The organism is Aureimonas jatrophae, from assembly GCF_900104035.1.
GTDB lineage: Bacteria > Pseudomonadota > Alphaproteobacteria > Rhizobiales > Rhizobiaceae > Aureimonas > Aureimonas jatrophae.
The window spans coordinates 54,777-165,813 of the sequence record NZ_FNIT01000005.1; the positions used below are offsets into that span (position 1 = coordinate 54,777).

The 111,037-nt window shown below is 68.5% G+C and carries 107 protein-coding genes and 2 tRNA genes (2 of these 109 only partly in view); 41 read left to right on the forward strand and 68 right to left on the reverse strand.

Features of this window, described 5'->3' with window-relative positions:
• Nucleotides 1–371, reverse strand: partial view of a homoserine O-acetyltransferase MetX gene (gene metX / locus BLQ76_RS12050; RefSeq protein WP_090673478.1) — the start only. 814 nt of this gene lie to the left of the window's left edge; the window shows 371 of its 1,185 coding nt (coding positions 1–371); it begins with the start codon at nt 369–371; its stop codon lies beyond the left edge, outside the window.
• Nucleotides 372–498: 127 nt separating this feature from the next.
• Between metX and hisC the strand changes: the two genes are divergently transcribed.
• Both hisC and BLQ76_RS12060 read left to right on the forward strand, forming a co-directional pair.
• Nucleotides 499–1,602, forward strand: a complete 1,104-nt coding sequence (gene hisC, locus BLQ76_RS12055) for a histidinol-phosphate transaminase (protein ID WP_090673481.1) — start codon at nt 499–501, stop codon at nt 1,600–1,602.
• Nucleotides 1,599–2,564, forward strand: a complete 966-nt coding sequence (locus BLQ76_RS12060) for a prephenate/arogenate dehydrogenase family protein (RefSeq protein WP_090673483.1) — start codon at nt 1,599–1,601, stop codon at nt 2,562–2,564. Before hisC ends, BLQ76_RS12060 begins: the two co-directional genes overlap by 4 nt.
• Nucleotides 2,565–2,567: 3 nt before the next feature.
• Here BLQ76_RS12060 and BLQ76_RS12065 read toward each other — a convergent pair whose 3' ends face one another.
• Nucleotides 2,568–3,608 (reverse strand): DUF2125 domain-containing protein, encoded by a 1,041-nt coding sequence (locus tag BLQ76_RS12065; RefSeq protein WP_090673486.1) that lies wholly within the window; start codon nt 3,606–3,608, stop codon nt 2,568–2,570.
• Between the two features lie 73 nt (nt 3,609–3,681).
• Between BLQ76_RS12065 and BLQ76_RS12070 the strand changes: the two genes are divergently transcribed.
• Nucleotides 3,682–4,194, forward strand: coding sequence for a gamma-glutamylcyclotransferase (locus BLQ76_RS12070; RefSeq protein WP_090674093.1), 513 nt, complete (start codon nt 3,682–3,684; stop codon nt 4,192–4,194).
• A gap of 13 nt (nt 4,195–4,207) precedes the next feature.
• Here BLQ76_RS12070 and BLQ76_RS12075 read toward each other — a convergent pair whose 3' ends face one another.
• From BLQ76_RS12075 to ftsE, 4 genes are all read right to left on the reverse strand, one after another.
• Nucleotides 4,208–4,987: a lysophospholipid acyltransferase family protein gene (locus BLQ76_RS12075; RefSeq protein WP_090673489.1), complete on the reverse strand. Its 780-nt coding sequence runs from the start codon at nt 4,985–4,987 to the stop codon at nt 4,208–4,210.
• 89 nt (nt 4,988–5,076) lie between these two features.
• Nucleotides 5,077–5,787 (reverse strand): YdcF family protein, encoded by a 711-nt coding sequence (locus tag BLQ76_RS12080; protein ID WP_244519594.1) that lies wholly within the window; start codon nt 5,785–5,787, stop codon nt 5,077–5,079.
• Nucleotides 5,788–5,818: 31 nt separating this feature from the next.
• Nucleotides 5,819–6,784, reverse strand: a complete 966-nt coding sequence (locus BLQ76_RS12085; RefSeq protein WP_090673491.1) for a cell division protein FtsX — start codon at nt 6,782–6,784, stop codon at nt 5,819–5,821.
• Nucleotides 6,777–7,436 carry a cell division ATP-binding protein FtsE gene (ftsE, locus tag BLQ76_RS12090; RefSeq protein ID WP_090673494.1) on the reverse strand — a complete coding sequence of 220 codons (660 nt, stop codon included), beginning with the start codon at nt 7,434–7,436 and terminating at the stop codon, nt 6,777–6,779. The genes BLQ76_RS12085 and ftsE overlap by 8 nt, the downstream gene beginning before the upstream one ends.
• 170 nt (nt 7,437–7,606) lie before the next feature.
• Here ftsE and BLQ76_RS12095 point away from each other — a divergent pair, with 170 nt between their 5' ends.
• The 3 genes from BLQ76_RS12095 (at nt 7,607) to BLQ76_RS12105 (ending at nt 9,186) form a co-directional block, all read left to right on the forward strand.
• Nucleotides 7,607–7,969 (forward strand): hypothetical protein, encoded by a 363-nt coding sequence (locus tag BLQ76_RS12095; protein ID WP_090673497.1) that lies wholly within the window; start codon nt 7,607–7,609, stop codon nt 7,967–7,969.
• Complete coding sequence (hpt, locus tag BLQ76_RS12100) at nt 7,966–8,499, forward strand: hypoxanthine phosphoribosyltransferase (protein ID WP_090673500.1); 534 nt, start codon at nt 7,966–7,968, stop codon at nt 8,497–8,499. Before BLQ76_RS12095 ends, hpt begins: the two co-directional genes overlap by 4 nt.
• A 297-nt stretch (nt 8,500–8,796) precedes the next feature.
• The gene (locus BLQ76_RS12105; RefSeq protein WP_090673503.1) at nt 8,797–9,186 is read left to right on the forward strand and encodes a response regulator; all 390 of its coding nucleotides are present in this window, start codon (nt 8,797–8,799) and stop codon (nt 9,184–9,186) included.
• Here BLQ76_RS12105 and tam read toward each other — a convergent pair.
• The 5 genes from tam to argH form a co-directional block, all read right to left on the reverse strand.
• Nucleotides 9,177–9,974, reverse strand: a complete 798-nt coding sequence (tam, locus tag BLQ76_RS12110; RefSeq protein WP_090673505.1) for a trans-aconitate 2-methyltransferase — start codon at nt 9,972–9,974, stop codon at nt 9,177–9,179. The genes BLQ76_RS12105 and tam overlap by 10 nt on opposite strands.
• 53 nt (nt 9,975–10,027) lie before the next feature.
• Nucleotides 10,028–12,685, reverse strand: coding sequence for a TIGR02302 family protein (locus BLQ76_RS12115; RefSeq protein WP_090673508.1), 2,658 nt, complete (start codon nt 12,683–12,685; stop codon nt 10,028–10,030).
• Nucleotides 12,686–12,822: 137 nt separating this feature from the next.
• The gene (lysA, locus tag BLQ76_RS12120) at nt 12,823–14,088 is read right to left on the reverse strand and encodes a diaminopimelate decarboxylase (RefSeq protein ID WP_090673511.1); all 1,266 of its coding nucleotides are present in this window, start codon (nt 14,086–14,088) and stop codon (nt 12,823–12,825) included.
• A gap of 19 nt (nt 14,089–14,107) precedes the next feature.
• Nucleotides 14,108–14,371 carry a hypothetical protein gene (locus BLQ76_RS12125; protein ID WP_139184002.1) on the reverse strand — a complete coding sequence of 88 codons (264 nt, stop codon included), beginning with the start codon at nt 14,369–14,371 and terminating at the stop codon, nt 14,108–14,110.
• A gap of 76 nt (nt 14,372–14,447) precedes the next feature.
• The gene (argH, locus tag BLQ76_RS12130) at nt 14,448–15,845 is read right to left on the reverse strand and encodes an argininosuccinate lyase (protein WP_090673516.1); all 1,398 of its coding nucleotides are present in this window, start codon (nt 15,843–15,845) and stop codon (nt 14,448–14,450) included.
• A gap of 18 nt (nt 15,846–15,863) precedes the next feature.
• On the opposite strand from argH, the gene tlpA reads away from it, so the two are divergent.
• Nucleotides 15,864–16,550 (forward strand): thiol:disulfide interchange protein TlpA, encoded by a 687-nt coding sequence (tlpA, locus tag BLQ76_RS12135; protein ID WP_090673519.1) that lies wholly within the window; start codon nt 15,864–15,866, stop codon nt 16,548–16,550.
• Here tlpA and BLQ76_RS12140 read toward each other — a convergent pair whose 3' ends face one another.
• The 6 genes from BLQ76_RS12140 to BLQ76_RS12165 form a co-directional block, all read right to left on the reverse strand.
• Complete coding sequence (locus tag BLQ76_RS12140; RefSeq protein WP_090673522.1) at nt 16,551–17,438, reverse strand: 3-hydroxybutyryl-CoA dehydrogenase; 888 nt, start codon at nt 17,436–17,438, stop codon at nt 16,551–16,553.
• Between the two features lie 7 nt (nt 17,439–17,445).
• Nucleotides 17,446–18,378: an electron transfer flavoprotein subunit alpha/FixB family protein gene (locus BLQ76_RS12145; protein ID WP_090673524.1), complete on the reverse strand. Its 933-nt coding sequence runs from the start codon at nt 18,376–18,378 to the stop codon at nt 17,446–17,448.
• A gap of 23 nt (nt 18,379–18,401) precedes the next feature.
• Nucleotides 18,402–19,148: an electron transfer flavoprotein subunit beta/FixA family protein gene (locus tag BLQ76_RS12150; protein ID WP_090674098.1), complete on the reverse strand. Its 747-nt coding sequence runs from the start codon at nt 19,146–19,148 to the stop codon at nt 18,402–18,404.
• 161 nt (nt 19,149–19,309) lie between these two features.
• Nucleotides 19,310–19,882 carry a cob(I)yrinic acid a,c-diamide adenosyltransferase gene (locus tag BLQ76_RS12155; RefSeq protein WP_090673527.1) on the reverse strand — a complete coding sequence of 191 codons (573 nt, stop codon included), beginning with the start codon at nt 19,880–19,882 and terminating at the stop codon, nt 19,310–19,312.
• Between the two features lie 102 nt (nt 19,883–19,984).
• On the reverse strand, nt 19,985–20,179 hold the full coding sequence (locus BLQ76_RS12160; RefSeq protein ID WP_090673530.1) for a twin transmembrane helix small protein: 195 nt from the start codon (nt 20,177–20,179) through the stop codon (nt 19,985–19,987).
• A 57-nt stretch (nt 20,180–20,236) separates the two neighbouring features.
• Complete coding sequence (locus tag BLQ76_RS12165; RefSeq protein WP_090673533.1) at nt 20,237–21,139, reverse strand: DMT family transporter; 903 nt, start codon at nt 21,137–21,139, stop codon at nt 20,237–20,239.
• Nucleotides 21,140–21,318: 179 nt separating this feature from the next.
• Between BLQ76_RS12165 and BLQ76_RS12170 the strand changes: the two genes are divergently transcribed.
• Nucleotides 21,319–22,275 carry an AEC family transporter gene (locus tag BLQ76_RS12170; protein ID WP_090673536.1) on the forward strand — a complete coding sequence of 319 codons (957 nt, stop codon included), beginning with the start codon at nt 21,319–21,321 and terminating at the stop codon, nt 22,273–22,275.
• On the opposite strand, the gene gluQRS is transcribed toward BLQ76_RS12170, so the two are convergent.
• A complete protein-coding gene (gene gluQRS, locus BLQ76_RS12175) occupies nt 22,252–23,166 on the reverse strand; it encodes a tRNA glutamyl-Q(34) synthetase GluQRS (RefSeq protein WP_090673538.1) in 915 nt (304 codons plus the stop codon). The two genes, BLQ76_RS12170 and gluQRS, sit on opposite strands and share 24 nt — an antisense overlap.
• Nucleotides 23,167–23,189: 23 nt before the next feature.
• Here gluQRS and BLQ76_RS12180 point away from each other — a divergent pair, with 23 nt between their 5' ends.
• Nucleotides 23,190–23,846: a DNA-3-methyladenine glycosylase family protein gene (locus tag BLQ76_RS12180; RefSeq protein ID WP_090673541.1), complete on the forward strand. Its 657-nt coding sequence runs from the start codon at nt 23,190–23,192 to the stop codon at nt 23,844–23,846.
• A 137-nt stretch (nt 23,847–23,983) separates the two neighbouring features.
• On the forward strand, nt 23,984–24,544 hold the full coding sequence (locus tag BLQ76_RS12185) for an HNH endonuclease (protein ID WP_062016689.1): 561 nt from the start codon (nt 23,984–23,986) through the stop codon (nt 24,542–24,544).
• A gap of 7 nt (nt 24,545–24,551) precedes the next feature.
• Here the strand turns inward: BLQ76_RS12185 and BLQ76_RS12190 are convergent, their stop codons facing one another.
• Nucleotides 24,552–25,085: a disulfide bond formation protein B gene (locus tag BLQ76_RS12190; RefSeq protein ID WP_090673544.1), complete on the reverse strand. Its 534-nt coding sequence runs from the start codon at nt 25,083–25,085 to the stop codon at nt 24,552–24,554.
• Nucleotides 25,086–25,219: 134 nt separating this feature from the next.
• Here BLQ76_RS12190 and BLQ76_RS12195 point away from each other — a divergent pair.
• Nucleotides 25,220–25,304, forward strand: a tRNA-Leu gene (locus BLQ76_RS12195).
• A gap of 7 nt (nt 25,305–25,311) precedes the next feature.
• On the opposite strand, the gene BLQ76_RS12200 is transcribed toward BLQ76_RS12195, so the two are convergent.
• The 5 genes from BLQ76_RS12200 to BLQ76_RS12220 all read right to left on the reverse strand — a co-directional run bounded on the left by BLQ76_RS12200 (nt 25,312) and on the right by BLQ76_RS12220 (nt 31,689).
• The gene (locus BLQ76_RS12200; RefSeq protein ID WP_090673546.1) at nt 25,312–25,935 is read right to left on the reverse strand and encodes a class I SAM-dependent methyltransferase; all 624 of its coding nucleotides are present in this window, start codon (nt 25,933–25,935) and stop codon (nt 25,312–25,314) included.
• A 79-nt stretch (nt 25,936–26,014) separates the two neighbouring features.
• A complete protein-coding gene (locus BLQ76_RS12205) occupies nt 26,015–29,134 on the reverse strand; it encodes an efflux RND transporter permease subunit (RefSeq protein WP_090673549.1) in 3,120 nt (1,039 codons plus the stop codon).
• Nucleotides 29,135–29,143: 9 nt separating this feature from the next.
• Nucleotides 29,144–30,268: an efflux RND transporter periplasmic adaptor subunit gene (locus BLQ76_RS12210; RefSeq protein WP_170842575.1), complete on the reverse strand. Its 1,125-nt coding sequence runs from the start codon at nt 30,266–30,268 to the stop codon at nt 29,144–29,146.
• Between the two features lie 222 nt (nt 30,269–30,490).
• Complete coding sequence (locus BLQ76_RS12215) at nt 30,491–31,384, reverse strand: SDR family oxidoreductase (RefSeq protein WP_090673554.1); 894 nt, start codon at nt 31,382–31,384, stop codon at nt 30,491–30,493.
• A 98-nt stretch (nt 31,385–31,482) separates the two neighbouring features.
• Nucleotides 31,483–31,689, reverse strand: coding sequence for a hypothetical protein (locus tag BLQ76_RS12220; RefSeq protein ID WP_090673557.1), 207 nt, complete (start codon nt 31,687–31,689; stop codon nt 31,483–31,485).
• Nucleotides 31,690–31,858: 169 nt separating this feature from the next.
• On the opposite strand from BLQ76_RS12220, the gene BLQ76_RS12225 reads away from it, so the two are divergent.
• On the forward strand, nt 31,859–34,039 hold the full coding sequence (locus BLQ76_RS12225; protein WP_090673560.1) for an esterase-like activity of phytase family protein: 2,181 nt from the start codon (nt 31,859–31,861) through the stop codon (nt 34,037–34,039).
• A gap of 28 nt (nt 34,040–34,067) precedes the next feature.
• On the opposite strand, the gene BLQ76_RS12230 is transcribed toward BLQ76_RS12225, so the two are convergent.
• Nucleotides 34,068–34,697, reverse strand: coding sequence for a DedA family protein (locus BLQ76_RS12230; protein WP_090673562.1), 630 nt, complete (start codon nt 34,695–34,697; stop codon nt 34,068–34,070).
• A gap of 121 nt (nt 34,698–34,818) precedes the next feature.
• On the opposite strand from BLQ76_RS12230, the gene BLQ76_RS12235 reads away from it, so the two are divergent.
• Nucleotides 34,819–35,799: an ABC transporter substrate-binding protein gene (locus BLQ76_RS12235; RefSeq protein ID WP_090673565.1), complete on the forward strand. Its 981-nt coding sequence runs from the start codon at nt 34,819–34,821 to the stop codon at nt 35,797–35,799.
• Nucleotides 35,800–35,802: 3 nt separating this feature from the next.
• Nucleotides 35,803–37,509, forward strand: a complete 1,707-nt coding sequence (locus BLQ76_RS12240; RefSeq protein ID WP_090673567.1) for an ABC transporter permease — start codon at nt 35,803–35,805, stop codon at nt 37,507–37,509.
• Here the strand turns inward: BLQ76_RS12240 and BLQ76_RS12245 are convergent.
• Complete coding sequence (locus tag BLQ76_RS12245; protein WP_090673570.1) at nt 37,506–38,618, reverse strand: ABC transporter ATP-binding protein; 1,113 nt, start codon at nt 38,616–38,618, stop codon at nt 37,506–37,508. The two genes, BLQ76_RS12240 and BLQ76_RS12245, sit on opposite strands and share 4 nt — an antisense overlap.
• Nucleotides 38,619–38,773: 155 nt before the next feature.
• On the opposite strand from BLQ76_RS12245, the gene BLQ76_RS12250 reads away from it, so the two are divergent.
• Entirely contained in the window at nt 38,774–39,694 is a 921-nt protein-coding gene (locus tag BLQ76_RS12250; RefSeq protein ID WP_244519596.1) for an N-acetylmuramic acid 6-phosphate etherase, read from the forward strand.
• Here BLQ76_RS12250 and BLQ76_RS12255 read toward each other — a convergent pair.
• The gene (locus tag BLQ76_RS12255; protein ID WP_090673575.1) at nt 39,597–40,856 is read right to left on the reverse strand and encodes a GNAT family N-acetyltransferase; all 1,260 of its coding nucleotides are present in this window, start codon (nt 40,854–40,856) and stop codon (nt 39,597–39,599) included. The two genes, BLQ76_RS12250 and BLQ76_RS12255, sit on opposite strands and share 98 nt — an antisense overlap.
• A 102-nt stretch (nt 40,857–40,958) precedes the next feature.
• Nucleotides 40,959–41,525 (reverse strand): DUF924 family protein, encoded by a 567-nt coding sequence (locus BLQ76_RS12260; RefSeq protein ID WP_090673577.1) that lies wholly within the window; start codon nt 41,523–41,525, stop codon nt 40,959–40,961.
• Nucleotides 41,526–41,553: 28 nt separating this feature from the next.
• Here BLQ76_RS12260 and BLQ76_RS12265 point away from each other — a divergent pair, with 28 nt between their 5' ends.
• Nucleotides 41,554–41,838, forward strand: coding sequence for a sulfurtransferase TusA family protein (locus tag BLQ76_RS12265; RefSeq protein WP_090673579.1), 285 nt, complete (start codon nt 41,554–41,556; stop codon nt 41,836–41,838).
• On the opposite strand, the gene BLQ76_RS12270 is transcribed toward BLQ76_RS12265, so the two are convergent.
• The gene (locus tag BLQ76_RS12270; protein ID WP_244519597.1) at nt 41,835–42,908 is read right to left on the reverse strand and encodes a CobW family GTP-binding protein; all 1,074 of its coding nucleotides are present in this window, start codon (nt 42,906–42,908) and stop codon (nt 41,835–41,837) included. The genes BLQ76_RS12265 and BLQ76_RS12270 overlap by 4 nt on opposite strands.
• The gene (locus BLQ76_RS12275; RefSeq protein ID WP_090673581.1) at nt 42,905–44,116 is read right to left on the reverse strand and encodes a D-alanyl-D-alanine carboxypeptidase family protein; all 1,212 of its coding nucleotides are present in this window, start codon (nt 44,114–44,116) and stop codon (nt 42,905–42,907) included. The genes BLQ76_RS12270 and BLQ76_RS12275 overlap by 4 nt, the downstream gene beginning before the upstream one ends.
• Before the next feature lie 143 nt (nt 44,117–44,259).
• Between BLQ76_RS12275 and BLQ76_RS12280 the strand changes: the two genes are divergently transcribed.
• Nucleotides 44,260–45,423: a M20 aminoacylase family protein gene (locus BLQ76_RS12280; RefSeq protein ID WP_090673583.1), complete on the forward strand. Its 1,164-nt coding sequence runs from the start codon at nt 44,260–44,262 to the stop codon at nt 45,421–45,423.
• A gap of 46 nt (nt 45,424–45,469) precedes the next feature.
• Here BLQ76_RS12280 and BLQ76_RS12285 read toward each other — a convergent pair whose 3' ends face one another.
• From BLQ76_RS12285 to BLQ76_RS12340, 12 genes are all read right to left on the reverse strand, one after another.
• Entirely contained in the window at nt 45,470–45,880 is a 411-nt protein-coding gene (locus tag BLQ76_RS12285; RefSeq protein ID WP_170842576.1) for a helix-turn-helix domain-containing protein, read from the reverse strand.
• Nucleotides 45,881–46,125: 245 nt separating this feature from the next.
• A complete protein-coding gene (locus tag BLQ76_RS12290; RefSeq protein ID WP_090673588.1) occupies nt 46,126–47,412 on the reverse strand; it encodes an O-antigen ligase family protein in 1,287 nt (428 codons plus the stop codon).
• A 98-nt stretch (nt 47,413–47,510) separates the two neighbouring features.
• The gene (locus BLQ76_RS12295) at nt 47,511–47,723 is read right to left on the reverse strand and encodes a hypothetical protein (RefSeq protein WP_090673591.1); all 213 of its coding nucleotides are present in this window, start codon (nt 47,721–47,723) and stop codon (nt 47,511–47,513) included.
• An 81-nt stretch (nt 47,724–47,804) separates the two neighbouring features.
• Nucleotides 47,805–48,053, reverse strand: coding sequence for a hypothetical protein (locus tag BLQ76_RS12300; RefSeq protein ID WP_090673593.1), 249 nt, complete (start codon nt 48,051–48,053; stop codon nt 47,805–47,807).
• A gap of 159 nt (nt 48,054–48,212) precedes the next feature.
• Nucleotides 48,213–48,950: a phosphate regulon transcriptional regulator PhoB gene (gene phoB, locus BLQ76_RS12305; protein ID WP_090673595.1), complete on the reverse strand. Its 738-nt coding sequence runs from the start codon at nt 48,948–48,950 to the stop codon at nt 48,213–48,215.
• A gap of 8 nt (nt 48,951–48,958) precedes the next feature.
• Nucleotides 48,959–49,687, reverse strand: coding sequence for a phosphate signaling complex protein PhoU (gene phoU / locus BLQ76_RS12310; RefSeq protein ID WP_090673597.1), 729 nt, complete (start codon nt 49,685–49,687; stop codon nt 48,959–48,961).
• A 46-nt stretch (nt 49,688–49,733) separates the two neighbouring features.
• Complete coding sequence (gene pstB / locus BLQ76_RS12315) at nt 49,734–50,543, reverse strand: phosphate ABC transporter ATP-binding protein PstB (RefSeq protein ID WP_280140068.1); 810 nt, start codon at nt 50,541–50,543, stop codon at nt 49,734–49,736.
• A gap of 13 nt (nt 50,544–50,556) precedes the next feature.
• A complete protein-coding gene (pstA, locus tag BLQ76_RS12320) occupies nt 50,557–51,894 on the reverse strand; it encodes a phosphate ABC transporter permease PstA (RefSeq protein ID WP_090673601.1) in 1,338 nt (445 codons plus the stop codon).
• Nucleotides 51,891–53,375: a phosphate ABC transporter permease subunit PstC gene (pstC, locus tag BLQ76_RS12325; protein ID WP_090673603.1), complete on the reverse strand. Its 1,485-nt coding sequence runs from the start codon at nt 53,373–53,375 to the stop codon at nt 51,891–51,893. Before pstC ends, pstA begins: the two co-directional genes overlap by 4 nt.
• A gap of 146 nt (nt 53,376–53,521) precedes the next feature.
• Complete coding sequence (locus tag BLQ76_RS12330; protein ID WP_090673605.1) at nt 53,522–54,559, reverse strand: PstS family phosphate ABC transporter substrate-binding protein; 1,038 nt, start codon at nt 54,557–54,559, stop codon at nt 53,522–53,524.
• Nucleotides 54,560–54,709: 150 nt separating this feature from the next.
• Nucleotides 54,710–55,990, reverse strand: coding sequence for an ATP-binding protein (locus tag BLQ76_RS12335; protein WP_090673608.1), 1,281 nt, complete (start codon nt 55,988–55,990; stop codon nt 54,710–54,712).
• Nucleotides 55,991–56,004: 14 nt separating this feature from the next.
• Nucleotides 56,005–56,976 (reverse strand): hypothetical protein, encoded by a 972-nt coding sequence (locus tag BLQ76_RS12340; protein ID WP_090673610.1) that lies wholly within the window; start codon nt 56,974–56,976, stop codon nt 56,005–56,007.
• A 210-nt stretch (nt 56,977–57,186) separates the two neighbouring features.
• Between BLQ76_RS12340 and BLQ76_RS12345 the strand changes: the two genes are divergently transcribed.
• Both BLQ76_RS12345 and BLQ76_RS12350 read left to right on the forward strand, forming a co-directional pair.
• Nucleotides 57,187–59,064: a glycoside hydrolase family 15 protein gene (locus tag BLQ76_RS12345; RefSeq protein WP_244519598.1), complete on the forward strand. Its 1,878-nt coding sequence runs from the start codon at nt 57,187–57,189 to the stop codon at nt 59,062–59,064.
• Nucleotides 59,051–59,866, forward strand: a complete 816-nt coding sequence (locus BLQ76_RS12350) for an SDR family oxidoreductase (RefSeq protein WP_090673613.1) — start codon at nt 59,051–59,053, stop codon at nt 59,864–59,866. Before BLQ76_RS12345 ends, BLQ76_RS12350 begins: the two co-directional genes overlap by 14 nt.
• A 79-nt stretch (nt 59,867–59,945) precedes the next feature.
• Here BLQ76_RS12350 and BLQ76_RS12355 read toward each other — a convergent pair whose 3' ends face one another.
• A complete protein-coding gene (locus tag BLQ76_RS12355) occupies nt 59,946–60,641 on the reverse strand; it encodes a DUF1013 domain-containing protein (RefSeq protein ID WP_090673615.1) in 696 nt (231 codons plus the stop codon).
• A gap of 130 nt (nt 60,642–60,771) precedes the next feature.
• Nucleotides 60,772–61,761 carry an NAD(P)H-quinone oxidoreductase gene (locus BLQ76_RS12360; protein ID WP_090673618.1) on the reverse strand — a complete coding sequence of 330 codons (990 nt, stop codon included), beginning with the start codon at nt 61,759–61,761 and terminating at the stop codon, nt 60,772–60,774.
• Nucleotides 61,762–62,114: 353 nt separating this feature from the next.
• Between BLQ76_RS12360 and rcdA the strand changes: the two genes are divergently transcribed.
• Nucleotides 62,115–62,633 (forward strand): protease adaptor protein RcdA, encoded by a 519-nt coding sequence (gene rcdA / locus BLQ76_RS12365; RefSeq protein WP_090673620.1) that lies wholly within the window; start codon nt 62,115–62,117, stop codon nt 62,631–62,633.
• Nucleotides 62,634–62,801: 168 nt separating this feature from the next.
• On the opposite strand, the gene rpmE is transcribed toward rcdA, so the two are convergent.
• Nucleotides 62,802–63,023, reverse strand: a complete 222-nt coding sequence (gene rpmE / locus BLQ76_RS12370) for a 50S ribosomal protein L31 (RefSeq protein ID WP_062017696.1) — start codon at nt 63,021–63,023, stop codon at nt 62,802–62,804.
• 203 nt (nt 63,024–63,226) lie between these two features.
• On the opposite strand from rpmE, the gene BLQ76_RS12375 reads away from it, so the two are divergent.
• Nucleotides 63,227–65,035: an ABC transporter transmembrane domain-containing protein gene (locus tag BLQ76_RS12375; protein ID WP_170842577.1), complete on the forward strand. Its 1,809-nt coding sequence runs from the start codon at nt 63,227–63,229 to the stop codon at nt 65,033–65,035.
• A gap of 9 nt (nt 65,036–65,044) precedes the next feature.
• Here the strand turns inward: BLQ76_RS12375 and BLQ76_RS12380 are convergent, their stop codons facing one another.
• The 6 genes from BLQ76_RS12380 to BLQ76_RS12405 form a co-directional block, all read right to left on the reverse strand.
• The gene (locus tag BLQ76_RS12380) at nt 65,045–66,076 is read right to left on the reverse strand and encodes a peptidoglycan -binding protein (protein WP_090673623.1); all 1,032 of its coding nucleotides are present in this window, start codon (nt 66,074–66,076) and stop codon (nt 65,045–65,047) included.
• Between the two features lie 5 nt (nt 66,077–66,081).
• A complete protein-coding gene (locus BLQ76_RS12385) occupies nt 66,082–67,125 on the reverse strand; it encodes a flagellar motor protein MotA (RefSeq protein WP_090673626.1) in 1,044 nt (347 codons plus the stop codon).
• Nucleotides 67,126–67,253: 128 nt separating this feature from the next.
• Nucleotides 67,254–68,099 (reverse strand): inositol monophosphatase family protein, encoded by an 846-nt coding sequence (locus BLQ76_RS12390; protein ID WP_090673628.1) that lies wholly within the window; start codon nt 68,097–68,099, stop codon nt 67,254–67,256.
• Between the two features lie 192 nt (nt 68,100–68,291).
• Nucleotides 68,292–69,287, reverse strand: coding sequence for a tetratricopeptide repeat protein (locus BLQ76_RS12395; protein WP_090673631.1), 996 nt, complete (start codon nt 69,285–69,287; stop codon nt 68,292–68,294).
• Between the two features lie 4 nt (nt 69,288–69,291).
• Nucleotides 69,292–69,954: a thiamine phosphate synthase gene (locus BLQ76_RS12400; protein ID WP_090673633.1), complete on the reverse strand. Its 663-nt coding sequence runs from the start codon at nt 69,952–69,954 to the stop codon at nt 69,292–69,294.
• A gap of 221 nt (nt 69,955–70,175) precedes the next feature.
• Nucleotides 70,176–70,349 (reverse strand): YdcH family protein, encoded by a 174-nt coding sequence (locus tag BLQ76_RS12405; RefSeq protein WP_090673635.1) that lies wholly within the window; start codon nt 70,347–70,349, stop codon nt 70,176–70,178.
• A gap of 312 nt (nt 70,350–70,661) precedes the next feature.
• Here BLQ76_RS12405 and BLQ76_RS12410 point away from each other — a divergent pair, with 312 nt between their 5' ends.
• The 5 genes from BLQ76_RS12410 to BLQ76_RS12430 all read left to right on the forward strand — a co-directional run bounded on the left by BLQ76_RS12410 (nt 70,662) and on the right by BLQ76_RS12430 (nt 73,411).
• A complete protein-coding gene (locus BLQ76_RS12410) occupies nt 70,662–70,865 on the forward strand; it encodes a YdcH family protein (RefSeq protein WP_090674112.1) in 204 nt (67 codons plus the stop codon).
• Between the two features lie 23 nt (nt 70,866–70,888).
• Nucleotides 70,889–71,353: a 5-(carboxyamino)imidazole ribonucleotide mutase gene (gene purE / locus BLQ76_RS12415; RefSeq protein ID WP_090674110.1), complete on the forward strand. Its 465-nt coding sequence runs from the start codon at nt 70,889–70,891 to the stop codon at nt 71,351–71,353.
• On the forward strand, nt 71,343–72,428 hold the full coding sequence (locus tag BLQ76_RS12420) for a 5-(carboxyamino)imidazole ribonucleotide synthase (RefSeq protein WP_090673637.1): 1,086 nt from the start codon (nt 71,343–71,345) through the stop codon (nt 72,426–72,428). Before purE ends, BLQ76_RS12420 begins: the two co-directional genes overlap by 11 nt.
• 154 nt (nt 72,429–72,582) lie before the next feature.
• Nucleotides 72,583–72,708 (forward strand): type B 50S ribosomal protein L36, encoded by a 126-nt coding sequence (ykgO, locus tag BLQ76_RS12425; RefSeq protein ID WP_062017685.1) that lies wholly within the window; start codon nt 72,583–72,585, stop codon nt 72,706–72,708.
• Nucleotides 72,709–72,904: 196 nt separating this feature from the next.
• Nucleotides 72,905–73,411 carry a tetratricopeptide repeat protein gene (locus BLQ76_RS12430; protein WP_090673639.1) on the forward strand — a complete coding sequence of 169 codons (507 nt, stop codon included), beginning with the start codon at nt 72,905–72,907 and terminating at the stop codon, nt 73,409–73,411.
• 34 nt (nt 73,412–73,445) lie between these two features.
• Here the strand turns inward: BLQ76_RS12430 and pyk are convergent, their stop codons facing one another.
• Nucleotides 73,446–74,882, reverse strand: coding sequence for a pyruvate kinase (gene pyk, locus BLQ76_RS12435; RefSeq protein ID WP_090673640.1), 1,437 nt, complete (start codon nt 74,880–74,882; stop codon nt 73,446–73,448).
• Nucleotides 74,879–75,343: a DUF1036 domain-containing protein gene (locus tag BLQ76_RS12440; RefSeq protein WP_090673641.1), complete on the reverse strand. Its 465-nt coding sequence runs from the start codon at nt 75,341–75,343 to the stop codon at nt 74,879–74,881. The genes pyk and BLQ76_RS12440 overlap by 4 nt, the downstream gene beginning before the upstream one ends.
• Before the next feature lie 188 nt (nt 75,344–75,531).
• Here BLQ76_RS12440 and BLQ76_RS12445 point away from each other — a divergent pair, with 188 nt between their 5' ends.
• Entirely contained in the window at nt 75,532–75,846 is a 315-nt protein-coding gene (locus BLQ76_RS12445) for a DUF1244 domain-containing protein (protein ID WP_090673643.1), read from the forward strand.
• 105 nt (nt 75,847–75,951) lie between these two features.
• A complete protein-coding gene (locus tag BLQ76_RS12450) occupies nt 75,952–76,203 on the forward strand; it encodes a DUF2312 domain-containing protein (RefSeq protein WP_090673646.1) in 252 nt (83 codons plus the stop codon).
• A 66-nt stretch (nt 76,204–76,269) separates the two neighbouring features.
• On the opposite strand, the gene BLQ76_RS12455 is transcribed toward BLQ76_RS12450, so the two are convergent.
• From BLQ76_RS12455 to BLQ76_RS12465, 3 genes are all read right to left on the reverse strand, one after another.
• Nucleotides 76,270–76,701, reverse strand: a complete 432-nt coding sequence (locus BLQ76_RS12455; protein ID WP_090673648.1) for a Ros/MucR family transcriptional regulator — start codon at nt 76,699–76,701, stop codon at nt 76,270–76,272.
• Between the two features lie 354 nt (nt 76,702–77,055).
• Entirely contained in the window at nt 77,056–78,873 is a 1,818-nt protein-coding gene (locus BLQ76_RS12460) for a peptidoglycan L,D-endopeptidase MepK (protein WP_090673651.1), read from the reverse strand.
• A 190-nt stretch (nt 78,874–79,063) separates the two neighbouring features.
• Nucleotides 79,064–80,431, reverse strand: a complete 1,368-nt coding sequence (locus BLQ76_RS12465; RefSeq protein ID WP_090673654.1) for a sigma-54-dependent transcriptional regulator — start codon at nt 80,429–80,431, stop codon at nt 79,064–79,066.
• 76 nt (nt 80,432–80,507) lie between these two features.
• Here BLQ76_RS12465 and BLQ76_RS12470 point away from each other — a divergent pair, with 76 nt between their 5' ends.
• Nucleotides 80,508–82,322: a M3 family oligoendopeptidase gene (locus tag BLQ76_RS12470; RefSeq protein ID WP_090673656.1), complete on the forward strand. Its 1,815-nt coding sequence runs from the start codon at nt 80,508–80,510 to the stop codon at nt 82,320–82,322.
• Here the strand turns inward: BLQ76_RS12470 and BLQ76_RS12475 are convergent.
• Nucleotides 82,319–83,278: a small ribosomal subunit Rsm22 family protein gene (locus BLQ76_RS12475; protein ID WP_090673660.1), complete on the reverse strand. Its 960-nt coding sequence runs from the start codon at nt 83,276–83,278 to the stop codon at nt 82,319–82,321. The two genes, BLQ76_RS12470 and BLQ76_RS12475, sit on opposite strands and share 4 nt — an antisense overlap.
• A gap of 164 nt (nt 83,279–83,442) precedes the next feature.
• Here BLQ76_RS12475 and BLQ76_RS12480 point away from each other — a divergent pair, with 164 nt between their 5' ends.
• From BLQ76_RS12480 to hemH, 4 genes are all read left to right on the forward strand, one after another.
• A complete protein-coding gene (locus tag BLQ76_RS12480; protein WP_090673663.1) occupies nt 83,443–84,888 on the forward strand; it encodes a homospermidine synthase in 1,446 nt (481 codons plus the stop codon).
• Nucleotides 84,889–85,037: 149 nt separating this feature from the next.
• Nucleotides 85,038–85,493, forward strand: coding sequence for a hypothetical protein (locus BLQ76_RS12485; protein ID WP_090673666.1), 456 nt, complete (start codon nt 85,038–85,040; stop codon nt 85,491–85,493).
• A gap of 92 nt (nt 85,494–85,585) precedes the next feature.
• Entirely contained in the window at nt 85,586–85,954 is a 369-nt protein-coding gene (locus BLQ76_RS12490) for an Omp10 family outer membrane lipoprotein (protein WP_090673669.1), read from the forward strand.
• A 110-nt stretch (nt 85,955–86,064) separates the two neighbouring features.
• Complete coding sequence (hemH, locus tag BLQ76_RS12495; protein ID WP_090673672.1) at nt 86,065–87,126, forward strand: ferrochelatase; 1,062 nt, start codon at nt 86,065–86,067, stop codon at nt 87,124–87,126.
• 3 nt (nt 87,127–87,129) lie between these two features.
• Here the strand turns inward: hemH and BLQ76_RS12500 are convergent, their stop codons facing one another.
• On the reverse strand, nt 87,130–88,089 hold the full coding sequence (locus BLQ76_RS12500) for a KpsF/GutQ family sugar-phosphate isomerase (RefSeq protein WP_342028258.1): 960 nt from the start codon (nt 88,087–88,089) through the stop codon (nt 87,130–87,132).
• Nucleotides 88,090–88,289: 200 nt separating this feature from the next.
• Here BLQ76_RS12500 and BLQ76_RS12505 point away from each other — a divergent pair, with 200 nt between their 5' ends.
• On the forward strand, nt 88,290–90,053 hold the full coding sequence (locus BLQ76_RS12505; protein ID WP_090673678.1) for an outer membrane beta-barrel protein: 1,764 nt from the start codon (nt 88,290–88,292) through the stop codon (nt 90,051–90,053).
• A 47-nt stretch (nt 90,054–90,100) separates the two neighbouring features.
• Here BLQ76_RS12505 and galU read toward each other — a convergent pair whose 3' ends face one another.
• Complete coding sequence (gene galU / locus BLQ76_RS12510; protein WP_090673680.1) at nt 90,101–91,021, reverse strand: UTP--glucose-1-phosphate uridylyltransferase GalU; 921 nt, start codon at nt 91,019–91,021, stop codon at nt 90,101–90,103.
• 221 nt (nt 91,022–91,242) lie between these two features.
• Here galU and BLQ76_RS12515 point away from each other — a divergent pair, with 221 nt between their 5' ends.
• Nucleotides 91,243–92,475 carry a lytic murein transglycosylase gene (locus BLQ76_RS12515; RefSeq protein ID WP_090673682.1) on the forward strand — a complete coding sequence of 411 codons (1,233 nt, stop codon included), beginning with the start codon at nt 91,243–91,245 and terminating at the stop codon, nt 92,473–92,475.
• An 8-nt stretch (nt 92,476–92,483) separates the two neighbouring features.
• Nucleotides 92,484–93,899 (forward strand): SGNH/GDSL hydrolase family protein, encoded by a 1,416-nt coding sequence (locus BLQ76_RS12520; RefSeq protein ID WP_090673684.1) that lies wholly within the window; start codon nt 92,484–92,486, stop codon nt 93,897–93,899.
• A gap of 70 nt (nt 93,900–93,969) precedes the next feature.
• On the opposite strand, the gene BLQ76_RS12525 is transcribed toward BLQ76_RS12520, so the two are convergent.
• The 4 genes from BLQ76_RS12525 to gltB form a co-directional block, all read right to left on the reverse strand.
• A complete protein-coding gene (locus BLQ76_RS12525; protein WP_090674115.1) occupies nt 93,970–95,424 on the reverse strand; it encodes a glutamate synthase subunit beta in 1,455 nt (484 codons plus the stop codon).
• A gap of 282 nt (nt 95,425–95,706) precedes the next feature.
• Entirely contained in the window at nt 95,707–96,342 is a 636-nt protein-coding gene (locus BLQ76_RS12530) for a glutathione S-transferase family protein (protein WP_090673686.1), read from the reverse strand.
• Between the two features lie 91 nt (nt 96,343–96,433).
• A complete protein-coding gene (locus BLQ76_RS22120) occupies nt 96,434–96,595 on the reverse strand; it encodes a hypothetical protein (protein WP_170842578.1) in 162 nt (53 codons plus the stop codon).
• Nucleotides 96,596–96,603: 8 nt separating this feature from the next.
• The gene (gene gltB / locus BLQ76_RS12535) at nt 96,604–101,304 is read right to left on the reverse strand and encodes a glutamate synthase large subunit (protein ID WP_090673688.1); all 4,701 of its coding nucleotides are present in this window, start codon (nt 101,302–101,304) and stop codon (nt 96,604–96,606) included.
• 298 nt (nt 101,305–101,602) lie between these two features.
• On the opposite strand from gltB, the gene BLQ76_RS12540 reads away from it, so the two are divergent.
• On the forward strand, nt 101,603–102,652 hold the full coding sequence (locus BLQ76_RS12540; RefSeq protein ID WP_090673690.1) for a threonine aldolase family protein: 1,050 nt from the start codon (nt 101,603–101,605) through the stop codon (nt 102,650–102,652).
• A gap of 61 nt (nt 102,653–102,713) precedes the next feature.
• On the opposite strand, the gene BLQ76_RS12545 is transcribed toward BLQ76_RS12540, so the two are convergent.
• On the reverse strand, nt 102,714–103,172 hold the full coding sequence (locus tag BLQ76_RS12545; RefSeq protein ID WP_090673692.1) for an Hsp20 family protein: 459 nt from the start codon (nt 103,170–103,172) through the stop codon (nt 102,714–102,716).
• Nucleotides 103,173–103,594: 422 nt separating this feature from the next.
• Here BLQ76_RS12545 and BLQ76_RS12550 point away from each other — a divergent pair, with 422 nt between their 5' ends.
• Nucleotides 103,595–104,629: an alpha/beta fold hydrolase gene (locus BLQ76_RS12550; protein WP_090673695.1), complete on the forward strand. Its 1,035-nt coding sequence runs from the start codon at nt 103,595–103,597 to the stop codon at nt 104,627–104,629.
• Nucleotides 104,630–104,632: 3 nt separating this feature from the next.
• Here BLQ76_RS12550 and hisN read toward each other — a convergent pair whose 3' ends face one another.
• Nucleotides 104,633–105,415: a histidinol-phosphatase gene (gene hisN / locus BLQ76_RS12555; protein ID WP_090674117.1), complete on the reverse strand. Its 783-nt coding sequence runs from the start codon at nt 105,413–105,415 to the stop codon at nt 104,633–104,635.
• A 78-nt stretch (nt 105,416–105,493) separates the two neighbouring features.
• Nucleotides 105,494–106,417, reverse strand: coding sequence for an N-formylglutamate amidohydrolase (locus tag BLQ76_RS12560; protein WP_090673697.1), 924 nt, complete (start codon nt 106,415–106,417; stop codon nt 105,494–105,496).
• Nucleotides 106,418–106,576: 159 nt separating this feature from the next.
• Here BLQ76_RS12560 and cpdR point away from each other — a divergent pair, with 159 nt between their 5' ends.
• Nucleotides 106,577–106,942, forward strand: coding sequence for a cell cycle two-component system response regulator CpdR (gene cpdR, locus BLQ76_RS12565; protein ID WP_062016878.1), 366 nt, complete (start codon nt 106,577–106,579; stop codon nt 106,940–106,942).
• Nucleotides 106,943–107,025: 83 nt separating this feature from the next.
• Nucleotides 107,026–107,100: transfer RNA gene (locus BLQ76_RS12570), tRNA-Val, on the forward strand.
• Between the two features lie 292 nt (nt 107,101–107,392).
• Here BLQ76_RS12570 and BLQ76_RS12575 read toward each other — a convergent pair.
• Complete coding sequence (locus BLQ76_RS12575) at nt 107,393–108,424, reverse strand: acyltransferase family protein (protein WP_090673700.1); 1,032 nt, start codon at nt 108,422–108,424, stop codon at nt 107,393–107,395.
• 246 nt (nt 108,425–108,670) lie between these two features.
• Here BLQ76_RS12575 and BLQ76_RS12580 point away from each other — a divergent pair, with 246 nt between their 5' ends.
• Entirely contained in the window at nt 108,671–108,862 is a 192-nt protein-coding gene (locus BLQ76_RS12580) for a hypothetical protein (RefSeq protein ID WP_090673702.1), read from the forward strand.
• A 23-nt stretch (nt 108,863–108,885) separates the two neighbouring features.
• On the opposite strand, the gene gyrB is transcribed toward BLQ76_RS12580, so the two are convergent.
• Nucleotides 108,886–111,037, reverse strand: the 3' portion of a protein-coding gene (gene gyrB / locus BLQ76_RS12585) for a DNA topoisomerase (ATP-hydrolyzing) subunit B (protein ID WP_090673706.1). Its footprint extends 281 nt past the window's final position; 2,152 of the gene's 2,433 nt are visible here — the last part of the coding sequence; the start codon falls outside the window, past its right edge; the stop codon is at nt 108,886–108,888.

The window sequence follows — 111,037 nt, forward strand, 5'->3', positions numbered from 1 at the left end:
TCGATCGAGGCCGGCCCCGTCGAGCCCATGCATGAGCCGATGACGTTGGAGCAGACCACGAAGAACCGGTCCGTATCGATCGGCTTGCCTGGCCCGATCAACGACGACCACCAGCCGGGCTTTCCCGTCACAGGACTGGCACTCGCGGCGTACTGGTCGCCCGTCAGCGCGTGGCAGACGTAGATCGCGTTGGACTTGGTCTCGTTGAGCTCGCCATAGGTTTCGTAGGCGATATGAAAGGGTGAAAGGGTCCGGCCGGCGTCGAGGCGCAGCGGCTCGTCCTTGTCGAAATAGGCGACCTTCGAGGACGGCTGGCGGGCCTCGCGCAGGCCGGCCGAGGCCTCCGGCGCGGGAGGAGCGATCGTGGACATGGCTCCTGCTATCGCCTCCCCGCGCGCGGCGCAACGCGTGCGTGCGGACGCTCCTTGAGAAGTCTCGACATCGCCTCCACCCGGGTCTATGCGCGTGCCTGTCCCTCCCGCAGCATTGGAACTGTCCATGGCTTCTCCTAGCGCGCGTCCCGTCCCCCGTCCCGGCGTGATGGAGATCGAGGCCTATGTGCCGGGCAAGAGCCGCGCGCCGGACGGCGTGAAGCTTCACAAGCTGTCCTCCAACGAGACGCCCTTCGGCGCCTCGCCGCGCGTGCAGGAGGCGATCCGCGAGGTCGCTGGCCATCTCGAACTCTATCCCGACGGGCAGAGCAGCGCGCTGCGCCAGGCGATCGCCGAGGTGCACGGTGTCAACCCCGCGCGCATCCTGTGTGGCAACGGCTCGGACGAGCTTCTGGGCCTTCTGGCGCAGGGCTTCCTCCAGCCGGGCGACGAGGCGATCCACACCGAGCACGGCTTTCTCGTCTACGACATCTACATCCGCGCGGCCGGCGGCGTGCCGATGGTCGCCAAGGAGCGTGACGAGCGCGCCGACGTCGATGCGATCCTCGCGCTCGTCACCGAGCGCACGCGCATCGTCTTCCTCGCCAATCCGAACAATCCGACCGGCACCTACCTGCCGTTCGACGAGGTGCGGCGCCTTCATGCCGGGTTGCCCGGCAATGTGCTTCTCGTCCTCGACGCGGCCTATGCCGAATACGTCAGGCGCAACGACTATGCAGCCGGCCTCGAGCTCGTGTCGGAGAACGAGAACGTCGTGATGACGCGCACCTTCTCGAAGATCCACGGCCTCGCCGCGCTGCGCGTCGGCTGGATGCTCGGGCCGGAGGGCGTGATCGCCGCGCTCGACCGCATCCGCGGGCCGTTCAACCTCAACGCCATGGCGATCGCCGCGGGCACGGCGGCCATCCGCGACCGGCAGCACGTCGAGCGCAGCATCGCGCACAACACCGAATGGCTGGAGCGGCTGACCGCCGGGCTGGAGGCGCTCGAGCTGCGCGTGACCCCGTCGGTCGGCAACTTCCTCCTGGTTCACTTCCCCGAGGCGGCCGGACGGACGGCGGCCGATGCCGACGCCTTCCTGACCGAGCGCGGCTTCATCCTGCGCCGCGTCGCGGGCTACGGATTTCCGAACGCGCTGCGCATGACGGTCGGCACCGCGGAGGCCAACGAAGGCGTCCTCGCCGCGCTCACGGAGTTCACCGCCCGATGAGCGAGTTCCTGTTCGAAAAGGTCGCGCTGATCGGCATCGGCCTCATCGGCTCGTCGATCGCGATCAACATCCGCGAGCGGGGCCTGGCGCGCGAGGTCGCGATCGCGACCCGCCGCGAGGAGACGCTGCGCCGCGCCGAGGAGCTGCGCCTCGGCTCGAGCTTCCATCTCGACCCGGCCGAGGCCGTGCGCGACGCCGACCTCGTGATCCTGTGCCTTCCGGTCGGCTCCTGCGGCGCGGCGACCGAGGCGATGGCCAAGGGTCTGAAGCCCGGCGCGATCGTCACCGATGTCGGCTCGGTCAAGGGCGCGATTGTGCGGGATGTGGGCCCGCACCTGCCCGCCCACGTCCACTTCGTGCCGGGACACCCGATCGCGGGCACCGAGCAGTCGGGACCCGACGCGGGCTTCCTCGAGCTCTTCGAGAACCGTTGGACGATCCTGACGCCCCTGCCCGACACCGACGAGGCGGCGACAGAAGCCCTGCGACGCTTCTGGGAGGCGACCGGGGCGATGGTCGAGGTCATGACGCCCGAGCACCACGACATGGTGCTCGCGATCGTCAGCCATGTGCCGCACCTCATCGCCTACAATATCGTGGGCACCGCCGCGGACCTCGAGACCGTGACGCAGTCCGAGGTCATCAAGTTCTCGGCGTCCGGCTTTCGCGACTTCACGCGCATCGCGGCCTCCGACCCGACCATGTGGCGCGACATCTTCCTGACCAACCGCGAGGCGGTGCTGGAGATGCTGTCGCGATTCTCCGAGGACCTCGCCTCGCTGCAGCGGGCCATCCGCTGGGCGGACGGCGAGGCGCTGTTCGACCTCTTCACCCGCACGCGCGCCATCCGCCGCTCCATCGTGCAGGCGGGCCAGGATACGGAGGAAGCCAACTTCGGCCGCCTCAAGCCGCGCCGGGGCGACCCGTGGAACGAGAAGGGTACGACGGCGCCGGGCGAATGAAGGTCAGATCGGCGGCAGACGCCCGAGCGGGATGAAGCCAAGGCGCATCTCGCCGTTGCGGACCTGGACGTCGATCACGCTCGTGCCGTTCTCCTGCCGGCCGGCAAAGGTGATGGCGCCGGCCACCGCCTGCATCACGCCGCCGAGCCCCGGCACGAGCGCGTTGACGGCGCCCGCGATCCGGTCGGCGTCGGCGACCGCCAGGCGGAAGTCGCCCGAGATACGGCCGTCGGCCGCGATCTGGAACGGACCCGACAAGGCGACGCTGCCTGGCACGTTGTCGGCGAAGGCGAAGGACACGTTGCGCAGTTGCCCGGAGCGCCCGCGCAGCGCCTCGTCCAGCCGACCGCCCGGCACGCCGCGCACCAGCCAGTCGCCTGCGCTATCGACGCTGACGTCGGCCAGGACGTTGAGCGAGGGAAGCGCGACGCCGTTCGGCAGCTGACCGGCCACGCCATCGTCGCTGAGGGCGGCCAGCAGCGTTTCACCGTTGCGTGCCAGATGGATCTCGAGCCGCTGCGAGGTGAGGAGCGGCGCCTGCGCGGCGCCACCATCAGCGCTTCGGATCGCCAAGGCCGGCTGATCCACGGCCAGCGACATGCGCATCAACCCTTGCGTGAACAGGTTGGTGGACGCCTGGGCAAGCTCCCACGTCATCTCCAAAGGCGGAAGGTTCGGTGCATCGACGAGCAGCGGCCCGTCGAGTTCGCCGACGATGCGCGTCGGGTCGTAGATCTGCGCGGCGGTCCGCAACGCGCCGGCGCTCGCCTTGATGCCGGAGCTCGCCGACTCGACGGCGATGCTGTCGCAGTGAAGACCGATGCGGAAGGGATAGCCGAAGACCTTCCGGTTCGGGCAGTCGATCGTGGTTCCGCCGCCGGCCGCCGCGTCGAGGGCGGAGCTGACGCGCGCATCCAGCTCGCGCGCTAGGTAGAACCAGGCGGCGGTCCCCACGACGGCGAGGATCAGGACGAGGGCGCCGACCCAGACGAAGACGCGCATCGCACCCGAGCGCTTGCGCTCGTCCGTCCTTGCGTTCGCCATGATCCGATCCTTTCTGTCGAGCCGCAGATTCGCGGCGCCTTGTGGCGCCTGCTGGGCCGAGATGGCAAGGACGATGACGGAATTTTGGGTCTTCGGATACGGTTCGCTGATCTGGCGACCGGGCTTCGAGTTCGAGGAACGGGGCAAGGCAAGGCTCGCGGGCTTCCACCGATCGCTCTGCGTCCATTCCTATGTTCATCGCGGAACGCCGGAGAGGCCCGGCCTCGTGTTCGGCCTGGACCGGGGCGGCTCCTGCGTCGGCATGGCGTACCGGGTGGCCGAGGAACAGCGCGAGACGACGCTGCAATACCTTCGCGAGCGCGAACTCGTCACCAACGTTTATCTGGAAACGGTGCTGCCCGTGCGGCTCGCGGACGGGCGCCTCGTTCGGGCCGTCACCTACGTCGTGGATCGGGGCCACGCGCAATATGCCGGACGCATCGAGGTGGCGGACGCCGCCCGTCTCGTGGCGCGTTCGCACGGCCGATCCGGCCCCAACGTCGATTACGTCCGCTCGGCGCTGGCCGAGATCCGGGCCCTCGGGCTACGGGACCCATGGCTGGAGGGGGTCGTCGCCCGGCTCTAGCGAAAGGCTCGCCTCAAGCGGGAGCGCGACCGAGATGGACCGCCACGAGCTCGCTCATCGGCAGGTCGGGATGCTCGACATAGGCCTGGCGCATGAGGGCGAGCGAGCGAGCCTCGACGCGCTCCCGGAGCAACGCCACGAACGCCTCGCGCTCCAGTCCCGGCGCGATCGGCTCCAGGAACTCGGCGCGGATCGTCCCCGGCTGGCGCCGCACCGCCTGGCGCGGCCAGAACAGGCCGGAGTTCAGCGCCATCGGAGCGACGGGAATGCGCAGCTTCTCGTAGAGGAAATGAATGCCGGGCCGATAGTTCGGCGCCGCCCCCGGGGCCGAACGCGTGCCCTCGGGAAAGATCACGATCTGGCGCCCCTCGCGCACCGCACGTTCGGCTCCCGCGAGAAGCGACGGCAGAACGGCGCCGCGCTTGCGCCGGTCGACCGGAATCATGCCCATGCGACGCGCGTACCAGCCGAAAACCGGGATCCGCATCAGCTCCTTCTTCAGGATGAAGGTGGGCTTCTCGACCTCCGGCAGGATGGCAATGACCTCCCAGAAGCTCTGGTGCTTGGCGGCGACGATCAAGGGACCGCTGGGAAGGTTTCCTTGCCCGGTGATCGCGGAGCGCGTTCCAGCGACCATGCGCAGCAGCCACAAGCTCGACTGGGCCCATCGCTTGACGATCCGCCAGCGCGTCGCCTCCGGCAGGAAGAAGAAGACGGGCAGGTAGAGAAGCAGCTGCCCGACGAGGTTCGCATAGAACAGAACCTGAAAGGCGAGCGATCGAAACAGGGTCATGCGGTCCGGAAACTATCTGCCTCGAGGGTCGTGCGTGAGGTTTCTAAGGCCGCTGCGGCGCGAGGGAAAGCCGCATCGTGCGCGTCGGGTCAACCGATCCGGGCGATCCTGTGCGACCGGGCCCGCGTGAGGTCGAGGCCGAAGCTCTGGCGCAACTTCACGGCGATGACCTTGGCATACTCGGTTGCCAGCAGCCGCAGGCCCAGCCGGCTCGGCCAGCCGTCGCTGCGCCAGAGCTTGTCGGGCGAGACCGGATAGGGAACGACGTCCGGCGCGTTCTCGATGTCGGCCAGCTCCAGCAGCGAGCGCGGCACATGGTAGTCGCTGGTGACGAGGAAGAGGCGCGTGAAGCCGTGCTCGTGCGCCCAGCGGGCCGTCATCTCGGCGTTGCCGATCGTGTTCAGCGCCTCGTAGTCGAGATCGACGCAGCAGTCGAACAGCTTGCGATCCTCGCCGGTGGTGCGGGCCAGCGCCGCCGCGCTGGTATCGCGGTTGACGCCGGACACGAGCAGCCGCCGGCCATGGCCCTCCCGCAGCAATCGCAGGCCCTGGGCGAGCCGCTGCTCGCCGCCAGTCAGGACGACGATGCCGTCGGCCTCGCCCGCCACGGGCGGCGTCGACAAGAGGGCGACGTCCCGCGCGAACCGAATGAAGCCGCCCGCCAGATAGGCGCCGCCCGCCAGCATCGCGAAGGCGAGCAGAAACGCCAGCGCGCGAAGGCCCCGCCGCGGCCGCGCGGTGGTCCGGGCCGGGCGTCGGATGCCGTGCGCCTCCCGTTCCGGTTCGCTGCGTTCCGTCATGACGGATGAATGTCCGAAGCGCGTTGGCGGTTCATCGCTCCACCGGCGAAAGCATGTCGATGGCTGCGAGTTGACGCGTCACGGTCCAGCGCGAGGTGACGGCGGTGAGGCCGCCGATCAGGACGATCAGGAACAGGACGCCGCCGTAGCCGGTCCAGCCGATCGCGAAGGAGCCGAACAGGGCGCTGATCTGGTCGGCCTCCGGCGTCGCCTGATTGGCCTGCGTCCAGCGGCCGATCAGAAGGAACACGAGCAGCGCCGCGACCCCGCCCGCCAGCGCGCCGAGAAGGCCGAGCCGCAGGAAGTGGCGCTGGAACTCGGCTGCTATGAACGTGCCGCGCGCACCGACGAAGTGCAGCACCTCGATGATGTGACGGTTGCCGCTCATGGCGCCCCGCGTCGCGAAGACCACGGTCAGGATCGTCGCCACCATGACGAGGGCGAGGATCGCAACCCCGATCAGGACGGTGGCATGCGCCATGGAAACGAGACGCGAGACCCAGGCGCGGTGATCGTCGAGGCTGGCCTGCGGCACGCTCGCGCGCACGGCGGCGGCGAGAGCGGTGAAGTCCGGCGGGCTGCTCTCGTCGATCGAGACGATCACGAGCCGCGGCACCGGCAGGTCGTCGAGGTCCAGACCGCTGCCGAGCCAGGGCTCGAGGAGCCGCGCCGTCGCGGCGTCGTCCAGCGTCTGCGCGCCGGTGACGCCCGGCGTCGCGCGTGCCAGCGCCTCGATACGGCCGAGCGCATCCGCCATGTCGAGGCCGTCGTCGGGGCGGATCTGGATCGTGACCTCGCGCGCGATCTGCGATTGCCAGTCGGCCGCGGTATCGGCGACCAGCGTAACGGCCCCGAGCGTCAGGCTGGCCAGAAAGGTCATGATCGCGATCACGGTCAAAAGCGCCCGGCCGGCGACATTGGCGGGCGGCACGATCGGCGTCGGACGCGCGCGGTGCTTGCCTGCGACGGCTGCGGGAGCGGCGGCGATCTCAGTCATAGATCTCGAGCCGGCCGTTACCGAGCACGAGGCGACGCGCCTCGACCTGGTCCATGAGAGCGAGATCGTGCGTGGCGATCACCACCGCCGTCCCGGTGCGGTTGAGCTCCATGAAAAGACGCAGAAGACGGCGTGCGAGGGGCGGGTCGACGTTGCCGGTCGGCTCGTCGGCAAGAAGAATGTCGGGCTGGTCGATCAGCGCGCGTGCGATCGCGGCGCGCTGCTTCTCGCCGCCCGACAGCACCACGGGCGAGGCATCCATGCGCTCGCCGAGTCCGACCCACTTGATGAGGTCGACCACATCGCGGCGATAGCTGTCCTCCTCGCGTCCGCGCACGCGCAACGGCAGCGCCACGTTCTCGTAGGTGGTCAGGTGGTCGAGCAGACGGAAGTCCTGGAACACGACGCCGATGCGCCGCCGGATCGCGGGAAGCTCGGTCCGCTTCAGGGTCGACGCATCGCGTCCGAGGATCGTGATCAGGCCGCGCGTCGGTTTGAGCGCGAGAAAGAGCATGCGCAGCAAGCTGGTCTTGCCGGCGCCCGAAGGTCCCGTAAGGAACTGGAAGGACTGGTTGCGGATCTCGAACGTCAGGTCGCGGAGGATCTCCGGTCCCATGTCGTAACGCAGACCCACATTCTCGAACCGGATCAATCCGTCATCGTCTCCTGAGGGCGGAACGCCCCGACGGGCAACACTCGCATGCCGCCCGCGCGAAGTTATGGCCGCCCGTCGCGTGCGCGAGCCTGGCGAGGCCGAGGTCAGGTTTGGTTAACCATACCGACCCTATGAAACGCCATCACCGTTTCAGGAGAATGTCCCGGATGGTTTCCAACGCACGGCGCGCCGCCCATTCCCACCGGCCGGTCCTGACGATCGAGGGCGAGGCGCGGCTGATCTCGCGCCGGCCGCTACCGCGGCGCGAGCCCTTCGTGCCCCCCTTCGAGACCGCGTCTGGCGGGACGCCGACACCCGAATGGGGCGCGGCAATCCATGCCGCCGAGCGGGCGGAGCGCGAGCGCCGCAGCCGGCGCCGGACGCAGCGATTGTGGACGGGTCTGGGTCTGCAAACCAGCGTGGCGGTCGGCGCCCTTGCGGCCCTTCTTTCGGTCGCCTCCCATTCCTCGCCGGTGGAAGCCTCCTACGATCCGATCACGGCGATCATCCAAGAGGACGCCCTGCGTTGATCGAAGTTCGCAAAAAGCAGATCGAGACGCTGTTCGACGAGCGGCAGATCGCGGCGGAGATCGACCGCATGGCGCGCGAGATCGCCGGGCGGCAGCCGGAAAACCTCCTCGTGGTCGCGGTTCTGAAAGGCTCCTTCGTCTTTGCCGCAGACCTTATCCGCGCGCTGCACCGCCATGGCATCGCCCCGGAGATGGAGTTCATCCAGCTCTCCTCCTACGGCTCCGGCACGACCGGCGGCGACGTGCGCATCGTGCGCGACCTCGACGGCGCGATTGCGGACCGCAAGGTCCTGATCGTCGACGACATCCTGGAGTCTGGCCGCACGCTCCTGTTCGCGCGCGACCTCATGCTGGCGCGTGGGGCGACCGGTGCCGAGATCGCGGTTCTCCTCGACAAGCACATGCGGCGCGAGGCGAAGATCGAGGCGGACTATGTCGGGTTCCGCTGCCCCGACCACTTCGTGGTCGGCTACGGCATGGACGTCGCCCATGCCTTTCGAGAGCTCCCCTTCGTCGGCCGGGTGATCTGACGTCATCGCTGTCGAACGCCCCTTCGAGCGCGCGACGACCGGCTGGAGCGTTCGGCGGGCAAAAGTCCCTAGACGCTCGGCGGTGCAGCGCCGGTCCCCAGCGTGTCGGATGGGGTTCGCCCCCAAGCGGCGCGGCGTTGCCCGACGCAGGAGGCACTGGGTCCGTCGACCTGCGTCGTTTAGGTCACATTCACCTTAAATCGTAAGGCTTCGCACAAGGATCGGCTTGCATACTCCGGACCAAGGCCCGGATTGTGCCCCCGCGCATCCCGGCCGGTTCGAGTGGGAGTGCATGCCATGGCCAGAATCCTGATCGCGGAAGACGACACGGGCATCCGCCTTCTCGTGTCCCGCGCTCTCCGCCAGGAGGGCCACGAGGTCATGGTCGCCGAGGACGGCGAGATGGCGATCGATGTGCTGGCCGAAGAGGCCGGTGCGTTCGACCTCGTGCTGTCCGACATCCGCATGCCCGGCATCACCGGCATCGAGCTCGCGCACGCGATCCACGCGACCTTCCCCGGCCTGCCAATCCTTCTGATGACCGGCTACGCCGAGCAGAAGGAAGCCGCCGAGGAGCTGTCGGCGATCGTCGTCGGCGTCGTCGAGAAGCCCTTCACGCTGGCCGATATCCGGCGGCGTGTCGCCGCCGCCCTTCCCGCACCGGAGCCGCTGCGCCGCTACGCCTGAGCGCGCCGCGCTACCATGAAGAGGCGGCGGAACGCCAGAAGCCGCCGCCCGTCGATGCGTGCGGGATACGCCCGCTCCATCGCCGCCGTGTAGCGCTCGAGAAACCGGTCGCGCTCGCGCTCGGGAAGCGGATCCACAAACGGCTTCAGTCCGGTCGAGCGGAACCAGCGCGTGATCGCGGCCGCGTCCTCCATCGGATGCTCGTAGATGGTCGTCCAGACATCGACCTCGGCGGCGTCCGGGCGCAGCAGATCGTAGTAGTCGGCACTCGAGCCGATCAGCTCGCGACCTTCCGCCTGTTCGGCCAGCGTCTCGGCGAAGGAAGGTTCGGCGGCGATCCGGCGCATCTCGGTCTGGCTCGGATCGGCGAGGTTGTCGGGAATTTGAGCCGCGAAGAGGCCGTTCGGCGCCACGAGGCGCAGGAGACGCGGGATCAGCGCATCGTGCCCGAGCACCCACTGGAGGCTCGCGTTGGCGTAGACGAGATCGAAAAGGCCATCGCCGGACAGTGATGCGATGTCGCCGCGCTCGAAGCGACATTGCGGCAGGCGCTCGCGCGCCGCCCGCAGCATCGCCTCCGACGTGTCGATGCCCAGGATGTCGGCGTCGGGGAAGCGTTCCGCGAGAAGCTCCGTCGAGTTGCCGGGGCCGCAGCCGAGATCGAGGATACGGGGCCGCGCCGGAGCCGGCGCCAACCGGCACCGCGCGAGAAGATCGCGCGCGGGCCGCGTGCGCTCGTCCTCGAAGCGCGTGTAGAGGTCTGGATTCCAGTCGGCGGCAATGGTCATGATGCAAGTCCCCTTCCCTCGGGAAGCGGGTCTAGACCGACCATCGCCCGCCCTCAAGGCGTCCGCAAAAGGCGCTCGAGGTAGTCGCGCTCCTGCTGAGGCGAGAGCTGGTGGCCGAGGCGGTCGCGGATCTGGTCGAGGATGCGGCGCGCGCGCTGGATGTCGATCTCGTCCGGCACGCCGACGTCCTGGCCGAAGTCCGGTCCTTGCGTCTGGCGCTGGCGACCGAGCGGGTCACGGCCCGAGCGCTGCTGCCCCGGTCCATAGCCCTGTCCCATCTGCGTGCCGCCGGGCTGCTGCCCCTGGCCCGGCTGCTGACCCTGGCCCTGCCCCTCGCCCATGGCCTGCTGCATCTGGCGCATCGCGTCCTGCGCGCCGCGGCGCAGCGCTTCCATCGCACGGCCCTGCTCGCCCACCGCGCCCTCGCTGTTGCCTTGGCCGATCTGCCCTTCCGCCTCGCCCATCGCCTCGCCGGCCTGGCCGAGATCCTGGCTCGGCTGCATGCCCTGGCCGCGCATGGCTTCCTGGAGCTGCTGCAGATCTTGCTGGAGCTGCTTCTGCTGTGCCTGCAGCTCCTGCATGCGACGCTGCATCTCCTCGGCCGTCATCGGAGCGGGGCTGCCCTCCTGACCCGGCTGGCCGTCCTGCGCTTCACCCTGCTCGCGCCCCTCGTCGGTCTGCATGTCGCGCTGCATCTGCTGGCGGCCAAGCTCGAAGGTCTGATCCATCAGCTGCTGCTGGCGCTGGAGCATCTCGCCGAGCTGGTTCATCTGCTGCTGCATCGGGCTCTGGTTCTGGGCGCCCTGTTGCTGCTGCTGGCCGGGCCGCATGGCCTGGAGGTTGTTCATCATGTCCTGCAGCTCGGCCAGGAGCTGCTGGGCCGCCTCGCGTGAGCCGGAGCGGGCCAGATCCTCGATCTGATCCATCATCCGGTCGAGATCCTGCGGGCGGATCTCCTGTGCCTCGCCCATCTGCGACGGGTCCTGCGGCGGCATGTTGCGCATGGCCTCGGCCATGGCCTGCATGACCTCGCGCATCGCCTCTCGCAGTTCCTGCATCGCGGCCGCGATCTCCTGCTCGCTCGCGCCGTTCTCCAGCGCCTCCGACAGGCGCTCCTGCGCGTCGCGCAGGCGCCGCTGCGAGTCGGCCATGTCGCCGTCCTCGATGCCGACCGCGATCTGCCACAGAAAATCCACGGCCGAGCGCAGCGTGTCGTCGTCGCCTGCGCCCGCAATTCGCTCTCGCGCCGCGCGCAGGGCCAGATAGTCGGCCGGATTGCGGATGAACTCGTCGCCGCGCAGCGTCACCGCGTCCAGCATCTCGACGACGTGCGGGGCCCGGTTCGCGTCGAGCGCGAGGATGCGACGCTGCTCCGCGACGGCACGGGCCAGCGGATCCGAGAAGCGGCGAGCCGGAAGAACCGTTTCGAGCGGTATCGACTCGCCGATCTGGCCCGCATCGTCGCGAACCTTGAGCGTCAGCGCGACCCGTGCTCCGGCATAGGGACTGTCGGTCACGTCGATCACCGTCCGCCCCTTGGCTTCGCCCTTGGTGCGACGGGGCATGGACAAGGCGATCTCGGGCGGGGCGACGAGCGGCCGGGCACCTGGCGCGACATCCTCGCGCAGCGCCAGTACGCCCTCGCCGCCAGCGGCGCCGTAGTCGTCCGTGACGATGAAGGGGATCTGGAGCGCGCCGTTGCGAGCAACCTGCGGCTCGCCGTCCAGGCGGATTTGCGGCGGCGTGTCGGGCAGAACCGCGAAACGGAACGCGCCGAGCGAACGCAACGCGGTCTCGACCGTGACGGCGCCGGACGCGGGCAGTGCGAACTCGTAGGCGCCGCTCGCGACCGGAGCCTCGCCTCCCGCCGCGGCCTGCCCGTCGTTTGCGCTCGCGTTCGGTGCGGTCGGCGCGATGGCCAGCGCTTCGCCGCCGTCCGGCTGGAAGCGCACGTTGGTCCCGGTCGGATCCGAAAGGCGCACCGAGACGACGGTGCCTTGCGGCACCTCGATCACCCCGTCCGGTGCGAGCATTCCGTCGGTCCCGGTCAGGAAGATCGGTGCGCGCCCCGTGTAGCCGGGCGGCGTCGCCCAGGCATCGAGCCGCGCGCCGACGATCAGTTCGGCCTCGACCGGACGGAACGCGTCGCCCAGGCGCCCGCCGCCGGGCCCAAAGGAGTAAGCAAAGCTCGTTGCCAGAAGAAGGACACCGATCGTGCGCAGCGCGTAAGGGTCGAGCCGCTCGGTTCCCGTGCGCAGGGCACCGCCACGAAGGCCCCGTAGACGCTCGGCCATGCGAGCCTGATGCTCGCGCCAGAGCGCGGCCGCGAACGGGTCGTCGCCACTCAGCCGGTCGCTTTGCGCCTGCAGGGGTTGATGCGACAGCGACGTCGCGGTTTCGATACGCGCTTCGATCTCGGCACGGGTCGGGACCCGAAAGCGCCGCAACGGTATCAGTGCGACCAGCGCCGCGAGCCCCAGCAGCGTAACGAGGCCGATCCGCGGCCAGTCGGCCAGCGCCGCGAACGCACCGAACCAGGACAACGCCGCGTAGACGGCGGCCACGGCCGCCAGCGCGAGAACCGTCGGCCACACGCGCTCCAGCACGAGACCGGCGCCCGCCTGGAGGCGAACGCGCGCGGTTGCCGGCACCGGCCGCGCCGCGTTGCCCGGTCGCGGCTCGGGCGCCGCGGGCCAGATGGAATCCGCCATGAGCGCCCTGTCCTCGAATCGCAGCCGGGAAAGACGGCCGCCGCATGCCGGTCGTGCCGGCGCTGATCGAGGGAAAAGACTAACAGGTTTTAAGGCGAAGGCGAGGCGATGCCGAAGCCGTGACCATGCATCGCGGTTCAAAGCCAGTCGGGTAGGCGATCCATGCCGATCAACGCCTCGGGCGTTTGCCGCGGGCGCACCACGGCCCATTCACCGTCCCGCACCAGCACCTCGGGCACGAGCGCGCGCGTGTTGTAGGTGCCGGACTGAACCGCACCGTAGGCGCCGGCGGTCATCACCGCCAGAAGGTCGCCCTCCGCGACCGCCGGCAGGGCGCGCTCCTTGGCCAGGAAGTCGCCGGTCTCGCACACGGGGCCCACCACGTCGGCGACAAGACGTTCGGCGCCCGGCTCCGCCTGCCGGACCGGACGGATATCGTGGAACGCGTCATAGAGGGTCGGGCGGATGAGGTCGTTCATCGCGGCATCGACGATCACGAAGCGATGACCCGCCTCCTCCTTCACGTATTCGACGCGGGTGACGAGGATGCCGGCATTGGCGACGATGAGCCGGCCCGGCTCGAAGACGACGCGCACGCCGAGGTTCCGCACGTGTCGCTTCACCGTCTCGGCGTAGGCGGCGGGCTCGGGCGGCGGGTCGTTGTCGAAGCGGTAGGGCACGCCGAGGCCGCCGCCGAGGTCGACGTGACCGATGGCGTGGCCGCGCTCGCGAAGGCGCCCGACGAGAGCCGCGAGCTTGGCGAAGGCGAGGTCGAAAGGCTGAAGCTCGGTGATCTGCGAGCCAATATGCATGTCGATGCCGCTCACGGCGAGCCCCGGCAGCGTCGCGGCGAGGTCGTAGACCTCTTCGGCCCGCTCGAAGCTGATACCGAACTTGTCGCCGCGCTTGCCGGTCGAGATCTTCGCGTGGGTCAGCGCGTCGACGTCGGGGTTGATGCGCAGCGAGACTTGGGCGGCTCGACCGAGTGCGACGGCGCGCGCCGACAGACGCCGCAGCTCCGGCTCCGACTCGACGTTGAAGCAGAAGATGCCGGCCTGGAGCGCCTGGTCCATCTCGCCCGCGCTCTTGCCGACCCCCGAGAACATGATGCGGTCCGGCCGGATGCCCGCGGCCAGCGCCCGCGCCAGCTCGCCGCCCGACACGACGTCGGCGCCCGAGCCGAGATCGGCGAGCGTCTTGAGGACGGCCTGGTTCGAGTTGGCCTTCAGCGCATAGCAGACCAGCGCGTCGATATCGGCGAAAGCCTCCGCGAAGACGCGGTAGTGTCGCGTCAGGGTCGCCGAGGAGTAGCAATAAAAGGGCGTGCCGACCTCTGCCGCCAACTCGGGCAGCGCGACGTCCTCGGCGTGCATCACGCCGTCCCGGTACTGGAAGTGGTTCATCGCCGGACGCTCGTTGCGATCAGTTCAGAAGACCGTCGAGCGGAAAGCGCTTCTTCTCGGCGTTGGGGTTGCGGGTGATCTCGGTCGGCAGGACCGACAGGTCCGAGGTTACCGGCGCGACGCGCGGCAGGCGTGCCGTACCGTCGGCGGCGGGCACCACGACGCGCGCGGGCGTGCCGTCGGCCCGCGTCGCGACCGGCACGGTCTTGCGCCCGCATCCGGCCAGCGCCGCCACGCAGACGAGGATCACGACGGGGGTGGAAAGGGTTCGAAGGCGCCGCACGTCGTTTCACGTCCTTGAATGGTCACCCCGGCCTGGCACCGGGGTGATTCCTGCTTAGCCGGTCCCGCCGGCGAAATCACCCCTCGGCGCCGAGCCGCTCGCGCCAGAAACGAACCTGCCCGCGCACGTTGTCGGGGGCCGTGCCGCCGAACGAGGTGCGGGACCGCACCGAGGCGTCCACCGAGAGGACGCCGTAGACCGCCTCCCCGATGCGCGCGTCGAGCTCCCGCAGAGCCTCCAGCGGCAGGTCCTCCAGCGCGGTGCGCCGTTCCTCCGCCATGGCGACGGCCCGGCCCGTCACATGGTGGGCCTCGCGGAACGGCAGGCCGAGTTCGCGCACCAGCCAGTCGGCGAGATCCGTGGCGGTCGAGAAGCCCGCGCCGGCGGCCGCCCGCATCTTCGCCGCGTTGACCTGGAGGTCGCGCACCATGCCGGTCATGGCCGAGAGCGCGAGGGCGAGGTTGTCGATCGCGTCGAAGACCTGCTCCTTGTCCTCCTGCATGTCCTTGGAATAGCTGAGCGGCAGGCCCTTCATCACGGTCAGCAACGCGACCAGCGAGCCGTTGATGCGGCCGGTCTTGGCGCGCACGAGCTCGGCCGCGTCCGGGTTCTTCTTCTGCGGCATGATCGAGGAGCCGGTGGAGAAGGCGTCCGACAGGCGCACGAAGTCGAACTGCGGCGTCGACCAGATCACGATCTCTTCGGCCAGGCGCGAGAGGTGGGTCGCCGTGATGGCGGCGACCGACAGGAACTCGATCGCATAGTCGCGGTCCGACACCGAATCCAGCGAGTTGCGCGTCGGCCCGGCAAAGCCGAGTGCCTCGGCCACCTGATGCCGATCGATCGGGAAGCCCGTGCCGGCAAGGGCCGCAGCGCCGAGCGGCGATTCGTTCATGCGCCGGCGCGCGTCCTGCGCGCGGCTGCGGTCGCGCGCCGCCATCTCGACATAGGCGAGGCAGTGGTGGCCGAAGGTCACGGGCTGCGCCGCCTGAAGGTGGGTGAAGCCGGGCATCACGGTATCGGCATGCTCCTCGGCCCGCGCGAGCAGCGCGTCCTGGAAGGCCCGCAACGCCCGGTCAAGATCGTCGAAGGCCGAGCGCACGTGAAGGCGGAAGTCCAGCGCGACCTGGTCGTTGCGCGAGCGTGCCGTGTGGAGACGACCAGCCGCCGGGCCGATCAGTTCGGCGAGCCGCGCTTCGACGTTCATGTGGATGTCCTCGCGCTGGCGCGAAAACGTGAACGTACCGCCCTCGATCTCGGCGAGGATCGCCTCCAGGCCTCGCCTGATTTCCGCCGCGTCCTCCTGCGAAACGACGCCCCGGTCGGCGAGCATCGCGACATGAGCGGTCGACCCGGCGATGTCCTCGCGGTAGAGGCGCTTGTCGAAGTCGATCGAGGCGTTGATCGCTTCCATGATCGCATCCGGACCCGACGCGAAGCGACCGCCCCACATCTCGTTGCTCTGCTTTCCCATGAAAGGCCCTTCCGCTCGATGATCGACCCCGACGCCCCGCCGCCCGAAACGCCCCGCCGCCGACACCTCGGCGCCGTGCTCGGTCTGGCTCTTCTGGCGGGCGCGGCCGTTGGCGCGCTTGGCCTATACGTCGCACGAGGGAGCGCTGGCAACGAAGTGGCAGGCGCCTGCCCGGCCAAGGCCGCGCTTTCCGCCGCCCTCGACGCCGCTGCGCAAGGCGAGGTCGCCGCCATGCGCCCGCTGGACACCCCGTTCGACCTGACGCCGGTCGCCTTCCAGCACGACGGCCAACCCACGACGCTGGGCGCGCTGCGCGGGCAGGCGCTGCTCCTCAACATCTGGGCGACCTGGTGCGCGCCCTGCCGCGCCGAGATGCCCGAACTCGATGAGTTGGAGCGCGAAGCGGGCGACGAGAGCTTCGCCGTGGTGCCGGTCAACGTCGACCTCGGCGACGACGCCAAGCCGCGTGCTTTCTACGCCGAAACGGGCCTAAAGAGCCTGCCCTACATGCGCGACGAGACCATGGGCATCTTCAACACTCTGAATGGCCAGGGTGTCGCCTTCGGCCTGCCGGTCACGCTTCTCGTGGACGCGGAAGGCTGTGCGCGCGCCGCGATGAACGGTCCCGCCGCCTGGGCGAGCCCGGATGCGATCCGCCTGATCGACGCCCTGAAGAGCGACGCGACGGCGGTACCCGCCAGCTAGCTAGCGCGTGGGCTTCGGCGGATCGACGCGGTAGTCGTAGAAGCCGCGGCCCGTCTTTCGGCCGAGCCAGCCGGCCTCGACATACTTCACGAGGAGCGGGCACGGGCGATACTTGGAATCGGCCAACCCGTCGTGCAGCACCTGCATGATGGCGAGGCACGTATCCAGCCCGATGAAGTCGGCCAGCTGAAACGGGCCCATGGGGTGGTTCGCGCCAAGGCGCATCGAGGCGTCGATGCTCTCGATCGTGCCGACGCCCTCGTGCAGCGTGTAGATCGCCTCGTTGATCATCGGAACGAGCACGCGATTGACGATGAAGCCGGGGAAGTCCTCGGAAACGGTCAGCGTCTTGCCGAGGCCGGCCGCGAAGCTCTTGGCGGTCTCGAAGACGTCGTCGTCGGTCGCGATGCCGCGCACCAGCTCGACGAGCTTCATGACCGGTACCGGGTTCATGAAGTGGATGCCCAGGAAGCGCTCGGGCCGGTCGGTGCCGCTGGCAAGCCGCGTGATCGAGATCGACGAGGTGTTGGTGGCCAGGATCGCATCGGGCCGCAGGACGGGACAGACCTGCTGGAAGATGCGCCGCTTCACATCCTCGCGCTCGGTCGCCGCCTCGATCACCAGATCGGCCTCGGCGAGCGCGCCGACGCCGTCCGCCGCCACGAGACGCGAGAGCGCCGCCTCGCGGGCACTTGCCTCCATCTTGCCGTTCGCCACCTGTCGGGCCAGCTGCGCGCCGATCTTGTCGATCCCCTGGCGCGCCATCTCGAGGCTTACGTCGTAGACCACGACGCGATGCCCGGTGACGGCCGCCACCTGGGCGATGCCCGCTCCCATCTGTCCGGCGCCGACGACGCCGAGGGTCTCGATTCGGGAGGGAACTGGCATGGCGTCCTCAGAGCTTGGAGGTCAGTTCCGGAACGATCGTGAAGACGTCGCCGACGAGCGCATAGTCGGCCACCTGCAAGATCGGCGCGTCGGCATCCTTGTTGATGGCGACGATGACCTTACTGTCCTTCATGCCGGCCAGATGCTGGATCGCGCCGGAGATGCCGCAGGCGACATAGAGGTCGGGCGCCACGACCTTGCCGGTCTGCCCGACCTGCCAGTCGTTGGGCGCGTAGCCCGCATCCACCGCCGCGCGGCTTGCTCCGACCGCGGCGCCGAGCTTGTCGGCGAGTGGCAGCATCAGCTCGTCGAACTTCTCCTTGGAGCCGAGCGCGCGCCCGCCGGAGACGACGATCTTGGCTCCCGACAATTCGGGCCGTTCGGAATGGGCGACCTCCTCCGAGACGAATCGCGATACGGCAGGATCGTCGGCACCCGAGGTCTCCTCGACGGGAGCGGCGGACGCGCCCTCCCCGGCAGCGGCGAAGGCGGAGGTGCGGATCGTCAAGACCTTCACCTTGTCGGTCGAGCGCACGCGCTCCACCGCGTTGCCGGCGTAGATCGGGCGCTCGAACGTGTCGGGGGCGATCACGGCCGAGACATCGGAGACCTGCATGACGTCGAGCAGCGCCGCCGCACGCGGCAGGGCATTCTTGATCGACGCCGTGGCCGGCCCGACGATTGCCACGTAGGCCGGCGCAAGCTGCACGACGAGCGCCGCCAGCGGCTCGGCCAGGTGGTAGGCGTAGGAGCCGCCCTCCGCCTTGAGGACCTTCGAGACGCCATCGAGCTTTGCGGCCTGTTGGGCCACGGCGGACGCGCCCTCGCCCGCCACGAGGACATGGACGTCGCCGCCGAGCGACTTCGCGGCGGTCAGGGCCTTCGCGGTCTCGCCGGACAGGGTCTTGTTGTCGTGCTCGGCGATCAGAAGCGTGGTCATGGATCCGGTTCCCTTCTATCCGATCAGACGAGCCCGGCGCCCTTGAGCGCCGAAACGAGTTCGTCCACCGAGCCGACCTTGATGCCGGCCTGCCGGCTCTTGGGCTCGGTGACGCTGAGGACCTCGAGGCGCGGCTTCGTGTCGACGCCGTAGTCGGCCGCCGATTTCTCTTCGAGCGGCTTCTTCTTGGCCTTCATGATGTTGGGCAACGACGCATAGCGCGGCTCGTTGAGCCGAAGGTCGGTGGTGACGATCGCCGGCAGCTTCAGCGACAGCGTCTGGAGGCCGCCGTCGACCTCGCGCGTCACGCTCGCCTCGCCGTTCGCCAGCTCCAGCTTCGAGGCGAACGTGCCCTGCGCCCAGCCGAGCAGACCGGCAAGCATCTGGCCGGTCTGGTTCGCGTCGTCGTCGATCGCTTGCTTGCCGAGAATCACGAGATCGGGCGCCTCGGCTTCCACGACCCCCTTGAGAATCTTGGCCACGGCCAGCGGCTCGACCGGACCTTCGGCCTTCACGAGGATGCCGCGGTCGGCCCCCATGGCGAGCGCGGTGCGAATCGTCTCCTGCGCCTGGGCGACGCCGATCGACACCGCGACGATCTCGTCGACGCCGCCCTTTTCCTTGAGGCGGACGGCCTCCTCGACGGCGATCTCGTCGAACGGGTTCATCGACATCTTCACGTTGGCGAGGTCGACGCCCGTCCCGTCTCCCTTCACGCGGACGCGAACGTTGTAGTCCACCACGCGCTTCACGCAGACGAGGATCTTCATGGGCGAGGTGTCCTTCTCCACTGGCAGCATCGCGCCCCGGCGGCACAGCCGCGGGGCCGGGCATGATTAGGGGCGGCGCTCCGGCGCTTCAAGGCGGCGACGTTGCGCAATCTTGACACCAACGTAGCCAACATTGACGTTTACGTCAAAGTCAGAACGGTTCAACGGTTGGCGCCAGGGACCCACAGCACGTCACCCTCGCCGCGCCGGTTGGCCTGGCGCGCCATCACGAAGAGGAGGTCCGACAAGCGGTTCACGTAGCGCAGCGCCGGCTGCGAGATGCGCTCGCCCGGCTGGCGCGACACCGCCACCATCACCCGTTCGGCGCGACGTGCGACGGTCCGCGCCAGATGAAGGTGAGCCGACAAGGCGGTGCCTGCGGGCAGCACGAAGGAGCGCAGCGGCTCGAGTTCCGCATTCACGTCGTCGATCGCGCGCTCCAGCGCGTCGACCTGCGCGTCCACCACCGCAAGACGTTGGAAAAGCAGCGGCTCGTCGGACTCGGGCGTTGCGAGGTCGGCGCCGAGGTCGAAGAGATCGTTCTGAACGCGCGACAGGAGCCGGTCGGTCTCGCCCTCGGCATGAAGACGCGCCATGCCGAGCGTGGCATTCAACTCGTCAACCGTGCCGACCGCTTCCATGCGCAGGTCCGACTTCAGGCGCCGTTCGCCGGTCGCCAGGCCCGTCGTGCCGTCGTCGCCCGTGCGCGTGTAGATCTTGTTCAGCCGAACCATGCCCTGCCCTCGAAGCCTCGGCGGGACAACTAGGGCGTCGCGGCGGGTCGGCAGCTTGGGGGAGAGAAGATGCCTGTGGAGGATGCCCTCGTGCAGGACGCCTCAGGACCCGCGCGCGAACCAGATCGCCCCGACAATCACGGCGACCGCGATCGCCTGGAGCATGACGCGCGCGCGCATGAGCTTCTGCGACGTGTTGCCCGGTCCTCCCCGCATCATGTTGCCGAGCCCCATCACGAGCACCACCGCGACGGCGGCCATGAAGATGAGGGCGAGGATGGTGAAGACGATGGACATCGCGAATCTTCCGAAAATCTCTTGAGAAGCGAGCCTGATATAGGGATCACGCAAGCGTCATGCGAGCGGACGGGCCGCCGCAGGGGACCGCGCGCCGACGGTCGCCGTCGCCGCCGCCGTACCGCCCGCCGCCAGCGCCATTCCGAGGATCTGGACGCCGTTCAACGCCTCGCCGAACAGAAGATAGGCCATCACCGCGGTGACGCCGGGTACGAGATACATGAGCGAGGCGACGCGCGAGACCGCGCCCCGCTCGATCATCAGGAGCAGCAGGAAGACCGCGCCGATCGACAGAACGAGCGTCAGCCACAGAAGCGCGAACACGAGTTCGCCGGTCCAATCGACCCGCATCGTTTCGGTGAGGAACGCGACCGCCAGCGTCGGCACGAGCGCGCCGACATACTGCGCGGCGGTCCCGATCCGCAGGTCCAGCCCGCGCACGAAACGCTTCTGCCAGACGGTCCCCGCCGCGATCGCCAGGACCGCGACACCGGCGGGAAGCAGCGTTCCCGCATTCACGGCCGAACCCGTGCCGAGCTTGGGCGAGACCACGAGCGCAACCCCGAGGAAGCCGACCGCCAATCCCAACCCGTGACGGTAGGACATCCGCTCGCCCAGCATCGGGCCTGCCAGAACGGCGGTGACGAGCGGCTGCAGGCCGGCGGCCAGCGCGACGATGCCGGCCGGCAGGCCGTGCCGGACCGCGTAGAAGACGCCGCCGAGATAGACCCCGTGAATCAGGCTGCCGGCAAAGGCGGCATGCGCGAGCGCCCGTCCGCGCGGCCGAGCGCGGCGGAACGGACCGATCGCAAGGAGAGCCAGGACGAGCAGCGCCAGCGCGTAGCGCATCGACAGGAAGGTGAACGGCTCGGCATGGGGCATCGCGTAGCGCGCGCCGACGAAGCCGGTCGCCCACAGCAGAACGAACAGCGCGGGCGCCAGCGGCAGGAAACGGGCCATGCGAGAATTCCCGGCCAGGGGCGCCACCCGTTCGGGCCGGCGCGATACGCCGCTGGCGTTAACAGGATCGTTCCCCTCACCACAAGCGAAGGACGAAGACGAGCGAGGACGGGTCGCTTCGCGTCCGCGAAGCGGTTAGGCAGGGCGGCTGACGATGAAGGAAGGGTGACCCGCGTCCGATGAGTCTCGTTCTGCCGATCGTCGCGCCGATCTTTCTCCTGATCGCGCTGGGTGCCGCTCTCGGCAAGCTGCGCCTCATGCCGGAGACGACCGGCGACGCCTTGACGAGCTTCGTGTTTCTAATCGCGGTGCCCGTGCTCCTGTTCCGCACGGTGGCGACCGCCGATTTCGGCCAGACGAGTCCGATCTGGTTATGGGCCAGCTATTTCGCGGGTGTCGCCCCGCTTTATGCGCTGGGCATTCTGGTGGGAGCGCGGGTCGCGGGGTTGGACCGGCGCGGTCAGGTCATTGCCGGTGTCTCGGCCAGCTTCTCGAACCTCCTGTTTGTCGGCATCCCGATCGTCGAGCGCGCCTTTGGCGCGGAGGGCCTGAACGTCCTGTCCCTGATCCTGGCGGTGCACATGCCGACCATGATGGCCGCCTCGACCCTTCTGCTGGAGCGCGCGGCCGCGCTCGACGCGCGCGGCTCGGGCGACGGTACGGCCAAGGCCTCGCCGCTCAGGGCTCTTCGCCAGGTCGCGCGCAACCTGTCGCGCAGTCCGCTCGCGGTCTGCATCGCACTCGGCTTCGTATGGCGGCTGACGGGATGGAGCCTGGCCGGACCGGTCGACGAGGTGACGCGCCTTCTCGCCCAGACCGCCGGTCCGCTGGCCCTGGTCGCCCTCGGCCTGTCCCTGCCGCGCTACCGGATTCGCGGCGCTCTCGCGGCGCCGCTCACCGTGACGGCCCTGACCCTCGTTCTCCAGCCGCTGGTCGTTCTTCTGGTCGGCTCGGCGCTCCTCCCACCGCTCTGGTTGTCGGTGGCCGTGATCGCGGCGGCCAGCCCGGTCGGCGTCAACGCCTACCTCTTCGCCCGCTACTTTCGAACCGGCGAATCGCTGGCGGCCTCGACCATCCTGTTTTCCACGATCGGCTCGGCGGCGACTTTGACCTTATGGCTGCTCGCGATGACCTGACAGTCCCACCATCCGGCAGATGTCGGCGGGCGACAGGCCGGCCGCGCGCAACTCCGCCAAGGCCGTGTCGCCACGGCTTTTCGAGAGTTTCAGGCCGTCGTCGCCGAGGACCAGGCGGTGATGATGATAGCGGGGCACAGGAAGCCCAAGCAGGGCCTGCAGCAGGCGGTGGACCGAGGTGGACGGCAGAAGGTCGGCGCCCCGTACGACATCGGTGACACCCTGCAGCGCATCGTCGACGCTCACCGCCAGATGGTAGCTTGCGGGCGTATCGGCGCGCGCCAGGACGACATCGCCCCACAGTTCGGGCTCGGCGGGAACGAGGACGGCTGTCCCCTCGCCCCTTTCCTCGAACAGGAGCGACCCGGCGACCCGCCCGAGAGCCGCCGACATGTCGAGCCGCCAGGCGTGCGGCTCGCCCGCCGCGATCCGGCGGTCTCGCTCGGCCGGATCGAGCTCGCGGTCCAGCGCGGGGTACAGAAGCGCGCCGTCCGGGTCGCGCGGCCAGGGGCGCCCCTCGCGTTCTTCGAAGAGCGACGCATGACGCCGCGTCTCGCCGCGCGTGCCGAACGCGGCATAAACGAGACCGTCCGCGCGCAGCGCGTCGAGCGCGGTCTCGTAGTCCGCCATATGCCGGCTTTGGAGGCGCACGGGGGTTTCGAAGCGGATGCCCAGCCAGACTAGGTCCTCCAGGATCGCCTCCACCAGGGCGGGCGTGCAACGCGCCGTATCGATGTCCTCCAGCCGCAACAGAAGCCGCCCGCCGCTCGCGTGCGCCAGGTCGGCGTTGAGAAGCGCACTCAGCGCATGGCCGAGGTGCAGGCGTCCGTTCGGACTCGGCGCGAAGCGGAAGACGGGTCGCACGTCGCCGAAATCGGGTTCCGTTGGCATGGGCGCGATCCTATCTCAGCGGCATGATCCGGACGCAAGACGACCTCGACCAAGCCCTGGCCTTGCTGGTCGCCGCCGACCCGCAGCTCGCCCCCGTCGCCGAACGCGCCGGGCCGTTGCCGTTGCGCGCCATGCCGGCCGGCTTGCGGGGCCTCGCCGCCACGATCATCGGCCAGCAGGTCTCGCGTGCGAGCGCCGCCGCGATCTTCGCGCGCTTCGAACGCGAGGTGGACCTCGACGATCCCGCCGCGATCCTGCGAGTCGACGAGACGGCCTTTCGCCGCGCCGGATTGTCCCTCACCAAGCACCGGACGATGCTGGCGATCGCCGAGGCGATCGCGTCGGGCCATCTCGACTTCGAGCGAATCAGCCGGAGCCCGGCGGACGCGGCGGTGGCCGAGATGACGGCGGTGCGCGGCATCGGCCGCTGGACGGCGGAGAGCTATCTTCTGTTCTCGCTCGGCCACCGCGACGTGTTTCCGGCAGGCGACCTCGCCCTCCAGGTGGCGGTGGCGGACGCGCTCGGGCATGAGTCGCGCCTGCGCGAGAAGGCGCTCCAGGGGCTGGCGGAACGCTGGCGGCCGGCGCGCGCCGTGGCGGCCCGCCTGTTCTGGGCCTACTACGCCACGCTCGTGCGGCGCGACGCCGTGTTGGCCACGCCTGTGCAACAGGGTCGCTAAGGCCTTTGAAACGCTTCACAAAGGCGACATGTTGGGCCACGATACTCGTAGCAGCATCGAACTGGCATGAGCAGACGGTTTCGCGAGGACCGGACTGAACTTCGCGAGACCACCGCATCGTGCAAAGGAGACCATCCTTGACGATCGCAGTGCAGCCCAACCTGTCCCCCGCCCTCGTGCTCAACGCGGACTACCGTCCCTTGAGCTACTACCCCCTCTCGCTCTGGTCCTGGCAGGACGCCATCAAGGCCGTGTTCCTCGACCGCGTCACGATCCTGGCCGAGTACGACCGGGCCGTGCATTCGCCGACCTTCTCGATGCGGCTGCCCTCGGTGGTCTGCCTCAAGACCTACGTGAAGCCCGCGCGCCATCCTGCCTTCACGCGCTTCAACGTCTTTCTGCGCGACCGCTTCCAGTGCCAGTACTGCGGCTCGCCGCATGAGTTGACCTTCGACCACGTCATCCCGCGCTCGCGCGGCGGCCTGACGACCTGGGAGAACGTCGTCGCGGCCTGCTCGCCCTGCAATCTCAAGAAGGGTGGCCTCATGCCCAAGGATGCGGGCATGCATCCGCACCAGACGCCCTATCAGCCGACCGTGCACGACCTTCACAACAACGGTCGCCTGTTTCCGCCCAACTTCCTGCACGAAAGCTGGCTGGATTACCTCTACTGGGACTCGGAGCTGGAGGCGGAGTAGCCGGCTTTCAACCGAAGCGGCTCGCCCGCGCGAAGGCGCCACGCAGGGCGATCAACAGAAGGATCGTAGCCGCCACGGCGTTCCAGCCCGCGAGCGACAGGCCGAAGACGCGCAGAGCCGCATCCGTGCAGGACGGCGGGTGGACGCTGTCGAGCGAGGACAGGAGGTCGCCCGTCAGGTCCACCGGTGCGGCCGCCGCGCAATCGGCCGGGCCGGCCCACCAGCGCCATTCGACGCCCGCGTGGTAGACGCCGAGGCCCAGAGCCCAAGCCATGAGGATCGCGACGATCACCAGCAGGATGCGCGTCGAGGCGGGCCGAACGCCGACAACCGACCCGAGAAGCGCCACGAGAGCTACGGGAATGGCGAGGTAGTACGGCGTGCGCTGCTCAAGGCAGAGGGCGCAGGGGATATAGCCGCCCACGTGCTGCAGCAGGAGCGCCGAACCGACGGTCGTCGTCGTGCCGACGAGAAGGAGAGCGGCGGCAAGGGTCTGGCGCGTCGCGGTGCTGCGGCGCTGGAGGCGATCGGACAGGGTCATGACAGGCGCTCCGGACATCTCGCAGCGGCCTCTAGCACGGGAGCGCGGGGGACCGGTAGCCGAGCCCATCTAGACGATCCGTCCCCCCTATGGCATGTAATGTTCCAGCCTCCGACCTCGGGTCGGGACGCGCTGCGGGCGTGGTGGAATTGGTAGACGCGCCGGACTCAAAATCCGGTTCCGAAAGGAGTGTCGGTTCGACCCCGACCGCCCGCACCACCCTCTTTCATGACTTGATGCCGACCACCGCGATCAGCGGATCGCCCTTGCGATCGGCTGTTTGAAGGACATGCGGCTCGACGTGCTCGAATCCCGCCTCGTCAAGATAGAGCGCGATCAGACGGGCGTGATCGTCGCCTCCCAGCGCCTGCCAGATGGCGACGGCCTTGGTCGGGAAACATCGGTTCGAGAAGGACACGACGACGCGTCCGCCGGGCGCGAGCGTGCGATACAGCTCGCGCAGGACCGCGACGGGTTGTTCCAGATACTGGATCCCGACGCAGATCAGAGCGGCGTCGAAACAACGGTCCGGCAGGTCCAGCGTGGGGTCGCGGTTGAGATCCTGGACGAACCAGCGGCTGAAACGCGGGTTGGCCGCCAGCTCCTCCGCGTTCATGCCGTGTCCGACGACGTCCGCATAGGCGACGTCGTCCGGAAGGTGGCTGACCCAGCTCGACATGAGGTCGAGGACGCGCGCGCCCGGCTCGATCTTCCGCCGGTAGAATCGTGTGAGCGCGGCGATCGCCCGGTCGTCGATATGGGTGACGAAGCGGGGCGTCCCGTAGAACAGCGCGTCCGGGCTCGTGTCCGCCTTGCGGAAGGCCTCTTCGGGCAGGTCGGCGATCGACATGGGCAGCGTATCCTCGGATGGTCCGTCCCGGCGATCTGGTGCGGGCGCTCGCCGCTGCGAGGGCGCTGCGACGCCGCGCCTACTCGGCCGGCACGGCCGATGCGCGATCCCCCTCCTCGCGGCCCAACGCCTGCTCGATGTCGGCCGCGTTGGCGGAGCGAGGACGCGTGAACCGGGCAAGCAGATCGTAGAGCACGGGCGTGACGAACAGCGTCAGGACGGTGGACACCGTAAACCCGCCGACGATCACGACGCCGATTGCCTCGCGGCTTTCCGAGCCCGCACCGCCCGTCAGCATCAGGGGAACGGCCCCGAGCACGGTCGCGACGGTCGTCATCAGGATGGGCCTCAGACGCGTGACGGAGCCCTCCAGAATGGCGTCGCGCACGGAATGGCCCTCGTCGCGCAGCTGGTTGGCGAATTCCACGATCAGGATGCCGTTCTTGGCCATCAGACCGACCAGGAGGATCAAGCCGACCTGGCTGTAGGTGTTCAGCGACATGCCGGTGAAGAGCAGCGTGCCGAAGGCGCCGGTGATGCCGAGCGGTACGGTGAGGAGGATGATCGTGGGGTGGATCCAGCTTTCGAACTGGGCCGCCAGCACGAGGAAGACGATCAGGAGGGCGAGGCCGAACACGACCTGGACGCCGCTCGACGTATCGAGGAACTCGCGCGCCTGCCCCTTGAACGCGATCTGCGCCTCCGGCGGCAGCGCCTCGGCGGCGGCGGTGCGCACGAACTCGATGCCACGCCCCATGTCGTAGCCCTCCGCCAGCCCCGCCGAGACCTCCACCGAGGGCAGGCGGTCGTAACGGTTCAGCGCTCGCGGCGAGGCGTTCTCGCGCACGGTGACGAGGCCATCCAGCGAGACCAGCGTTCCCGCCTCGTTGCGAAGGTACACGTTGGACAGGTCGCGCGCGCTGTTGCGATCGGTGTCCTGCGCCTGGATCATCACCGGATACTGCCGGCCGCGATCGAGATACTCCGTCACCTCGCGCGAGGCGAAGAGGGTCTGGAGCGCTTCCGAGACCATGCGCACGTCGATGCCGAGATCCCGCGCCCGGTCGCGGTCGACCGTGATGTCGTAGCCGGGCTGGTTGTTGTCGTAAGCGACCTCGACGCCGGTCAGGCCATCGTTCTCTCGCATGCGCTCGGCCAGCGTCTCAGCCCAGGTGGCGACATCCCCGAACTCGGGCCCGCCGACGCTGACCTGGAGCGGGTTCGCCGAGCCTCGCAGGCCGAGGCCGGCGGGCGAGTTCGCGCGAACCTGCGCGCCGGTGATGGCGGCCAGCTCGGGCCGCAGCCGCGCGATGATCTGCTGCTGGCTTTCGCCCCGCTCCTTCCAGTCGGCGAGGCGCACGATGACGTTGGCACGGCGCAACTCGCCGTACTGTCCGACGATGGTCTGGATGCCGGTGACGGTTCCCTGGTCGCGCAGCGGCTGGAGGATCGCCTCGACCTGCCGCGTCACCGCATCCGTATAGGCCAGGCTGGCGCCGAGCGGGGCCTCGATGCGAACCGAGAACTGGCCGCGGTCCTCGGGCGGCGTCAGCTCGTTGGGCAGGCGCGTGAAGAGGGCGGCCGAACTCATCGCCACGAAGGCGGCGATCGCCAGAACCAGAACCGGCGCGCGAAGCGCCATCCGCAGGACGCGCCGGTAACCGTTGTTCAGCGTCTCCAGCGAACGCTCCACGATGCGCTCGAAGAGCGATCGCTTGGCCCCCGGCTCGGCGAGGACGCGCGAGGACAGCATCGGGCAGAGCGAGAGCGATACGAACGCCGAAACGGCGACGGCGACGCCCAGCACGAGGCCGAACTCGGTGAAGAGCCGGCCCACCTGCCCTTGGAGGAACGACAGCGGCACGAAGACCGCGATCAGAACCGCCGAGGTCGCCAGCACGGCGAAGGTCACCTGCTGCGCGCCGAGCGCCGACGCCTTGAGACGGCTCTCGCCCTCGTCGATGCGCCGCTGGATGTTTTCGAGGACCACGATCGCGTCGTCCACCACGAGGCCGATCGCCAGGATCAACGCGAACAAGGTCAGGATGTTGATCGAGAAGCCGAACAGCGCGAGGCCGGCACAGGCGCCCACGAGCGATACCGGTATCGTGACGGCCGGCACGATCGTCGCTCGTAGCGAGCCGAGGAACAGGAAGTTCACCGCGACCACCAGCGCGATCGCGATGCCGAGCGTGATCTCGACCTCATGAATCGAGGAGCGAATGAACACGGCATCGTCGCTCGACACCGCGATGCGCGTGCCCTCGGGCAGCGTATCGGCAAGATCCGCGATCTCGGCCTGGATCGCGTCGGAGATCTGAACCGTATTGGACTGGGACTGGCGGATGACGCCAAGGCCGATCGCCGTGACGCCATTGGCGCGAAAGGCCGAATCGTCGTCCTCCACGCCGCGCTCCACCCGCGCGACGTCGCCCAGGCGGATCGGGTAGGTCTCGCTCTGGCGCACGACGAGACGCTCGAATTCGGCGGGATCGGAGAAACGCGTGGCGGTGCGGACCTGGAACTGGCGGCCCGGCGTCTCGATCTCGCCGGCCGGAAGCTCGACGTTGTTGTTCTCCAAGGCGTCCGCGACGTCCGAAACCGTCACGCCGCGCGCCGCCATGGCGCGGCGGTCGAGCCAGACGCGCATGGCATAGGCGCGCTCGCCGTTGATCTCGACATTGGCGACGCCGTCGATCGTGGCGAGCTGGTCCACGACGTAGCGATCCGCATAGTCGGTGAGTTCGGCCGCGGACAGGCGATCCGAGGTCATCGACAGACGGATCACGGGATCGCTTTCGGAGTCGTTCTTCTGGATGACCGGTTCCTCGGCCTCCTCGGGCAGGTCCTGCGACACGCGCGCGACCTCGGATCGCACGTCGTTGGCGGCGTCGTCGATGTCGCGATCGGTGTTGAACTCGATCACCGTGCGGCTTTGGCCGCGCTCGGCCTCGGACGAGACCGAGCGGATACCGGAGACGCCCGCGATCGCGCCTTCCACGACGGTCGTGATCTGTGCGTCGACGACCTCTGGCGCCGCGCCCTCGTAGGCGACGGTCACGGTGACCTGAGCGGTGTCGATGTCGGGCAGCTCGCGAACCGGCAGGCTGAGAAGCGCCGCGCCGCCGCCCACCAGCACCAGGACGTTCATGACGACCGCCAGGACCGGACGGCGCAGACACAGGTCGGAAAGCGTCACGAGCCGCCCCTAGCCCTGGCGGCCGGCGGGGGCGCCCGGAGCGCCGGCCACCGCCTCGCCTGCCGACGGCGCACGCGGCGCGACCTCGATCCGCTCCCCGTCGCTCAAGGACTGCAGTCCGCTGACGACCACGCTTTCGCCCTCGGCGATACCCGACAGCACCTCGACGCGCTCGCCCTGGCGAAGGCCGGTCTCGATGTCGCGTCGCCGCGCGGTCTCGCCGTCCGCCACGAAGACATAGGCGCGCTCGCCCTCGTTCACGACCGCGACTTCCGGGACACCGACCGACTGCCGCTCCTCCAGGACGATCGAAACGCCCATGAACATGCCGGTCGTTAGCGCCCGGTCTTCGTTGGGAATGGAAGCCTCGATCGTGAAGGAGCGCGATAGCGCATCGACGCGGGTGCCGACCGCGCTGACGGTTCCGGTGAAGCGACGATTGGGATAGGCGGTCGTGGTGGCCTCGATGGTCTGGCCGGACCGGATCTCGGCCAGGTAGCGCTCCGGCAACGAGAAGGTGACGTCGACGCTGGACAGGTTGTCGAGCGAGGTGAGCACCGTGGTGGTCGCGACCATCTGGCCGACATCAACGTCCGCCAACCCGACGCGTCCGTCGAACGCGGCAACCACGCGCCGGTCCTCCACCGCGTTCAGCGCCTGCTCGCGCGCGGCTTCCGCCCGCAGGATCAGCGCCTCGACGGCCTCGAGCGCGGCGTCGCTCTGGATGTTCTGCTGCGCGAGCTGCCGGGCGCGGTCTCCGTTTCCGCGAACCTCGGCGACCGTTGCCTCGGCCTCCCGCAGCGCCGCCTGTTCCGCCCGATCGTCGAGTTGCACGAGGAGGTCGCCGGCCCGAACCTCGCTGCCCTCGCGGATATTGACCGCCGTGACGCGTCCCGCGCTCATCGGCTGGACATCGATGGACTGTTGCGCCTTCGTGGAACCGACCGCTTCAGCGGTCCGGCGGACGGGCGCGACGGTCGCCGGCGCGGTCTCGACGCGCGCGACCGAGGGGCCATTCCGGCGCTGCGGCTCGGCGGGACCGAAGCGGTCCAACAGGAATCCGGAACCGTAGAGGCCGGCCGCGCCGGCACCCGCTACGAGCACCACGCCGATCAGGATACGCAGGGGTCGCACGCGAACCACCTCACCCAAGACGATCCGGCGCCCGGAGGAGGCGTCCAAAGGGATCGATCGTTAAGCGGGCCGCCCCTCGCCCGTTCCCGCATCCACGGGCCTGTCCCATCACGTCGTGGTGAGACGACACCCTCGGTTGGAGGTGGGACCCTTTTGGCGTCGGGCTCGCCGCGTTTTGGCGGCGACCGCATGTCGCAGCCGCCGCCCCGATGCGGTTCCGCGTCAGGCGATGCCGGCTCCGCCCGTCACACCATAGACCTCGCCGGTGATGTAGCTTCCCTCCTGGCTGGCGAGCAGCACGTAGACCGGTGCGATCTCGACCGGCTGGCCAGGGCGGCCGATCTGACTTTCGGCGCCGAACTGCTGCACCTTTTCGGGCGGCTGGCCGCCGCTCGACTGGAGCGCCGTCCAGAACGGACCGGGCGCCACGACGTTGGCGCGGATGCCCTTCTCGATCAGCTGCTTGGCGAGCGCCTTCGTGTAGGCGACGATGCCGGCCTTCGTGGTGGCGTAGTCGAGAAGGATGGCCGAGGGCTCGTAGGCCTGGACCGAGGCGGTGGTGATGACGCTGGCACCCGCCGGCAGATGCGGCACGGCGGCCTGCGCGATCCAGTGCAGGGCGTAGAGGTTGGTCTTCATGGTCTTGTCGAAGTCGTCCGACGTGACCTTCGAGATATCCTCGCGGTTCTGCTGGCGCCCGGCGTTGACGACCAGGATGTCGAGGCCGCCGAATGCCTGGACCGTGCGCTCGACGATCTCGCGCGCCCACGCTTCCTCGGTGATGTCGCCGGGCAGCGCGAGCGCCTTGCGCCCTTCGGCCTCGATGATGGCGATCACCTCGCGGGCGTCGGCTTCTTCCGAGGCGAGATAGCTGATCGCGACGTCGGCACCCTCACGGGCGAAGGCGATGGCCGCCGCCCGGCCGATGCCGCTGTCGCCGCCGGTGATCAGGGCACGCCGCCCGTTCAGCCTGCCCGAGCCGACGTAGCTCGTCTCGCCATGGTCCGGCACGGGGTCCATCTTCGAGGCGATGCCGGGAACGGGCTGCGGCTGACGGGGAAAGGGAGGCTGGGGGTATTGCTTGCGCGGGTCCTGCAGCGTGAAACGGTTCGTCAAGGGAAGCTCCTCGGGTCTGACGTGACCCGAGGAAGGCGTCCTCGTCCCTCACGGTTCCGTGAGGCTGGGGCGGGCGATCGATGCCTGGCTACGGATCGTCAGAGACGCGTGTAGATGTAGAAACCGGTCTGCCGCAGCACCGCGTCCACGGTCGCCACGTCGAAGGACAACTGTTCGGCCCGGATATCGTCGACCTTGCCTCCAAAGCGCCAAGCCCGCTCGCGCAGGAACGGGGGAAGCCGTCCGCCGTCCGGCAGGGCGCAGACGATGCTCGGATCCTCGCGGTGCTGGAAGAGATTGTACATCGCGTCGGGCTCCTCATGCGGTGGTCTTGCGACGGATCTCTATCGGCGACCCGCGACGGTTTGATGGCTTCTTCGCGACAATCGGCAGCCAGGCGAAATGTCATGCCGCTGTAACAAACGGCTGGTTGGAAGCGGCGTCGATTCCCGTCGCATTCCCGGATGGCCCCGTATGACTTCGCGCTTCACGCCTGCCCTTCTCGCCCTGCTGCTCGCGTCCTCGACGCTCGCAGCCTCGGCCGAGCCGATGTTCAATCGCGTCGCGTCCTTCGCGGTTCCCGGCAACGCGCCGGAAGGCCAGGCGACCGAGACCACCTCGGCCGAGATCATAGCGGCAAGCGAGGACGGGCGGACGCTGGTCTATTCCGACAGCCCGCTCGGCGGCATCGGCTTCGTCGATCTGGCCGATCCGCGTGTGCCGAAGGGGGGCGGCTTTCTCGACATGGCGGGCGAGCCGACCTCGGTGACGGTGGTCGGCGGCAACGCCCTGGTTGCGGTGAACACCTCCGAGAACCGCGCCAACCCGTCGGGCCGTCTCGGCGTGGTTAGCATGACGACGCGTCAGGAAACGGCGAGCTGCGACCTGGGCGGCCAGCCCGACTCGGTCGCCGTGTCGCCCGACCGGTCGATGCTCGCGGTCGCGATCGAGAATGAGCGCGACGAGGACGTGAACGACGGCGCCCTGCCGCAGATGCCGGCGGGCTTCCTCGCGCTCCTGCCGCTGCGAAACGGCGCGCCGGACTGCACGGGTCTCCGGCGCGTCGACATGACGGGGCTCGGCGACATCGCGCCGGAGGACCCGGAGCCCGAGTTCGTCAGCTTCAACGCGCGCGGCGAGATCGCCGTGACGCTGCAGGAGAACAATCTCGTCGCAATCGTCGACCCGAAGACCGCGACGGTCACCGGGCACTTTTCGGCCGGAACCGTGGCGCTGGAGGGCGTGGACGCCAAGGACGACGGGCAGATCCGGCCGACCGACGCGATCGAGGCGCGCCCGCGCGAGCCCGACGCCGTGAAGTGGCTCGACGAGAACCGTCTCGTCACAGCCAACGAGGGCGACTGGAAGGGCGGCACGCGCGGCTTCACGATCTTCTCGCGTGACGGAACGGTCCTCTTCGAGTCCGGCGCCGCGTTCGAGCACGAGGCGATGCGCGCCGGGCACTACCCGGACAAGCGTTCCGATGCCAAGGGCATCGAGCCGGAGGGCATGGAAGTCGCCCGGTTCGGTGACGAGCAGCTGATCTTCGTTCTGGCCGAGCGCGCCTCGGTGGTCGGGGTCTATCGCGACACCGGCGCGGCGCCGGAGTTCGTCCAGATCCTGCCGACCGCGATCTCGCCGGAAGGCGCGATCGCCATCCCCTCACGCAACCTTCTGGCGGTCGCCAACGAGGCCGACCTCGGCGAGGACGGCGGCGCGCGCTCGCACGTCACGATCTACGAGCGGGCGGAGGGACCGGCCCGTTATCCGGAAATCGTTTCGGGCGACAAGAACGGCCAGCCGATCGGCTGGGGCGCCCTGTCGGCGTTGTCGGCCGACCCGCAGCGCGATGGGTTCCTGCATGCGGCCAGCGATTCGGTCTTCAAGGCGGCACCGACGATCTACGCGATCGATGCCACGCAGCGTCCCGCCCGCATCACCGATACGATGATCGTCACGCGCGGCGGCCAGCCGGCCAAGGGCATGGACATCGAGGGCCTGACCTCGGACGGTCAGGGCGGCTTCTGGCTCGCCAACGAGGGCGATGCCGAGAAAGAGGTGCCGCACGCGCTGGTGCACGTGAACGCACAGGGCGCGATCGAGGAGGAGGTGCCCTTCCCGGCCGCGCTTCTCGAGGGACAGACCCGCTTCGGCGCCGAAGGGCTCGCCATGGCGGACGGCAAGCTCTGGGTCGCCGTGCAGCGCCCCTGGAAGGACGACCCGAAGAACACGACCAAGCTCCTCAGCTACGACCCTGCCGCCAAGACCTGGGGCGCGGTGCGCTACCCGCTGGAGACGGCGAGCGGCGAAGGCGGCTGGGTCGGCCTGTCGGAGATCGCGATCCACGGGGACCACGCCTATCTCATCGAGCGCGACAACCGTGTCGGCGAGGCGGCCCGGCTGAAGAGCGTGACGCGCGTCGCGCTCGCCGACCTCAAGCCGGCGCCGCTCGGCGGCGAGCTGCCGACCGTCCGCAAGGAGGTCGTGCGCGACCTCCGGCCCGACCTCGCCAACAGCGGTGGCTATATCGTCGACAAGGTCGAGGGTCTGGCGATCGATGCGCAGGGCCGCGGCTACGTCGTCACCGACAATGACGGCACCGACGACTCCTCGGGCGAAACCCACTTCTGGACCGTCGACGGACTCGCCCGGTAGGACCGGCTCCGCCGCCCCCTTGCGTCCGTCAGGGGCGCGGTGGGGCGGCGATCTCGGTTGTGATGGCGGGCAGCAGGTTGGCGCGGTTCTTCAGCGTCAGCCAGCCGGGCGCCAGCATCACCGCGACCCAGAGAACCGCCGACAGGACGTTGACCGCCTCGAAGCGACGGCGCGGCATGCGCATCGTGCCGGCAACGAACGGGGCGATGCAGCGCAAAGGGCCGAGGAATCGGCTGAGCAGGAGAGCCAGCGTTCCCTGCCGCCGGAAGAACAGCCGCGCGCGGGCGACCTGGCGCCTGTGGCGTCGCAACGGCCGGCGTCGCAGGAAGGCCGGTCCCGACCAGCGCCCGACCTCGTGGCCGAGGCTCGTTCCGACCACGGTCCCCAGCAGCGAGCCGAGAAAGGCGTCCTCCCCCGGGATGGCTCCGACGCCGATCAGGCTTCCCACCAGCAGCATGACCGCGGCCGCCGGCATCAGCAGCCCGATCCCCGGCAAGGTGATCAAGAGGCAGGCCGCGGCCGTCACCGGTCCGGTCCAAGCGGCATGGACGCGCAGAAACTCGGCAAAGGGGCTGAGCAACTCCATCACGCGCGGGCGACCTCCGAGGCGGATCGGTGCAGCTAGCGCCGCAACCGGCCCCGCATAGCCCGCGCTCATGTCGGCGCGACGACGGCCCGCATGTTCATACAGTCGTCATGCGCGCTGGTTAAGCGCCCGTCGTCACCCTAAGACAGTCCTTGCGTCGGAGAGCCCCGGCGCCGAGCCGGGAACGCCCCTCATGATCCGTCTTCTCGCCGCCCTCGCGATGTCCGCCGCCGCGCTCGTGCCGGCCGCCGCGCTGGCCCAGACCGGCAAGCTCGTTCTCTACACGAGCCAGCCCAACGAGGATGCGCAGGCGACGGCCGATGCCTTCGAGGCGGCTCATCCGGGCATCGACGTCGAGTGGGTGCGCGAGGGTACGACCAAGGTCATGGCGAAGCTCCAGGCCGAGTTCGCGGCCGGAAGCCCGCAGCCCGACGTTCTCCTGATCGCCGACAGCGTCACCATGGAAGGGCTGAAGCGCGACGATCGCCTGATGGCCTTCCCGCAGGCGAAGACCGACGGTTTCGACGCCTCGCTCTTCGACAAGGACGGCACATACTTCTCGACCAAGCTGATCACCACCGGCTTCATGCTGAACACGCGCGCCGAGGGGCAGCCGGTCTCGTGGCACGATCTGGAACAGCCCGCGCTCGCCGCGCAGCTCACCATGCCGAGCCCGCTGACCTCCGGGGCGGCGCTCGTGCACCTGGCGGCTCTCGTTCAGAATCCCGACTTCGGCTGGCCCTATGTCGAGGCGCTCGCCAAGGGCGGTGCCACGGCCTCCGGCGGAAACGGCGCGGTGATGAAGTCTGTGGCGGGCGGCGAGAAGGCCTATGGCGTGATCGTGGACTACATGCCGATCCGCGAGGCGCAGAAGGGCGCGCCGGTGCGCTTCGTCTGGCCCACCGAAGGCGTGACCGCGGTGACCGAGCCGGTCGCCATCCTCAAGACCGCCAAGAACCCAGAAGCCGCCAAGCTCTTCGTGGACTTCCTGCTCAGCGAGGACGGCCAGAAGCTGGCGGCAAAGCAGGGCTACCTACCGGCCCGCAGCGGCGTCGAGGGACCCGCCGGCTTTCCTGCCCGCGACACGATCAAGCTGATGCCGCTCGACGCGGCGAAGGCGCTCGAGGCCGAGGGCGAGAACAAGCGCCGCTTCACCGAACTCTTCGGCGGCTGAGCCTTGGCAAACGCCACACCGCTCGCCGCCTCGCGCGGCGAGCGAACCGCGCTGATCCTCGTGTCCCTCTTCGTCGGGCTGGTCTGCGTGCTGCCCGTCGTGCGCCTCGTTCTGGAGGCCGTGGCGCCCGGCGGTGTCCCCGGGCTGGCGACGGCGCGCGCCGTCCTGTCCGCGCGTTCCACCTGGGCGGCAACCGGCACGACGCTCGCCACCGCGCTCGGCGGAACCGCGATCGCACTGATCCTGGGCAGCGCGGTCGCGTTGCTCGTGGCGCTGACCGACGTTCGCCTGAAGGGCCCGTTGGTGTTCGCCTTCCTGGTTCCGATGATGATCCCGCCGCAGGTCGCGGCGCTCGCCTTCGCGCAGATGCTGGGACCGGCCAGTCCGCTTCTCAACACGCTCGGTATCGCTCCGAGGCTCGGTGCGCCGAACCCGGCCTATTCGCTGGGCGGTATCGTCGCCGTCCTGGGTGTCCAGAACGCACCCCTCGTCTTCCTGGCGCTGCGCGCCAGCCTGCGCGCCCTGCCGCGCGAACTCGTCGAGGCGGCGCGGTCCAGCGGTGCGGGGCGCTGGCGCGTGCTGCGCACCGTCGTTCTGCCGCTCATGACGCCGGCGCTGGTCGCGGGCTGCGCGATCAGCTTCGTGTCGGCGGCCGGCAACTTCGGCGTTCCCGCGCTGCTCGGCATTCCGGCCGGCCTGTCGACCCTGTCGACACTGATCTACCAGCGCCTCGCCGGGTTCGGTCCCGCGATCATCGCCGAAGTCGCGGTTCTGTCGGTGGTGGTCGCGCTTCTGGCGGCGAGCGGCTTCCTCGTGCAGCGCCTCGCGCTGCGGGGCCGGGACTATCGTCTGGCCGGCGCCCCGTCGCAGGCGCTCGCCTATCCGCTCGGCCGCTGGCGCGTGCCGGTCGAGATCGGAGCCTGGACGGTCGTCCTTCTCGTGGTGGTGGCACCGCTTCTGGCGCTTCTGACGACCTCGCTCGTCTCGAGCTACGGCATCCCGCTGAACGGCTATTCGGCGACGCTCGACAACTACCGTGAGGTCCTGTTCCGGCAGGACGCGACGATCCGCGCCTTCCGCAACTCCTTCCTGCTGGCGGGCGGCGCGGCGTTGCTGCTGCTTGTCGTCGCCGTGCCGCTTGCCGTGCTCGTCGCCAAGCGGTCGGGAGCGCTTCTGCGCACACTGAACGGGGCGACCGACCTGCCCTACGCGCTGCCCGGCATCGTGCTCGCGATCGCGGCGATCCTCCTGTTCCTGCGGCCGCTGCCGGGACTCGGCTTCAGCCTCTACAACACGATCTGGATCATCTTCGTCGCCTATCTCGCGCGGTTCCTGGCGCTGGAGCTGCGGCCCCTGGTGGCCGGCGCGCTGCAGATGGATGCCAGCCTCGACGAGGCGGCACGCATGAGCGGGGCCGGCTTCCTGCGCCGTCTTGTGACGGTCGCGCTGCCGACGCTTGCACCGATCGCCGCCGCCGGGGCGATCCTCGTGTTCATGACGGCCTTCAACGAGTTGACCGTGTCGGCCCTTCTCTGGTCGGCGGGCAACGAGACGCTGGGCGTCGCCGTGTTCAATCTCGACGATGCGGGACGCTCCACGCTGGCCGCCGCGTTGGCCGCCTCGACGGTCGCCGTGATCCTCGCCATCATGCTGGGCACCACGCTGCTCGGGCGGCGCCTGCCGCCCGGCGTCCTGCCCTGGACCCGCTAGGCGAGCTCCCGAGCCGCGTCCGCGACCGGCACCGCGACGCTTGAGGCTGCCCGCGGAAGCAGCCATCCGTCGGCGACGCGAAGCGAGACCGTGGCCCCGACCGCAACAGGATGCGGCGCGGCCACCGTCAGCACGAGGCCGGGCATGGACAAGGGCTCGACCGAGAGCCGCGTGTGCGCGCCCTTGAACGAGGCGGCCCGAACCGTCGCCGCCAGGCCCGCGCCCTGCGCCGTGAGTTCGAGCCCCTCGGCCCGCAGACACACGCGACCCGGCCCGCGCAGGGTGCGGCCGGGGGGACAGCGGATATCGGCTTCGGTGCCGAGCAGGCGAACGCGGCAGCGTCCCGCCCCGTCGCCCGAGAGCACCTCGGCATCGACGATGCGTCCGTCGCCGATGAAGCGGGCGACCGCCTCGCCGGCGGGCTCGCCGTAGAGCGTTGCCGGGGCCGCGCATTCGAGGATGCGGCCCCGCTCCATCACCGCGACCCGCGTTGCCATGGCCATGGCCTCGCTCTGGTCGTGCGTGACATAGACCATCGTGGCCCCGGTGCGCTCGTGGAACCGGGCAAAGGTTTCCTCCATCGAGGCGCGCAGGTGGACGTCGAGATTGGCGAGCGGCTCGTCGAGAAGGATGATGCCGGGATCCATGGCCAGGCAGCGCGCGAGGGCGACCCGCTGGCGCTGGCCGCCGGACAGGTCGGCGATGCGCCGCGTCTCGAAACCCGACAGATCCACGGCCGCGAGCGCCTCGGCGACCTTGGCCTCGCGGTCCGCCCGCGAGCGGCGTCGCACGCGCAGGGGATAGGCGACGTTCTCGGCCACGCTCATGTGCGGCCAGAGCGCATAGGACTGGAAGACGATCGCGACGTTTCGCTCTTCCGGCAGGACATGAACGCCGTGGCCGGCCACCATCCGGTCGCCGAACAGGATCTGTCCCTCGCTGGCCGTCTCGAAGCCGGCGATCATGCGCAGAAGCGTGGTCTTGCCGCAGCCCGAGGGCCCGAGCAGGGCCAGGAACTCGCCGGCCTGGATCTCCAGCGACACGTCGTCCACCGCGTTCGACGAGCCGAAGCGCTTGGAAAGGCGGGACAGGACGATAGGCAGGGCCATAGGGGCGGACTCGCGAAAAGGCCAGGACGCGCCGGGTCGTGGCAGTTGCTTGTGACAGGGCCATGACGAGCCGTCGAGGCTTCGCGCATGGCCGCGGGAACGGCACGACGCACCGTTCATTCGTCCCGTGCGACGACGATAGGCGAGGCGATGCGGTGAGCGACGAGACGGAACGGGCCGACGAGCGGTTCAGGAACCTCGAGGCGTTGCCGAGCCGCACGCTTCTCGAAGCCCTGATCGGCGGTCAGGACGAGGCGTTGCGCGCGGTGCGCGACGCGCTGCCGCGCATCGATGCGGCGGTGGACGCGGCCGCGGGCCGCCTCGGCCGTCCGCAGGCCCGCCTCGCCTATTGCGGTGCGGGAACCTCGGGGCGACTTGCGATGCTGGACGGGGTCGAGCTCGGCCCGACCTTCTCGTGGCCCGCCGAGCGCTGCGTCTACCTGCTTGCGGGTGGAACCGCCGCCTTTTCGCAGGCCCGCGAGGGCGCCGAGGACGAAGAAAGCGCCGCGCACACGGCGATCCGGGAGGCCGGCATCGGCCGCGACGACGTGGTCGTGGCCCTGGCCGCCAGCGGGCGCACGCCCTACACGATCGCGGCGGTGCGCAGTGCCCGAGAGCGTGGAGCATTGACGATCGGTTTTGCCAACAATCCCGGGACCCCGCTGCTGGACGTGTCGGAGCACCCGGTTCTTTTGCGAACCGGGCCGGAGGTACTGGCCGGCTCGACGCGCCTGGCGGCGGGCACCGCGCAGAAGGCTGCTTTGAACCTGTTCTCGACCGCCGTCATGGTGCGGCTCGGCAAGGTGTTTCGCGGACGCATGGTCGACATGCGCCCCTCGAACCGCAAGCTGCGCGAACGGGCGCGCCGTATGGTCGCCGAGGTCGCCGGCTGCGACGAGGCGGACGCGGAGGCAGCCCTCCAGGCCACCGGCGGCGCGATCCGCGAGGCGATCCTGAAACTGGAAGCCCGGAACGGCGTCAGTCGAGGCGCAGCGCCTGCCGCAGGCGACGCAGCCACCGGTAGCGCCGGTGCAGACGGCGGCGCAGGTCCGTCAGCGCCTGCGCGCATTCGGTAGTGGCTCGTTCCTGTCCGGGCCGCAGACCGATCACCAGGGTTCCGACCTCCGTGCGCGAGCGCCAGAGCCGGTTGGCCACCGGATGGTCGGGCACGGCACAGGAGTCCGCCAGCTGAATGGTGGGATCGGCCAGGAGGCGGTCGGCGGCCAGCGACAGGACGATGGCGCCCGGCGCGCTCGCTGCGAAACGCTCGTCGTAGGCCGTCTTCCAGGCCGCCGCCTCGCCACCGGACTCGAGCACCACCAGGCTCGCCGCCGCATCCTCTCCCGCCCAAAGGGTGAAGACGCGCGCCTGTCCGCGTTCCGCCAAGCCGTTCACCGCCTCGCGCGCAAAGGCCGCGCGGTATCGATCCTGCGCGAGAGCGGTGCGCCGCCGCCCCTTCCAGCCTGAGGCCTCGAGGGCCAGGAACTCCTCCAGTCCCTCGCGCACGTCGTCGGGCTTGCGAGCCTCTTCGAAGCGCACGGGGCCGTGACGGCCGAGACGACGCAGGAGGCGATCACGCTCGCGACGATGGCGAGCGGGAAGCGGCGTGCCCGGACGAAGGGCGGCGCGCGTGCGCCGATCGCAGACCGCGATCGACAGACCTTCCGCAGCCACGGCCTCACACAGGATTGCCACGAGCGGACCACCCAGGCGCATGTCCGGCAGGACGAGGGTCGAGGGCAGGTCGGAGGGTTCGCGTAGCGATGTAAGAAGGTCGCGCGCGGTTCGCAGCGGATCGTCGCCGTCGAGCGGCAGCGTACCGACGGGACCGAACGGATGGCTCCAGGCCCGCAGGATCGACCCCACGCTGCGCGACGGTCGCTCGACCGTGAAGGGCATGAAGAAACGCAGGCGCGAGCGGTCCCCGCTCTCGTCCCGCGCCACGAGCAGTCTCACCTTGCGCTCGTCGAGCCGCGGCATGGCGGGCACCAGGAAGCGCGGCTCGAAGAAGACGTTGGGCTCCACGGCCCGCGTCATCAGAAACTGCAGTTCGTCAACCAGTTCCAGCGCGGCGTGCGCATCGTAGAAGCGATAGCTGCGCCGCACCGGGAGACGCTGCAAGACCTCGTGGGCGTCGATCGACGGGCTGGCCACGAGGGTGGGCCGCCGCGGCTCGTCGACGTTTGCGAGAGGCCCGTGAAAACCGGCGTGCCGCAGCAGGGTGGAGGCATCGGTCATCGATCATTCGCCCGCGGCCAGACGGCCATGTCCGTTTCGGATCGCAGGCTACGGGATCAGGCCTTAATGAACTGATCTCCGAACTCTGTAGGATTGTTCGGTTCAGCCCTGAAACCCGCCATCGGCCAGGAAAGCCTCCTCGTCCGGACGGCTCTGGCGACCGAGAGCCGCGTTGCGATGGGGAAACCGGCCGAATCGCTGGATGATGTCGCGGTGTTCGACGGCGAACGGCACGTTCTCCTCCCCGATCTCCTCCATCCAACGAATGCACGCCTCCTGATCGGCCAAGGCTTCGGAATGCATGAGGGGCATGGCAAAGAACTGGTTGATGTCCTCGCCGACATGATAATGGTCGCCGCGCGCGAGCGCGGCACGAGCGAGCTTCAGCGCCTTCTCGTCGGTTTCAAAGGCACGGGGCGTGCCGCGGAACATGTTGCGCGGAAACTGGTCGAGAAGGATGACGAGGGCGAGCGCACCGTTCGGCTCGTCGGCCCAGGCGTCGAGATGGCCGCGCGCGGCGCGCTCGTAAAGATCACCGAACCGGCTCGTGATCGTGCGGTCGAGTTCGGGATCCTTGCGGAACCAGCCTTCGGGTCCGACCTCGCGCCAGAAATCGACGACGCTTTGCGGGTCGATGGAGTAGTCGCTATCGATGAAGGTGTCGCTCATGAGCGGGCAGGTTTCCGGAGGTTGGGACATGGCGGATCGCGTCGAGCGCGAAGATAGTCACGACCCGGACGCCACAACAGCGGGTCGCTTCGAATTGCGGGGGTTGAAGTGTCCCCTGCCCGCCTTGCGCACCGCGCGCGCGCTGCGGGACGCGGCTGACGAATGCGTGATCGAGGTTCTGGCGGACGACCCGCTCAGTCCGCTCGACATTGCCCATCTCTGCCGAACCGAGGGTCACAGTCTCCTGGCGCAGGACGAAGCGGCAGGCGGCGGATGGCGCTTTCGCATCCGGCGGGCCGCCAAACGCCCCTAGAAGCGCATACCGGCGACGCTCAGGGGATTGTCCCTCAGCGCGTCGCGATCGGGCGCGTCGGTTCGCGCGGCACCGCAGAAGGCCGCGAAGAGGTCTCGCAGGCGACGCTCGTTCAAACCTTCGCCGATCACCACGAGCCGCGTCGCGCGCGCGGCGCCCTCGGGCCAGGCCGGAAGGCTGGCGGGCGGATGCAGATAGCCACGCACGCCGTGCACGACGAGCGGGCGATCGTCGTCCTGCAGCCAGAACAGGCCCTTGAGGCGCAGGAGACCAGGTTCGGCGGAGGCGAACTGCAGAAACGCTTCGACGTCAGACCAGCTCATCGCCCCGTCATGCCGCAGGGCGATCGAGCGCACGCTGGCGTGACCAGCGCCATGGTCGTGGTGATGGTGCCGATGCGCGTCGTCGGCGCCCATCCAACGGTCGGCGTCGAGGCGGCCCGTTCGCGAATCGCGCAGCCCGGCGTCGAGAAGAGCCGGACCGGTCGCAGCCTTCAGCGGAACGAGCGGCGCGCCCGGGTTGAGGGTGCGCAGCGCTTGCTGGAGCGGCTCGGGATCGGCCAGATCGGCCTTGGTCAGAACCAGACGGTCGGCGAGCGCCGCCTGCCGCCTCGCCTCGATACGGTGCGCCAGATGTTCGGGACCCGCAAGCGCGTCCACGACGCAGACGACCCCGTCCAACCGGAAGCACGCGAGAAGGTCGGGATGGGCGGCAAGGGCTGCCAGGATCGGTGTCGGGTCGGCCAGACCCGTGGTTTCGACCAGCACGCGCGTCGGCGCGGGGCGACGTTCGCCAAGGCGCAAAAGCGCGTCCACCAGATCGCCGCGCACCGAGCAGCAGACGCATCCGTCGTTGAGCTCAACGACATCGTCTCCGGTCCCTTCCACCAGAAGGCCGTCGATCCCGACCTCGCCGAACTCGTTGACGATCAACGCCGCGCCGGCCAGAGCCCCCTGGCCGAGCAGGCGATTGAGAAGCGTCGTCTTGCCGGCGCCGAGGAAACCGGTGAGCACCGTGACGGGAATGGGCGCCACCGGCGCGGCCGGTTGGCAGAAGCGGTCCGGGATCACGGCCGGGATCGCTCGACGTTCAGGAGATCGGAGCCGGGACGCAGCTCGGTGCGGCGCTGCTCCTCGATCGCCTCCGCGCTACCGGGCGCCGGAGCGGAGGCCGGAGCGGCGGCGCCCGGCTCGCCCGGTCGGGCGGGACGCCAAGTCGGAACCGGAATGCCGTAGTCGGCGATGATCGAGACGCCGGCCTCGACGTTGCGACCGGCGGCCGCGCCGCCGAGGCGGACCGGCACCGTGTTTCGGGGACGGTCGAGCTCGGTCATGAAGGGCGAGCCGAAGGCCTCGTCGCGCTTCTCCTCCGACTCGCGCTCGTTGGCGCGCGCCGTACGGCCCGCCGCCGAGCAGATCGCGGCGCTGATATCGGCGGGCGGTCCCTCGGCCGTCGGCAGGTCGGCCACGGTCTCGCGGATCGACCTCGGGTTCACGTGGAACCCGTTCTCGATGATCTCCGCGGCCAGGCGCTCGCGCACGATGGGCCCTTCCGCCCCCAGAACCACCGCGACGATGGTCCGGTTGTCGCGCGTGGCGGATGCGACGAGGTTGAAGCCCGAGGCGCAGATATAGCCGGTCTTCATGCCGTCGGCGCCGTTGTAGCGGCCCAGCAGTCCGTTGGTGTTGTTGATCGACGCCTTGTCGAGCGTGATGCCTTCGGTGGAGAAGTAGTCCGTGAAGGCCGGGAACTCGCGACGGATCGCCGTGCCGAGAATCGCGAGATCCTTGGCGCTGGAATACTGCCCCTCGCCCGGCAGCCCGTTCGGATTGATGAAGTGGCTGTCCTTCATGCCGAGATCGGCCGCGGCGCGGTTCATCATCGCGACGAAGGTCTCGATGGAGCCGCCGCCGACGGTCTGACCGATCGCAAAGGCGACATCGTTGGCCGACTTCACGAGCATCATGCGCAGCGCGTTGTCGAGCCGCATCACGGAGCCGGGCTTGAAGCCCATCTTGGACGGCGGCTGGAAGGCGGCCGAGCGGGTCATGACGACGGGGCTGTCGAGTTGCAGCGTCTGCGTCTCGATCGCCTTCAGCGCGAGGTAGGCGGTCATCAGCTTCGTGGTGGACGCCGGATACCAGCGCTGCACGGCGTTCTGCTGCGACAGGACCTTGCCGGTCGCCACGTCCACGACGATCGTATTGGCCGCCTGGGCCGTCCCACCGCCGAGGGTCACCAGCGCAGCCAAGGCCACAGAGCGCAGAAGCGACGTCATCGTGCGGTCTCTTTCATTCTCGCGATGGATCGGGCGACGCAGCCGCCCCCTTCGCAGTCGATCCGTTTCCATGGCAAGGTGGGAGCCCCAAGGCCGATCAACAGGCCCTTTGTCGCCATTTCATGGCATCGCCGGAAGACCTCATGCCCGTCAACAACCGCATCGCCGCGGAGGCGCCCAAAATCGCCGAATGGCGCCGCTCGCTCCATCGCATCCCCGAGATTCTCTACGACCTCCCCGACACGGCGCGCTTCGTCGCCGAGCGCCTGCGCGAGATCGGCTGCGACGAGGTGGTCGAGGGAATCGGGGGAACCGGCGTCGTCGGTCTGATCCACGGGCACGACGGCGGACCGGTGATCGGCCTGCGGGCCGACATGGACGCCCTGCCGATTCACGAGACCGCCGATCTGCCCTACCGATCCGAGCGCGCGAACGCCATGCATGCCTGCGGCCACGACGGGCACATGGCGATGCTGCTCGGAGGGGCCGAGGCGCTCGCTTCAACCCGGCGCTTCCGCGGGACGGTGGCGGTGATCTTCCAGCCCGCCGAGGAAGGCGGCGCGGGCGCCAAGGCGATGATCGAGGACGGTCTCCTGGAACGGTTCGCGATCGCCCGCGTCTTCGGCATGCACAACCTGCCCGGCCTGCCGCTCGGCCATTTCGCGATCCGGCCGGGTCCGATCATGGCCTCGACCGACGAGTTCACGCTGACGCTGCACGGGCGCGGCAGCCATGCCGCCATCCCGCACCAGGGTTACGACCCGATCCTCGCGGGCGCGTCCCTCGTTCAGGCGCTGCAACAGATCGCCTCGCGCAACGTCGATCCGCTCGACTCCGTGGTCGTATCGGTCACGCAGTTCCATGCGGGCTTCGCCCACAACGTCATACCGCAGGAGGCGACCGTCTCGGGTACCGTTCGTTCGTTGACGGCGCGCACGCGCGATCTCGCCGAGCGTCGGATCCGCGAGATCTCCGCCGGTATCGGCGCCGCGCACGGTGTCGAGATCGCGGTGGACTACGACCGGAACTATCCGGTGACCCTCAACCATGCGGCGGAAGCCGCCTTCTGCGCCGAGGTCGCGGCGGAGGTCGCGGGCGAGAGTGCGGTGAACCGAGACACCGTCCCGCTCATGGGCGGCGAGGACTTTTCCTACATGCTGGAGCAGCGGCCCGGAGCGTTCATCTTCGTCGGCAACGGGGCGTCGGCCGGACTGCACCACCCCGCCTACGACTTCAACGACGAGGCCATCCCCTTCGGTTCGTCGTATTGGCTGACGCTGGTGGAGCGGGCGCTGCCACTCGACTAGCCGACGCGGAGCCGGCCGGATGACACCGGCCGGCGGCACACGTGGGTCAACCCTCGCGCTGAAGACCGGGATCGAGTGCCTCGATCAGCATGCGCAGCCGGCGACGCACTTCCTGGTCCTCGATGCGGCCCAGCGCGATCGACGACTGCAGCGCCTCGCGGGCAGCTGCCGGCTCCTCTTCGGCGCGGTTGTCCTCAAGACCCTCGAAGAAGAAGGTCGGGGTCGTTTCGAAGACCTGCGAGATTCGATAGAGCGTCGAGGCGCTCACGCGGTTGGCCCCGGTCTCATACTTCTGGATCTGCTGATAGGTGACGCCGATGCGGCGTCCCAACTCCTCCAGCGACAGCCGACGTGCGGTTCTGATGATGCGCAGACGGTTTCCGACATGCACATCGATCGGATCACGTTCAACTTTCACGACAAAACTCCGGGGTCTTTCAAACACGAGCGAGCGCACGTAGCGCTCGTAGAAGGAAACCGATGCGTACCTTTTTGGGCTTGTGTCAACCCATCGATGCCCTTCTCGTCTTATTTGTAATGTTGCGGCTCGCTTCAACCGCCTGAAAGATAAAAAGCCCGGACCCGTCCGGTTTGTGGCAGTCGAAAGGCAGGCAAGCAACAATCTGTTGTTGGTTTGTCAACAAAATCAACGGGAGCACATTCTGTAAGATTGGCTGACTATATCAAAGACAGCAACTCAACCTAAGGCTGCCGAGCCAAGAAGCGCAAACCCGCAACCGAGAGCCATAGCAGCATCCAGACCGGCGCGCCCCGCGCGAAGAGAAACGACTCAACGAAGGCGTTGAGAAGCGTGAACGCGAGGATCATCAGGAACAGGTCGGCCAGCCGCCTCGCCTCGTCGTCGTCCCGGGAGCGCGCGAAGTCGCGCAGCGGCAACGCGACGATCAAGAGAAGGCCGAGCACGAGGCCGGGCCAGCCCATGGCGATCACCAGATCGAGATAACCGCTATGGGCATTCACGATCCCTCGTGGATCCCAGCTGGAGCCCAGCGGCACCTCCGCGGCCGCGACCGCGGGTGTGGTCCAGAAGCTGTCGAACCCCATGCCCAGCCATTCATGGCCAGCCAAGGCCTGCAACGCGAATCGCCAAAGGTCGAGGCGGCCTGTCAGCGTCGTTCCCGGCAAGACCCACTGCTGCACCGCGTAGAGCGCGGGCGAGAGCACGGTCCCGAGCGTGAAGGCCGCCATCAGCGCGAGCGCCGACGCCAGAAGCAGAACCACGGGCACACGCCCCATCCGCCGGGCGCCGAGCACCAGAAGCGCCACGGCGGGCAGAAGGGCCAGCGTCGTCTTGGAACCGGTCTCGAGGACGAAGACGGCGGACAAAACCGCAATCGCACCGCCCACCCCGCGCCAACCCGCACGAAACAGGTAGAAGCCGGCGTAGCACAGGCAGGCCATCACGGGACCTGCCACGTTCTTGTGACTGTAGATACCGCGCCAGAGGCCGGCGTGGATCGATTCGAGTTCGCCGGCCTGATGGATCGCGGAGCCGGGCAGAAGCACGATGCCGACGTAGCTGAGGCCGAGCACCGCCGACACGGACAAAGCCAGCGCCACGCGGAAGGAGCGGGCATCCGGCGGGAGGGTAAAGACCGCCGTCGCGGCGATCATCGCGGCGAGCGTGAAGCCGACGGCCCTCAGCGACACGTCAGGCCACGGCGAATGAAGGGATGCGAAGACGAGCCAGAACGCCATCATCAGCCAGACCGGATGCGCGATGCGGCGCAGAAGCGCGGGCGGGGTCAAGGTGAGATGCGCCAGCAATCCCGCCAGCATGAGAAGGCCGTAGCCCAGTTGGTTCACCGGGCTGCCGGCATCGGGCGTCTTCGCCTCGAAGGTCACCACGAAGGGCTGGAACGTGACGAGCAGCGCCGACAGGATCGCTGTCGCGATCGCCGTGCGCAGGACCGCGGCCCAGTCTCCGGCCTGCGCAGAGAGACCGCGCTCGGGCGCAAGTGTCGTCATGAACGTCCCCCGCGCGACGTCGGATCGGATCGCCGCGCGGGAAGTCTAGGGTCCGAAAGCTGCCGTCGGGTTAAGGCCGGCGTGCCGGCGTCCCCCTGTCAGCCCGGGACAGGCAGGATCGGCGTGTGGTCGAGAGCCCGCTCGATATCGTCGGGCACCCGCCCGCCCTCCTCGGGATCGCGCTCGACGGGAGGCGACCGGCGATCCGGCTCGCGTATCTCGTCGGAGCCGACATGGTCGTTCGGCGGAACGATCGAGTCCGGCGGCGCGGGATCGCGCGGATCGATGATGTTGGATTCGATATTGGACATGGGAGGGGTCCTCCATTCCAGGGTTGCCGTCGAATCAACCCGGATGAAGGAACCCACGTTCCCAAAAAAGATCGTGTGCGGTCAGTTGCCGACGGGCGCCGGCGATCCTTCCTCGTCTTCCTCGCCGAACGGGAAGGTCTCGATCATCTGCTCGACGTCCTCGTAGATCTCGTCGAGGAACTCGACCGCCCCTTCGGCGTCGTCGCTGCCCTGCGTCACCAGCATAGCGATCTGGATCTTCAGGACGCTGGCGACGTCTTCCAGGTCCATGCCCTGGAACAGGTTCGCAATCTTCTCCGAGATCTCTTCGGTCTGGGCTTCGGTCAGCATGGCAGGTCCTTGATTCATCGCGGTCGCGGTCTGAAGCCGGCGATGGGGCCGCGGGTTCCCGGTCGCGGTCCGAATCGGAAACCCAAAGGCCTCCCATGCCGGTCCCCGCCCTTGGAGCACGGGCGCGGGCGCGGCGATAGCGGCAAACCGCCGTCGCCGTCAGAGCGTGGCGGGGGCGACGCTGCGCGGCGCGGCCGCACGGGCCTGGGTGAAGGTCTCGTCGAGCGCGTAGCCGGCGCCGCGCACGGTACGGATCGGATCGCGCTGCCGGCCTCGGTTGATGGCCTTGCGCAAGCGCCCGACATGGACGTCAACGGTCCGCTCGTCGACGTAGATGTCGCGGCCCCATACGCCGTCGAGCAGCTGCTCGCGCGAGAAGACACGGCCCGGAGACTGGAGCAGGAACTCGAGGAGCTTGAACTCGGTGGGTCCGAGGCGTACCTCGCGACCCGCCCGGCGCACCCGATGCGTCTCGCGGTCGAGGTCGATGTCGCCGGCGACAAGCTGCGAGGAGATGCGCTCGGGCTTCACGCGGCGCAGCATGGCGCGCACGCGCGCCATGAGTTCGGGCGTCGAGAAGGGCTTCACGACGTAGTCGTCCGCCCCGACCGAGAGCCCCCTCACCCGCTCCGACTCCTCGCCACGCGCCGTCAGCATGATAATCGGCAGGCGCTCCGTCTCGGGCCGGGTGCGGAGGCGCCGGCACAACTCGACACCCGACAGGCCTGGAAGCATCCAGTCGAGGATCAGAAGATCGGGAACCTCTTCCTTGAGGCGCAGGTCCGCTTCGTCGCCGCGTTCGATCGTGTCGACGCGGTAGCCCTCGGCCTCCAGATTGTAACGAAGGAGGACCGAGAGTGCCTCCTCGTCCTCCACCACGGCGATACGTGCGCTCATCGGGGTCCTCAGGCCGACTGCGCGCCGGAGACGGCGGCATCGGAGATCGACGTGGTCCGGTCGCCCTTGGGTCGATCCGTTTCCATCTGGTTGCCGGTCTTGATGTAGTAGATGGTCTCCGCGATGTTGGTCGCGTGGTCGCCGATCCGCTCGATGTTCTTGGCGGAGAACAGAAGATGCGTGCAGGCGGTGATGTTGCGCGGATCCTCCATCATGTAGGTCAGGAGCTCGCGGAAGATCGACGTGTACATCGCGTCGATCTCCTCGTCGCCCGAGCGGATCGCCTCGGCGCGTACGTGGTCGCGCGTCGCGTAGGCGTCGAGCACGTCCTTGAGCTGGCCGAGCGCAAGCTCCGACAGGTGCTCGATACCGCGCACGAGCTGCACCGGCTGCGAATGCTCGTGCACCGCGATGACGCGCTTGGCGATGTTCTTGCCAAGATCGCCGATCCGCTCGAGATCGTTGGAGATGCGGATCGCGCCGACGATCTCGCGCAGGTCCTGCGCCATCGGCTGACGCTTGGCGATGGTCATGATGGCGCGCTCGTCGAGCTCGCGCTGCGCGGCGTCCAGCAGCACGTCGTCGGCGACCACCGCCTGGGCGAGGCCCCAATCGGAGCGGATCAACGCCGCCACCGACTGCTCGACCATGCGCTCGGCCTGCCCGCCCATCTCGGAGATGCGACGCAGGATGAACTTCAGCTCCTGGTCGTAGGACGAAACGATATGGTGTTCCATGGGGATGCCCTCCCTGCCGGTGCGGCGCCGGCCTTCCTGTCGCGGGTCAGCCGAAGCGGCCGGTGATGTAGTCCTGGGTGCGCTTGTCGTCGGGGTTCTGGAACATCTTCTCGGTCGGACCGACCTCGACGATCTTGCCCAGGTGGAACATGGCGGTGCGCTGCGAAACGCGCGCGGCCTGCTGCATGGAGTGGGTCACGATCACGATCGTGTAGTTCTGCTTCAGCTCGTCGATCAGTTCCTCGACGGTCGCGGTCGCGATCGGGTCGAGCGCTGAGCAGGGCTCGTCCATGAGGATGACCTCGGGGCTGACCGCGATGGCGCGCGCGATGCAGAGGCGCTGCTGCTGGCCGCCGGACAGGCCGGTTCCCGCCTCGTGCAGGCGATCCTTGACCTCTTCGAAGAGGCCCGCGCGGCGCAGCGACGAGGTGACGATCTCGTCGAGGTCGGCCTTCGAGCGGGCCAGGCCATGGATGCGCGGTCCGTAGGAGACGTTCTCGTAGATCGACTTCGGGAACGGGTTCGGCTTCTGGAACACCATGCCGACGCGGGCGCGCAGCTCGACGACGTCGATCGAGGGATCGTAGATGTTCTCGCCGTCGAGCGTGATGTTGCCCTGGACACGGGCGCCTTCCACCGTGTCGTTCATGCGGTTGAGCGTGCGCAGGAAGGTGGACTTGCCGCAGCCCGAGGGCCCGATCAGCGCCGTGACCTGACGCTCGGGGATGTCGAGGTCGACGTCGAAGAGCGCCTGCTTCGCATTGTAGAAGACCGAGACCTTCTCGCCCCGCATCTTGGAAGCGAAGGCGGTGGGCGCTGGCGTGGGTTTGGCTGCGGTCAAGGACATCTGTTCCATCATGGGTGGGCTCCTACCAGCGACGTTCGAACTTGCGGCGAAGAAGGATCGCCGCGATGTTCATCACGGCCAGGAAGAGCAGAAGGACGATGATAGCGCCCGACGTGCGTTCCACGAAGGCCCGCTCCGCCTCGTTGGCCCACATATAGATTTGCACGGGCAGCGCGGTGGAGGGCGCGAGCGGGGTCGGCGGATAGTCGGCGACGAAGGCCACCATGCCGATCAGGAGAAGCGGCGCGGTCTCGCCGAGCGCATGGGCGAGGCCGATGATCGTGCCGGTCAGGATGCCCGGCATGGCGAGCGGCAGGACATGGTGGAACACCATCTGCGTCTTGGACGCGCCAAGACCCAGCGCCGCCGCGCGGATCGAGGGCGGCACAGCCTTCAGCGCCGCCCGCGTCGCGATGATGATCGTGGGCAGCGTCATCAGCGTCAGAACGAGACCACCGACCAGCGCCGCCGAGCGCGGCAAGCCGAACCAGTTGACGAACACCGCCAGGCCCAGGAGGCCGTAGACGATCGAGGGCACCGCCGCGAGGTTGTTGATGTTGACCTCGATCAGATCGGTGAACCGGTTCTTGGGCGCGAACTCCTCGAGGTAGATCGAGGCCGCGACGCCGATCGGCAGCGCCAGCACCAGCACGATGCCCATCATGTAGAGCGAGCCGACGATGGCGACGCCCAAGCCGGCCGTCTCGGCGCGGCTCGACGCGCCAAACGTGAAGAGGCCCGTGTTGAAGCGTTGCTGCAGGTCACCCGAGGCTTCCAGCTGGCGGATCCACTGGAGCTGCTGGTCCTTGATCGGTCGGCGGTCCTCGGGGATCGACAAGTCGAACTGGCCCTTCACGGCCGAGTCCACCGTGGAGTTAGCGGGGACCCAGATCTCCTGTGTGGTGCCGATCGTCGTCACGTCGTTCATGACGATCCCGGCGAGCTGGGTGCGCACCCCTTGCGAGACGAGCTCGTTGGCGGCGCGCAGCTGGGCGCGGTTGCTCGGGTCGATCCCGAGCTTCTGCGCGATCGCGTCCTGGACGAGGCGCGGATAGTTGGCGATGCGCAGCGCCGCCAGATCCTTGCCGCCCGTGTTCTTCGGGTCGATCACGCTTTGCGAGAAGGTGATCGGCAGGCGGATCTCGGTCTGCCAGAAGGCGGTGTAGCCCTGACTGACGACGGTCCAGAGCAGGATCGCCAGGAACACGAGGCCGGTGAGGATCGCCAGCAGGCCGTAGAGCTTGAAGCGACGCTCGGCGGCGTAGCGGCGCTTGAGGCCGATGTCGCGGCGCGCGACGGAGCGATCGAGCGCGGCCGGCGCGGCCGCACCGGGGCGATCGGGGAAGGTCGCGTCGCTCATTCGTACTGCTCCCGATACTTGCGGACGATGCTGAGGGCGATGATGTTGAGCCCCAGCGTGATCACGAAGAGGGTGATGCCGAGGGCGAAGGCCACCAGCGTCTGCGGCGAGTTGAACTCGAGGTCGCCCGTCAGCTGGTTGACGATCTTGACCGTGACGGTCGTCATCGCCTCGAAGGGATTGATGGTCAGGCGTGCGGCAACGCCCGCCGCCAGCACCACGATCATGGTCTCGCCGATGGCGCGCGAGGCGGTCAGCAGGAGCGCCGACACGATACCCGGGAGCGCTGCCGGCAGGACGACGCGCTTGATGGTCTCGGAGCGGGTGGCGCCGAGGCCGAGCGAGCCGTCGCGAAGCGAGCGCGGCACGGCGGTGATGATGTCGTCCGACAGCGACGACACGAACGGGATCAGCATGATGCCCATCACGAGGCCCGCCGTCAGGATCGACTGGGCCTGGATGAAGTTCGTGTAGTCGCCGGTGACGAGACCGTTGATCTGCGCCGACAGGTCGCGAAGGAAGGGTCCGACCGTGACCAGGGCGAAGAAGCCGTAGACGATGGTCGGGATGCCGGCGAGCACTTCCAGAAGCGGCTTCACCACCGAGCGCGTCCGGGGCTTGGCGTATTCCGCCATATAGATCGCCGCGAACAGGCCGACCGGGACCGCAAACAGCATGGCCACGAAGGCGATGTAGAGCGTGCCGGCGAGAAGCGGCACGAGGCCGAACTGACCCGCCTCGCCGCTAGACCCGGCGGCCGCGAAGCGCGGATCCCAAACGGTGCCGAAGAAGAAGGTCGACGGGTCGACGCGCCGGAAGAATTCGACCGTCTCGGAGAGCATCGACATGATGATGCCGACCGTCGTCACGATTGCGATCATGGAACACAGGATCAGGATCGCGCGCACCACGATCTCGACCTGGTTGCGCGCGCGAAGGCGCGGCGCGATGCGCTTCAGGCCAAGCGCGGCGCCCGCCAGCGCGGCCAGGATCGTGATGATCGCCTTGCCGATCTGCACGGTGTTCTCGATGCGCACCTTGGCGGCGGCCGGACGCACCATGGCGTCGTCGGTGGCGGTGGCGATGGCCACGCCCCGGCGCTGGAGAAGCGGAACGACCTCGGCGAGCGGCAGATTGTCGACGGTCGCGAACTCGTCGGACGGCAGGACGCGCATGCCGGCGGCGAGCGCGTCGATCAGCTGGGCGCGAACGGCCGGCGGCACGGCCGTGTCCGGCGCGCTGTCCTCGACGGCCTCGCGAACCGGCGCCTCGGCGATGATCGGTCCCGCGACGTTCGCGGCGATCAGCACGAGAAGCGCGGGAACCGCCGACCACACGAACACGAAGGCCCCGTGATAAACGGGGCGCGAATGAAGCTTCTCGTCGGGCGCCGGACGCAGCGCGGCGCTGCGGCGCGCACCCACAAAGGCACCTGCGAGCGCGATCAGAAGCGAGACCGCAAGGATCGCCAAGGACGACATGATGGCTCCCGACACGAGGAAGCGGCCGAGCCGCCCTTAAGGGAAACGATGGATCGCAGGAGAGACATGGCATGGGGCGCGAGCGGCGCGCCCCATGCCGCAAGACGCGGGCCCGGACCGGAAGCGCCGGTCCGGGCCGGTCGGCATCACATGGTCTTGCCGCCGTCGAAGTCGGCGCGATACGTCTCGCGCTCGGCATCCGGAGCCGGCACCAGGCCGTAGGTGGCAAGCGGGCTGTCGGGGCCGATCATCTGCTCGGACAGGAAGAAGTCCGCATACTCCTTGAGGCCCGGCACCACGCCGATGTGCGCCTTCTTCACGTAGAAGAAGAGCGGACGCGACACGGGATACTGGCCGGTGGAGATGGTCTCGACCGAGGGCACGACGTCGTTGACGGTCGCGACCTGGAGCTTGTCCTGGTTCTGCTCGTAGAAGGCGAGGCCGAAGACGCCGACGCCCTGCTTGTTGGCGTCGATGCGGGCCAGCGTCTCGGTGTAGTCGCCGTCGATGTCGACCGCCGCGCCGTCCTTGCGAACCTGCAGACAGGCTGCAGCCGCCGCCTTGTCGTCCATGCCGGAAGCCTTGTAGGCGTCGAGCGTGCCGGTGGCCTTGCAGCCGGCTTCGATCAGCTTGGTCTCGAAGACCTCGCGCGTGCCGTGCTTGGAGCCCGGGATGTAGGCGGCGATGTTCCAGTCGGGCAGCGCCGGGTTGGCGGCCTTCCAGGTCTTGTTCGGGTTGTCGACGAGCTTGCCGTCCGAGACCAGCTTGGCGCCGAGCGCGTTGAAGACGTCGGTCGGGGTCAGCTTCCAGTCGGAACCACCGGCGGCCGTCGCGAAGACAATGCCGTCATAGCCGAACTTGACCTCCTGGATCTCGGTCACGCCGTTGTCCATGCAGGTCTTCTTCTCGGACTCCGAGATCGGGCGCGAGGCGTTGGCGACGTCGATCGTGTCCGGGCCGACGCCCGAGCAGAACTGCTTCAGGCCGGCGCCCGTGCCGCCGGACTCGACAACCGGGGTCGGGTAGTCGGGATACACTTCACCAAAGTTCTCGGCGACGATCTGCGCATAGGGCAGGACCGTCGAGGAACCGGCGACCTGGATCGGCTGGGCGTTCTGGGCCAGCGCCGAGGTGGCGGCCAGGGCGGTGCCGAGCGCAAGCGCGGCGAGCGAGGTCTTCAGCAAGGGATCTCTCCGTCATGGAGTTGCGAAAGCGAACCGAGCTCCGGATCGGATCGCCTCGGGTTCCGCCAACGCTCTAAAGCGGCGGCGCAACCTCTCTATGACAAGTGCGTATCCCTTTGATGACAGGATAAGGCACTGATACGACTGGAATTATTTCGCCTCGCTGGAATCCAGTCGATCGAATCGAACGCTGAACGTCGCGCCCTCCCCCGGCTCAGAGACGATTCTCAGCCGCGTTCGATGCCGGATCAGGACGTTGCGCACGATCGAGAGACCGAGGCCCGTCCCGCGCTCGCGCGTCTTCCCCTCGACACGATAGAAGCGCTCCGTCAGCCGCGGCAGGTGCTCGGGCGCGATGCCCTTGCCGAAGTCGCGCACCAGTGCCTCGACCTGGGGCTTGCCGGCCAGCGGCGGCGCCGTTTCGACGCCGATCTCCAAGCGTCCGCCATCGCGTCCGTACTTGATGGCGTTCTCGGCCAGGTTGGTGAAGACCTGCACCAGTTCGTCGGTATCGCCGTTGACCCAGATCGGATCGGCTCCAATGCCCAGCAGCGTCAGCGCGACGCCGGCCTCGCGGGCTTGCGGCTCGATCTCGTGGGCGACCGATCGCAGCACGTGGGCGAGATCCGCGCGTTCCCCGGACTGGAGCTGGCGCCGCGTCTCGATGCGCGACAGGGACAGAAGATCATCGATCAGCCGCGACATGCGACGCGACTGGTCGAGCATGATGTCGAGAAAGCGCTCGCGCGCCGCCGCATCCTCGCGCGCAGGACCCTTCAGCGTCTCGATGAAGCCGGTCAGGGAGGCGAGCGGCGTGCGCAGTTCGTGGCTCGCATTGGCGACGAAGTCGGTTCGCATGCGCTCCAGGCGGCGCGACGCGGTTTGATCGCGAAACAGGAGCAGAAGGAAGGGCGGCGGTCCGCTGCCCGCGCCGCGCACCGGCAGGACGTCGACCAGCCAGGATCGATCGACCGGACTTCGCTCCGTGAACTCGGTCGCCTGTGCATCGCCGGTCGCCACCGCCGCTTCGAGGGCTTGAAGGAGATCGGGCGAGCGGAAGCGCAGCGAGATCGGATCGCCGAGCGCGATCACGCCGAAGGGCGCGAGCGAAACGTCGTTGCGAAAGCGCAGCGCCAGCGAGCGATCCACGAGAAAGGCGGGCTCGCGCACGGCCTCGACCACCCCGCGCATGCCCGCATCCGGCCAGACGCTGCTCGCGCGAACCCGCGCCGCCGGCCCCGCCGGCCGGCGACGGCGCCACAGACGGCTGAAGCCGTAGGACACGGCGCCCAACGCGACACATGCGAGCGCTACCTCGCGGGGCAGCGCGCCGCCCAGCGCCACGTCCAGAAGCAGGCCTGCGGCCAGGATCAGAACGGTCGGCAGCGCGCTCCAGTCACGCCGCCCGCGCCCCTCGCCTTCCGCTTCCACGACCGGCGCCCCGGTCAGGAAAGGCGCAGGATGCGCACGCGGTAGATGTCGACGTCGGTTGCCGTCCCATCGAGTCCGGTGGAAAGGGCGAGGCTTCCCCCAGACGAAAGGCCGGCGGGAACCGTGACGTCGAAGACGAAGGCTTCCTCGCTCATGGAGGTGGTGAAACGCTGGCGGTCACAGGTGCTGGTCCCGCCGAAGAGACAGCGCACGCCGAACTCGCGCGAGGCGCCGTCCGGCGACCCGGCGGTGAGCTCGATACGGATGTTGCGGCCGGCCAGCTCGCGCGCGACGCCGGGCCCGATACCGACCTCGATCTCGCCCTCGCCGCCCGACGGTCCGCTGGCACGGACCGCGCTGCGGCCGTCGTCGCGCGCGACCGTCTCGACGCGTCCGCCGTTCGGCGTCGACAGCGCCTGCAGGTCGTCGCCGTCGAAGACGTCGATCCAATTCAGAGCCGGCAGCTCGGCGCTCTGGTCGGTCGCCGCCGGCGTCGCGGCGGGCTCATCCCCGCGCAGCAGCCCACCCACGAAATAGGCCAGAAGCCCGAGGAGAACGGCGAGTGCGATGGCCAGAAGCGGCACGGCGAAGGGCGACTGAACGCCCCGCCGGCCCGCCGGCATCGGTTCGGCGCCCAAGGCCCCCGGCCGCCAGTCGTCGGCCGCCTCGTCCTCCACCACATCGGCTGCGTAGGCGCGTGGTTCGCGTGCGTCTCGCACATCCTCGTCGTCAGGCGCGAACGCGGCAGCGTCGGCGGCGGTGTCGTCGAGCGGTTCGTTCGAGGCGGCAAACTCGGCCTCGACGCGGTTGATGGTCTCGGCCAGCTGTTGGCGCTGCTGTAGGGCTTCCGCCTCGTCCGACCGGCGCGTCTCCAGCATGCGCTCCAGCGCCCGCTCCGAGGCGGCGTAGATGCTCTCGCGAAAGCCCGGGTCGCGCGTGTCGCCTGCTTCCAGGGCCCGCCGCAGGCTGTGTTCCATCGCGCTCATGCTGTCTCCCGGCCCTGCCTGCCGATCGCGCCCCCGGAACCGTTCGCCCGAGGTGAAACGCGCCTTCCTGCAGCGCCCCGTGGGGAGCGCGTTCCGCTGGATACCGGATGGCGATGGCACCCGCAATCAGCTGCCATTCGCCCGGCTGCTGGACGAAACCGGGTCGCGACCAATCTTCCCGCTCCCGATCGATCGAGGCCATCTGCGTCCATGTCGTCCAACCATCCCCATGCCGTGCCCAACCTGATCTCGGAACATGGCGTGATCGGGGACATGAATACGCTCGCGCTGGTCGCGCAGAACGGCTCCATCGACTTCCTGTGCCACCCCAACATCGACAGCCCCAGCCTCTTCTGCGGACTGCTCGACCCGCAGCGCGGCGGCGAGTTCCGGCTCTGGGTCGACAAGGACGGGCTGAAGTTCCGCCAGATCTACCTGCCCGACACCAACATCCTGATCACGCGCTTCCTCGGCGACAGCGGCATCGGCGAGGTCTCGGACTTCATGCCGGTCGACGGGTCGGGCCGCATCGTGCGCCGCGCGAAGGCGGTTCTCGGCGACATGCGCTTCTCGCTTCTGATCTCGCCGCGCCCCGAATACGGCGGCACCGTCCCGGAACTGCGCCCCATCCAAGGCGGCTGCGCCGTGTCGTGGCGGCGCGAAGCCGACGGCGTGCGCGACGAGGTGCATTTCCTGACCTCGTTCGAGTTCGAGATCCAAGGCACCGACGTGATCGGCCATCGCGACCTTCGCCAGGGGGAAACGGCCTATGTGGTCATGTGCCCGAACCGCGAGGGCGTGGCCCCGCTCAGCCGCGACTATGTCGCCAGCGCCTTCACCCAGACGCGCGACTTCTGGCACCACTGGGTCGCGCGGGGCTCCTATCCGGTCTACTGGCGCGAGCTCGTGGTCCGGTCGGCGCTGACGTTGAAGCTCCTCACCTCGGCGCGCAACGGCTCGATTGCCGCCGCCGGCACGTTCGGCCTGCCTGAGGTCATCGGGGGCGAGCGCAACTGGGACTATCGCTTCTGCTGGGTGCGAGACTCGGCCTTCACGCTCTATGCGCTCTCGCGGCTCAACTACTTCGACGAGGCCGAGGCGTTCATCCACTTCCTGATGGAGCGCGTGACCGAGACCGGCACCGGCGAGGATTCGGGCCTGCACATCATGTACGCGATGGACGGGGCCGAGCGCCTGCCGGAGGTCACGCTCGACTCGTTGTCGGGCTATGACGGCTCCCAGCCGGTGCGCATCGGCAATGCCGCATACCAGCAGCGCCAGATGGACATCTTCGGCGAGTTCATGGACGCCGTCTACATCTCCACGCGCGCGCGCGGTAAGCCCACCTACGCCGTCTGGTTCAAGCTCTCGCGCCTCATGGACTGGCTCTGCGCGAACTGGCACCTGCCCGACAAGGGGATCTGGGAAAGCCGGGGGCCGGACCGCGAATACCTGTCCTCGCGCCTGATGTGCTGGGTCGCGCTCGACCGGGGGCTGCGCATCGCCCACAACGAGTCGCTGCCCGCCGACGTGGAGCGCTGGCGCACCGAACGCGACAAGATCCAGCGGACCATCGTCGAGGAATTCTGGAACAAGGATCTCGGCGCCTTCACGCAGTACAAGGGCGGCAAGACGCTGGATGCGGTCGTGCTGCTGATGCCGCTCGTGAAGTTCATCAACCCGCGCGATCCGATGTGGACCTCGACGCTGGACGCCGTGCGCCGCAACCTCGTGCACGACTGCCTCGTGAAGCGCTATCTCAACACCGAGGAGGCCGATGGCCTCCAGGGCGAGGAAGGTGCCTTCACGATCTGCTCCTTCTGGTACGTCGAGGCGCTGGCGCGCACCGGCTACGTCGCGGAAGCGCGCCTCCTGTTCGAGAAGCTGCACGCCTACGCCAACCACCTCGGCCTTTATTCCGAGGAGCTCTCGTCGTCGGGCGACCATCTCGGCAACTTCCCGCAGGGACTGACGCACCTGTCCCTGATCTCGGCGGCGATCTGGCTCGACCGTGCCCTCAACAGCGCGAGCGACGATCCCGCCAACTTCCACCATCAGATGATCGAGGACCCCGATGGCGTCTACTGACCTGAACTCCCTCCACGGCCAAACCGCCATCGTCACAGGATCGTCGTCGGGCATCGGCGAGGCGATCGCCAAGGAGTTGGCCGGTCGGGGCGCCGACGTCGTGGTGAACTATCACGGCGCCGAGCGCGACGCGCAGGCCACCGTCGACAACATCGTCGCCATGGGTCGGCGCTCCTTCAAGGTTCAGGCCGACGTCGGATCGGAAAGCAATGTCATCGCCATGTTCGACGAGGCGGAAAGCCGCCTCGGGCCGATCGACATCGTCGTGTCGAATGCCGGCCTGCAGCGCGACGCCAAGCTCGCCGACATGACGCTCGACGACTGGAACATGGTGATCAACACCAACCTGACGGGAGGCTTCCTGGTCGGGCGCGAGGCGGTGCGTCGCTTCCGCAAGAAGGGGCCGCGCCCCGAAGTGAGCCGCGCGCTCGGCAAGCTGATCTTCGATTCGTCGGTCCATCAGGTGATCCCGTGGGCCTTCCACGTGAACTACGCGGCCTCCAAGGGCGGCATCAAGCTCCTGATGGAATCGATCGCGCAGGAGGTGTCCTGCGAGGGCATCCGCGTGAATGCCGTGGGACCCGGCGCGATCGCGACCGACATCAATAAGGTCGCGCGCGAGACGCCGGGCGGCCTCGACGCGATGCTGAAGCTCATTCCCTCGGGCCGCGTCGGCGACCCGGTGGATGTCGCGCGCGTCGTCGGCTTCCTGGCCTCCGATGCGTCGGACTACATGACCGGCCAGACGCTCTTCGTGGATGGCGGCATGACGCTGTATCCGGAGTTTCGCGGCAACGGCTGAGGCCTCCTGGCCTCTATCGCGACAACAACGAAAAAGGCGACCTTGCGGTCGCCTTCTTGTGTTTCACAGGAACGAAGGCTCAGCCGAGCTGGTCTTCCTCGTCCTCGGGCTCCGTGCGGCGCATCGAGGTGAGCTTGGCGAAGACGGCGGCCGCATCGAGTTCCTCAGAGTCCTCGCGCGGGGCGCGGTAGCTCTGGGTCTGGGCGGCGGACAGGAGGCGCTCCTCCTCGGCTTCGACCTCTGGCCGGGGCATACCGCGCGACGCCTTCTCGACCTCGAGGTCGAGGTCGATCTGCGAGCACAGGCCGAGCGTCACCGGGTCCATCGGCTGAAGGTTCGCGGAGTTCCAGTGCGAGCGCTCACGGATCTGCTCGATCGTGTGCTTGGTCGTGCCCACCAGGCGGGAAATCTGCGGATCCTTCAGTTCGGGGTGATTGCGCACCAGCCAGAGGATCGCGTTGGGCCGGTCCTGACGCTTGGAGACCGGCGTGTAGCGCGGTCCCTTGCGCTTGGCTTCGGGCACGCGGACCTTGGGCGGCGCGATCTTCAGGCGGTGCTTGTCGTCCTTTTCGGCGCGCACGATCTCGTCGCGCGTCAGCTGGCCCGTGATGATCGGATCCATGCCCTTGATGCCCTGCGCCGACTCGCCGTCGGCGATCGCCTTCACCTCGAGCGGATGCAACGTGCAGAACTCCGCGATCTGCTCGAAGGACAGCGAAGTATTGTCGACCAGCCAGACGGCGGTCGCCTTGGGCATCAGAAGCTGCTGAGCCATGGATGAACGTCTCCTGTTCGCCGGCTCCGCTGGGAACCGGCCGTGGTGGGGGCCACGCGATCTGGGAATGGCGGGACTATAGGCATTGCCTCCCGGCTTCGCAACAAATCGATGGATCGGGGCCGATTCCTCATGGGTCGGGAACCAGCACGATCTTGCCGATATGATCGTCGTCCATGTGTCGGTGCGCTTCCGCGGCTTTGGAGAAGGGATAGACCGTGTCGATCAGCGGCTTCACGGTTCCGTTCGCCAGAAGCGGCCAGACCTCGCGCTCCAGTTCGGCGGCCAGTTGCGCCTTGAAGGCGACGTCCCGCGCGCGCAGCGTCGAGCCCGTCAGCGTCAGGCGCTTGGTCATCACCAGACCGAGGTCGATCTCGGCGCGCTGGCCTCGCAGATAGGCGATCTGCACGATGCGCCCGTCGGGTGCCGCGACCTGAAGGTTGCGCGCGGTGTAGTCGCCGCCCACCATGTCGAGCGTCAGGTCGACGCCGCCCCAACTGCGCAGCCGCCCCACGAAATCCTCGCGGCGGTAGTCGATCGCAAGCTCGGCTCCGAGCCGGAGCGCGGCCTCGACCTTTTCCGGGCCTCCCACGGTCGCGGCGACGCGGGCGCCGCGTGCATGGGCGAGCTGGATGGCCACGGTCCCGATGCCGGACGTTCCGCCATGCACCAGAAGGCGCTCGCCGCTTTGCAGCCCGCCGCGCTGGAAGACGTTGTGCCAGACCGTGAAGAAGGTTTCCGGGATCGCCGCGGCGTGAACCGAATCCAGATCGCCGGGGATCGGCAGGACGCTTCCCTCCGGCGCGATCGCGAAGCGCGCGTAGCCGCCGCCCGGCAGAAGGGCCATCACGCGATCGCCGGGCCGATACCGTCCGGAGCCCTCGCCCACGGCCTCGACGGTTCCGGCCACCTCGAGCCCCGGCCAGTCCGGCGCGCCCTTGGGAGGCGGATAATGACCGAGGCGCTGCAGGACGTCGGGTCGGTTGACGCCCGCCGCCTCGACCCGGATCAGGATCTCTCCGGTCCTGGGGCGAGGAATGGGCTCCCGGCGCAAGCGCAGCACCTCGGGGCCGCCGCCCGCACCCTCGATGCCGACGACATCCATCTCCGATTCGTTCATCGCGCCATTCCTCCTGCCGTGGCCTCGTCCAGGCCGGAGGGGAAAAGAGGGCGCAGAATGGGTGTGTTAACCCCTTCTTCACCATTCCGCGCGAAACTTCGCGTAGTCCAGATTTTGGTTTGGATGGCGATCCCTTCGGGTTGTCGAAGCCTCCCTGTTGAACTTGAAGAGCCGCTCCGTGCGGCTCTCTTTTTCCCGGGCCCGGGCCTTGCCCGAGCGCGTTAACCAAAGCCGGGCCGCGTGGCTTGCGCCGAGGGAACGAAGGGTAGAGGTTCGCGCGGACCGCAGCGTCGGAGACCGTGTCCGGTTTCCGCGTCGCGCAACGAATCCACGCCAGACCGGTTTAACGCCCCATGACAGTCCAGATCGAGCATAGCGAGGGAACGCGGACGGTGCGCCTGGCCGAACGGCTGGCCTTTTCCGCCTCCTTCCAGCCGATCTTCGACGAAGGCATGACGCTTGTCGACGAGACGGCGGCGTATCTCGACGGGGACGGCCGTCGTGCGGCCCGCACGATCTCGAAGGGCGCCTCGACGCTCTACGCCGCCGAATCGATGCGCCTGACGACGCGCCTGATGCAGATCGCCTCCTGGCTTCTTCTCCAGCGCGCCGCCAACCAGGGTGACATGTCGCGCGCCCAGGTCGAGGCCGAAAAGGTCAAGGTCAAGCTGGACGGTGTCGGATCAGGGGTGGACTCGCCCTTCTACGGCGACCTACCGGACGACTTCCGCTCGCTCGTGGACCGCGCCATCATGCTGGAGCGCCGCATCGCGCTTCTGGACCGCGAGATCTACGGTCGTCCGGACGACGACGAGGTCGGCAACCCGGTGGCCGAGCAAATCGATCTCCTGCGCACCGCCTTTGGCCGCTAAAACGCGAACCGCTCATCGCACGACTACAAGAGAAGCAACGGGGCCGGCGATCATCGCCGGCCTTTTTCGTCGTGGCGCCACGGTGCCCTCTTCTTTTCCGGCGACCCGACACGAAAAAGCCCGGCACGATGGCCGGGCTTTCGCAGATCTGTCGAAGAGCGGCTCGGCTCAGATGCCGAGGCCCTCGTAGCGCTTCTTGAAGCGCGACACGCGGCCGCCGCGGTCCAGCATGTTCTGGTTGCCGCCGGTCCAGGCCGGATGCGAGTTCGGATCGATGTCGAGGTTCAGCTTGTCGCCGGCCGCACCGTAGGTCGAGCGGGTCTGGTACTCGGTGCCGTCGGTCATCACCACGGTGATGGTGTGGTAATCGGGGTGGATGTTGGCCTTCACGGGGCTGTCCTCTCTGGCTGGCTTTCGCGACCGACCATCCCGACCGGACACCTGCGGCCGAGCCGCGCGGCACCCCGCGATGTGATGAGAGGCGAGCGCGATCGCTTTCAAAATCAGGGGCGAGCCTATACATGACCCCCCTAAGAGAGACAAGGCCCGCCCCGGCGGTGACGCGAAGCTTGCCCGAGATCCAGCCAGAAGCCATGCCGCCTGAAGACCCGGCCTCGCCCGCGCGCGGTCGGTCGCCGATGCGGCGGCTCTCGCCGCTCCGCCGTCTCTGGCCCTATGTCCTGCGCCAGCGCAAGCTCGTGGCCGGCGCCCTCGTCTTCCTGCTGCTCGCTTCCATCACCACGCTCAGCCTGCCGATCGCCGTGCGCCGGGTGGTCGACCACGGGTTCTCGGGGGGTGGCACCGCCTTCATCGATACGTATTTCGCGATGCTCGCGGTTCTGGCGGCTGTTCTCGCTCTGGCGAGCGCGGGCCGCTACTATTTCGTGATCACGATCGGCGAGCGCGTGGTGGCCGACCTGCGCCGCGACGTCTTCGCCCATGTCCTGAAGCTGTCGCCCGGCTTCTACGATCGCAACCTGTCGGGCGAGATCGTCTCGCGGCTGACCGCCGACACGACCCAGATCAAGTCGGCGGTCGGCGCGACGGCCTCGCTGGCGCTGCGCAACGCAATCCTGTTCGTCGGTGCGGTCGCCATGATGGCCTGGACCAGCCCGGGCCTGTCGGTGATCGTGATTGCCGCGATTCCCCTCATCATCGGACCGCTCGTCGCGTTTGGCCGCTCGGTGCGCGCCCGCTCGCGCGCCGCGCAGGATCGCCTGGCCGACGCCAGCGCCTATGCGGGCGAGGCGATCGCCGCCTCGCGCATCGTCCAGGCCTTCACCGCCGAGCCGATCGCGGCCGCCCGCTTCGGGCAGGCGGCGGACGAGGCCTTCGAGGCCGCCCGTCGTTCGGTCGTGGCGCGCGCCTTTCTGACAGCCTTTGCGATCTTCCTGATCACCTTTTCGATCGTCGCCGTCCTCTGGGTCGGCGCGGGCCGCGTCGTATCGGGCACAATGACGGCGGGAACGCTCGGCCAGTTCCTGTTCTACGCGGTCTTTGCCGCGTCCTCGCTCGGCCAGCTGTCGGAAGTCTGGAACGACCTGACGGCGGCGGCCGGGGCTGCGGAGCGGCTGAGCGAGCTTCTGGCCGAGGAACCCGAGATCCGCTCGCCTGCAGCACCGAGCCCCCTTCCCGCCCGCGCCCTCGGCTCGGTGCGCTTCGAGAACGTCTCGTTCCGCTACCCCACGGGCGGGGCCTCGGCCCCGACGCTGGAGTCCCTCAGCTTCGAGGTGCGTCCCGGCGAGACCGTGGCGCTGGTCGGACCGTCCGGCGCGGGCAAGTCCACCGTGTTCGCGCTGCTCGAGCGCTTCTACGATCCTACGACCGGCCGCATCCTCGTCGACGGCGTCGATATCCGGCAGGCGGACCTCCACGAGCTGCGCCGCCGCATGGCGCTGGTGCCGCAGGAGGCGGTCGTCTTCGCGGGGACGGTTCGCGACAATATCGGCTTCGGCGTCGACGGCGCGGGGGCCGATGCGATCGAGCGGGCCGCCGAAACGGCGCATGCGGCAGGTTTCGTGCGCGCCATGCCGGAGGGTTTCGAGACGGCGATCGGCGAGCGCGGGGTGACGCTGTCGGGCGGGCAGCGCCAGCGGCTCGCCATCGCGCGGGCCGTTCTGCGCGACGCTCCCATCCTGCTTCTGGACGAGGCCACCTCGGCGCTCGACGCCGAGAGCGAGGTTCTGGTGCAGCGCGCGCTGGAGAGGTTGATGGAAGGGCGCACGACGCTCGTGATCGCCCACCGCCTTGCGACGATCCTCAAGGCCGACCGCATCCTCGTGCTCGATGGAGGACGGATCGTCGAGGAGGGCACGCACGAGACGCTGGTGGCGCGCGGCGGCCTCTACGCACGGCTTGCCGATCTTCAATTCAGCCAGGGTTTGCGTCCCGCCGCCGAATAGCGACAGCCGCTAGCGCTCCGTCAGCTTCAGTTCGATGCGGCGGTTGCGCGCCCGGTCCTCGGGCGTGTCGCCCGCGACCAGCGGCTGGAACTCGCCAAAGCCCGTCGCGGCGAGCCGGTTGGCCGGCACGCCGTTCTGGATCAGGAACCGCACCACGGCGGCCGCGCGCGCGGTGGACAGCTGCCAGTTGTCGGCGAAGCGCCCGCTCGACACCGGAACGTCGTCGGTATGGCCGTCGACCCGGATGATCCAGTTGATATCGGACGGGATCTCGCGGTTCAGCTGGATGATCGCGGCGGCCAGCTGGCGCATCTCGTCCTGTCCTGCAGTCTGGAGCACGTCGGCCCCCGACGAGAACAGGACCTCGGACTGGAACACGAAGCGGTCGCCCACGATGCGGATGTTCTCGCGGTCCGCCAGGATCTCGCGCAGGCGTCCGAAGAAGTCCGAGCGGTAGCGTGCCAGTTCCTGGACACGCTGGGCCAGCGCCACGTTGAGCCGTCGCCCGAGGTCGGCGATCTGCGTTTGCGATTCGCGGTCGCGGGTTTCCGAAGCGCCGAGCGCGTCTTCCAGCGCGGCGATCTGCTGACGCAGCGCGGAAAGCTGCTGGTTCAGAAGATCGATCTGCGCGCGCGCCTGGGCCGAAACGGCCTGCTCGTTCTGGACCTGCGCCTGCAGCTCGCCGACGCCCGGCCCTGTTCCAGGCGCGGTCGCCGCCCCCCGTCCCTCGTCGAGCGCCGCCTGCAGGCGCGAGCGCTCATTCTGCGTCGAAGCGAGCGAGGCTTGAAGCGCGGCGATCTGGTCCTGGAAGTCGGTGGCGTTGGCCCGCTCCAGCGCGAGCAGTTGGTTGAGCTCCGCGATCTGCGAGTTCAGCCGTTCGAGAACCGTGTCGCGGCCCGAAAGGTCGCGGCTGAGAAGGAACTGCGCGATCACGAAGACCGACAGAAGGAACATGATGGCGAGCAGCAGCGTCGAGAGCGCATCGACGAAGCCCGGCCAGTAGTCGATCTCGCGCCGCGCGCGACGGCGGGACAGGGCCACCGACGCTACGTCCGCTCGGGTGCGGAGAGCGAGGCGTTCAGGCGGTCCATGACGCGTCGCATCTCGCGCTGTTCGCCGGCCTGAGCCTCCACGAAGTCGCGCAGGAGCTGCTGCTCGGAGCGCATGTGCTGAACCAGTCCCTGGATGCTTTCGGCCAAGCTCGCCATCGCGGCCGAGGTCCGCGGGCTCGTGGTCTGCTCCAGCACCAGGCGGTTGATCCGATCCGCCAGGACGCGGAACTCTTCCGCGCCGTTCGGCACGCTGGAGGCCAGCGCGACCGCTCCGCCGCCGATCGGCGCCTCCGCCTCGGTCACCGAGGCGATCCAGTCTTCCAACTCGGTGTAGAAGCGGTTCTGCGCCCGGCCGACCTGAAGATCCAGGAAGCCGAGCACCATCGAGCCCGACAAGCCGAAGAGCGAGGACGAGAACGCCGTTCCCATGCCCGAGAGCGGCGCCGACAGGCCGTTCTTCACCGAGTTCAGCACCGTCGCGGCGTCGCCGGCTCCGGGGTCCAGCGACTGGATCGTCGAGGTGATCGAGCCGATCGTGGTGAGCAGGCCCCAGAACGTGCCGAGCAGGCCCAGGAAGACGAGCAGCCCGATCAGGTAGCGCGCGACGTCGCGGGTCTCGTCGAGACGGGTGGCGACGGAATCCAGAAGAGAGCGGGCGGTCGAGGTCGGCAGTTGCAGCCGTCCGCGCCGGTGGCCGACCTGCGCGGCCATGGGCGCCAGCAGAACCGGCGGCTTCACGCGGTCGGCGGCCGGTCCGTCGCGGAAGGCGTTGACCCATCGCACCTCGCGCGCGAGGCGCAGGATCTGGCCGAGCGCCATGATGATGCCGACCGTCATCACACCGACGATCAACCCGTTGAGGCCCGGATTGGTGTGAAAGGCGGCGATGACCTGCCGGCCGAGGATCATCGCGACGAAGCCCGCCAGCGCCAGGAAGACCAGCATCGCCCAGAGATAGACGAGCGGACTCGACAGGCGTCCGGCCACCGGCTCGGGCACCGGACGGTGGGGTTCGGGCGACGGGTTCACCACCTGCATCGGCGCATCATCCGCTGTGAGCGTAGAAGCCCGCGCGGGCGCACGGGCGGGAAAGACCCCGCGGTTTTAACCCGGCGCGCCGCTAACCACCAGCGTCTGTTGCGGAAAACGCGGTTCGGCCGGAGCCGTCAGGACGCCTCGGGCGCCGGCACCGCGGCCGGCTGGCGGCCGGCGCGGAAGGCGTTGTCGGCATGCTTCAGCTCGCCCAGCAGCGCGCGGTGGATCAGCTCGTTGCCGCAGGCGATGTCGCCCTGCAGGAACTCGAAGCGCGAGCCGTCGGTCGCGGTGGTGAAGCCGCCGGCCTCGCGAACGAGCAGCGAGCCGGCCGCCAGGTCCCAGGGCTGCAGCTCGCGCTCCCAGAAGCCGTCGAAGCGACCGGCCGCGGTGTAGGCGAGGTCGAGCGAAGCCGCGCCCATGCGACGGATGCCCGCCGTTTCGCCGGTGATGCGACGCATCTCGAACAGGAAGCGCGCTTGGTCGCCATGACCCATGAACGGCATGCCGGTCGCCAGCACCGCCTCGTGCAGCTTGGTACGGGCCGCGACGCGGATGCGGCGGTCGTTGAGAAAGGCGCCGCCGCCCTTCTCCGCCGTGTACAACTCGTCCTGCACCGGGTTGAACACGACGGCCGCCACGATCTGCCCGTCGCGCTCCAGCGCGATCGAGACCGCGAATACCGGAATGCCGTGGAGGAAATTGGTGGTGCCGTCGAGCGGATCGACGATCCAGCGGTGCTGCGGATCGCGTCCCTCCACCGCGCCGCGCTCCTCCATCAGGAAACCCCATTCGGGCCGGGCGCGAGCGAGTTCCTGGTAGACGATCTCCTCGGCCTTGCGGTCGGCATTGGATACGAAATCGGCTGGGCCCTTCATCGACACCTGGAGGTTCTGCACCTCGCCGAAGTCGCGCGTGAGGGAGCGGCCTGCCTTCGTGGCGGCCTGCGTCATGACGTTCATCAGCGCGGAACGGGCCATGGGATCTCGACTCTTTTGAAGATCGCGGGATGCCGGAGCGTCCCGAAGATAAAGGAAGCGGTTCGGGCTTCGATAGCAGACACACGGCCCGGCACGGGCGGCCGGACCGTCTCGCGCGAAGCCGAACCGACGGATCAAAGGCGCGCAGAACCACAAAAGCGCGCCCGGTTCAAGGGAGAAGCGAAGGCTCGGTCAGCCGGCGGGCGTGCGGTTCGCTGCCTCGAGCGCGGTCTTCTGCTCGGCTTCGGGCAGCTGGCGGAAGAAGGCGTCGAGCGTCGCATCGGAGTTGGCGGCCCGCCGCGCTAAGACGGTCCAACGCGCGGCCTCGGCCCGATCGGCAGGTGCGCCGACGCCGTCCTTGTAGAGGTGGGCAACGCGGTTCACCGCGATCGGATTGCCGCGCTCGGCGGCCCCCTTCAGCCATCGAAAGCCCTCGGAAGGGTCCTTCTCGCCGCCTCGACCGTTGATGAGCCAGATGCCGAGCTCGATCTGCGCCGTATCGTGACCGGAGCGCGCGGCCTTCTCCAGCCACTGGCGCGCCTGCTGGTCGTCGCCGGCGGCCACGCCCCGGCCATAGGCGTAGAGCTGCGCCAACGCGTACTGCGCATCCGGCACGCCGGCCTCGGCCGCGCGCTGGAAGTAGCCGAGCGCATCCGCAAAGCCACCCGTCGGCGACGCCTGGATCAGCATCTGACCGTAGTTGAAGGCGGCCAAGGGGTTCCCGGCGTCGGCGGCGGCCTTCATCAGGTCGCGCGCCGAGGCGTCGTCGCGCGGCACGGCACGTCCCTCGATCAGGATCATCGCGTAGCGGAACTGCGCCTCGGGCACGCCCGCCTTGGCGGCGATCCCGTACCAGCGTGCGGCCTCCGCCTCGTCGCGTGGCACGCCGAGGCCACGCGCGTAGATCTCACCGAGCAGGGTCTGCGCCGATGCGTCGCCGAGATTGGCGAGCGGCTCGGCCATGCGCAGCGCGGACAGGTAGTACCCGCGCTGGAAGTGACCGTAGGCGGCCGCCGCCGAGTTCCCGCCTTCGTCGCCGGTCGTCGGCTGGGCGAGGCCGGACGGGGTCGGCAGGTTCGTCTCGGCGGGCGGAGCCGGTTCGGGCGGTGCGGGCGGCACGCCAAGGCCGGGCACCTGCGCGAATGCCGGCGACCACAGGAGAGCGAGAAGGACCAGCGCGCGGCGCATCGGTTCAGGCCGCCTGGGCGCGCCGCTGCGCCTCGTCGAACAATCGGTTGGCCTCGGCGACGGCCTGGGCCGGATCGGCGCCCTCACCGAACACGGCGCGGCCCAGCATGACGAACTCCGCTCGGGTCGCGATCGCGGCGGGGAGGGTTTCGAGCGATGCCCCGCCCTGCACGATGCAGGGAATCTCCACGATCTCGGCCCACCACTCCGAAAGATCGAGGTTGCGCGGATGCGGCCCGGCTTCCGTGTCGGCTCCGAGCTTCCCGAACAGAATGTAGTCGGGCATGCGCTCGCCCGCTTCCAGCGCATCGTGCCGGGTGGTGAAGCCGGAAGCCCCGACGATCAGGCGCGGGGAGAAGCGAGCGACCGCCTCGCCGAGCGCCTCCAGGCTGCCGGCACCGGTGTGGAAACCATCCGCCTTGACGCGACCGGCGCAGCGCGTGTCCTCCGCCACGATCGCCGCCGCACCGGCCTCCTGGATCAAGGGCACGAGCGCCTCGCAGAGGTCCTGGAACGCCGCTTCGGACCGCTCGCCCGCCGACAGGACGACCGTCGCGACGTCGCCGGCCTCGAGCGCCGCTCGCAACTGGTCCTCGCCGGCCGGTCCGTCGGGCAGGACGGATGCGTCCAGAACGAGGCGCGGGCGGATGAAGTCTTCGGCGGTCATCGGATCCAGTCGGGTCGGGTTCGCGGGCCAAACGGGTCGAAGCTTGCTTCGTGGCCGGGGTCATTTGGCCTAAAGCCCGATTGCGGCGCAACTGCAAGCCGGCGATGCGCGGATCGTGGCCGTTTCCGATAGCGAGGCGCGGACGGTCGAGACCGCCCGCGCCCGGTATCGTCTATCGATGGGCGGCGCCGTTCCCGGCGCCGGCCGAACCGTTCCGCGCCCTAGTCGCGGGACGCCCGCAGGCGTTCGATCTCGTCCTTCAATTGCAGCTTGCGTCGCTTCAGCTCGCGCATCTCGGCGTCCGTGATCGCAGGCTTGGTATGAGCCGTCGCGATCTCGTCGTCGAGCGCGGAATGGCGCTGTTCCAGGGTCGCAAGGTGAGCATCCAAGGACATGTACGAGCTCCTTTGTTGTGGCGTCCGTCCCCGCCTCCCGCACAAGCCGGAACCGGCCCGGACGGAGGAAAGGTGTCACATAAAGTTTGCACTGTCGAACGAGGTTCAAGCCCGTCTTCCCGTTTCGCCGGCGGGCTGGTAACGGTTGGACGAGTTCTGCGGATGGCAGGCTGCGCAACCCGTAAGGCCCGACGATACGGGCCCCTCGGCGCGGCAGGCAGCGGTTTCCGTCCGGGATCGCCACGGCCTTTCGGGGCGTGCGATCGCGGCGCGCTCTCGGGGAGTTGTACGGCGGTGTTCGAGGGGACGTTGGTGGCGGATCAGGAACAGGCGGAAATCAGGCTCGCCTTGGCGCGACTGCGCCAGGAGCATGCGGACTTCGACGCGGCGATCAACGCCATGGAGTCCGTGGGCTGCGACCGGCTGCAGGTCCAGCGCATGAAGAAGAAGAAGCTGATGATCAAGGATCGTCTGCAGGATCTCGAGGATCAGGTCATTCCGGACATCATCGCGTGAGCGCCGCTCCCGTCGCGGTGATCATGGGCAGCCAGTCCGATTGGACCACCATGCGCCATTGCGCCGACACGCTGGAAGCGCTCGGCATCGCGTTCGAGACGCTGATCGTGTCCGCCCACCGCACGCCCGACCGTCTGGTGCGCTTCGCCACCGGCGCGCGGGAAGCCGGTTACAAGGTGATCGTGGCGGGCGCGGGCGGCGCGGCCCACCTGCCCGGCATGACGGCGGCCATGACGCCCCTGCCGGTCTTCGGCGTGCCGGTCGAGAGCCACGCGCTGCGCGGCGAGGACAGCCTCCTGTCGATCGTTCAGATGCCGGCGGGCATTCCGGTCGGAACGCTCGCGATCGGGCGCGCGGGCGCGGTCAACGCGGCGTTGCTGGCGGCCGCGGTTCTGGCGCTGAGCGACAAGGCCCTGGCCGAGCGTCTCGACGATTGGCGCCGCCGACAATGCGAGGCCGTCGCGGAGCGCCCGAACCGTGACGTCTGATGCGCTCGAGCCCGGTGCGGCGATCGGCATCGTCGGCGGTGGCCAGCTGGGACGCATGCTCGCCTCGGCTGCTGCACGCCTTGGCTTCCGAACCCTCGTCCTCGACCCCGATCCGACCTGTCCGGCCGCGCAGCTTGCCAACGAACTGATCCGCGGTGCCTATGACAGCCGCGAGGGACTGGCCGAGCTCGGACGGCGCACGAGCGTCGTCACCTACGAGTTCGAGAACGTCCCGGTCGAGCCGCTGCGCGCCCTCAGTCGCACCTGCCCGGTCTTTCCGCCCGTCGAGGCGTTGGAGGTCGCGCAGGACCGGGTGGTCGAAAAGGCCTTTCTGAACGGCATCGGTATCGCGACCGCTCCCTGGCGCGCGGTGGACGATGCGGCGGAACTCGCCCATGCCCATCTCGACCTCGGCACCGACACGATCCTGAAGACGCGCCGTCTCGGCTACGACGGCAAGGGCCAGGCGACGATCCGACGCGACGCGCTGACCGACGGCGCGTTTGAGAGTCTCGGCGCCGTTCCCGCGATCCTGGAAGGCCGTGTGCCCTTCGAGCGCGAAATCTCGGTGATCGCGGCCCGCAGCCGCTCCGGCGAGGTGGTTGCCTTTGATCCGGCCGAGAACCGCCACGGAGCGGGCATCCTGCGACGTTCGACGGTTCCAGCCACCATCTCGGCCCCGGTGAGGGCTGCGGCCGTCGAGACCGCCGGCCGCATCCTCGATCGACTGGGCTATGTCGGCGTCATCGGCGTCGAGTTCTTCGTGGCAGACGGCGAACGCCTTCTCGTCAACGAGATCGCGCCGCGCGTCCACAATTCAGGGCACTGGACCGAGGCGGCCTGCTGCGTTTCGCAGTTCGAGCAGCATATCCGCGCCGTGGCCGGACTGCCGCTCGGCTCGGGCACGCGGCACTCCGACTGCGTGATGGAGAATCTGATCGGCGACGAGGTGCGGCGCGCAGCGGCGCTGCTGGCGGAACCCGACGTGATGCTGACGCTCTACGGCAAGGCCGAGGCGCGGCCCGGACGCAAGATGGGCCACTGGACCCGCCTTCTGCCCCTGTCACGAGCCTGATTTCCGGGCTGCCGCGAGGGCGGACCGGTTGACAGGACCGCGCTCTCGCTTGTATCGAACGCCCAGGTCGCGCGCCTTGTCCGAGGCGCGTTTTTTGTTGAGCGGCGCGGGCGTTTTCGCATCCGAACGTCGCAGCCACCGACGGTCGAGAGCCATGAAGATCAAGAATTCGCTGAAGTCGCTGAAGGGCCGCCATCGGGCCAACCGCATGGTTCGCCGCAAGGGCCGCATCTACATCATCAACAAGGAAGCCCCGCGCTACAAGGCGCGCCAGGGCTGAGGACCGTCCCGGCCGCGCCGCGGCCCGTGGCTCACCCGACATTTTGTGCTGGACGGCGCGCTGGGAGGCGATAACCTCGTCTCCCATGCGCGCCTTTTCTTTTGTCTTCGCCGCCTGCCTTGTCGCCGGTCCCCCCGTCCAGGCGCAAACCCCGGGCAGCCCATCGCCCCCGCCCGGCCCCGTGGAAGTCGCTCCAGTGCTTCCCGAGCCCGAGCCGAGCCGTCGCGAACGCCTCGACACCCTGTTCGCGGAGTTGAAGCGGGAACCCGAGACCGACAAGGCCAAGACCATCGCCGACCGTATCCAGGCGCTCTGGTCGCAAAGCGACAGCGCGACGGTGGATCTCCTGATGGACCGGAGTGCGACCGCGATCGGGAAGAAGGACGAGGCGGCGGCGCTCGACCTTCTGGATCAGGTCATCGTGCTCGAACCCGATTACGCCGAAGGCTGGAATCGACGTGCCACGCTGCACTACGCGGCGAACCGTTACGGCGCCTCCATGCGCGACGTCGAGGAGGTCCTGAAGCGCGAGCCCCGGCACTTCGGGGCCTTGATGGGCCTGGGCGCCATGCAGGAGGAACTGGGCCGCAACCGGCAGGCGCTCGACACCTTCTCGCGCGCGCTCTCGGTCTACCCGGCGCTGAAAGCCGCGCAGGACGCGGTCCTGCGCATCTCCGACGAACTGGCGGGACAGCCGGCCTGACCGCCGATGCGGACCGACCGGCCGTTCCTGTGTCTCAGATCGAGCTGAGACCGTCGGATCCGATATAGGCGATGCGGATCATGTTGGTGGCGCCTGGCGTGCGCAACGGCACGCCGGCCGTGACGATGATGCGCTCGCCGGCGCGTGCGATCCCCTGCTGGACCGCGATGCGGCATGCCTTGTCCACCATCTCGTCGAGATCGGTCGCGTCCTCCGTGTGGACGCAGTCGAGACCCCAGGCGAGCGTCAGGCGGCGGGTCGTGCCGAGGATCGGCGACAGCGCGATGATCGGGATCTGCGGGCGCTCGCGCGCGGTGCGCAGGCCCGTCGTGCCGGTCGCGGTGTAGGTGACGATCGCCGCCACGTTCAGCGTCTCGGCGATCTGTCGGGCGGCCAGCGACACGGCATCCGCACCCGTGGCTTCCGCAGCCGGACGCTGGGCGAAGATGATGCCGGGATACAGGGGGTCCTTCTCCACCTCGCGCGCGATGCGGTCCATCGTGGCGACCGCCTCGACCGGGTAGTCGCCGGACGCCGATTCCGCCGACAGCATGACGGCGTCGGCGCCCTCGAACACGGCGATCGACACGTCGGACACCTCGGCGCGGGTCGGCACCGGCGCGGTGATCATGGATTCCAGCATCTGCGTCGCGACGACCACCGGCTTGCCGGCGCGCCGGGCCAGACGTGTCATGCGCTTCTGGATGCCGGGAACCTGCTCCAGCGGCATCTCGACGCCGAGATCGCCGCGCGCCACCATGATCGCGTCGGACAGTTCGATGATCTCGTCGAGGCGTTCCACCGCCTGCGGCTTCTCGATCTTGGACATCAGGCCGGCGCGGCCGCGCGAGACCTTGCGCGCCTCGGCCAGATCCTCGGGGCGCTGGATGAAGGACAGCGCGATCCAGTCGACGTTCTCAGCCAGAACCGCGTCGAGGTCGCGACGATCCTTTTCGGTCAGCGCGCCGGTGGCCAGCGTCGTATCGGGAAGCGACACGCCCTTGCGGTCCGAGATGCGCGTTCCGGCCACCACGCGGCAGCGGATCGAGCGCCCATCTGCGGCCACCGCCACGAGTTGCAGCTTGCCGTCGTCGATCAGCAGCCGGTGACCCGGCTGGACGGCCTCCAGGATCTCGGGATGGGGCAGGAAGACACGGCTTGCGTTGCCGGGCTCGGGGTTGTCGTCGAGCGTGATCTCGTCGCCCACATGCAGATCGACCTTGCCGTCCACGAACTTGCCGACGCGCAGCTTCGGTCCCTGCAGATCGGCGAGGATCGCGATCGGATGGCCGACGGCCGCCTCCACGCGACGGATACGCGCGACGGTCTCGCGCATCGTGTCGTGGTCGGCGTGGCTCATGTTGATGCGGAAGACGTCGGCGCCCGCCTCGTGCAGCTTGCGGATCATCGCCTCATCGTTGGAGGCGGGCCCAAGGGTCGCGAGAATCTTGACGCGGCGGTTGCGTTTCATGGTTGCTCGGCACCTTCACGGGGAGATTCGGTCAACTGAACCATCCAGCTGCCCTGTCCGCCGGTGTCATACTCCCGGAAGCCCATCTTCTGGAACCCACGGGCGAAGCAATCCTTCACGCCGACGATCTTGAACTCGTTTTCGGCGATGCAGAGGTCGACCGTTCCAGCCCAGCGACCCAATCCCTCGGCGTCCTCGGCGTAGAGATAGTAGTAGCGCGAGTTCAGTTCGCCCTCGACCACGGAGCGGCAGGTGGTCGCCGGGATGCGCCACCAGCCTTCCGACACCCAGCCCTCGGCGGTGCGTTGGCCGACCGCGACACCGACCAGCGTCTGCGTGCCGTTGCAGACGCGGAAGTCGGCATGCGCCTCGTCGGGAGCGACGAACGACAGAAGGCCTCCCGCCAGAACGGCGCCCAGCGCCAAAGCAGGCAAGCGGCGGAACGGGGGAGCGGCGGGCATGGGCAGTCCTCGTCTGACGGCTGGGCGTTGATCGCTCTTCTGCCATAGAGCCGAACCGGGGCAAAGCATGGCGAAGCGCCTCGCCATCGCCGCCAAACGCACCGGCGATCGGCCGCCACTTGCTTGCGCCCTGCCCTGGCCGCGCCGATATGGCGGGAACCGGAACCCGCCACGCCAGGAGACGCACCATGTCCGACGACCATCAGCGGCGAATCGAACTCGAGGCGGCCGTGTTCCGCCGATTGCGCGATCACCTGCGCGAGCGCACCGACGTGCAGAACCTCGACCTGATGAACCTGGCGGGCTTCTGCCGCAACTGCCTGTCGAACTGGTACGCGGACGCCGCCAGAGCGGACGGCGGCACGCCGATCGAAAAGGAAGACGCGCGTCAGATCGTCTACGGCATGCCCTATGGCGAGTGGCGCGAGCGCTATCAGCGCGAAGCGAGCCCCGAGGCGCTGGTGGCCTTCGAGCAGGCGAAGCCGCATGACGAGTCGCGCTAACGGAGCGGAAACCATTCCGGGGCATCAAAGGGGATAAGGACGCGTCGGCGCTTGCCAATCGTCCCACCCCTTCGGCCGTGCCCGGCCCTATCGAGGAATCGCCCCATGTCGAACGCCACCGAGGAAGTCGCACAGGACCAGCTTCGCTCCTTCGTCGAGCGCATCGAGCGCCTCGAAGAGGAGAAGAAGACGATCAGCGACGACATCAAGGACGTCTATGCCGAAGCCAAGGGGACGGGCTTCGACATCAAGGTGCTGCGCAAGGTGATCTCGTTGCGCAAGCAGGATGCCAACGAGCGGCAGGAGCAGGAGGCGATCCTCGACCTCTACCTCCAGGCGCTCGGCATGATGAATTGACCGAACGCGTTCCAGGATACGAAAACGGGCGCCATCGGCGCCCGTTTTCGTATGGGGTGACGGTCGTCAGCCCCGACCGGCCCGGCGGCGCTTGTGGCCGAGGCCCATCTGCTTGGCGAGGCGCGAACGCGCCGCCGCGTAGTTGGGGGCCACCATGGGGTAGTCGGCCGGAAGGTCCCACCGCTCGCGATACTCCTCGGGCGTGAGGTTGTAGTGCGTCATGAGGTGGCGCTTGAGCGACTTGAACTTCTTCCCGTCCTCCAGGCACACGATGTAGTCGTCGGTAACGGACTTCTTGACCGGAACGGCGGGGCGCGGCTTCTCCGGCTCCGGTGCGACAGGCTCCGGACCGGCACGGTCGAGCGCGGCGTAGACGTCCTTGATCAGGGTCGGAAGATCCGACATGGGCAGCGAGTTGTGGCTGACATAGGCCGCCACGACATCGGCCGTCAGCTCCATCAGCGCGTCACGCCCGTCCGTGGTGTCGATCGTATCCATGAGTGTTCCTTTACGGCGACGGCGCTGCAGCGCCGTGCGGTGCTGCGCATGCAGGTCTCGAGCGCATCGGGGTGCGGTCTCGAGACGGCGGTCTCGCGACAACGCAAGACGGACATCGAATTCCGCAAGACATGTAAGAGGGAGATACTTTGTGTCAACTGTTGGGCTCTGACGCCCCGTCCACAGATACCGTGGTATCTTTCACGTGTCCGGCAAACAACCGGTAGTTTTAAGAAGCTTGGAGTAGCACCGCTGGAACCGGCGCGATCCGCCGAACTCGCCAAGTCCGGTGCCGAAACGAAAAGGCCCGCTGCACGAGTCAGCGGGCCCATGGATCACGACGGCATGCGACGGTCAGTCGAGCTTTCGCACCGGTAGGAAGTTCACGGCCTTGCCCTCGAAGCGTCCCGTGGCCGAGGGCATCGTACCCTTGCGCGTGAATCCGCGGTCGAACACCGTGTCGGGCTTTTCGCCGATCAAGTTGTCGGCCACGGGACGAGCCATCGGCGTCTCAATGGCCCGGCGCTCGGGCGCGGTGATCAGCGAGGCGATCTCGATGCGGCGCGCGATGGCCTGGGCGGAGGCCGGCGTCACCGAACTGGAGCGTGCGGTGCTGCGCGGCTGGACCGCCGTGTCGCCCACCACGCGCCCGCCCTTGCCGGAGCGGACCGCGACCGGGGCCGGCGCAGCGGACCGCTCAAGCGAGGCGACCTGCACGGGCTTCTCGTCCGGCCGGGCCGGGGCCGCGGTCACGGCCGCCAGGATCGGCGAGGCGGCGACATGCGCGGCACGGCTCGCGGCCGGGGCCTCGAGCGACGCCGCGGCGGCGATGATCGCCTCCGGCGTCAGGTCAGGCGCGACCTTCGGCGCCGCGGCCGCAGCAACCAGACCTGGCCGAGGCGTCGGCGAAACAAGCGCCGCGACGACGGTCTCGGACGGTGCATGAGCGCTGGCGCGGAGCACGGCCTCGAACGGCGGGCGCTCGCGCGGCATGGGAACGGAGTAGGCGAGCTGGCCGGGAGCGGACGGTGCGACCTCCTGCTCCTCGATCGCCGCCACGAGTTGGCTGGGCAGCTCCGCCGGCGGGGGAGCGGGCGGCGCCGCGCCGCCGGCCAGGGCCGGACGGTTGGCGGCGAAGGTCGGCAGCGGAACCCGGCCGGGGGCGAGCGCGGCGACCTGGACTTCGGGCTCCTGCGTCGGGATGCCGGCGGGCGGCGTCGCACGGCCGGGCGCGGAGCCGTCGAAGGAGTCGCGCTCGGGCATGGGAAGACCGGCGGGCAGCGTCGTGGCGCGTTTGGGCGGCACGGGCGCCGCTTCCGCGACCGCCACGGCCGGCTCGGGAGCGCGACGTGCCGGACGCGCGGCGGCCGGCGCGGTCTGCGCCTCGGCCTCGTCCTCGGCCTCATCGGCGCCGCCGCCGAAGATCGCCGCCAGAAGCGAGCGGCCTCCGCCCGTGCGGCCGCCCGAGCCCGACGCGATCTGCACGTCGTTGGCGCCCTTGCGCTTGGCGTAGGACGCGAGCGCCGTCTCGTAGCCCGGCAGCGGCTTGCCGTCGGCAGGCAAGTGGATCGTGTTGCCGCGCGGGAAGACGCTGGCGAGCTCGGTGCGACTCATTCGCGGCCAGTAACGGCCCTTGCCCGTGTCGTAGTGGACGAAGGGCGAACCCGAGCGCGGATAATAGCCGACGCCGCCGATCTGCATCTTGAGGCCGATGTCGCGCAGCTTCTTGAGCGGGACGTCGGGCAGGTACCAGTCCACCGCCTTGCCGCTCATGTGGAGCGAGGTTCCCGCCACGCCCGAGGAGCGCGAGCGAAGCATCTTGTTCGTGCCGGGCGAGCGGTAGCCGCCGATGACGTGGATATAGTCGCGCGAGCCGGACTGCTTGTAGGCCTCGTAGAGGAGATCCAGCAGCTTCGGGTCCATGTTCGTGGGCTTGTTCTCGCGCCAGTCGCGCAGGGCCCAGTTCGCCTTCTTGAGGCCGTCGGGCAGGAACTTGCCGTCCCGCTTGTAGGTGATCTCGGTCTTCTCACGCAGGTGGACGTGATAGAGCTTGAGGGTTCGGGTCTCGGCGGCGGCCTGCGCCGTCACGCTGAACCCCGCAACCAGGCCTGCCAGAAGGATCGCTGCGCGCTTCAAGGCGCGTCGCGACACGCATTCGGTCCGTCCGAGCATGCGGTTCCATATCCCCCAGTGCGCCTGGTCCGACGATTCGTGTCCCCGACGTCGGTCGGCGGAAGGCTCAATTCCATGAGCCTAGTCCACAATGACTGCGGCATGAAAATGACACCTGCCGAATTTCTCACCCACTACACAGGAAAATGGTTAACGGCACGTAAAATCGACCGTCATTGTGGCGCCCCCGTCACGCGCCCCGTCCGCTCAAGCCGTAAAGCTCCATCTTTCGGTACAGGGTCGAGCGACCGATTCGCAGGCTTCGCGCGGCGGCGGTCATGCTTCCGCCGTGAAACTGCAGGGCCTTCACGATCGTCTCGCGCTCCACCTCGGCGAGACTGGACAGGGAAGCCGGCGACTCGGAAAAAGGCTCGGTCGCGTGACCGGGATCGGGATCTGCGACCCCGTCGTCGGCGGATGCGGGCGGCCAATCGAACGCCGCCAGACCGAGCACGGGTGTGTCGGCCAGGACCACCGCCCTGAGGACCGCGTGGCGCAGCTCCCGGATATTCCCGGGCCAGTCTCGCTGCGACAGCTGCCGCACGGCATCCGGATCGGCCCGGAACGCCCGCCCCGTCTCGGCGGCCTCCGCGACGAAGCGCCGGATGAGCTCCGGTATCTCGTCGCGTCGCTCGCGCAGCGGCGGCACCTCGATCTCGAACACCGCAAGACGCCAGTACAGATCCTCCCGGAACGATCCCGCACGCACCATGGCGGCCAGGTCCCGGTGGGTCGCGGCGATGACGCGCACGTCGACGCGGCGGGGCCGGCGCGCACCCACCGGATCGATCTCGCCATCCTCCAGCACCCGCAGGAGCTTGGCCTGCAGCGCGGGTGCGAGGTCGCCGACCTCGTCCAGGAGCAGCGTGCCACCGTCCGCCTCGGCGAAGCGACCGGGATGACGCTCGGTCGCGCCCGAGAACGCGCCGCGCTCGTGGCCGAAGAGAAGGCTCTCGGCGAGGTCCGCCGGTAGCGCCGCGCAGTTGACCGCCAGAAACGGCCGGTCCGCCCGCGGTCCCAGTTCCACGATGCGTCGCGCGAGCCACTCCTTGCCGCTGCCGGTTTCGCCCCGGACGAGGATCGGCGCGGCCGATCGCGCCACCTTTTCCGCCAGTCGCAGCGTCCGGCCCATCGGCGTGTGCGGCTCGGGCGATCCGGGTCGCGCGACGCCCGGAGGCGTCGCGCCGCGTGCGGCCGTCACCGCCCGCACGAGTCGGGACGGCGTCACGGGCTTGACGATGAAGTCGCAGGCCCCGGCCCGCATGGCCTCGACCGCGTCCTCCACCCTGTCGCTCGCGGTCTGAACGATCGCCGGGACGCCGGCCGCGACCGCTCCGCCGACCACGCTCAGCCCGCTGCCGTCCGGCAGGCCGAGATCCACGAGCGCCAGGTCGAACCGCTCATAACTCAGGAGACGCAGCGCCTCCTGAACGCCGCCCGCGGTCGTCACGCGGCCGCCGACCGACGCGAGTTGCGCCTGCAGGAGGCGCGCGGCGACCGGCTCGTCCTCCACGAGGAGGACCCGGAAGCGTTGATCGGATTCGCATTCGTCCCGCATCGCGCCAATATGTCGGCCGGGGGTGAAGACTTCGCTTCGCCGACCCGTCCGATTAGAGCCAACGAGATCCCCTCCCATGCACGACACGGCCCTGCCCTCTCCCGTCGCACTGCCCGAGGGCCAGGAGCGCCTGCCGGAATGGAACCTGGCGGACCTCTATGGCGGGATCGACGCGCCGGAGATCGACCGGGACATCGCGGAAGGCGCAAAGCGCGCCAACGCGTTCCAAGCCCGCTGGCGCGGCCGGCTGGAGGAGGCCGCGGGCGACAACACGCTGGGTGAGGCGATCGCGGAGTTCGAGAGCATCGAGGATCTCCTCGGGCGTCTCGTCTCCTATGCGGGTCTCGCCTATGCCGGCGATACGGCCGACCCCCGCATCGCCAAGTTCTACGGAGATATCCAGGCCAGCGTCACCGAGATCTCCTCGCGCCTCCTGTTCTTCGCGCTGGAGCTGAACCGCATCGACGATGCGACGATCGACGGCGCCATGGAGCGCGATCCGCGTCTGGCGCACTACCGGCCCTGGATCGTGGATCTGCGCCAGGACAAGCCCTATCAGCTCGAGGAACGGGTCGAGGAACTGTTCCACGAGAAGTCCGTGACGGGCCACGGCGCCTGGAACCGCCTGTTCGACGAGACCATGACGGCGCTGCGCTTCGAGGTCGACGGCGAAACCCTCGCGCTGGAGGAGGCTTTGAACCTCCTGCAGGATCCCGATCGCGAGAAGCGCCGCAAGGCGTCCGAAAGCCTGTCGGGCGTCTTCGCCGCCAACGGGCGCACCTTCTCTTTGATCACCAACACGCTCGCCAAGGACAAGGAAATCTCGGACCGCTGGCGCGGCTTTGCGGACGTCGCCGATTCACGCCACCTCGCCAATCGCGTCGAGCGCGAGGTGGTGGATGCGCTCGCCGCGGCGGTCGCGGACAGCTACGGCTCCATCTCGCACCGCTACTATGCGCTCAAGGCCCGTTGGCTCGGCCTCGACCGCCTCGAGTTCTTCGACCGCAACGCCCCGCTGCCGGGCGCCTCGCGTCGCACGATACCCTGGAGAGAGGCGCAGGATACGGTGCTTTCGGCCTATCGCGGCTTCTCGCCGGAGATGGAGGAGATCGCGCGCCAGTTCTTCGACCGGCGATGGATCGACGCCGCGATCCGTCCGGGCAAGGCACCGGGCGCTTTCTCGCACCCGACCGTTCCTTCGGCACACCCCTATGTTCTGGTGAACTATCTCGGCAAGCCGCGCGACGTCATGACCCTGGCCCATGAGCTCGGCCATGGCGTCCACCAGGTTCTGGCGGGCACGCAGGGCCCGCTCATGTCGCAAACGCCGCTGACGCTGGCCGAGACGGCCTCGGTGTTCGGCGAGATGCTGACCTTCCGCTCGCTGCTGGCGCAGGCGCGCGACGACGCCGAACGGCGCACGCTCCTCGCCTCCAAGGTGGAGGACATGATCAATACGGTGATCCGCCAGATCGCCTTCTACCTGTTCGAGCGCGAGGTCCATCTGGAGCGTCGGCGCGGCGAGCTGACGGTGGATCGCATCGGCGAGATCTGGCGCGATGTCCAGGGCCGCTCGCTGGGTCCCGCCGTGCATCTGGGACCCGGCTACGAGGTCTGGTGGAGCTATGTGCCCCACTTCATCCACTCGCCCTTCTACGTCTACGCCTATGCCTTCGGCGACTGCCTCGTGAACTCGCTCTACGCGGTCTACCAGAACGCGGAAGCGGGATTTCAGGAGAAGTACTTCGCGATGCTGCGCGCCGGCGGCACGAAGCACCATACCGAACTGCTCGCGCCCTTCGGTCTCAATGCCGCCGACCCCGCCTTCTGGGCTCAGGGGCTCGCGGTGATCTCGGGCTTCATCGACGAGCTGGAGCGCATGGACGGCTAGAAGCCGTCCCCCCAGTCGAGGCGGCGGGCGCGGCGGAAGCGCTCGCCGTCGCGCCGGGTGACCAGTTCCTCGGCCGCGCTGCCGTCGGGCCTGCAGAGCTTCAGATGGACCTTGCCCGAACCGCCGCGGGGCGGGGCAAGGACGCGCGCCGCCCGCGCGTCTGGCGCATCGCGCAGCAGCGCGACGTAGCTGAACTTCTCGTCCTCGAAGGGCACCTCCGCCCCCTTGGTGCGCAGGTGGACGCGCGAGCGCGCGACGCGCTGCGCAAAATGGCACCAGTCGGGTTCCCGGATCGGACAGGCGGCCTCGTGGGCACAGGGTGCGCCGACATGGGCGCCTTGCGCCAACAACTGGTCGCGGACAGCAAGGATGCGCCGCCAGCCGGCGGGCGTTCCCGGCTCCACCACCACCAGCGCCCGGCGGGTCCGCGACCAGAGCACGTCGCAGAGCGGACCGATGCGCGCGGGCGGCAGTTCGTCGAGAACGTAGCTCAGCGTCACGAGATCGGCCGGCTCGCCGGTCGGATCCGCCAGAAGATCGGCGGCCCGCCAAGTCGGTTGAAACGCGAACGCTCCCTCGCACAATCGTTCGCCCACGTCCCGGATGGCCGGACTGGCCTCGAGCAGTTCAGCTGCTCCCAGCGTTCCAAACACGTCGACGGCCGCCCAGAGCGCGGTCCCGGGTCCCGCCCCCGCATCCAGAAGGCTCGCGGGCGCCAGGTCGGGCCTCGCCTGCGCGACGGCTTCCAGCGCTGCACGAACCGCCGCGAAGGTCGCCGGCAGGCGCGCCGCGACATAGGCCGCCGCAGCCCGGTCGTCGTGGAGGTGAAACGAGCCGTCGCGCGTCTCGGCCCGGTAGCGCTGCGTCAGGCGACCCGAGGCCTCGGCGAGGTCCGCGATCGGCCGGCCGGTCAGAAGCGCGTCGATGCGCGCGCGCAGGGTTACGGGCAGTTCCATTGTCGCCTTTCCGGCCGCCGTTCCAGCTGGCGATAGCGCTTCGCGCGACCGGCTTGCAAACGGCGCCCCTTTTCTTTGACAGCGATCTCCTCTAGCCCACCCGCGAACATCCGGCGCGGCATCCCGGCCGCGCGACGCCCTTCGCAACACGAGGACGCTTCTTCATGGCGAACGAGAACCATCCGGTCCACGCGACCATCACCGGCCCGATCGTGATGATCGGCTTCGGTTCGATCGGACGCGGCACGCTTCCGCTGATCGAGCGCCATTTCCACTACGACAAGAACCGCTTCACCGTGATCGATCCGAAGGATCACGACCGGCACCTTCTGGACGAACGCGGCATCCGCTTCCGCCAGGAGGCCGTGACGCGACAAAACTACCGCGAGCTTCTCACCCCGCTTCTCACCGAGGGCGAGGGCCAGGGCTTCTGCGTGAACCTGTCGGTGGACACGGGCTCGCTGGATCTCATGAAGCTCTGCCGCGAGCTCGGCGTCCTCTACATCGACACCGTGGTCGAACCCTGGCTCGGCTTCTACTTCGACGAGAAGCTCGAGAACGCCGACCGCACGAACTACGCGCTGCGCGAAACGGTCCGCAAGGAAAAGCGCAAGAACCCCGGCGGCACGACCGCCGTGTCCACCTGCGGCGCCAACCCGGGCATGGTCTCCTGGTTCGTCAAGCAGGCGCTCGTGAACGTCGCACGCGATACCAACCTCGACTTCGAGGAACCCTCCTTCGATGACCGCGAGGGCTGGGCGAAGCTGATGAAGAAGGTGGGCGTCAAGGGCGTCCATATCGCCGAGCGCGACACGCAGGTCGCCGCCTCGCCCAAGCCCCGCGACGTGTTCTGGAACACCTGGTCGGTCGAGGGCTTCCTGTCGGAGGGCATGCAGCCGGCTGAGCTCGGCTGGGGCACGCACGAGAAGTGGATGCCCAAGAACGCCCGTGAGCACAAGAAGGGCTGCCAGGCGGCGATCTATCTGGAGCAGCCCGGCGCGAACACGCGCGTGCGCTCCTGGTGCCCGACGCCGGGCGCGCAGTACGGCTTCCTGGTCACCCACAACGAGAGCATCTCGATCGCGGACTACTTCACCCACCGCAACAAGGAGGGTGAGGTCACCTTCCGCCCGACCTGCCACTACGCCTACCACCCCTGCAACGACGCGGTCCTGTCGCTGCACGAGCTGTTCGGCGCAGCCGGCCGCATCCAGCCCGAACATCATGTCCTCGACGAGAACGAGCTGGTCGAGGGCATCGACGAGCTCGGCGTCCTTCTCTACGGCCATGAGAAGAACGCCTACTGGTACGGCTCGCAGCTGAGCCTGGAGGAGACGCGCCGCATCGCGCCGTACCAGAACGCGACAGGCCTCCAGGTCACGTCGGCGGTGCTCGCGGGCATGGTCTGGGCGCTGGAGAACCCGGAAGCCGGCATCGTCGAGGCCGACGAGATGGACTACCGGCGCTGCCTCGAGGTCCAGCTCCCCTACCTCGGCCCCGTAAAGGGCTACTACACGGACTGGACACCGCTCACCGACCGGCCCGGCCTGTTCCCGGAGGACCTCGACGAGAAGGACCCCTGGCAGTTCCGGAACATCCTCGTACGCTGAGCGTCGTTCGACGCTTGACGAATGATCTCGTTCATAGGACCAATAAAAAGTCGCGCTCCGGCGCGGCTTTTTTGCTTCCGGCTGGCAATATGATGTGTCTGCACTACCATTGAGTCCCAAGCGTCTGACGCTGAAGGGAGTTTTGGTTCATGGGCGAGTTTTCGACGGATGCCCAGCGTAAACGTTCCGTGATCAAGGAGATCATGGACGCCATCATGTCCGGCTCGTCGGGTTCGATTGCGCGCCATCTCGCCCCGGGCGCCATCTTCTCCAACAAAAGCAACGCCGGCATCATCGACGCGCCCTGGTTCAGCCGCATGGAGGGCGAGTACCGCCTTCAGGGCGAGGACGAGGCGAAGTCGTTCCTGAACGAGTTGCTGCGGCGGGCGACCTACATCAGCTACAAGCCGCGCGGCACGCTGATCGAGGACGACGAGGCCGCCAGCCGTTGCGACTGGACGCGGCAGGACGAAAGCAACGGTTCGCTCGTCACCGGAACCACCATGTACTGGTTCGGCTTCACGTCCGACGGGCGCATCCGCTCGATCGAGTCCATCGCCTCGATCCACTCGGTGATCCCCGCGCGACGCTCCGACGCCGCGTGAGTTGTGGATCGCCGCGAGCGGGTGCTGGTGCAGCCTTCGCACTTCGTTAAGATTTGAACGACCGATTCTTCTCTGCCGGACCCGGACCCGACATGCGCCATCCGTTTTTCGCCCTCAGCGCCCTTGCCGTGCTTCTGACCGGCTGCCAGTCGGCGCCGACCGCCCGCATCGCCACCGCTCCCACGCCAGCCGGTTTCGAGGGCAACTGGCGCTCCGTGGGCGGCCCGGTCGCCTATACCGCGACCTTCGCGGGCGGGCGCTTCACCTCGCGCGAGTCCGCCACCGGCGCCGTATTGGCCGAGGGCAACTACACCAAGACCGGTCCGGCGCAGACCTCGATCATCTACCGCTCGGCCGCGCGCGGCGAGCAGACGTCGGTGAACTGCAACCAGATGGCGGCCGATCGCCTGGCCTGCGTCAACTCGGCCGGCGCCCGCTTCGAGTTGTCGCGCAGCGCCTAACCGGGCCGAACGGCGAGCCGCATGGCTCGGGCCGGGTTCCATCCTATATGTCGCCTGCCCGCGCGCATCGCTGCGCGGGCCTGTCCGCGACCCGAGGATGAAGCCGCCGCATGAACGCGCCCGTCACGATCGACCCCTCCACCGCGATCGGCCCCCTGCCCGCCGGACATCCGGCCGTGGCGCCCAAACGGGTCGGCGTCCTGCTCGTGAACCTCGGCACGCCGGACGGCACGAGCTACTGGCCGATGCGGCGCTACCTGCGCGAGTTCCTGTCGGACAAGCGCGTGATCGAGTGGCCGCGCGCCCTTTGGTACCCGATCCTGCACGGCATCGTGCTCAACACGCGGCCCAAGAAGTCGGGGCATGCCTACGACCAGATCTGGAACCGCGAGCGCGGCGAGAGCCCGTTGCGCACTTTCACGCGCGCTCAGGGCGAGGAACTCGCCGAGCGTCTGGCCGGCCATGAGACGATTCGCGTCGACTGGGCCATGCGCTACGGCAACCCCTCGATCGCCAGCCGGATCGACGCGTTGATCGAGCAAGGGTGCGAGCGAGTCCTGTGCTTCCCGCTCTACCCGCAATATTCGGCCTCGACGACGGCGACCGTGAACGACAAGTTCTTCGAACACCTGTCGTCGCTGCGCTGGATGCCGGCGGTGCGCACCGTGCCGGCCTACCACGACGATCCCGTTTACATCGACGCGCTGGCTCGCTCGATCGAGACCCATCTGGCAAGCCTCGACTTCGAGCCCGAGCGCGTCGTCGCCTCCTATCACGGCATCCCGCAGAGCTACTTCCGCAAGGGCGACCCATACCACTGCCACTGCCAGAAGACCTCTCGCCTCCTGCAGGAGCGGCTCGGCTGGCCGAAGGGTCGTCTCATGACGACCTTCCAGTCGCGTTTCGGTCCGGAAGAGTGGCTGCAGCCCTATACCGACAAGACGGTGGAGGCGCTCGCCAAGGAGGGCGTCAAGCGCATTGCCGTTCTCAACCCCGGCTTTGTGTCGGACTGTCTGGAAACGCTGGAGGAGATCGCAGGCGAGGCCGGCGAGATCTTCCTGCACAACGGCGGGACGAACTTCTCCCACATCCCGTGCCTCAACGACTCCGCGCCGGGCATGGACGTGATCGAGCACCTCGTACGCCGCGAGCTGCGCGGCTGGGTGGAGTAGCCCTCAGGCCACTCCGATCCGCAGGAGGTCGTGGACGCGCACGATTCCGACCGGCCGATCCCCTTCCACCACCATCAGAGCGGTGATCGAGGAGCTGTTCAGGATATCGAGCGCCTTCACGGCCAGCGTGTCGGCCCGGATGGTTTTCGGCGAGCGCGTCATCACGTCCTCGACGCGGCGCGTCATGAGATCGGACGACAGGTTCCGGCGCAGGTCGCCGTCGGTGATGATGCCCGCAAGCTGCCCGTCGCGCACCACCGCGACGCAGCCGAGCCCCTTCTCCGACATCAGAAGGATCGCCTCCCCCATCGAGCTTCCCGCCTCCACGAGCGGCAGCGCGTCGCCCTTGTGCATGACGTCGCCGACATGGGTCAGCGCCGCGCCGAGCTGGCCACCGGGATGGAACACGCGGAAGTCGCCCGGCGTGAAGCCCCGCCGCTCCAGAAGGGCCACGGCCAGCGCGTCGCCGAGGGCCAGTTGCAACGTCGTCGAGGTGGTCGGCGCCAGACCGTGCGGACAGGCTTCCGCCGCCCGCGGCAAGACGAGCGCGATGTCGCTCTCCGAACCGAGCGCGGACGCCTCGCGCGAGGTGATGGCGACCAGCGGGATGCGGAAGCGGCGAGTATAGGCGACGATGCCGCGCAGCTCCGCCGACTCGCCCGACCACGACATGGCGAGCACCGCGTCGTCGCGCCCGATCATGCCGAGATCGCCGTGAACCGCCTCGGTCGGGTGGACGAAGAAGGCGGGCGTTCCGGTGGAGGCGAAGGTCGCCGCGATCTTGGCGCCGACGTGCCCGCTCTTGCCGACGCCGGTCACGATGAGCCGGCCGCGCAGCGCCGCGATCGCATCCAGCGCGCGCTCGAAGGGTTCGGCCAGCGGGCCCGCCAGCGACTGGGACAGGAGACGCAGCCCCTCGGCTTCGGTTTCCACCGTTCGAACGGCCGAGGCCGCGCCGGGCAAGGAGGAGGTCTCGATCTGGCACGAAGGCTGCAAGGGTCGAACTGCCGAAGAGTTGCGGGTCTGTGATCCTCTAGACCTCCCAGCGCGGCGGCGCCAGCGGCGGTCCGGGGCGCAAGCTTGCGTTAACCATGCCGGTTTAGGGTTCGCTAACCAACGTGTCGTGCTGGACGGCGCGCGGCACGACGAATCAACGAGGCCCTATGGGACGCTTTCGTGCACCGGCCGATCGCTGGCTGGCTGCCCTGATACTGGCCGGTCTCGGCGGAACGCCGGACGCGCTGGCTCAGGCGACCACGCCGCAGCAAACGCCGCCCATCCCGCCTGCGGAAACGAGCCTGGCCGAGCCGCCGCGCTTCTCGTCCGACGAGTTCACCCTGCGGGGCTCGAGCGAAGCGGATCTGGTTGATCCCGACGCGCCGCTGGCCGAGCCGTTGGACCGGCGTCGCTCCGCACCCTCGGTCGCCAGCGATCGTCGGATCGACGAGACGGCGCCGCCATCCGACGATTCGGATCGAACGACGCCTGCCTTCGACCTGTTCAGCGGCCCGACCGCGCCGCAGCGCCAGAACCTGCCGGAAGCCGGCCCAGACGAGCGCAGCCCGCAGGCGCAGCCGGCGGGCGGCGTGGCCACCGCCACCCGCGCCCGACCGCGCCGGCCCGGCCAGACCGCGGCGCTTTCGAGCGAGGACGCCAACCTCCTGCCGGGCGAGGAGCGCAGTGACGCCCTTCTTCTGCGTCGCTTCGATCCCGTGGGTCCCGTTCGCAGCCCGGTGCTCGACGACGTCGCGGCGACGCGGCGCCTCAACGGCGGCCTCGACGGGCTGCGAACCGTCCTGCCGCGACGCGCCGACGATCCGTTCGCGCCGATCGGCCTGCGCGTCGGGAGCTTCATCCTTTATCCCGCGCTCGAGCAGACGCTCGGCGGCTCCAGCAACCTCACCAACACGCTGGACGGTCGCGAGGGCGCGCTCAGCCAGACGACCCTGTCCGGCCGCCTGGTCTCGGACTGGTCGCGCCATGCGGCCGAGCTCAACGCGCAGCTCGCCTATCGGCGCAACTTCGAAGGTCCGGTCGAGGAGGAACCCGAACTCGATGTCGGCGGCCGGGTCCGGCTCGACATCGACCACGTCACGACGGGAACCCTGCGCGGCGCCCTGAGCCTGCGCCAGGACGATTCGATCCTGACCGGCACGCCGGACGTCGCTCGCAATCGGTCCGACGTTCTCGCCTACAGCCTGGGCGCCGACCTGACGCGCGCCTTTGGACGCGCAAGCGGGACCGCCACGCTGGAGGCCGTGCGCGAGGATCGCGAGCACGGCATCCTGCGCGAGACGGGCTTCGAGCCGGGACAAAGCTTCACGACGCTGACCGGCGCGCTGCGCGGCAGCTACGACATGGGATCGGCCTTCAAGCCGTTCCTGCTGGCCAGCCTCGGCCAACGCCTGTTCGACGACGATACGGCGCTCGGCACCTCGCGCGATGCCCTGATCCCGGCGCTGCGCACGGGGTTCGGGTTCGACTTCGGCGAGAAACTGTCGGGCGAGGTCGGGCTTGGCTACGCCTGGAACATTCCCGACAACGACGCGCTGCCGACCGACGGCAGTCCGACGGTCGACGCCCTTCTGGCCTGGTCGCCGCGCCGGGGCACGGACCTGTCGCTGCGCGCCTCGACCTTCTTCGAGCCCGACGCGGGCGGCATCGACACGGCGACGCTCTACCAGACGACGCTGGGCCTTCGTCACCGGGCGAGCGCCCGGCTGGATCTGGAGGGTGCGGGACAACTCGCCTGGCGCGTGCGCGACGCGAGCGGCACCGAGCGTATCCGCTCGGGAGAAGTCGGCCTCACATGGTGGGTCAACCGCCAGCTCGCGCTGATCGCGCGCTACCGGCACGACCGGTTCGAGGGCGTTCTCACGGACTACGACGCCGACACGGTGCGCATCGGCCTGCGCGTTCAAAGGTAGGTCCAAGGACCCGGGCGCGCGGGAGCCCTCCCGCGCGCCCGTCGCGTCTACTCGGCGGCGGCGCTGCGCGTCTCGGCGCGGCGCTCGGCCGGCTCTACCGTTTCCATCAGCTCCTTCAGGTCGTCGAAGACCTTGCCGCGGATGTCCCGGCGCCAGAGCGCGAAGGCGACGTTGGCTTGGATGAAGCCCTCCTTCGAGCCGCAGTCGAAGGTGCGACCCTCGAACGGGTAGGCGAAGAAGTCCTGGTTCTGGGCGAGCTTGAGCATGCCGTCAGTCAGCTGGATCTCGTTGCCGGCACCCTTCTCCTGGGTCGAGAGGATGTCGAAGATCTCCGGCTGAAGAATGTATCGGCCCGAAATGAAGTAGTTGGAGGGGGCGTCTTCGGGCTTGGGCTTCTCCACCATGCCGTCGATGCGGAAGCCGGAGCCGCGCGTCTCGCCCTGGCCCACGATGCCGTACTTGTTGGTTTCCTTCGGGTCGCACTGCTCGACCGAGATGACGTTGCCGCCGGTCTGCTCGTAGAGTTCAACCATCTTCTTCAGGCAGCCTTCCTCGGACTGCATGATCATGTCGGGCAGAAGCAGGGCGAAGGGCTCGGGGCCGACGAGATCGCGCGCGCACCAGACCGCATGGCCGAGGCCGAGCGGCGCCTGCTGACGCGTGAACGACGCGGTGCCGGCCGTCGGCTGCAGCTCGTCGAGAAGCGACAGCTCGGTCTTCTTGCCGCGCTCGGTCAGCGTGTTCACAAGCTCGACCTGGATGTCGAAGTAATCCTCGATCACGCCCTTGTTGCGGCCGGTGACGAAGATCAGGTGCTCGATGCCGGCCTGGCGGGCCTCGTCCACCACGTACTGGATGACAGGCCGATCGACCACCGTCAGCATTTCCTTCGGGATCGCCTTGGTGGCGGGAAGGAACCGCGTTCCCAGACCGGCCACCGGAAAGACTGCCTTCCGAACCTTGCGCATGCGATCGTCCTTATGAGGTTGGATCGCGTTCTCAATAGATCACGGCATGATGATATGTCGACGGGACGGGCGGAGCCGCCGCGATTCCGCCGTGAAAAACGGTAAAGAAGCGCTTGGCCGGAAGGCACCCCGTCCATCGTGGTAAAGGAAGCGTTTACGAACGCTGCCGTAATCTACCGGAAGGCACGCAACCCACGACAGTGACACTCAGGAGCGAACCCATGCCCGTACCGACAAAGGCTCGCCTCTTCTCCCGCGCCGCCGCCATCGCGCTGGCCGCCACGCTTCTCCTGCCCGCGCTTCCGGCCCATGCCGACGCGGGCTTCCGCGCCTGGATCGCGGGGTTCGAGAAGACGGCGGTCGCGAACGGCGTTTCGCGCGACACCTACCGGCGCGTCTTCGCGGGTGTCGACACCCCCGATCCGGACGTTCTCGAGAAGGCCCGGTTCCAGCCCGAGTTCCGCGACACGATGTGGGACTATCTCGACAACCGCGTGAACGAGGAAAGCGTGGCGGAGGGGCGCCAGATGCTCCAGCGCTACAAGCCGTGGCTCGATCGGATCGAGAAGCGGTTCGGCGTGGATCGCACGGTGCTCCTGGCGATCTGGTCGATGGAATCGAATTACGGCCGCATTCTGGAGCGCGCGGACGTCATGAAGAGCGTGCCGCAGGCGCTGGCGACCTTGGCCTACAAGGACGCCAAGCGCGCGAAGTTCGCACGCCAGCAGCTCATCGCCGCCCTGAAGATCGTCCAGGCTGGCCACGCGACACCCCAGACCCTGACCGGCTCCTGGGCCGGCGCGATGGGTCACACGCAGTTCATTCCGACCAGCTACCAGGCCTATGCGGTGGACATGGACGGCAACGGGCATCCCGACATCTGGCGCTCGGTGCCCGACGCGCTGGCCACGGCCGCGAACCTTCTCGCCAAGAACGGCTGGCAGGGCGGCCGCACCTGGGGCTACGAGGTCGAGCTTCCCGCCGGCGTCAGCGCCAAGTCGCTCGGTTCGGGCAACCGCTCGATGTCGGCCTGGAAGAAGCTTGGCGTCCGCCGCGTGGCCGGCCGTGACTTCCCCTCCGGCGCAGAGACCGGCCGCCTCTACCAGCCGGCGGGCGCGAACGGCCCGAGCTTCGTGCTGACCAAGAACTTCTCGGTGATCAAGCGCTACAACAACGCCGACAAGTACGCGCTCGCCGTCGGGCATCTGGCCGACCGCATCGCGGGCGGCGGCGACTTCGTCGGTTCGTGGCCGCGCGGCTACGAGCCGCTCTCGATGACGGAACGCTACGAGGTACAGCAGCGCCTGACCCAGCACGGGTTGTACGACGGCAAGATCGACGGCAAGATCGGATCGGGCTCCAAGGTCGCGATCACGGCCTACCAGCGGCGCGCGGGGGTCGAGGAGGACGGCAACGCGTCCAAGGCTCTCCTCGACCTTCTGCGCAGGCATTAAAGGGCATCATGGCGAAACACGGTATCGGCTCTTGGCGAAAGGCGACGCTCAGCGCAGCGGCGCTCCTCGTGGCCCTGTCCGCGGCCGTGCCGGAAGCCGATGCCCAACAGCGCCGCACGCTGATGGACATGCTGTTCGGCCGCGACGCGCCGCAGGCCGATCCGCGCGGATCGCAGGCCGCGCCCGGGCGCCGCGCGGCGCCACGCCCGCGCGCGGTGCGCAAGAAGCGACGCGACGCGGTCGCAGCGCCGAAGTCCGGTACCGGCCGGCGCAACGCCGCGACCGCCGCGGCGGGAGCGGCCGGTGGAGCGGCGGCCGTCGCGGCTGCGGCGGAACCGGTCGAGAAGAGCCAGACCGCTCGCAACGTCCTCGTGATCGGCGACTTCATGGCCGGATCGCTCGCCAAGGGGCTCGAGGACGCCGTCAGCGGCAATCGCGAGATCCGCATCATCGCCAAAGCCAACGGCTCGTCGGGCCTGGTGCGCGACGATCACTACGACTGGCCGGCCTCGGTTGCGGCCCTGATCGACGAAACCAAGGCTTCCGCCGTGGTCGTGATGGTGGGCGCCAACGACCGGCAGGGTCTTCGCGATGCAGGCGAGACGGTTCCGCTGCGCTCCAAGGAGTGGAGCGCCCTCTACACGGCCCGGGCTGCAGCGCTGGCGGAGGCGGTCAAGTCACGCAACGTTCCCCTGATATGGGTCGGCATGCCCGCCTTCCAGTCGGAGCGCGCGACCGAGGACATGGTCTATCTCAACGACCTGTTCCGGGCCGCGGCCCTCAAGGTCGGCGGCGAGTTCGTGGATGTCTGGGGAGGCTTCGTCAGCGCCGACGGCACCTATACGACCTCCGGCCCCGACACGGCGGGGCAGACGGTGCGCTTGCGCAACTCCGACGGCATCACCATGACGCCGGCCGGACAGGACAAGCTCGCCTACTACGTGGAAAAACCGATCACCAAGGTTCTCGGCCTCAGCGTGGACGACCTCGTGGCGACGCTGGGCGCGCAGCAACTCGGCGCGGGCGATCTCCCGACGGTCGGGGGCACCAGCCAGGCGGCGCTCGCTGTGTCGACCCCGCCGGTCTCGCTGTCGGATCCTCGTCTTGATGGCGGCGAGCATCTTCTGGGGTCCGAAGCGGCTACGGCCGGTCCCCAGCGCAACGGCGGCTCGCCGCGCGACGCGCTCGTGGTGAACGGCGGGGCGATCGCCGCTGCGGAAGGCCGCGCCGACAACTTCAGCTGGACCGGGCGGGGTACCGCGGTCTCGCCGCAGACCCGCGGCAACGCCATCGTGGCCCGAGGCTCGATCAGCCTCGAGGAGTTGCGCACCGGCGCACCGGCCGCCTCCGGCCCTCAACCCAACACCGACGCGGACGACGCCGCCAAGGCCCTTCGGCCAAGCCAGCCCGCCATCGCTCCCTGACGGAAGATGCTGCCGGATCGTGATGCCGGAGACCGGCGAAGCGCTCCGGCGCTTCGCCGCAGGCAGACCGCTAGAGCGGCAGCGTGGTCGTGCCGGTGAGTTCCAGATCGATCGCGCGCGCGGCCTGCCGCCCTTCGCGGATCGCCCAGACTACCAGCGACTGGCCGCGCCGGACGTCGCCCGCCGCCCAGAGCTTTTCGACCGAGGTGCGGTAGCGCTTCTCGTCGGCCGCGACCGAGACGTTGCCGCGCGCATCGCGCTTGAGCTCCAGCCCCTCGCCCGCATCCTGAAGGAAACCGCCCTCGAAGGGCCCCGCGAAGCCGATCGCGATGAAGGCGAGATCGGCCTTGATCACGAACTCGGTTCCCGCGATCGGCCGGCGCCGCTCGTCGACCTCGGCGCACTTCACGCCCGTCAGGATGCCGTCCTCGCCGACGAACTCCAGCGTCGCGACCTGGAACTCGCGCACGGCACCCTCGGCCTGGCTGGACGAGGTCCGCATCTTGGTGGCCCAGAAGGGCCAGACCTCGAGCTTGTTCTCGGTCTTGGGCGGCTGGGGCCGGATGTCGAGCTGCGTGACCTTCACGGCACCCTGGCGGAACGCGGTACCGACGCAGTCGGACGCCGTGTCGCCGCCGCCTACCACCACGACATGCTTGGCACCGGCCCAGATTTCCTCGGTCGACCAGCCGCGCGCCGGCGTGTTCTCCCCGCCGACGCGCCGGTTCTGCTGCACGAGGTAGGGCATGGCGTCGTGGATTCCGGCGAGCCCGTTCTGCGGGATGCCGGCATCGCGCGGGCGTTCGGCGCCGCCGCAGTAGAGTACGGCGTCGAACTCCGCCTGCAGGTCGGCCAGGCGCTTGTCGCGCCCGATCTCGACGCCGCAGTGGAAGGTCACGCCCTCGCCGCGCATCTGCTCGACGCGCCGGTCGATCCAGTGCTTCTCCATCTTGAAGTCGGGAATGCCGTAGCGCAGCAGGCCGCCGGGCCGCGTCTCGCGCTCGAAGACATGAACCTCGTGGCCGGCGCGGCCGAGTTGCTGGGCCGCCGCCATGCCGGCGGGACCCGAGCCGATCACGGCGACGCGCTTGCCCGTCTGCACCTTGGCCGGCTGCGGCTGGATGAGTCCGAGCGCATAGGCTTTGTCAGCGATCGCCTGCTCGACGGTCTTGATCGCGACCGGCGTATCCTCGAGGTTCAGCGTGCAGGCTTCCTCGCAAGGGGCGGGGCAGATGCGACCGGTGAACTCCGGGAAGTTGTTGGTGGAATGGAGGTTGCGCACCGCGCCCTCCCAGTCCCCGCCGTAGACGAGATCGTTCCAGTCCGGGATCTGGTTATGGATCGGACAGCCCGTCGGACCGTGGCAGTAGGGCACGCCGCAGTCCATGCAGCGGGCAGCCTGCTTGCCGACCTCGGCATCCGACATCGGGAGCGTGAACTCGCGGAAGTGGCGGATGCGGTCGGACGCGGGCTGATATTTCGGAGTCTGGCGATCGATCTCGAGAAAGCCGGTGACCTTGCCCATGATGATGCCCTCCGTCGCCATCGTCCGGGCGTTCCGCTCAGCAAGGAAAGCCTGCCGCCGCGGGAGCCCCCGGGCCGGCCGGCCGCCTTTCCCAAGGTCCGCACCCGACGTGAACCGTCCTAACACAGGACCGCGCTCCCTCGGAACGCGGCCGATCGTGCCACCCCCTAGGGCACGACCGCGCCTCCGGGAAGCCTCGGCGAGCCCGGAAAATGCGACAGCATCACTGCCCTATTTCGGGTGGGGACGCAAGGCTGGAACGGTTCGAGGAAGCGTTGGGCGTCAGCCTTGCGGCTTGGTCGCCCGGAAGCTCTCGAGTTGCTGGGCGGCACCCCACCAGTCGGCGAAGCCCGGCACGTCGTTGAACTCGTCGGCATGGGGGGTCTGCGCGACGTAGGCAAAGACCGGCGCGAGGTAGAGGTCGGCGATCGACAGGTCCTCGCCCGCGATCCACGGCCCCTTTCCGCGAAGGCGCATGAGTTCAGTGAGAACGGTGCGCGTGGTCTTGAGCGCTTCGTGATGCTTGGCCTCGTCCTTGCCGCCCACGAAATCGGGAAAGAGATGATAGGCCGCGACCCCGCCCAGCATCGCTGGGTATCCGTAGCTGTCGATGATGCCGATCGCCATGTCCATGCGCGCGACGTTCTCGGCCTCGGCCGGCACGAGGTCGCGGCCCGTGATCATGCTGTTGAGGTAGCGCGCGATCGCCGCCGTCTCGTAGACCCGGAAGCCGCGATACTCGATCACCGGCACCTTGCCGAAGGGGTGGCGCTGGAGGTGCTCGGCCGAGTGCGGCTCGCCCTTCAGGACGTTGACCGGATCTTGCTCGAAGCCCGTGAACTCCTTTTCCGCCAGAAGCATCTTGACGGTGCGCACATAGGTCGACCCGTCGAAGCCCCACAGTTTCAGCTCGGCCATGCGTCATCTCCTCGCCTGGAACGATCGCTCGTGCGCGACCGTTCGCGGGAGATAGAAGGCTCCGCGCCGTTGGCGAGAGCCCCCTTCCGCGTCATGGAAGGAGCCGTCGCCAGAACCACACGCACAAACCCGAGGCCGCGCCGACCGCGACCAGGGCCGGCGCAACGATACCGTCCACCCACCAGGCCAGAACGGGAACGGCGATGGCGACCGAAGTCGCCACCGCCGCCCGAACCTCGTTTTCAGGGAGCAAGCGCAAGCCTACTCGGCCGCAACGCCCATGCGCATGCGCTCCATCTCCAGCAGGGCGCGGCGGTACTCGACCGGCATCACCTTCACGAAGCGGGGACGGTAGGTCTCCCAGTTCTCCAGCATCCGCTTGGCGAGCGTCGAGCCGGTGTAGTGGAGGTGGTTGGACACGAGCTGATGCAGGCGCTCGTCGTCGTGGCCCGTCATGTTGGACGAGACGTCGACGCGCCCCTTGTGCTGCAGGTCGCCGCCGCCGTGATAGCGCTTCTCCAGAAGGTCGTCCTCCTCCGGAACCGGCTCCAGCTCTACCATCGCCATGTTGCAGCGATCCGCGAAGTTGCCCTCCGGATCGTAGACATAGGCGATGCCGCCCGACATGCCGGCCGCGAAGTTGCGTCCCGTCTGACCGAGGATGACCACGACGCCGCCCGTCATGTACTCGCAGCCGTGGTCGCCCACGCCCTCGACGACCGCGATGGCACCCGAGTTGCGCACGGCGAAGCGCTCGCCCGCCACGCCCCGGAAGTAGCACTCGCCGCCGATCGCGCCGTAGAGCACGGTGTTGCCGACGATGATCGACTCTTCGGGCACGATGCGCGTTTCGGGACGCGGCCGCACGATGAGCTTGCCGCCCGACAGGCCCTTGCCGACATAGTCGTTGCCGTCGCCCACGAGATCGAGGGTCACGCCGCGGGCCAGGAACGCCCCGAAGCTCTGGCCGGCGGTGCCGGTCAGCTTCACGGTGATCGTGTCGTCGGCGAGCCCCTTGTGCCCGAAGCGCTTGGCGACCTCGCCCGACAGCATCGCGCCGGCCGAGCGGTCGACCGAACCGATCTTGGTCTCGATTACGACCTGCTGACGCGTCGTCAGCGCGCTCTGCGCCTCGCCGATCAGCTTGCGGTCGAGAACGTTCTCGATCGGATGCTCCTGGTGGCGCGTCCAGAACGTCTCCTCGTGCGGCGCCTCGACCTTGTGGAACAGGCGCGTGAAGTCGAGCCCCTGCGCCTTCCAGTGCTCGATCAGCTCGCGCCGGTCGAGACGCTCGGAGCGGCCGATGAGCTCGGCCACCGAGCGCACGCCCATGGCCGCCAGGATCTCGCGCACCTCCTCCGCCACGAAGAAGAAGAAGTTGATGACGTGCTCGGGCGTCCCCTTGAAGCGCTTGCGCAGAACCGGGTCCTGCGTGGCGACGCCCACGGGACAGGTGTTGAGGTGGCACTTGCGCATCATGATGCAGCCGGCCGCGATCAGGGGGCCGGTGGAGAAGCCGAACTCGTCGGCCCCGAGAAGCGCCCCGATCACGACGTCGCGGCCCGAACGCAGGCCGCCATCGACCTGAAGCGCCACGCGCGAGCGAAGCCCGTTCAGGACCAGCGTCTGCTGCGTCTCGGCGAGGCCCATCTCCCAGGGGGAGCCGGCATGCTTGATCGAGGTGAGCGGCGAGGCACCGGTGCCCCCGTCGTAGCCCGATACGATGATGTGGTCGGCGCGCGCCTTGGCAACGCCCGCCGCCACCGTGCCGACGCCCACCTCCGACACGAGCTTCACCGAGATCGCGGCCTCGGGGTTCACGTTCTTCAGGTCGAAGATCAGCTGCGCCAGATCCTCGATCGAGTAGATGTCGTGATGCGGCGGCGGCGAGATCAGGCCGACGCCCGGCGTGGAGTGCCGCGTCTTGGCGATGGTCGCATCCACCTTGTGGCCGGGCAGCTGGCCGCCCTCGCCGGGCTTGGCGCCTTGCGCGACCTTGATCTGCAGCATGTCGGCATTGACGAGGTACTCGGTCGTCACGCCGAAGCGGCCCGATGCCACCTGCTTGATCGCCGAGCGCTCGGGATTGACCGAACCGTCGACGAGCTTGAGGTAACGGTCGGGCTCCTCGCCGCCCTCGCCGGTGTTGGACTTGCCGCCGATGCGGTTCATGGCCACAGCCAGCGTCGCATGGGCCTCCCGGCTGATCGAGCCAAAGCTCATGGCGCCAGTCGAGAAGCGCCGCACGATGTCGGCGGCCGGCTCGACCTCATCCAGCGGCACGGGCGCGAGGCCGACCTCTTCCGCCATGCGCAGCTTGAACAGGCCGCGGATCGTGGAGTTGGCGACGTTCGCCTCGTTCACGAGCTGGGCGTACTCACGATACTTCTCGTAGGACTCCAGACGCACGGCGTGCTGCAGCGTCGCCACCGCCTCCGGCGACCAGATGTGCGACTCGCCGCGCATGCGGTAGGCGTACTCGCCGCCGACCTCGAGGTTGCGGGCCAGAACCGGATCGTCGGAGAAGGCAAGCGTGTGGCGCTCCACCGTCTCGCGCGCGATCTCGTCGAGCCCGACGCCCTCGATCGTGGTCGAGGTGCCCGCGAAGTACTGGCGCACGAAGTCGGAGCGCAGTCCGATCGCATCGAAGATCTGCGCGCCGCAGTAACTCTGGTAGGTCGAGATGCCCATCTTGGACATGACCTTGAGCAGGCCCTTCCCGACCGACTTGATGAAGCGGTAGACGACCTCGTCCTCGGAGACCTCGGGCGGGAAGTCGCCGCGCGCCTGCATGGCGAGAAGCGTGTCGAAGGCGAGATAGGGGTTGATCGCCTCCGCGCCGTAGCCGGCGAGACATGCGAAGTGATGGACCTCACGCGGCTCGCCCGACTCGACGACCAAGCCAGCGGCCGTGCGCAGGCCCTTGCGGATGAGGTGGTGGTGCACCGCCGCGCAGGCCAGCAGCGCCGGAATGGCGACACGGTCCGGCCCGACCTGCCGGTCCGACAGGATGATGATGTTGTAGCCGCCCGCCACCGCCGCCTCGGCGCGCTCGCAAAGGCGATCCAGCGCGCCGCTAAGGCCGCCCGCGCCCTGCTCGGACGGGTAGGTCGTGTCCAACGTCTTGGTGTCGAACCGGTCCTCGGTGTGGCCGATCGTGCGGATCTTCTCGAGATCGCCGTTGGTCAGGATCGGCTGACGGACCTCCAGGCGCTTGCGGCGCGAGGTGCCCTCCAGGTCGAAGATGTTCGGTCGCGGCCCGATGAAGCTCACGAGGCTCATTACGAGCTCCTCGCGGATCGGGTCGATCGGCGGGTTCGTGACCTGTGCGAAGTTCTGCTTGAAGTAGGTGTAGAGGAGCTTCGACTTCTCCGACATGGCCGAGATCGGCGTGTCGGTGCCCATCGAGCCGATCGCCTCCTGGCCGGTGGTGGCCATCGGCGCCATCAGGAGCTTGGTGTCCTCCTGCGTGTAGCCGAAGGCCTGCTGCCGATCGAGCAGCGACACGTCGGCGCGCAACGCGCGCGGCGCCACGGGCTTGAGATCCTCGAGGATGAGCTGGGTCGAGCGCAGCCAGTCCTGGTAGGGATTGGCGCTGGCGATCTCGCCCTTGATCTCCTCGTCGGAGACGATGCGGCCCTTTTCGAGGTCGATCAGGAGCATGCGGCCGGGCTGGAGCCGCCACTTGCGCACGATGCGCTCCTCGGGCACGTCGAGCGTACCGGCCTCGGAAGCCAGGATCACGAGATCGTCGTCGGTCACGACATAGCGCGCCGGCCGCAGGCCGTTGCGGTCCAGCGTCGCGCCGATCTGGCGGCCGTCCGTGAAGCACACGGCGGCCGGTCCATCCCAGGGCTCCATGAGCGCGGCATGGTACTCGTAGAACGAGCGGCGCTCCGGCGACATCTGCTTGTTGCCGGCCCAAGCCTCGGGGATGAGCATCATCATCGCGTGGGCGAGCGGGTAGCCGCCCTGCGTCAGGAACTCGAGCGCGTTGTCGAAGCAGGCCGTGTCGGACTGCCCCTCGTAGCTGATCGGCCAGAGCTTCGAGATGTCGTTGCCGAAGAGCTCGGAGTCGACCGACGCCTGGCGCGCCGCCATCCAGTTGACGTTGCCGCGCAACGTGTTGATCTCGCCGTTGTGGGCGACCATCCGGTAGGGGTGCGCGAGGCGCCAGGACGGAAAGGTGTTGGTCGAGAAGCGCTGGTGAACCAGAGCCAGCGCCGTCTCGAAGCGGGGGTCCGTCAGGTCCTTGTAGTAGGAGCCGACCTGATAGCTCAGGAACATGCCCTTGTAGACCACCGTGCGCGCCGAGAGCGACACGACGTAGAAGTCCGTGTCGACCGACTGCGCCTCGGCGTAGACGCGGTTCGACACCACCTTGCGCAGGAGATAGAGCCGGCGCTCGAAGTCGTCCTCGGTGGCGTCCGAGGCATGGCGCGCGATGAAGACCTGCCGGTGCACCGGCTCGGTCGCCTGGATCTCGGGCGCCTTGGAGAGCGACGTGTTGTCGACCGGCACCTCGCGCCAGCCGAGCACCGCGCAGCCTTCCTCGGCGGCGGCCTGTTCGAAGATCAGGCGGAAGTGCTCGCGACGCGCCTCGTCCTGCGGCATGAACACGAAGCCGACGCCGTACTGCCCCGGCTCGGGCAGCTCGACGCCCTGACCCGCCATCTCGGCGGCGAACAGCGTGTGCGGAATCTGCACCAGCATGCCGGCGCCGTCGCCCATCAAGGGATCGGCGCCGACGGCCCCGCGATGCTCGAGGTTATGGAGGATCTGCAGCCCCTTCTCGACGATCGAGTGGGACTTCTGGTTCTTCATGTGGGCGATGAAGCCGACACCGCAGGCATCGTGCTCGTTGCGCGGATCGTAGAGACCCTGCGCAACCGGGCGCTGGCGGGCGAGTTTGGTCGCGGTCGCGGTGTCCAGCCCGGGAACGGAGGACGGATCGATCGTCATGCCAAGTCTCCTTCTGCCGCTTCGCCAGCCCGACTCTCGTATCGCCGGATGGCCTCCAGTGTAGTCGCACGCTCGGGCGCGGGGAAAACCGATGCGGGTTTTCCCGCATGGCACCACCACGCCGCAAGGCTTCAAATCGTCTTGGATCGGCCCGACGCGGCCTCCCAGCCCGCGAACCGCCTCAGATAGGGCAGTATCACTGACCTATCTTCGGTCTTATGGCAGCTTTCGGCGAGAGCGGCAAGCGGGCGACGCCCGAACCGTTGTCGGCAACGCGGCACGGCGCTAAGACGCGCGAATGATCTTCGCATCCGACAACTGGTCCGGCGCTCATCCCGCCGTCAACGAGGCCCTCGCGAAAGCCGCCGACGGCATGGCCGCCGCCTACGGTGCCAGCGATATCGACAAGGCCGTGGAGCAGCGCTTCAACGAGGTCTTCGAGCGCGAGGTCGCGGTCTACTTCGTGGGGACCGGCACGGCCGCCAACTCGCTGGCGTTCGCCGCGGTCAACCGACCGGGCGGCGTCGTGATGTGCCACCGCGAGGCGCACGTCATCGAGGACGAGTGCGGCGCACCGGAGTTCTTCACGCATGGCGCGCGCATGGCGCCCGTCGACGGTGCGGGCGGGCGCCTCGACCCGGAGAACCTGCGTCGCGAGCTGAAGCGCTTCCGCCCCGGCTTCGTCCATGCCGGCCAGCCCATGGCCGTCACGCTCAGCCAGGCGACCGAAGCGGGCACGCTGTATGCGACGGACGAGATCGAGGCGATCGCCGCGATCGCGCACGAGCACGACCTGTCACTCCACATGGACGGCGCGCGGTTCGCCAACGCACTGGCCGCCACCAACAGCTCGCCCGCCGAGATGACCTGGCGTGCGGGCGTCGACATCCTGTCCTTCGGTGCCACCAAGAACGGCTGCTGGTGCGCCGAGGCCGTGGTGTTCTTCGATCCCGAGAAGGCCAGGCAGTTCCCCTATATCCGCAAGCGCGGCGCGCAGCTCTTCTCCAAGACGCGCTTCATGGCCGCCCAGTTCATGGCCTATCTGGAGGGCGACCTCTGGCTGGAGCTGGCGGGCCACTCCAACGCCATGGCGGACGAGCTGCGCGCTGGCATCGCCGCCAGCTCCCATGCCCGTCTGGCCTGGCCGACGCGCTCCAACGAACTCTTCGCCGTGTTCGAAACGGCGACGGCCGAACGGCTGCGTCGCGAGGGAGCCGTATTCTACGACTGGAACCCGCCGCACGATGGCTCGGTGCCGGTCGGCGAGAACGAGATGCTGGCGCGCCTAGTCACGAGTTGGTCGACGCGGCGCGACGACGTCTCGCACTTCGTCGAACTGATCCAGTAGCCAAACGAAAACGGCGCCCCGAGGGGGCGCCGTCCGCTTATCCAATCCTGTCCGACAGCAATCAGGCCGCAGCGGTCTCGATCGCCTTCGCATTGCCGTTGGCGGTCGCGATCTCGATGCGACGCGGCTTCATGGCCTCCGGGATCACGCGCACGAGATCCACATGCAGAAGGCCGTTCTGGAGCGTGGCGCCCCGGACCTCGACATGCTCGGCAAGCTGGAAGCGGCGCTCGAAGGCACGGCCGGCGATCCCGCGATACAGGAACTCGGCCCCTTCCGTCTTGTCGTCGGCCTTCTCGCCCTTCACGGTCAGCGTGTTTTCACGCGACTCGATCGAGAGCTCGTTCTCGGCAAAGCCCGCGACCGCCATGGTGATGCGGTAGGCGTTCTCGCCGGTACGCTCGATGTTGTAGGGCGGATAGCTCTGGGCCTCGTTCGCGGAGGCGCCGTCCAGCATCGAGAACAGGCGATCGAAGCCGACGGTGGAGCGGTACAGGGGAGCAAAATCAAACGTACGCATAGGTCGTTCTCCAAGAGCAACAGGTGTGCGTGTCTGGTCGGTCTGGACCCCGCGATGGGGCGTCTCGGTCGACCAGCGGACCCGCTCGGGCGGCGTCCGCAGACAGGAGATGGGAAGCGTCGATTTTCGCTTCAAGCCATCGTGCAAGCCGCGCTCAAAAATTTTATTCGAACATCGGATCAACGGGTTAGGCGGCCACGGAATGAACCGGACATGAACAAAGCCTTCCGTTCCCGTTCACCTCGGGTCGGCGATTCTCGCTCCGGAACGGTTGCGGCGTCCCGTCCCTTCCGCCGTGGCCGCTTTGGGGTCGGGAGCCCCGTGCATGGGGTTCCCGACCTCGCGTCAGCGGCAGCCCCCTGTGCGGGGCTTTCCGCTGCCTCTAGAATGGCCGGACCTTCTTCGGACGTCCGAGGCACCGCGTGACCGACCCCTCCGCCCCGGCGGTTTCCCCTCCCCCCTTGCGCACCGTCGACGGCAATCCCGCGCCTTCCGCGCTGTTGTTCGACACGCACGTCCTTCCCGATGGAACGCGCTTGCGGCTCGCAGGGGCCCGACCCGAGCGACCGGCTCGTGGGACGGTGCTCATCCTCCAGGGCCGCAACGAGACGGTGGAGAAGTATTTCGAGACGATGGGCGACCTGCTGGCCGAGGGTTTCGCTGTCGCGACCTTCGACTGGCGCGGTCAGGGCGCGTCGAGCCGCTCGACGCCGCTCGCCTCGGTCGGCCACGTCGCCAGCATCGAGCAGCTCGCGCTGGACCTCGAGCACGTCCTCGAACACCTCGTGCCCGAGCGCATGCCGGGTCCGGTCGCAATCCTCGCTCATTCCCTGGGCGGACTGGTGGCGCTGCATGCCATGGAACGCATCGAGGGTTCCGTGGAACGCCTCGTCCTCAGCGCGCCGCTGGTTCAGATCCCCGGATCACGGACGACACGTCGGCTGATCGGGGCCGTGTGCGCGCTTCTGCACGGGACCGGCCTGGGCTTCCTGCCGGTGCGACGGGCGGCGCTGCCCGGCGCCGAGCCGGAGCGCTCGGACCTCTCGTCCGACCCCGCCCGCCTTCGGCGCAACGCCGCGCTGGCCCGCGCCAGCGGCGACTGGGCGGTCTCGGGCCTGTCGGCCTCGTGGCTGCGAGCGGTCCTCAAGAGCTGCCGGCGGCTGGAGCGGTCCGACGTGATCGCCCGCATGGGCATACCAACGCTGGTGCTGACGGCGGGCGCCGACAGCGTGGTGTCGCCGCAGGCCTCCTCGCAGCTCGCCTGGCGCATGCGGACCGGTCACGGCATCACCGTACCGGGCGCCCGCCACGAGCTCCTGCAGGAGGCCGATCGCTACCGAGCCCCCGTGCTGGCCGCCACGATCGGCTTCCTCGAACAGGCCCTGCCGCGGAACGTCGAGGCTCCGCCTCTCGACGTGGCGGACATCGCCCAGACGCTGGAAAAGGCGCTCGTCTGAGGCTCAACCGTTCAGGAGACGCAGAGCCTCCTCGTGCAGGCGCGGCGTTGCGGCTGCGATGACGTCGCCTCCGTCCTCCGGCCGGTCGCCGGAAAAGGTCGTGATGACGCCGCCCGCACGCTCCACCAGCGGCGTCAGCGCCACGATGTCGTAGGGCTGCAGACCCGGCTCGACGCACAGGTCCACATGGCCCGAGGCCAGCATGGCAAAGGCATAGCAGTCCGCGCCAAAGCGCGTGAGGCGTACCGCATCGACGAGGCTGGCGAAGCGCTCCTGCATCGCACCGCGGAAGAGTTCAGGCGCCGAGGAGAAGAGCGTGGCGCCCGACAGATCGCCGACGTCGCGTACCTTGAGCGGCGTGCGGCCCGTATGCGGCCCCTCGCCGAACGCGCCTTCCGCCGTCGCGTAGAAGCGCTCGCCCGTATAGGGCTGGCTCATGATGCCGATCTCGGCGCGCCCGCGCACGGTCAATCCGATCAGGGTACCCCAGACCGGCACGCCGCAGATGAACGGCCGCGTGCCATCCACCGGATCGATCACCCACAGGTGGTCTCCCTCGCCCGAGCGCCCGAACTCCTCGCCCAGGATGGCGTGCTCGGGATAGCGCGCCTCGATCAGGCGGCGGATCGCGCGCTCGGCCTCGCGGTCGGCCTCGGTCACGGGATCGAAGCGGAAGCCTTCCTTGGGCTTGTTGTCGATCACAAGCGGCTGGCGAAAGCGCGGCAGCGTCTCGCGCGCCGCGGCGTCCGCCAGTTCAAACAGGAAGGCGGCGTCCGGTAGGCTCATCATCTCGTCCTTTGCTGGCGGGTCGCGTTCGGCTGCCGCCTTGTGACGCATGCCGCGCGGTGGCGCCAGCCTCGGGCGCTATTCGGCCGCCAGCGACCGACCGGCCAGCTCCGTCTCGAGTTCCGCGGCGAACAGGCTCGCGAACTCGAACAACGAGCGGCGCAGCGGCGCGAAGCCCTCGCTCGGCACGAAGCGGCGCTCGTCGGCGTAGAGCCCGCGGTTGATCTCGATCTGGATCGCATGGACGCCCCGGCGCGGCGTACCGTAGCGCTCGGTGATGAAGCCGCCGGCATAGGGCTTGTTGCGCGTCACGTCCCATCCGAGAGCCGACAGGCGCTGCGTGACCATGGCGACGAAGCGCGGAGCGGCGCTCGACCCGAACCGGTCGCCGACCACGATGTCGGCGCGCCGCCCGCCGGGCATCGTGCGGATCGAGGAGGGCATGGAATGGCAGTCGAGAAGGATCGCGAGTCCGAAGCGCGACAGCGTTCGCTCCAGCAACGCTTCCAGCGCCGCATGGAAGGGAAAGTAGATGCCGTCGATGCGCCGCGCGGCCTCGGCGGGCTCGAGCTTGCGCGCATAGATTTCCTCGCGCTCCGCCACGATGCGCGGGATGGTGCCCAGCCCCCCGGCGACCCGGACCGACGCCGAGTTGACCTCGGGCGGCAACGGCCCGGAGAACATCGCGGGATCGAGCTCGTAGGGTTCGCGATTGACGTCGAGGTAGGCGCGCGGAAAACGGGCCGCCAGAAGCGGGGCGCCGAGCGCGGGCACGAAGTCGAAGAGCTGATCGACGAACAGGTCCTCCGAGCGACGGATCGCATCGGCGCCCAGACGCGACTCGCGCAGAAAGCCTTGCGGATAGGCCCGTCCGCTATGCGGCGAGCAGAACACGAGCGGCAGCGTCTGCTCGGCCGGCTCGATCACCTCGAAGGCCGCGACGGCTCCGGCGGCGGTGTCGAGGCTGGGAATCGCGCCGAGTGGGAATGGTTTTGTGGTCATCCTCTGAAATCTAGCTCGCGCGCGGCGTTTCGCACATTCCACTTAGCCTCGCTTTAAGCAATCTGGTAAAAGGATGGCGGTTGACATCGGGCACGAGCGCGCGGTTGGTCTCTGGCCGCGCCCGAGACGCCGTAACGGCGAGACACTGGAACACTCTGTATGACGAAGATTCTTCTGGCCGAGGACGACAACGACATGCGCCGCTTCCTCGCCAAGGCGTTGGAAAAGGCCGGTTACGAGGTCACCTCCTACGACAACGGCGGCTCGGCCTACGAGCGGTTGCGCGAGGAGCCATTCTCGCTCCTCCTGACCGATATCGTCATGCCGGAGATGGACGGGATCGAACTGGCGCGTCGCGCCACCGAACTCGATCCCGACCTGAAGGTCATGTTCATCACGGGTTTCGCGGCGGTCGCGCTGAATCCCGATTCCAAGGCCCCCAAGGACGCTAAGATCCTGTCGAAGCCCTTCCACCTGCGCGAACTGGTCGAGGAAGTCGGCAAGATGCTGCAGGACGCCGCCTGAAAATTCCGGCGGCAGACCCCGGGAATGGCCGGAACAGGGCTTGACGGTCCTCCGGCTCCTGTGGTCTATCCGCCCCATCGGATGGGCGTGTAGCTCAGCGGGAGAGCACTACGTTGACATCGTAGGGGTCACAGGTTCAATCCCTGTCACGCCCACCATCCGCACAAGGCCTCGGACGGCGACGTCGGGGCCTTTTTTGTGTCTCCTGACAGCGTGGGTGTCGAGCGATCCGTCTCCCGCCTCGACCTCGATGCGCACGTCGGCGCCCCGAGCGCGACGGGATGTCGGCGGACCAGGACAGGGCGCGGGGTGATCTCTCGGACGATCGTGACCGCTTGGTGACCGGACCAGAAGATGCCCCGCATCAGCCGAAGCGCGGCGCCTCCCGCAAGGCCGCGTCCTTCGCGCTCTCGGGCGTGACCAGCCTTGCGGTTTTCCGGTCGCCGAAACCTATCCTGCCAACGCCTCGGTCGGCTTGACGAGATCAGGCAGTCGCAAGCGCATGGCCGGCCGCTCGACCAGACGATGAACGACCCAGGCGAGGAGCAGGCCCGCAATCGTCGACAGGACGAAGAGCGTCGCCACACGATGAGCGGTTTGATCAACCGGGACCCAAGGCATGTTGCGGAAGGCGAAGGCGATGCCAAGGCCATGCACGAGGTAGAACGGATAGCTCACGAGGCCCAGGAACTGTACCGGACGGCTGAGCAACCAGCGCGGCTGCGCCGCGCGTGCCCATGCGACGACCAGAAAGGCGCCCGACATCTCGAGGATGCGCGCTTCCCAGCCATGTCCCCAGAACACGCTGGAGCCGATCAGAACGGGAACGCCTACGAGCGGCATGACGGCGGAGTTGGAGATTCGCTTCGAAATCTCACCGATCACGGCGCCCAGCAGGAAGGCGGGGAGATACAACGCGTATTCCGAGCCGGTTTGATGGAACACAGCCAGGGACGGCAGTGCGAACAGAAGGGCGGGACGCGACCGGCCCCGGGTCGCGGCCCAGATGCCGAACAGAAGCACGGAAGCGACGATCTCGACCTGTAGCGACCAAAGAACGCCGTTCGTATTACGGCTCAGGATGAACATGGTGCGCCATAACTCGGATGCATCCATCGGCGCGACGTAGTCGATATGGACGGCGGCGCCGTACAGGAGGCCAATGGCGATCGACGTCGGAAGCAAGCGCCACAACCGTTCGGCGACGCAGAGCGGGAAACTTTCAATGCCGCGATAGCGCCGGTCGAACATGGCCCAGAGGACATAGCCGCTCAAGACGAAGAACAGCATGACGGCGGCATCGCTCGGCGCGAAGACGTAGCCCAGCCGCGCGGCCACCACGGGTAGCGGCTGGTCGCCGAACTGTGCGTAGGTCAGCGCCCAAATGCCGAAACCCGTAAAGGTCAGGAGGCTGTGACCGCCCGCGACGGCGAGTGCCGCCACCCCGCGCAGTCCATCCAGCGCCTTGTCTCTCGATGCCATTGCGTCGCCTTCCGTCCCTTGAACGAAAGTCGTGGCGCAAGATGCGCCTCGTCACAACCAGCGCGAGAAGCGTCGCTTCGATCGAAGAAGAGATTGTTGCAAGCGCGTCACAGGGCGCTGCCGCATAATGGCGTTGGCTCGCGCGAAGGTGGGATGGGATCTGCCGAACCATCTTGCCGGCCGTTCGGGGACTCGACGTCTGATATCCTGCCATAGTTTGGCAGCGATGGACCTCAGACCGCCGCGATGACCAACGACGAACTCAGCGAGATGGCGACCTTCGTTCTGCGGCTGTCGGACTACGTCGACAGTCCCGACGACCTGCGCACGATGCTGGAGCAGACCTACCCGGACGCCACGGGCGACGAAATCCTCTTCGTGATGTTGCGCGCCCTGAACCTCCTGTCGGCGGAGGGCGCGAAACGGCGCCTCAACTAGGGCGCCGTCCGGTTCGACGATCGTCAGATGTCGAGGTTTGCGACCTGCAGGGCGTTTTCCTGGATGAACTCGCGGCGAGGCTCGACCTCGTCGCCCATGAGACGGGCGAACAACTGATCGGCATCGGTCGCATCGGCGATCTTGACCTGCAGAAGCGAGCGCACCTCAGGGTCGAGCGTCGTTTCCCAGAGCTGCTCGGGGTCCATCTCGCCCAGACCCTTGTAGCGCTGGAGCGAAACGCCCTTGCGACCGACCTCGAACACAGCGTTCACGAGATCGAGGGGCCCGAGGATCAAGCGCTCGGCCTCGCGGCGCTTCAGCGTCGGAGGCGTGTCGTAGACCTCGCCGAGACGGGCTGCCAGGCGGTTCAGGGCGATCGCATCGGCTGAGGCGATCAACGCCGCATCCAGCGACTGCACCTCGAGAACCCCGCGCACCGTACGCTGGAAGCGATAACCGCCCTCGCCATCCGCCTCGCCGATCCAGCCGCGCTCCGTCTCCTCGGACACCGCGTCCAGCGCCTTGGCGATGCGATCCGCCATCACTTCGGCCTCGCCGCCCTCGGCGACCTGCGGCGACAGCGCTCCCGCGACCGCAGCCTGCTCCACGACCGTACGGCTGTAGCGCGAGTGGAGGCCCGACACGATCTGGCGCAGTTGCAGCGCATCCTCGACGGCGGCTCGCAGGTCTCGCCCGGTGCGGCGCTCGCCCGATCCGAGCGTCAGGGCGGCGTCCTCGAGCCCGCCCTCGATCAGGTAGTTCTCGAGCGCCTTCTCGTTCTTGAGATACTGGCCCTGCTTGCCGCGGGTGACCTTATAGAGCGGCGGCTGGGCGATGTAGACGTAGCCGCGCTCGATGAGCTCGGGCATCTGCCGGAAGAAGAAGGTGAGAAGCAGGGTGCGGATGTGGGCGCCGTCGACGTCGGCGTCCGTCATGATGATGATCTTGTGGTAGCGCAGCTTGTCGGGGTTGAACTCGTCCTTGCCGATCGAGGTGCCGAGCGCGGTGATGAGCGTTCCGATCTGGTCGGAGCCGAGCATACGGTCGAACCGCGCGCGCTCGACGTTCAGGATCTTGCCGCGAAGGGGCAGGATCGCCTGGTTCTGGCGCGAGCGCGCGCCCTTGGCCGAGCCGCCGGCGGAGTCACCCTCGACGATGAAGATCTCGCTCTTGGCGGGATCCTTCTCCTGGCAGTCGGCGAGCTTGCCGGGCAGCGAGGTGATGTCGAGCGCGCCCTTGCGACGCGTCAGCTCGCGCGCCCGCTTGGCCGCCTCGCGAGCGGCGGCAGCCTCCACCACCTTGGCGGTGACGATGCGCGCTTCCTGAGGATGCTCCTCGAACCAGGTCGCGAGCGTCTCGTTGACGAGACCCTCGACGACGGGACGCACCTCGGACGAGACGAGCTTGTCCTTGGTCTGGGACGAGAACTTCGGATCCGGCACCTTCACCGACAGGATGCAGGACAGCCCCTCGCGGCAGTCGTCGCCGGTGGGCGTGACCTTTTCCTTCTTGAGCGTGCCGGAGTTCTCGGCGTAGCCGATTACCTGGCGCGTCAGCGCGCCGCGAAAGCCCGCCATGTGCGTGCCGCCGTCGCGCTGCGGGATGTTGTTGGTGAAGCACAGGACGTTCTCGTTGTACGAGTCGTTCCACGACAGCGCGGCTTCCACCGTGATGCCGTCGCGCTCGCCGCGCAGGACGATCGGCTCGCCGATCAGCGGCTTGCGGGCGCGGTCGAGCCAGCGCACGAAGGCTTCAAGGCCGCCCTCGTAGAAGAGTTCCGTGCGCTTCTCGTCGGCGTGGCGCTTGTCGGTGAGGATGATGCGAACGCCCGAGTTCAGGAAGGCGAGCTCGCGCAGCCGGTGCTCCAGCGTCGCGTAGTCGAAGCTCGTCACGCCGCGGAACGTGTCGGTCGAGGGCAGGAAGGTGATCGCCGTTCCCGTCTCCGAACCCGCATCGCCCGTCTGGGCGAGCGGCGCGTCGGGCACGCCGTGCGTGAAGCTCATCTCGTGGATCTGCCCCTTGCGGCGGATCTTCATCTTGAGCCAGACCGACAGGGCGTTGACGACCGACACGCCGACGCCGTGCAGACCGCCCGAGACCTTGTAGGAGTTCTGGTCGAACTTACCGCCGGCGTGGAGCTGGGTCATGATGACCTCCGCCGCCGAGACGCCTTCC

What these genes read in the sequence shown, in the direction of transcription:
- rcdA (WP_090673620.1), top strand. Translation starts at nt 62,115, where the DNA reads ATGACAGTCCAGATCGAGCATAGCGAGGGAACGCGGACGGTGCGCCTG.
- BLQ76_RS12575 (WP_090673700.1), bottom strand. Translation starts at nt 108,424, where the DNA reads ATGGCATCGAGAGACAAGGCGCTGGATGGACTGCGCGGGGTGGCGGCA.
- BLQ76_RS12145 (WP_090673524.1), bottom strand. Translation starts at nt 18,378, where the DNA reads ATGACCACGCTTCTGATCGCCGAGCACGACAACAAGACCCTGTCCGGC.
- BLQ76_RS12080 (WP_244519594.1), bottom strand. Translation starts at nt 5,787, where the DNA reads ATGACGGAACGCAGCGAACCGGAACGGGAGGCGCACGGCATCCGACGC.
- BLQ76_RS12390 (WP_090673628.1), bottom strand. Translation starts at nt 68,099, where the DNA reads ATGGCCCGTTCCGCGCTGATGAACGTCATGACGCAGGCCGCCACGAAG.
- BLQ76_RS12340 (WP_090673610.1), bottom strand. Translation starts at nt 56,976, where the DNA reads ATGAGCGCGATGGAACACAGCCTGCGGCGGGCCCTGGAAGCAGGCGAC.
- BLQ76_RS12155 (WP_090673527.1), bottom strand. Translation starts at nt 19,882, where the DNA reads ATGGTTCGGCTGAACAAGATCTACACGCGCACGGGCGACGACGGCACG.
- hemH (WP_090673672.1), top strand. Translation starts at nt 86,065, where the DNA reads ATGAACGCGCCCGTCACGATCGACCCCTCCACCGCGATCGGCCCCCTG.
- BLQ76_RS12520 (WP_090673684.1), top strand. Translation starts at nt 92,484, where the DNA reads ATGGCGAAACACGGTATCGGCTCTTGGCGAAAGGCGACGCTCAGCGCA.
- BLQ76_RS12275 (WP_090673581.1), bottom strand. Translation starts at nt 44,116, where the DNA reads ATGACGTCGCTTCTGCGCTCTGTGGCCTTGGCTGCGCTGGTGACCCTC.
- galU (WP_090673680.1), bottom strand. Translation starts at nt 91,021, where the DNA reads ATGCGCAAGGTTCGGAAGGCAGTCTTTCCGGTGGCCGGTCTGGGAACG.
- BLQ76_RS12150 (WP_090674098.1), bottom strand. Translation starts at nt 19,148, where the DNA reads ATGAAGATCCTCGTCTGCGTGAAGCGCGTGGTGGACTACAACGTTCGC.
- BLQ76_RS12260 (WP_090673577.1), bottom strand. Translation starts at nt 41,525, where the DNA reads ATGAGCGACACCTTCATCGATAGCGACTACTCCATCGACCCGCAAAGC.
- gluQRS (WP_090673538.1), bottom strand. Translation starts at nt 23,166, where the DNA reads ATGCCAACGGAACCCGATTTCGGCGACGTGCGACCCGTCTTCCGCTTC.
- BLQ76_RS12345 (WP_244519598.1), top strand. Translation starts at nt 57,187, where the DNA reads ATGTCGTCCAACCATCCCCATGCCGTGCCCAACCTGATCTCGGAACAT.
- BLQ76_RS12200 (WP_090673546.1), bottom strand. Translation starts at nt 25,935, where the DNA reads ATGTCGATCGCCGACCTGCCCGAAGAGGCCTTCCGCAAGGCGGACACG.
- BLQ76_RS12545 (WP_090673692.1), bottom strand. Translation starts at nt 103,172, where the DNA reads ATGCGTACGTTTGATTTTGCTCCCCTGTACCGCTCCACCGTCGGCTTC.
- BLQ76_RS12235 (WP_090673565.1), top strand. Translation starts at nt 34,819, where the DNA reads ATGATCCGTCTTCTCGCCGCCCTCGCGATGTCCGCCGCCGCGCTCGTG.
- BLQ76_RS12505 (WP_090673678.1), top strand. Translation starts at nt 88,290, where the DNA reads ATGGGACGCTTTCGTGCACCGGCCGATCGCTGGCTGGCTGCCCTGATA.
- BLQ76_RS12085 (WP_090673491.1), bottom strand. Translation starts at nt 6,784, where the DNA reads ATGACTGAGATCGCCGCCGCTCCCGCAGCCGTCGCAGGCAAGCACCGC.
- BLQ76_RS12180 (WP_090673541.1), top strand. Translation starts at nt 23,190, where the DNA reads ATGATCCGGACGCAAGACGACCTCGACCAAGCCCTGGCCTTGCTGGTC.
- argH (WP_090673516.1), bottom strand. Translation starts at nt 15,845, where the DNA reads ATGGGAAAGCAGAGCAACGAGATGTGGGGCGGTCGCTTCGCGTCGGGT.
- lysA (WP_090673511.1), bottom strand. Translation starts at nt 14,088, where the DNA reads ATGAACCACTTCCAGTACCGGGACGGCGTGATGCACGCCGAGGACGTC.
- BLQ76_RS12160 (WP_090673530.1), bottom strand. Translation starts at nt 20,179, where the DNA reads ATGTCCATCGTCTTCACCATCCTCGCCCTCATCTTCATGGCCGCCGTC.
- BLQ76_RS12400 (WP_090673633.1), bottom strand. Translation starts at nt 69,954, where the DNA reads ATGACCGCCGAAGACTTCATCCGCCCGCGCCTCGTTCTGGACGCATCC.
- pyk (WP_090673640.1), bottom strand. Translation starts at nt 74,882, where the DNA reads ATGAAACGCAACCGCCGCGTCAAGATTCTCGCGACCCTTGGGCCCGCC.
- pstC (WP_090673603.1), bottom strand. Translation starts at nt 53,375, where the DNA reads ATGTCGTCCTTGGCGATCCTTGCGGTCTCGCTTCTGATCGCGCTCGCA.
- BLQ76_RS12115 (WP_090673508.1), bottom strand. Translation starts at nt 12,685, where the DNA reads ATGGCGGATTCCATCTGGCCCGCGGCGCCCGAGCCGCGACCGGGCAAC.
- BLQ76_RS12530 (WP_090673686.1), bottom strand. Translation starts at nt 96,342, where the DNA reads ATGGCCGAGCTGAAACTGTGGGGCTTCGACGGGTCGACCTATGTGCGC.
- phoU (WP_090673597.1), bottom strand. Translation starts at nt 49,687, where the DNA reads ATGGAACACCATATCGTTTCGTCCTACGACCAGGAGCTGAAGTTCATC.
- cpdR (WP_062016878.1), top strand. Translation starts at nt 106,577, where the DNA reads ATGACGAAGATTCTTCTGGCCGAGGACGACAACGACATGCGCCGCTTC.
- BLQ76_RS12355 (WP_090673615.1), bottom strand. Translation starts at nt 60,641, where the DNA reads ATGGCTCAGCAGCTTCTGATGCCCAAGGCGACCGCCGTCTGGCTGGTC.
- pstB (WP_280140068.1), bottom strand. Translation starts at nt 50,543, where the DNA reads ATGGAACAGATGTCCTTGACCGCAGCCAAACCCACGCCAGCGCCCACC.
- BLQ76_RS12060 (WP_090673483.1), top strand. Translation starts at nt 1,599, where the DNA reads ATGAGCGAGTTCCTGTTCGAAAAGGTCGCGCTGATCGGCATCGGCCTC.
- tam (WP_090673505.1), bottom strand. Translation starts at nt 9,974, where the DNA reads ATGACCATTGCCGCCGACTGGAATCCAGACCTCTACACGCGCTTCGAG.
- BLQ76_RS12525 (WP_090674115.1), bottom strand. Translation starts at nt 95,424, where the DNA reads ATGGGCAAGGTCACCGGCTTTCTCGAGATCGATCGCCAGACTCCGAAA.
- BLQ76_RS12140 (WP_090673522.1), bottom strand. Translation starts at nt 17,438, where the DNA reads ATGCCAGTTCCCTCCCGAATCGAGACCCTCGGCGTCGTCGGCGCCGGA.
- pstA (WP_090673601.1), bottom strand. Translation starts at nt 51,894, where the DNA reads ATGAGCGACGCGACCTTCCCCGATCGCCCCGGTGCGGCCGCGCCGGCC.
- BLQ76_RS12560 (WP_090673697.1), bottom strand. Translation starts at nt 106,417, where the DNA reads ATGACCACAAAACCATTCCCACTCGGCGCGATTCCCAGCCTCGACACC.
- BLQ76_RS12170 (WP_090673536.1), top strand. Translation starts at nt 21,319, where the DNA reads ATGAGTCTCGTTCTGCCGATCGTCGCGCCGATCTTTCTCCTGATCGCG.
- hisC (WP_090673481.1), top strand. Translation starts at nt 499, where the DNA reads ATGGCTTCTCCTAGCGCGCGTCCCGTCCCCCGTCCCGGCGTGATGGAG.
- BLQ76_RS12360 (WP_090673618.1), bottom strand. Translation starts at nt 61,761, where the DNA reads ATGAACGAATCGGAGATGGATGTCGTCGGCATCGAGGGTGCGGGCGGC.
- BLQ76_RS12485 (WP_090673666.1), top strand. Translation starts at nt 85,038, where the DNA reads ATGGGCGAGTTTTCGACGGATGCCCAGCGTAAACGTTCCGTGATCAAG.
- BLQ76_RS12300 (WP_090673593.1), bottom strand. Translation starts at nt 48,053, where the DNA reads ATGCTGACCGAAGCCCAGACCGAAGAGATCTCGGAGAAGATTGCGAAC.
- BLQ76_RS12395 (WP_090673631.1), bottom strand. Translation starts at nt 69,287, where the DNA reads ATGCGCCGCGCGCTGGTCCTTCTCGCTCTCCTGTGGTCGCCGGCATTC.
- BLQ76_RS12165 (WP_090673533.1), bottom strand. Translation starts at nt 21,139, where the DNA reads ATGGCCCGTTTCCTGCCGCTGGCGCCCGCGCTGTTCGTTCTGCTGTGG.
- BLQ76_RS12295 (WP_090673591.1), bottom strand. Translation starts at nt 47,723, where the DNA reads ATGTCCAATATCGAATCCAACATCATCGATCCGCGCGATCCCGCGCCG.
- BLQ76_RS12490 (WP_090673669.1), top strand. Translation starts at nt 85,586, where the DNA reads ATGCGCCATCCGTTTTTCGCCCTCAGCGCCCTTGCCGTGCTTCTGACC.
- BLQ76_RS12280 (WP_090673583.1), top strand. Translation starts at nt 44,260, where the DNA reads ATGCCCGTCAACAACCGCATCGCCGCGGAGGCGCCCAAAATCGCCGAA.
- phoB (WP_090673595.1), bottom strand. Translation starts at nt 48,950, where the DNA reads ATGAGCGCACGTATCGCCGTGGTGGAGGACGAGGAGGCACTCTCGGTC.
- BLQ76_RS12225 (WP_090673560.1), top strand. Translation starts at nt 31,859, where the DNA reads ATGACTTCGCGCTTCACGCCTGCCCTTCTCGCCCTGCTGCTCGCGTCC.
- BLQ76_RS12350 (WP_090673613.1), top strand. Translation starts at nt 59,051, where the DNA reads ATGGCGTCTACTGACCTGAACTCCCTCCACGGCCAAACCGCCATCGTC.
- BLQ76_RS12385 (WP_090673626.1), bottom strand. Translation starts at nt 67,125, where the DNA reads ATGCAGGTGGTGAACCCGTCGCCCGAACCCCACCGTCCGGTGCCCGAG.
- BLQ76_RS12540 (WP_090673690.1), top strand. Translation starts at nt 101,603, where the DNA reads ATGATCTTCGCATCCGACAACTGGTCCGGCGCTCATCCCGCCGTCAAC.
- purE (WP_090674110.1), top strand. Translation starts at nt 70,889, where the DNA reads ATGGGCAGCCAGTCCGATTGGACCACCATGCGCCATTGCGCCGACACG.
- BLQ76_RS12265 (WP_090673579.1), top strand. Translation starts at nt 41,554, where the DNA reads ATGGCGGATCGCGTCGAGCGCGAAGATAGTCACGACCCGGACGCCACA.
- gltB (WP_090673688.1), bottom strand. Translation starts at nt 101,304, where the DNA reads ATGACGATCGATCCGTCCTCCGTTCCCGGGCTGGACACCGCGACCGCG.
- BLQ76_RS12515 (WP_090673682.1), top strand. Translation starts at nt 91,243, where the DNA reads ATGCCCGTACCGACAAAGGCTCGCCTCTTCTCCCGCGCCGCCGCCATC.
- BLQ76_RS12255 (WP_090673575.1), bottom strand. Translation starts at nt 40,856, where the DNA reads ATGACCGATGCCTCCACCCTGCTGCGGCACGCCGGTTTTCACGGGCCT.
- BLQ76_RS12075 (WP_090673489.1), bottom strand. Translation starts at nt 4,987, where the DNA reads ATGACCCTGTTTCGATCGCTCGCCTTTCAGGTTCTGTTCTATGCGAAC.
- hisN (WP_090674117.1), bottom strand. Translation starts at nt 105,415, where the DNA reads ATGAGCCTACCGGACGCCGCCTTCCTGTTTGAACTGGCGGACGCCGCG.
- BLQ76_RS12455 (WP_090673648.1), bottom strand. Translation starts at nt 76,701, where the DNA reads ATGGATACGATCGACACCACGGACGGGCGTGACGCGCTGATGGAGCTG.
- BLQ76_RS12480 (WP_090673663.1), top strand. Translation starts at nt 83,443, where the DNA reads ATGGCGAACGAGAACCATCCGGTCCACGCGACCATCACCGGCCCGATC.
- BLQ76_RS12290 (WP_090673588.1), bottom strand. Translation starts at nt 47,412, where the DNA reads ATGACGACACTTGCGCCCGAGCGCGGTCTCTCTGCGCAGGCCGGAGAC.
- BLQ76_RS12375 (WP_170842577.1), top strand. Translation starts at nt 63,227, where the DNA reads ATGCCGCCTGAAGACCCGGCCTCGCCCGCGCGCGGTCGGTCGCCGATG.
- BLQ76_RS12460 (WP_090673651.1), bottom strand. Translation starts at nt 78,873, where the DNA reads ATGCTCGGACGGACCGAATGCGTGTCGCGACGCGCCTTGAAGCGCGCA.
- BLQ76_RS12245 (WP_090673570.1), bottom strand. Translation starts at nt 38,618, where the DNA reads ATGGCCCTGCCTATCGTCCTGTCCCGCCTTTCCAAGCGCTTCGGCTCG.
- BLQ76_RS12105 (WP_090673503.1), top strand. Translation starts at nt 8,797, where the DNA reads ATGGCCAGAATCCTGATCGCGGAAGACGACACGGGCATCCGCCTTCTC.
- ykgO (WP_062017685.1), top strand. Translation starts at nt 72,583, where the DNA reads ATGAAGATCAAGAATTCGCTGAAGTCGCTGAAGGGCCGCCATCGGGCC.
- BLQ76_RS12095 (WP_090673497.1), top strand. Translation starts at nt 7,607, where the DNA reads ATGGTTTCCAACGCACGGCGCGCCGCCCATTCCCACCGGCCGGTCCTG.
- BLQ76_RS12070 (WP_090674093.1), top strand. Translation starts at nt 3,682, where the DNA reads ATGACGGAATTTTGGGTCTTCGGATACGGTTCGCTGATCTGGCGACCG.
- BLQ76_RS12580 (WP_090673702.1), top strand. Translation starts at nt 108,671, where the DNA reads ATGACCAACGACGAACTCAGCGAGATGGCGACCTTCGTTCTGCGGCTG.
- BLQ76_RS12470 (WP_090673656.1), top strand. Translation starts at nt 80,508, where the DNA reads ATGCACGACACGGCCCTGCCCTCTCCCGTCGCACTGCCCGAGGGCCAG.
- BLQ76_RS12445 (WP_090673643.1), top strand. Translation starts at nt 75,532, where the DNA reads ATGTCCGACGACCATCAGCGGCGAATCGAACTCGAGGCGGCCGTGTTC.
- BLQ76_RS12065 (WP_090673486.1), bottom strand. Translation starts at nt 3,608, where the DNA reads ATGGCGAACGCAAGGACGGACGAGCGCAAGCGCTCGGGTGCGATGCGC.
- BLQ76_RS12475 (WP_090673660.1), bottom strand. Translation starts at nt 83,278, where the DNA reads ATGGAACTGCCCGTAACCCTGCGCGCGCGCATCGACGCGCTTCTGACC.
- BLQ76_RS12220 (WP_090673557.1), bottom strand. Translation starts at nt 31,689, where the DNA reads ATGTACAATCTCTTCCAGCACCGCGAGGATCCGAGCATCGTCTGCGCC.
- BLQ76_RS12465 (WP_090673654.1), bottom strand. Translation starts at nt 80,431, where the DNA reads ATGCGGGACGAATGCGAATCCGATCAACGCTTCCGGGTCCTCCTCGTG.
- BLQ76_RS12405 (WP_090673635.1), bottom strand. Translation starts at nt 70,349, where the DNA reads ATGTCCTTGGATGCTCACCTTGCGACCCTGGAACAGCGCCATTCCGCG.
- BLQ76_RS12190 (WP_090673544.1), bottom strand. Translation starts at nt 25,085, where the DNA reads ATGACCCTGTCCGATCGCCTCCAGCGCCGCAGCACCGCGACGCGCCAG.
- BLQ76_RS12450 (WP_090673646.1), top strand. Translation starts at nt 75,952, where the DNA reads ATGTCGAACGCCACCGAGGAAGTCGCACAGGACCAGCTTCGCTCCTTC.
- BLQ76_RS12440 (WP_090673641.1), bottom strand. Translation starts at nt 75,343, where the DNA reads ATGCCCGCCGCTCCCCCGTTCCGCCGCTTGCCTGCTTTGGCGCTGGGC.
- tlpA (WP_090673519.1), top strand. Translation starts at nt 15,864, where the DNA reads ATGATCGACCCCGACGCCCCGCCGCCCGAAACGCCCCGCCGCCGACAC.
- BLQ76_RS12230 (WP_090673562.1), bottom strand. Translation starts at nt 34,697, where the DNA reads ATGAGCGCGGGCTATGCGGGGCCGGTTGCGGCGCTAGCTGCACCGATC.